This is a genomic window from Dokdonella sp., assembly GCF_017744955.1.
Lineage (GTDB): Bacteria > Pseudomonadota > Gammaproteobacteria > Xanthomonadales > Rhodanobacteraceae > Dokdonella_A.
The window spans coordinates 1-113,179 of the sequence record NZ_JAGIAG010000010.1 but is presented as its reverse complement, the minus strand read 5'-3'; the positions used below and the strand labels follow the sequence as shown (position 1 = coordinate 113,179).

89 protein-coding genes, 1 tRNA gene, 3 pseudogenes and 1 riboswitch are annotated in these 113,179 nt (G+C 68.0%); of the genes and pseudogenes, 32 read left to right on the top strand and 61 right to left on the bottom strand.

Features of this window, described 5'->3' with window-relative positions; genetic code table 11:
• The 3 genes from J7520_RS16875 to J7520_RS16865 all read right to left on the bottom strand — a co-directional run.
• On the bottom strand, positions 1 to 2,159 hold a 2,159-nt coding region (locus J7520_RS16875; protein WP_291190764.1), incomplete at its 3' end, for a hypothetical protein.
• A gap of 483 nt (positions 2,160 to 2,642) precedes the next feature.
• On the bottom strand, positions 2,643 to 3,284 hold the full coding sequence (locus tag J7520_RS16870) for a TetR/AcrR family transcriptional regulator (protein ID WP_291190760.1): 642 nt from the start codon (positions 3,282 to 3,284) through the stop codon (positions 2,643 to 2,645).
• Positions 3,285 to 3,388: 104 nt separating this feature from the next.
• On the bottom strand, positions 3,389 to 6,250 hold the full coding sequence (locus J7520_RS16865; protein ID WP_291190757.1) for a TonB-dependent receptor: 2,862 nt from the start codon (positions 6,248 to 6,250) through the stop codon (positions 3,389 to 3,391).
• Between the two features lie 919 nt (positions 6,251 to 7,169).
• On the opposite strand from J7520_RS16865, the gene J7520_RS16860 reads away from it, so the two are divergent.
• The 4 genes from J7520_RS16860 (at position 7,170) to J7520_RS16845 (ending at position 13,215) form a co-directional block, all read left to right on the top strand.
• On the top strand, positions 7,170 to 10,739 hold the full coding sequence (locus tag J7520_RS16860) for a S8 family serine peptidase (protein ID WP_291190753.1): 3,570 nt from the start codon (positions 7,170 to 7,172) through the stop codon (positions 10,737 to 10,739).
• Between the two features lie 178 nt (positions 10,740 to 10,917).
• Positions 10,918 to 11,604: a TetR/AcrR family transcriptional regulator gene (locus tag J7520_RS16855; protein ID WP_291190749.1), complete on the top strand. Its 687-nt coding sequence runs from the start codon at positions 10,918 to 10,920 to the stop codon at positions 11,602 to 11,604.
• A gap of 65 nt (positions 11,605 to 11,669) precedes the next feature.
• Complete coding sequence (locus J7520_RS16850; RefSeq protein ID WP_291190746.1) at positions 11,670 to 12,239, top strand: sigma-70 family RNA polymerase sigma factor; 570 nt, start codon at positions 11,670 to 11,672, stop codon at positions 12,237 to 12,239.
• Positions 12,229 to 13,215, top strand: coding sequence for a FecR domain-containing protein (locus tag J7520_RS16845; protein WP_291190743.1), 987 nt, complete (start codon positions 12,229 to 12,231; stop codon positions 13,213 to 13,215). The genes J7520_RS16850 and J7520_RS16845 overlap by 11 nt, the downstream gene beginning before the upstream one ends.
• 476 nt (positions 13,216 to 13,691) lie before the next feature.
• Here J7520_RS16845 and selD read toward each other — a convergent pair whose 3' ends face one another.
• On the bottom strand, positions 13,692 to 14,747 hold the full coding sequence (selD, locus tag J7520_RS16840; RefSeq protein ID WP_291190740.1) for a selenide, water dikinase SelD: 1,056 nt from the start codon (positions 14,745 to 14,747) through the stop codon (positions 13,692 to 13,694).
• A gap of 439 nt (positions 14,748 to 15,186) precedes the next feature.
• Here selD and J7520_RS16835 point away from each other — a divergent pair, with 439 nt between their 5' ends.
• A complete protein-coding gene (locus J7520_RS16835) occupies positions 15,187 to 15,417 on the top strand; it encodes a hypothetical protein (protein WP_291190737.1) in 231 nt (76 codons plus the stop codon).
• Here J7520_RS16835 and J7520_RS16830 read toward each other — a convergent pair.
• The 8 genes from J7520_RS16830 to fdnG all read right to left on the bottom strand — a co-directional run bounded on the left by J7520_RS16830 (position 15,418) and on the right by fdnG (position 25,183).
• A tRNA-Sec gene (locus J7520_RS16830) sits at positions 15,418 to 15,513 on the bottom strand.
• Between the two features lie 18 nt (positions 15,514 to 15,531).
• Positions 15,532 to 17,466, bottom strand: a complete 1,935-nt coding sequence (gene selB, locus J7520_RS16825; RefSeq protein WP_291190776.1) for a selenocysteine-specific translation elongation factor — start codon at positions 17,464 to 17,466, stop codon at positions 15,532 to 15,534.
• Positions 17,463 to 18,878, bottom strand: a complete 1,416-nt coding sequence (gene selA, locus J7520_RS16820) for an L-seryl-tRNA(Sec) selenium transferase (protein WP_291190773.1) — start codon at positions 18,876 to 18,878, stop codon at positions 17,463 to 17,465. The genes selB and selA overlap by 4 nt, the downstream gene beginning before the upstream one ends.
• Before the next feature lie 5 nt (positions 18,879 to 18,883).
• The gene (fdhE, locus tag J7520_RS16815) at positions 18,884 to 19,837 is read right to left on the bottom strand and encodes a formate dehydrogenase accessory protein FdhE (RefSeq protein ID WP_291190734.1); all 954 of its coding nucleotides are present in this window, start codon (positions 19,835 to 19,837) and stop codon (positions 18,884 to 18,886) included.
• Positions 19,838 to 19,917: 80 nt separating this feature from the next.
• Positions 19,918 to 20,502: a hypothetical protein gene (locus tag J7520_RS16810; protein WP_291190732.1), complete on the bottom strand. Its 585-nt coding sequence runs from the start codon at positions 20,500 to 20,502 to the stop codon at positions 19,918 to 19,920.
• 67 nt (positions 20,503 to 20,569) lie between these two features.
• Positions 20,570 to 21,205, bottom strand: coding sequence for a formate dehydrogenase subunit gamma (locus J7520_RS16805; RefSeq protein WP_291190729.1), 636 nt, complete (start codon positions 21,203 to 21,205; stop codon positions 20,570 to 20,572).
• Positions 21,202 to 22,104: a formate dehydrogenase subunit beta gene (gene fdxH, locus J7520_RS16800; RefSeq protein ID WP_291190726.1), complete on the bottom strand. Its 903-nt coding sequence runs from the start codon at positions 22,102 to 22,104 to the stop codon at positions 21,202 to 21,204. The genes J7520_RS16805 and fdxH overlap by 4 nt, the downstream gene beginning before the upstream one ends.
• Positions 22,105 to 22,114: 10 nt before the next feature.
• Positions 22,115 to 25,183, bottom strand: coding sequence for a formate dehydrogenase-N subunit alpha (gene fdnG, locus J7520_RS16795; RefSeq protein ID WP_291190723.1), 3,069 nt, complete (start codon positions 25,181 to 25,183; stop codon positions 22,115 to 22,117).
• A gap of 338 nt (positions 25,184 to 25,521) precedes the next feature.
• Between fdnG and J7520_RS16790 the strand changes: the two genes are divergently transcribed.
• The 3 genes from J7520_RS16790 to J7520_RS16780 all read left to right on the top strand — a co-directional run bounded on the left by J7520_RS16790 (position 25,522) and on the right by J7520_RS16780 (position 31,145).
• Complete coding sequence (locus tag J7520_RS16790; RefSeq protein WP_291190721.1) at positions 25,522 to 26,613, top strand: ionic transporter y4hA; 1,092 nt, start codon at positions 25,522 to 25,524, stop codon at positions 26,611 to 26,613.
• 335 nt (positions 26,614 to 26,948) lie between these two features.
• Positions 26,949 to 27,188: riboswitch (cobalamin riboswitch) on the top strand.
• Between the two features lie 203 nt (positions 27,189 to 27,391).
• Positions 27,392 to 29,683 (top strand): 5-methyltetrahydropteroyltriglutamate--homocysteine S-methyltransferase, encoded by a 2,292-nt coding sequence (gene metE / locus J7520_RS16785; RefSeq protein ID WP_291190719.1) that lies wholly within the window; start codon positions 27,392 to 27,394, stop codon positions 29,681 to 29,683.
• A 211-nt stretch (positions 29,684 to 29,894) separates the two neighbouring features.
• Entirely contained in the window at positions 29,895 to 31,145 is a 1,251-nt protein-coding gene (locus J7520_RS16780) for an amidohydrolase family protein (RefSeq protein ID WP_291190716.1), read from the top strand.
• Here the strand turns inward: J7520_RS16780 and J7520_RS16775 are convergent.
• Positions 31,093 to 31,974 (bottom strand): LysR substrate-binding domain-containing protein, encoded by an 882-nt coding sequence (locus J7520_RS16775; RefSeq protein WP_291190713.1) that lies wholly within the window; start codon positions 31,972 to 31,974, stop codon positions 31,093 to 31,095. The two genes, J7520_RS16780 and J7520_RS16775, sit on opposite strands and share 53 nt — an antisense overlap.
• 106 nt (positions 31,975 to 32,080) lie before the next feature.
• Here J7520_RS16775 and J7520_RS16770 point away from each other — a divergent pair, with 106 nt between their 5' ends.
• The 3 genes from J7520_RS16770 (at position 32,081) to J7520_RS16760 (ending at position 35,813) form a co-directional block, all read left to right on the top strand.
• Positions 32,081 to 32,749: an ankyrin repeat domain-containing protein gene (locus J7520_RS16770; protein WP_291190710.1), complete on the top strand. Its 669-nt coding sequence runs from the start codon at positions 32,081 to 32,083 to the stop codon at positions 32,747 to 32,749.
• The gene (locus J7520_RS16765; protein ID WP_291190708.1) at positions 32,746 to 34,197 is read left to right on the top strand and encodes an amidohydrolase family protein; all 1,452 of its coding nucleotides are present in this window, start codon (positions 32,746 to 32,748) and stop codon (positions 34,195 to 34,197) included. The genes J7520_RS16770 and J7520_RS16765 overlap by 4 nt, the downstream gene beginning before the upstream one ends.
• A gap of 347 nt (positions 34,198 to 34,544) precedes the next feature.
• Positions 34,545 to 35,813 carry an alpha/beta hydrolase gene (locus J7520_RS16760; protein WP_291190705.1) on the top strand — a complete coding sequence of 423 codons (1,269 nt, stop codon included), beginning with the start codon at positions 34,545 to 34,547 and terminating at the stop codon, positions 35,811 to 35,813.
• 9 nt (positions 35,814 to 35,822) lie between these two features.
• Here the strand turns inward: J7520_RS16760 and J7520_RS16755 are convergent, their stop codons facing one another.
• Both J7520_RS16755 and tadA read right to left on the bottom strand, forming a co-directional pair.
• A complete protein-coding gene (locus J7520_RS16755; RefSeq protein WP_291190770.1) occupies positions 35,823 to 36,728 on the bottom strand; it encodes a fatty acid desaturase in 906 nt (301 codons plus the stop codon).
• Positions 36,729 to 36,805: 77 nt separating this feature from the next.
• Positions 36,806 to 37,306, bottom strand: coding sequence for a tRNA adenosine(34) deaminase TadA (gene tadA, locus J7520_RS16750; RefSeq protein ID WP_291190702.1), 501 nt, complete (start codon positions 37,304 to 37,306; stop codon positions 36,806 to 36,808).
• A gap of 83 nt (positions 37,307 to 37,389) precedes the next feature.
• Here tadA and J7520_RS16745 point away from each other — a divergent pair, with 83 nt between their 5' ends.
• Positions 37,390 to 38,349, top strand: coding sequence for a GNAT family N-acetyltransferase (locus J7520_RS16745; protein WP_291190700.1), 960 nt, complete (start codon positions 37,390 to 37,392; stop codon positions 38,347 to 38,349).
• 565 nt (positions 38,350 to 38,914) lie between these two features.
• Positions 38,915 to 41,443: a choice-of-anchor Q domain-containing protein gene (locus J7520_RS16740; RefSeq protein ID WP_291190697.1), complete on the top strand. Its 2,529-nt coding sequence runs from the start codon at positions 38,915 to 38,917 to the stop codon at positions 41,441 to 41,443.
• Positions 41,444 to 41,793: 350 nt separating this feature from the next.
• On the opposite strand, the pseudogene J7520_RS16735 reads toward J7520_RS16740, so the two are convergent.
• Both J7520_RS16735 and J7520_RS16730 read right to left on the bottom strand, forming a co-directional pair.
• Positions 41,794 to 42,057 (bottom strand): annotated as a pseudogene (locus tag J7520_RS16735) (DUF2274 domain-containing protein).
• Positions 42,054 to 42,380: pseudogene (locus tag J7520_RS16730) on the bottom strand (TrbI/VirB10 family protein); the annotation flags it as partial. The pseudogenes J7520_RS16730 and J7520_RS16735, both read right to left, overlap by 4 nt.
• Positions 42,381 to 42,507: 127 nt before the next feature.
• Between J7520_RS16730 and J7520_RS16725 the strand changes: the two are divergent.
• From J7520_RS16725 to J7520_RS16690, 8 genes and pseudogenes are all read left to right on the top strand, one after another.
• Positions 42,508 to 43,662, top strand: a complete 1,155-nt coding sequence (locus tag J7520_RS16725; protein ID WP_291190695.1) for an ATP-binding protein — start codon at positions 42,508 to 42,510, stop codon at positions 43,660 to 43,662.
• Complete coding sequence (locus J7520_RS16720) at positions 43,659 to 45,881, top strand: S8 family peptidase (protein ID WP_291190692.1); 2,223 nt, start codon at positions 43,659 to 43,661, stop codon at positions 45,879 to 45,881. The genes J7520_RS16725 and J7520_RS16720 overlap by 4 nt, the downstream gene beginning before the upstream one ends.
• Positions 45,882 to 45,934: 53 nt before the next feature.
• Positions 45,935 to 46,714 carry a sigma-70 family RNA polymerase sigma factor gene (locus tag J7520_RS16715; RefSeq protein ID WP_291190689.1) on the top strand — a complete coding sequence of 260 codons (780 nt, stop codon included), beginning with the start codon at positions 45,935 to 45,937 and terminating at the stop codon, positions 46,712 to 46,714.
• Positions 46,711 to 47,304 carry a hypothetical protein gene (locus J7520_RS16710; RefSeq protein WP_291190687.1) on the top strand — a complete coding sequence of 198 codons (594 nt, stop codon included), beginning with the start codon at positions 46,711 to 46,713 and terminating at the stop codon, positions 47,302 to 47,304. The genes J7520_RS16715 and J7520_RS16710 overlap by 4 nt, the downstream gene beginning before the upstream one ends.
• Positions 47,305 to 47,307: 3 nt before the next feature.
• A complete protein-coding gene (locus J7520_RS16705; protein WP_291190684.1) occupies positions 47,308 to 50,736 on the top strand; it encodes a UvrD-helicase domain-containing protein in 3,429 nt (1,142 codons plus the stop codon).
• Between the two features lie 97 nt (positions 50,737 to 50,833).
• Positions 50,834 to 51,763 (top strand): multiubiquitin domain-containing protein, encoded by a 930-nt coding sequence (locus tag J7520_RS16700; RefSeq protein ID WP_291190682.1) that lies wholly within the window; start codon positions 50,834 to 50,836, stop codon positions 51,761 to 51,763.
• Positions 51,763 to 53,169, top strand: coding sequence for a ThiF family adenylyltransferase (locus tag J7520_RS16695; RefSeq protein WP_291190678.1), 1,407 nt, complete (start codon positions 51,763 to 51,765; stop codon positions 53,167 to 53,169). Before J7520_RS16700 ends, J7520_RS16695 begins: the two co-directional genes overlap by 1 nt.
• 876 nt (positions 53,170 to 54,045) lie before the next feature.
• Positions 54,046 to 54,357 (top strand): annotated as a pseudogene (locus J7520_RS16690) (ATPase); the annotation flags it as partial.
• A 211-nt stretch (positions 54,358 to 54,568) separates the two neighbouring features.
• On the opposite strand, the gene J7520_RS16685 reads toward J7520_RS16690, so the two are convergent.
• From J7520_RS16685 to J7520_RS16660, 6 genes are all read right to left on the bottom strand, one after another.
• Entirely contained in the window at positions 54,569 to 55,813 is a 1,245-nt protein-coding gene (locus tag J7520_RS16685) for a site-specific integrase (RefSeq protein WP_291190675.1), read from the bottom strand.
• 328 nt (positions 55,814 to 56,141) lie between these two features.
• Positions 56,142 to 57,707, bottom strand: coding sequence for a glutamine-hydrolyzing GMP synthase (guaA, locus tag J7520_RS16680; RefSeq protein WP_291190671.1), 1,566 nt, complete (start codon positions 57,705 to 57,707; stop codon positions 56,142 to 56,144).
• Positions 57,708 to 57,716: 9 nt separating this feature from the next.
• Positions 57,717 to 58,010 carry a hypothetical protein gene (locus tag J7520_RS16675; protein ID WP_291190669.1) on the bottom strand — a complete coding sequence of 98 codons (294 nt, stop codon included), beginning with the start codon at positions 58,008 to 58,010 and terminating at the stop codon, positions 57,717 to 57,719.
• 115 nt (positions 58,011 to 58,125) lie between these two features.
• The gene (guaB, locus tag J7520_RS16670; protein ID WP_291190666.1) at positions 58,126 to 59,586 is read right to left on the bottom strand and encodes an IMP dehydrogenase; all 1,461 of its coding nucleotides are present in this window, start codon (positions 59,584 to 59,586) and stop codon (positions 58,126 to 58,128) included.
• Positions 59,587 to 59,617: 31 nt separating this feature from the next.
• Positions 59,618 to 60,376: a pseudouridine synthase gene (locus tag J7520_RS16665; RefSeq protein WP_291190663.1), complete on the bottom strand. Its 759-nt coding sequence runs from the start codon at positions 60,374 to 60,376 to the stop codon at positions 59,618 to 59,620.
• Positions 60,377 to 60,685: 309 nt separating this feature from the next.
• Positions 60,686 to 61,258, bottom strand: a complete 573-nt coding sequence (locus J7520_RS16660; RefSeq protein ID WP_291190660.1) for an ECF-type sigma factor — start codon at positions 61,256 to 61,258, stop codon at positions 60,686 to 60,688.
• Positions 61,259 to 61,368: 110 nt separating this feature from the next.
• On the opposite strand from J7520_RS16660, the gene J7520_RS16655 reads away from it, so the two are divergent.
• Positions 61,369 to 64,116, top strand: a complete 2,748-nt coding sequence (locus tag J7520_RS16655; RefSeq protein ID WP_291190657.1) for a serine/threonine-protein kinase — start codon at positions 61,369 to 61,371, stop codon at positions 64,114 to 64,116.
• Between the two features lie 51 nt (positions 64,117 to 64,167).
• Here J7520_RS16655 and J7520_RS16650 read toward each other — a convergent pair whose 3' ends face one another.
• The 5 genes from J7520_RS16650 to folD all read right to left on the bottom strand — a co-directional run bounded on the left by J7520_RS16650 (position 64,168) and on the right by folD (position 68,892).
• Entirely contained in the window at positions 64,168 to 65,448 is a 1,281-nt protein-coding gene (locus tag J7520_RS16650; RefSeq protein WP_291190654.1) for a TRAP transporter large permease, read from the bottom strand.
• Positions 65,445 to 65,951, bottom strand: coding sequence for a TRAP transporter small permease (locus tag J7520_RS16645; RefSeq protein WP_291190650.1), 507 nt, complete (start codon positions 65,949 to 65,951; stop codon positions 65,445 to 65,447). Before J7520_RS16645 ends, J7520_RS16650 begins: the two co-directional genes overlap by 4 nt.
• Positions 65,948 to 66,952: a TRAP transporter substrate-binding protein DctP gene (gene dctP, locus J7520_RS16640; RefSeq protein ID WP_291190647.1), complete on the bottom strand. Its 1,005-nt coding sequence runs from the start codon at positions 66,950 to 66,952 to the stop codon at positions 65,948 to 65,950. Before dctP ends, J7520_RS16645 begins: the two co-directional genes overlap by 4 nt.
• A 136-nt stretch (positions 66,953 to 67,088) precedes the next feature.
• Positions 67,089 to 67,949: a TRAP transporter TatT component family protein gene (locus tag J7520_RS16635; RefSeq protein ID WP_291190645.1), complete on the bottom strand. Its 861-nt coding sequence runs from the start codon at positions 67,947 to 67,949 to the stop codon at positions 67,089 to 67,091.
• Between the two features lie 82 nt (positions 67,950 to 68,031).
• Complete coding sequence (gene folD / locus J7520_RS16630) at positions 68,032 to 68,892, bottom strand: bifunctional methylenetetrahydrofolate dehydrogenase/methenyltetrahydrofolate cyclohydrolase FolD (protein ID WP_291190642.1); 861 nt, start codon at positions 68,890 to 68,892, stop codon at positions 68,032 to 68,034.
• An 89-nt stretch (positions 68,893 to 68,981) separates the two neighbouring features.
• On the opposite strand from folD, the gene J7520_RS16625 reads away from it, so the two are divergent.
• Positions 68,982 to 69,281 carry a DUF1244 domain-containing protein gene (locus J7520_RS16625; protein ID WP_291190639.1) on the top strand — a complete coding sequence of 100 codons (300 nt, stop codon included), beginning with the start codon at positions 68,982 to 68,984 and terminating at the stop codon, positions 69,279 to 69,281.
• 29 nt (positions 69,282 to 69,310) lie between these two features.
• Here the strand turns inward: J7520_RS16625 and moeB are convergent, their stop codons facing one another.
• The 10 genes from moeB to ndk form a co-directional block, all read right to left on the bottom strand.
• Positions 69,311 to 70,462, bottom strand: a complete 1,152-nt coding sequence (gene moeB, locus J7520_RS16620; protein ID WP_291190636.1) for a molybdopterin-synthase adenylyltransferase MoeB — start codon at positions 70,460 to 70,462, stop codon at positions 69,311 to 69,313.
• 4 nt (positions 70,463 to 70,466) lie between these two features.
• Entirely contained in the window at positions 70,467 to 71,714 is a 1,248-nt protein-coding gene (gene glp / locus J7520_RS16615; RefSeq protein ID WP_291190633.1) for a gephyrin-like molybdotransferase Glp, read from the bottom strand.
• On the bottom strand, positions 71,692 to 72,279 hold the full coding sequence (gene mobA / locus J7520_RS16610; protein ID WP_291190630.1) for a molybdenum cofactor guanylyltransferase MobA: 588 nt from the start codon (positions 72,277 to 72,279) through the stop codon (positions 71,692 to 71,694). The genes glp and mobA overlap by 23 nt, the downstream gene beginning before the upstream one ends.
• A gap of 4 nt (positions 72,280 to 72,283) precedes the next feature.
• The gene (gene der / locus J7520_RS16605) at positions 72,284 to 73,687 is read right to left on the bottom strand and encodes a ribosome biogenesis GTPase Der (RefSeq protein WP_291190627.1); all 1,404 of its coding nucleotides are present in this window, start codon (positions 73,685 to 73,687) and stop codon (positions 72,284 to 72,286) included.
• A 139-nt stretch (positions 73,688 to 73,826) separates the two neighbouring features.
• Positions 73,827 to 75,059, bottom strand: coding sequence for an outer membrane protein assembly factor BamB (gene bamB, locus J7520_RS16600; RefSeq protein ID WP_291190624.1), 1,233 nt, complete (start codon positions 75,057 to 75,059; stop codon positions 73,827 to 73,829).
• Positions 75,056 to 75,739, bottom strand: coding sequence for a tetratricopeptide repeat protein (locus J7520_RS16595; RefSeq protein ID WP_291190622.1), 684 nt, complete (start codon positions 75,737 to 75,739; stop codon positions 75,056 to 75,058). The genes bamB and J7520_RS16595 overlap by 4 nt, the downstream gene beginning before the upstream one ends.
• A gap of 144 nt (positions 75,740 to 75,883) precedes the next feature.
• Positions 75,884 to 76,873, bottom strand: coding sequence for a RodZ domain-containing protein (locus J7520_RS16590; RefSeq protein ID WP_291190619.1), 990 nt, complete (start codon positions 76,871 to 76,873; stop codon positions 75,884 to 75,886).
• A gap of 176 nt (positions 76,874 to 77,049) precedes the next feature.
• Entirely contained in the window at positions 77,050 to 77,835 is a 786-nt protein-coding gene (gene pilW, locus J7520_RS16585; RefSeq protein WP_291190616.1) for a type IV pilus biogenesis/stability protein PilW, read from the bottom strand.
• A complete protein-coding gene (rlmN, locus tag J7520_RS16580; RefSeq protein ID WP_291190613.1) occupies positions 77,825 to 78,937 on the bottom strand; it encodes a 23S rRNA (adenine(2503)-C(2))-methyltransferase RlmN in 1,113 nt (370 codons plus the stop codon). Before rlmN ends, pilW begins: the two co-directional genes overlap by 11 nt.
• A gap of 28 nt (positions 78,938 to 78,965) precedes the next feature.
• The gene (gene ndk / locus J7520_RS16575; RefSeq protein ID WP_291190610.1) at positions 78,966 to 79,391 is read right to left on the bottom strand and encodes a nucleoside-diphosphate kinase; all 426 of its coding nucleotides are present in this window, start codon (positions 79,389 to 79,391) and stop codon (positions 78,966 to 78,968) included.
• A gap of 209 nt (positions 79,392 to 79,600) precedes the next feature.
• Between ndk and J7520_RS16570 the strand changes: the two genes are divergently transcribed.
• From J7520_RS16570 to J7520_RS16560, 3 genes are all read left to right on the top strand, one after another.
• Positions 79,601 to 80,224, top strand: coding sequence for a TetR/AcrR family transcriptional regulator (locus J7520_RS16570; protein WP_291190607.1), 624 nt, complete (start codon positions 79,601 to 79,603; stop codon positions 80,222 to 80,224).
• Between the two features lie 178 nt (positions 80,225 to 80,402).
• Entirely contained in the window at positions 80,403 to 82,775 is a 2,373-nt protein-coding gene (locus J7520_RS16565; RefSeq protein WP_291190604.1) for a 3-hydroxyacyl-CoA dehydrogenase/enoyl-CoA hydratase family protein, read from the top strand.
• 101 nt (positions 82,776 to 82,876) lie between these two features.
• On the top strand, positions 82,877 to 84,073 hold the full coding sequence (locus J7520_RS16560) for an acetyl-CoA C-acyltransferase (protein WP_291190601.1): 1,197 nt from the start codon (positions 82,877 to 82,879) through the stop codon (positions 84,071 to 84,073).
• A gap of 114 nt (positions 84,074 to 84,187) precedes the next feature.
• Here J7520_RS16560 and J7520_RS16555 read toward each other — a convergent pair whose 3' ends face one another.
• Together J7520_RS16555 and J7520_RS16550 are read right to left on the bottom strand one after the other, a co-directional pair.
• Complete coding sequence (locus tag J7520_RS16555) at positions 84,188 to 84,520, bottom strand: tRNA-binding protein (RefSeq protein WP_291190598.1); 333 nt, start codon at positions 84,518 to 84,520, stop codon at positions 84,188 to 84,190.
• An 88-nt stretch (positions 84,521 to 84,608) separates the two neighbouring features.
• Positions 84,609 to 85,511 (bottom strand): hypothetical protein, encoded by a 903-nt coding sequence (locus J7520_RS16550; protein ID WP_291190595.1) that lies wholly within the window; start codon positions 85,509 to 85,511, stop codon positions 84,609 to 84,611.
• A gap of 95 nt (positions 85,512 to 85,606) precedes the next feature.
• On the opposite strand from J7520_RS16550, the gene J7520_RS16545 reads away from it, so the two are divergent.
• On the top strand, positions 85,607 to 86,032 hold the full coding sequence (locus J7520_RS16545) for a hypothetical protein (RefSeq protein WP_291190592.1): 426 nt from the start codon (positions 85,607 to 85,609) through the stop codon (positions 86,030 to 86,032).
• 19 nt (positions 86,033 to 86,051) lie between these two features.
• Here J7520_RS16545 and J7520_RS16540 read toward each other — a convergent pair whose 3' ends face one another.
• The 16 genes from J7520_RS16540 to serC all read right to left on the bottom strand — a co-directional run bounded on the left by J7520_RS16540 (position 86,052) and on the right by serC (position 102,537).
• Positions 86,052 to 87,218, bottom strand: coding sequence for an aminotransferase class I/II-fold pyridoxal phosphate-dependent enzyme (locus tag J7520_RS16540; protein WP_291190589.1), 1,167 nt, complete (start codon positions 87,216 to 87,218; stop codon positions 86,052 to 86,054).
• A gap of 8 nt (positions 87,219 to 87,226) precedes the next feature.
• Positions 87,227 to 87,715, bottom strand: a complete 489-nt coding sequence (locus J7520_RS16535) for a hypothetical protein (protein ID WP_291190586.1) — start codon at positions 87,713 to 87,715, stop codon at positions 87,227 to 87,229.
• On the bottom strand, positions 87,712 to 88,593 hold the full coding sequence (gene galU / locus J7520_RS16530; RefSeq protein WP_291190584.1) for a UTP--glucose-1-phosphate uridylyltransferase GalU: 882 nt from the start codon (positions 88,591 to 88,593) through the stop codon (positions 87,712 to 87,714). Before galU ends, J7520_RS16535 begins: the two co-directional genes overlap by 4 nt.
• Before the next feature lie 3 nt (positions 88,594 to 88,596).
• The gene (locus J7520_RS16525; RefSeq protein ID WP_291190581.1) at positions 88,597 to 90,483 is read right to left on the bottom strand and encodes a nucleoside-diphosphate sugar epimerase/dehydratase; all 1,887 of its coding nucleotides are present in this window, start codon (positions 90,481 to 90,483) and stop codon (positions 88,597 to 88,599) included.
• Positions 90,473 to 91,537 carry a glycosyltransferase family 4 protein gene (locus J7520_RS16520; protein ID WP_291190578.1) on the bottom strand — a complete coding sequence of 355 codons (1,065 nt, stop codon included), beginning with the start codon at positions 91,535 to 91,537 and terminating at the stop codon, positions 90,473 to 90,475. Before J7520_RS16520 ends, J7520_RS16525 begins: the two co-directional genes overlap by 11 nt.
• Before the next feature lie 6 nt (positions 91,538 to 91,543).
• Positions 91,544 to 92,716 carry a lipopolysaccharide assembly protein LapB gene (gene lapB, locus J7520_RS16515; RefSeq protein WP_291190575.1) on the bottom strand — a complete coding sequence of 391 codons (1,173 nt, stop codon included), beginning with the start codon at positions 92,714 to 92,716 and terminating at the stop codon, positions 91,544 to 91,546.
• On the bottom strand, positions 92,713 to 92,988 hold the full coding sequence (locus J7520_RS16510; protein WP_291190572.1) for a lipopolysaccharide assembly protein LapA domain-containing protein: 276 nt from the start codon (positions 92,986 to 92,988) through the stop codon (positions 92,713 to 92,715). The genes lapB and J7520_RS16510 overlap by 4 nt, the downstream gene beginning before the upstream one ends.
• A gap of 107 nt (positions 92,989 to 93,095) precedes the next feature.
• A complete protein-coding gene (locus J7520_RS16505) occupies positions 93,096 to 93,467 on the bottom strand; it encodes an integration host factor subunit beta (RefSeq protein ID WP_291190767.1) in 372 nt (123 codons plus the stop codon).
• 37 nt (positions 93,468 to 93,504) lie between these two features.
• A complete protein-coding gene (gene rpsA / locus J7520_RS16500) occupies positions 93,505 to 95,169 on the bottom strand; it encodes a 30S ribosomal protein S1 (RefSeq protein WP_291190569.1) in 1,665 nt (554 codons plus the stop codon).
• Between the two features lie 155 nt (positions 95,170 to 95,324).
• Positions 95,325 to 96,011, bottom strand: coding sequence for a (d)CMP kinase (cmk, locus tag J7520_RS16495; protein ID WP_291190566.1), 687 nt, complete (start codon positions 96,009 to 96,011; stop codon positions 95,325 to 95,327).
• 74 nt (positions 96,012 to 96,085) lie between these two features.
• Positions 96,086 to 97,393, bottom strand: coding sequence for a 3-phosphoshikimate 1-carboxyvinyltransferase (aroA, locus tag J7520_RS16490; RefSeq protein ID WP_291190563.1), 1,308 nt, complete (start codon positions 97,391 to 97,393; stop codon positions 96,086 to 96,088).
• An 8-nt stretch (positions 97,394 to 97,401) separates the two neighbouring features.
• Complete coding sequence (locus J7520_RS16485; protein WP_291190560.1) at positions 97,402 to 97,944, bottom strand: hypothetical protein; 543 nt, start codon at positions 97,942 to 97,944, stop codon at positions 97,402 to 97,404.
• Positions 97,941 to 99,074 carry a histidinol-phosphate transaminase gene (gene hisC / locus J7520_RS16480; RefSeq protein WP_291190557.1) on the bottom strand — a complete coding sequence of 378 codons (1,134 nt, stop codon included), beginning with the start codon at positions 99,072 to 99,074 and terminating at the stop codon, positions 97,941 to 97,943. Before hisC ends, J7520_RS16485 begins: the two co-directional genes overlap by 4 nt.
• Entirely contained in the window at positions 99,071 to 100,183 is a 1,113-nt protein-coding gene (gene pheA, locus J7520_RS16475; protein WP_291190553.1) for a prephenate dehydratase, read from the bottom strand. Before pheA ends, hisC begins: the two co-directional genes overlap by 4 nt.
• Before the next feature lie 7 nt (positions 100,184 to 100,190).
• Complete coding sequence (locus tag J7520_RS16470; protein WP_291190551.1) at positions 100,191 to 101,357, bottom strand: phosphoglycerate dehydrogenase; 1,167 nt, start codon at positions 101,355 to 101,357, stop codon at positions 100,191 to 100,193.
• 97 nt (positions 101,358 to 101,454) lie between these two features.
• Complete coding sequence (gene serC, locus J7520_RS16465) at positions 101,455 to 102,537, bottom strand: 3-phosphoserine/phosphohydroxythreonine transaminase (RefSeq protein ID WP_291190548.1); 1,083 nt, start codon at positions 102,535 to 102,537, stop codon at positions 101,455 to 101,457.
• 211 nt (positions 102,538 to 102,748) lie between these two features.
• On the opposite strand from serC, the gene msrP reads away from it, so the two are divergent.
• Complete coding sequence (msrP, locus tag J7520_RS16460; protein WP_291190544.1) at positions 102,749 to 103,729, top strand: protein-methionine-sulfoxide reductase catalytic subunit MsrP; 981 nt, start codon at positions 102,749 to 102,751, stop codon at positions 103,727 to 103,729.
• A complete protein-coding gene (locus J7520_RS16455) occupies positions 103,729 to 104,406 on the top strand; it encodes a protein-methionine-sulfoxide reductase heme-binding subunit MsrQ (protein WP_291190541.1) in 678 nt (225 codons plus the stop codon). Before msrP ends, J7520_RS16455 begins: the two co-directional genes overlap by 1 nt.
• A 24-nt stretch (positions 104,407 to 104,430) precedes the next feature.
• Here J7520_RS16455 and orn read toward each other — a convergent pair whose 3' ends face one another.
• Entirely contained in the window at positions 104,431 to 105,000 is a 570-nt protein-coding gene (gene orn / locus J7520_RS16450; protein WP_291190538.1) for an oligoribonuclease, read from the bottom strand.
• A gap of 75 nt (positions 105,001 to 105,075) precedes the next feature.
• Between orn and sbcB the strand changes: the two genes are divergently transcribed.
• Both sbcB and J7520_RS16440 read left to right on the top strand, forming a co-directional pair.
• Entirely contained in the window at positions 105,076 to 106,512 is a 1,437-nt protein-coding gene (gene sbcB / locus J7520_RS16445) for an exodeoxyribonuclease I (protein WP_291190535.1), read from the top strand.
• 2 nt (positions 106,513 to 106,514) lie between these two features.
• Positions 106,515 to 107,201, top strand: coding sequence for a DUF2461 domain-containing protein (locus J7520_RS16440; RefSeq protein ID WP_291190532.1), 687 nt, complete (start codon positions 106,515 to 106,517; stop codon positions 107,199 to 107,201).
• Between the two features lie 167 nt (positions 107,202 to 107,368).
• Here J7520_RS16440 and J7520_RS16435 read toward each other — a convergent pair whose 3' ends face one another.
• The 4 genes from J7520_RS16435 to J7520_RS16420 are packed head-to-tail and all read right to left on the bottom strand — an operon-like array spanning position 107,369 to position 111,259.
• A complete protein-coding gene (locus J7520_RS16435) occupies positions 107,369 to 108,373 on the bottom strand; it encodes an HlyD family secretion protein (protein WP_291190529.1) in 1,005 nt (334 codons plus the stop codon).
• 36 nt (positions 108,374 to 108,409) lie between these two features.
• Entirely contained in the window at positions 108,410 to 108,610 is a 201-nt protein-coding gene (locus tag J7520_RS16430; RefSeq protein ID WP_291190525.1) for a DUF1656 domain-containing protein, read from the bottom strand.
• Positions 108,600 to 110,723: an FUSC family protein gene (locus J7520_RS16425; protein ID WP_291190522.1), complete on the bottom strand. Its 2,124-nt coding sequence runs from the start codon at positions 110,721 to 110,723 to the stop codon at positions 108,600 to 108,602. The genes J7520_RS16430 and J7520_RS16425 overlap by 11 nt, the downstream gene beginning before the upstream one ends.
• Positions 110,720 to 111,259, bottom strand: a complete 540-nt coding sequence (locus J7520_RS16420) for a MarR family transcriptional regulator (RefSeq protein WP_291190519.1) — start codon at positions 111,257 to 111,259, stop codon at positions 110,720 to 110,722. Before J7520_RS16420 ends, J7520_RS16425 begins: the two co-directional genes overlap by 4 nt.
• A gap of 105 nt (positions 111,260 to 111,364) precedes the next feature.
• Here J7520_RS16420 and J7520_RS16415 point away from each other — a divergent pair.
• Positions 111,365 to 113,179: winged helix-turn-helix domain-containing protein (locus J7520_RS16415; RefSeq protein ID WP_291190514.1), on the top strand; the 1,815-nt coding region annotated here is incomplete at its 3' end.

Sequence of the window (113,179 nt, the reverse complement as noted above, 5' to 3'; positions counted from 1 at the left end):
GTGTGGGCGCCGTCGGCGAGGGTGGTGTCGTTGAAGTCGTAGAACGGCGTGCCGCCGGAGCTGGAGTTGTCGTCGACGCCGGTCCAATCCGGGTTCGGCTCGGTGCTGCCGGGCGTGGCCTCGAAGCTCGGATCCTTGACCGGCTGCTCGAACGGACCGCCGCCGGCGCCGTCGAAGCCGTCGCAGAAGATCGTGTCCTTCGCCGAGCACGGATCGACCGCGACCGGAGCCACCGTGACGTTCACCGGTACCGTCACCAGCGGCGTCGCCGGATCGTTGCTGGTGACGCACAGATTCGCCGAGTAGCTGCCGGCGGCGAGCGAGGACGCATCGACGGTGACCGTCGAATCGGCCGATGCACCGCCTGCCAGCGAACCGCTGGCCGGCGCCACGCTCAGCCACGGCACGTCGCTCGGGTTGTCGCAGGTGGCGCCGCCGCCTTCACCCAACGTCACGACCATGACCAGGTGGAAATCCTCGAAGCCCATCTCGTCCGTCGAGGTCGGATCGGCCAGGCCGCAACGGTCCGAGGACAGGAACGACGGATGCGTCTGCGGCGAGGCGTTGGCGCCGGGCAGCAGGAAGCCTTCACCCGATTCGTTGCCGTCGGTGTGGAATTCCACCACCAGGTCGTTGCCGGCGGTGTCGGCAATGGCCCCGGTGACCGGGATCGTCACCGTCACGTTGCCGCCGCTGATCGTGCCCGTGGCGGTCCCGATCGGCGTCAGCGCGGCGCGGTCGATCGTGTCGACCGGGGTCGAATGCGGAATCGTGAACAGGTTGATCGTCACCGGCAGGCCGTCGAGCACGACGCCGCCGCTGCCGCCGTTCTGTCCGGCACCGATCGTCACGCTCGCCACGTTCGCGCTCGCGCCCACTTCGGGATGCTCGTTGAAGTAGAAGCGACGCCACCAGCTGTTGTCGAAGGTCTGCTCCGGCGCTTCCTCGCCGTTCTCGCCGCAGGCGATGCCGCTGTCACCCATCGTGTTGTCCGGCATCTGCGAGATCGTCAGGCCGCCGAGCACCACCGGCTGCACGGGACGCTTGCCGACGACGATCGAGGACGGAAGCGCGCGGGCGAACTTGCCCTGGCCGAGCTGTACGCCGGAGCGCACCGCATGCTTGGTTCGCGTCGCTTTCCGATTGGCCGTCGCCTTGGCCGCCGCTTCGGAAATCGAATACGTCAGCGTGCCGCCGCCGGTGTTCGCGACGGTGAGCGTGCCGGTCTCGGTAGCGCCCGCGTCGACCGCGATCGCCAGCGGCGACGGCGTCACCGCGATGACCGGAACCGGATCGCCGGCCGCGAAGTTCGCGATCACCGTGCAGTCCGCGCTCACCGCCGTCGTCGTGTACACGTTGCCGGCGAGCGTGCCGCCGCAGGTGCCGCCGACGTTGTCGAGGTGGAAGCCCGAGGCCGGTGTCAGCGTGAAGCTGGTGGTCGTCCCGGAGCTCACCGTCTGCGCGGTGTCCGGCGAGATCGTGCCGGACGGCGTGCCGACGCTCGGCGTCACCGTGTAGGTCGTGCCGCCGGGGATCGTGATCGGATTGCCGTCACCGTCGTAGGCATACTCGACGATCGTCGCCGGGAAGCCGCTCGGGCCGGTGGTGGTCACGCGCGCGTAGCCGTAGCACACGCCGCCGGCGACCGGGTTGGTCAGGCGGCCGTCGCAGTTGAACTTGAAGCCGATGTAGCCGTCGGCACCGGCCAGCCAATCCGCCGATGCGGCCTGGTCGCCGTCCAGGAACGTCGACGAGGGGCCGATCACGGCTCCCGCTTGCAGCACGACGAACTTGCCGGAGGCGTCGACGACGATCTCATCGCCCTGGTCGTCCACGGCGGTCATGTCGAAGGTCGCGTTGCCGGCGCCGGATGCCCAGAAATTGAGATCCCAGTTGCCGGTGATCGGGCCGCTGTCGTCGAATGCGCCGGTGACCCAGTTGATCGTGGTGCCGTCGAAAGTCTGCGGGACGACCTTGTTCAGCGCGGGCGAAGTGTAGATGCCGTTGCCGGCTCCCGCCGTCGCCGGAGGTCGGGACGCCGTACTCGCCTGCGCCGAAGGGACTTGTACGACGCCGGACGCGAACACCGCGCCGGCGATCGCCGCTGCGAGTCCGAGCGACTTCGACCAAGCGTGCGTGCGCTTGCTTCTTTGATACATCCTCATGCATTGATCCCCAATCGAGGTGCTCGCGACGGCTCTGGCCGTTTGCGGCACGGTGAGACGTTCATGCGGGAGATCGAATCGGCGCGGTTCGTCTTCGAGCAGCCGAAGGAGCTGACTGCTGTCGTTGCGGCTGCACGCGCGGTCCGGCGCGAAGCGACGAAGAACGGGTTCCGTGTCCGCGACTGTCAGGATCTCCAGTGCCTTGATGCTCGCGGACCGCCCGCCCTACGGTCCGTCCGCCTCGTCGAACGATTCCGCTCGGGACTTCGGCCATCGAGGAACGCGTCGACGAAATCGCCTCGTATGCGGATCGGAGAGCGGGCTTCGACGATGGTTCGATCGGTTTCGATGGAAATATCCGTCTGCGAGAAACGCTGCGGCGGGAACGGTGGCATCCGTTTGATAATCGCACCGCGTTTCCGATCGCGGCACTGTACAAATCGCGCGATTCATTCAGGCCAAGCGGCGCCGCGCGCGTCACGTCCGCTGCCTCGGAAGACGCGGTCCGCGCTTGCGGATGGAGGCGGAATCTTCGCCACCGCCGATGTCGGAAATTCCCGCCCGGCGAGTCGACGGGACATTCGTCGCCGGCGGTTGGAACACGTCGGGCACGCATCGCTGCAAGGCGGGCCCCACCAGGGTCGGCCCCAAGGTCAGCAGCAGGAAGCGCAAGGAGCGCTCCGCCCACGGCGGATCGTCGGGCGCCGCAGGGGAATCGCCGGAGAGATCGCGCGTGAGCGTCAGCAGCGATTGCAGCAGGCGCGTGCCGTTGGGCGACTGGTCGACGACGACCATGCGCCGCAGATAGTCGCGTACGTCCGCTTGCGACGCCAGCAGGTTTCCGATCGACGCGGCGAAGGTGTCCAGCTTCTTCGTGCCGGAATACGCCGCTGACGCGGCCGCCGCCTGCTCGAACAGCGAGCGCAGCCAGTCGTCGACCGCGTCGAGCAGATGCTGCTTGCTGCCGAAGTGATAGGTGATCAGCGTGACCGACGCCTGCGCGTCGAGCGCGATCGCGCGCAGCGACGCGCGTTCGTAGCCGTCCGCGGCGAACCGATGCAGCGCAGCTCGCAGGATGCGTCCGCGTCCGGCCGAATCGCCGGATCGGGGTTCACTCATGTCGTCGCGCCTCGCCGCAGGCCGTGCTTCCGAATCCCCTACGGGACAGACGCGCGGATGCGCGCATCCCCTACCCCGCGACGGCGATCGCGATCAGGCGGCGGTCAGAAGCGATGAGTGACGCGCAACGCGTAGTAGCGGCCGATCGCGTCGTCGAAGGCGGCGTTGAATCCGGCGGCGGCTTCGTCGTAGTAGCGCGGCGTGTGATCGAGCGCGTTGTTGACGCTCAACGTGAACGCCCAGCGCGGAACGCCGCCGTAGGTGAGATTGAGGTTGAGCAGCGAGAACGGCGGAATCGAGCACTTGCCCTGCACGTTCTTGTACTCCGGACAGCCCGTTCCGGCCTCCGCATAGGGCTCGAGCGAATACGAGCCGACGTAGCGCAGATGCGCCGCGCCGCTCCAGTCGCCGCGCGTCCAGCGAAGCGACGACACGCCGGTCAGGCGCGGCGTGTCGGCGTATCCGGCGCTGCGCGCGGTGGCGACGCCGGGCGCGACGCGGCGATCGAGGCGGTCGAGGTAGTTCAGCCCCAGCGTCAGCTGGAAGCGTCCGACGTTCTCGCTGCCGAAGTCCCAGCGTGCGTCGAGGTCGGAGCCGCTGGTCGTGGTCTGTGCCAGGTTGGCGAGCTTGTTGCGCAGGGCCGTCAGCTGGCCGGTGCCGTTGCGCTGCAGGATGTCGCCGAACTGTTCCGGGTGATCGAGCACGTAGGCCGGCGACGCGATCGCGATCTCGTCGTTGCGGACGCTGCGATACACGTCGAGGCTGAGGCTGAAGGTGGACGAAGGCGCCCACACCGCGCCGAAGGCGGTCGTGCGCGTCTTCTCCGGACGCAGCGAGAGATTGCCGCTCGTGCTGACGTCGAGCTCGCACAGGCTGCGTCCCTCGCTCGCCACCAGCTCCCGCTCGCACGGCCCCGCCGATTGCGGCACCCAGACCGAGCTGGCGGCGGCCACGCTGCGTGGCTGGTGCAGTTCGAACAGCGTCGGCGCACGGAAGCCCGACGACCTCGACGCGCGCAGGATCAGGCTGTCGAGCGGATTCCAGCGCAGGCCGAAGGTGGGCGAGCCGTGCGAGGAAAATCCGGCGGTCTTTTCCTGGCGCCAGGCGAGCGAGGCGTCGAAGCGCTCGGCGATCGGCAGCTCGAACATCACGTACGCGGCGGAAGCGTTGCGATCGAACGATTGCACGTATTCCGCCGGCTGGTTCAGCAGCTTGCCGGCCGTCAGCGTCTCGTCTGGCTGCTGCTCGATGCCCTCGCGGCGAATTTCGACGCCGGCGGTCGTCGACACCGCTCCCGCCGGCAGATCGAAGGCGGCGCCGGAGGCTTCCAGCGACAGCGCGTTCAACGTGGTGACGCCCTTTCGCCGGACCTGCGGTGCCATCGCATCGCGCAGTGCGCGGCTCGGCGGAACCTCGCCGAAGCTGTAGGACTCCTCGCCGAAGCTCAGCACGTTCGAGCGCACCAGCCCGTCGATGCGGTCGTCGACGCGATTGCGCTGGGCGCTGGCGTCGAGATTCCACGACCAGTTGCCGACGGAGCCGCGCGCGCCCGTGTCGACACTGAGCAGATTGGAATCGGTCGTTTCGCGCACGGGGCCGATGTCGTTGAAGGAATACAGCAGCGCGACGGGGTCCTGGTCGGATTCGAACGGCAGCAGGACGGTCGCGGCGGACGGTGCCGCCTGCTGACTCTGGTGCAGGTCGTTGGCGCGCAGATTCGCGTAGACGCGCGTCGATTCGCCGAGCGGCATTTCCACGCGTCCGAGCAGCGACTTGCCCACCTTGCCGTTCTGCAAGGTCGTGTAGCGTGCGCCGTCGAGCAGGCAGAGGCCGTCGTCGGACAGCGTGCCCTGGCAACCGGGCGCGGCGGCACGGCGGAGGGTGTTGTCCTTGTTCAGGTACAGATAGTTGCCGCGGAACGAATACTGGCTGCGTGCGTCGAGCAGGCCCTGGCGGCGCTGGTCGAGCGTGTACCAGGAGCGCCGGTCGCCGAGCAGCGGATCGCCGTGCAGATAGGCGACGTTGAGCAGCAGGCCGATGCCGCTCTCGGTGCGCTTGCCCCACAGAAACGAGGACTGCTGCGTAGCGGCGTCGCCGCGGCTGGACTGGCCGATCGACTGGCTGAATTCGGCGCTGGAGAAATCGTGGCGCAGGATCAGGTTGACGACGCCGGCGACGGCGTCCGAGCCGTAGATTGCCGAGGCGCCGTCACGCAGGATTTCGATGCGCTCGACCATCGCCAGCGGGATCGAATTCAAGTCGGACACGGTGCCGGTGGCGTCCTGCGGCAGGCCGTAGCCCGCGATGCGCCGTCCGTCGACGAGGAACAAGGTGCTCTTGCTGCCGAGCCAGCGCAGCGCGACGGCGGCCGCGCCGGAGGCGCCGGTCTTGAAGCTCGAATCGCTCGCCGACGCCATCGCCTCGGGCTGGTTGGCGACCTGCATGCCGGGCTGCGCCTTCAGCAGGTCGAACAAGGTCAGATAGCCGCTGCTGTCGATCTGCTCGCGCGTGATCTCGGTGACCGGCATCACGCCCTGCACGGCCAGCCGTTGCAGGCTCGCGTCCTTCACGGTCACGGTCGACAGCTCGGTCGGCCGCACCGGTTCGGGCGAGGTCACGTGCAGTTCGCGCGTCTCGGCCTTCGTCGCCGGCTTGGGCGTGCGCTTGACGACGAAGGTGTTCGGCGTCACCGCCACCGCTTCCAGCCCGCTGCCGCGCAGCAGTTCGGCCAAGGCGGACTCGATCGAGTAGTCGCCGTCCAGGCCCGCGCTGCGGCGGCCGGCGAGCAGCTTCGCCTCGAACAGGATCTGGATTCCGCTGCGCTCGGCGAGCTCGCCGAGGACGCCGGCCAGTTCGCCGCCGGGCAGACGATAGGCGTGCCGGGACGCCGGCACGTTCGAAGCGAAGGCGCCGCAGACGTGCGAGAGGAAAACCATTCCTGCGAGCACGAAAACGTTCGCGCGCAATGCGTCAACTCCGGCGTTCTGCTCCGTTCGCGCACAAGCTCCCATGCGTGCGCCGACCGACTCTCTCGCGTTGCCCCATTCACGTATGCCGCGGTGGCGGCCCTCGACCCCAGGGCGGGCATCCTGCTCGCGTATCCCGGCGAGTCCGATCCTCGGGTTCGCCGCTCGTCTCGCTCGGACTTCGGCCGGCGAGCCAGGCGATCTTAGGCGCAAGTACACATTGTGAGGAATAGCCCAATGGGAACGGCGGCGGCGGCGACGCGCCGTGCGCGTCGCGCGGATGCGCAGCGGTGGCGGCGCTCCGCCGTGCGCTCCGCCGCCCTCGCGAAGAATGACGCCGGTGTGCGCGCGGCACCCGCGCACGCGCGCGCGAAACGATTATTGACAATGCCGGATGGCCGATCGTGCATACGGACAACGATTCGCCCGTCGTCTTGCGCACGTCGGCGAATCGCAGGCGCAGCCGATGCCGTCGCCGGATTCGCGCGTCGCACGCGTCACTCGATTCTCTCGCGCAGCAGCGCCGCCGATGCGTCGACGTCTTGTACGAATCGGAAGTTTTTGTGCAGTTCCGCCGACGATCGCGCTCGCCCTACAGTCGCCGCGCGCCGGAAATCGTGACCGATTTCAGACCCAGGAGCCGGTCCCCAGCGCCGCATGCGTGAGCATCCGCTTCAAGACGAATCTTCATAGCCATGGACGGCCATCGTCTCGCCTCGCGTCGACGCCACGCGCGCTGCGCGCCACGCCTGTAGGAATCGCCGGCGATCGTCCAGTCCGCTGCGCGAGAGACCCGTTTTCATTCAATGGTGGAGCGTGCCGCCGGCCGATATCGTCGATCGCCGACGCCTCGCAGGCGCGCTGCCGCGCGCACGCCGCCGCTCTCCGACTTTCCGCAAGCCCAGATCGAGGACCTTCCATGTTCGTACGCCCGACCCGTACCGCTCTCGCTTCCGCGCTCGTTCTCGCGCTGAGCGCACCCGCTCCCGGCGCGAGCGCCGCGACGCCGACCGTCACCGCGGCGCCGCTGCAGATCGACGCGCTGGACTCCGCCCGCGCGGATTCGCGCCGGCTGATCCTGCAGGTCGGTGCGTTCGATCCGGTGACGCAGCAGCTGGACGCTTCCGCCGTCGGCGCGGCCGACGCATCGCAGCCGACTTCCTATGCGATCGTGCAGCTCGATCCCGCACGCATCAAGGACGCGCGCCGCGAATTGCGCGCGCGCGGCGTGAAGCTCCTGGGCTACGTGCCGAACAACGCCTACTACGCGCATCTCGACGCCGTCACGCTGGAGCAGGTGCGCGCGATTCCCGGCGTGCGCTGGACCGGCCCCGTGCAGCCGGCGATGAAGCTCGATCCGCAGTTGTGGCGCGCGCGACGCGCGGCGACGACCGCGCTGCAGGAAGACGGCAGCCGCGAGATCGTGCTGTACGCGTTCGACGGCGTCTCGTCCGCGCAGATGGCCGCGACGCTGCGCAAGCGCGTGCCGGGCGCGACGATCACCGCGCGCAGCGAACCTGACCGCGCCACGCCCTATGTGCGGGTGCGCGCCGACGCGGCGCAGCTCGATGCGCTGGTGCGCGAAGCCAGCGCGATCGAAGGCGTGCGCTACGTCACGCCATGGGTACAGACGATCCTGCACAACTCCGGCTCGGTCGGTGCGATCCAGGCCAATTCGACCGCGACCTGCGCCGGCAGCGGCGCGGTCTGCGGCCCGAGCCCGCTGTGGGATCACGGCCTGGTCGGCAACGGCCAGATCGTCGCGGTCGCCGATTCGGGCACGACGCCGGACGCGGCCTGGTTCGCCACGCTCGACAAGGGCAGCGGTCCGCACACCGAAGTCACCTTCGCCGACGACCCGCCGCCGGTGCCCCCGGCGATCGGCCGCCTGTATCCGGAGAACAAGATCATCGCCTACTGGACGCAGCCGGATAACGTCGCCTACGACTACTACTCCGGCCACGGCACGCACACCACCGGCACCGTGCTCGGCGACGCCGCGGGCACGTTCGGCGCGTCGAGCTACATGCCGTCGACGCCGCTGCTGCCCAACCACGACCTCGCCGACGGCATGGCGCCGAACGCGCAGCTGCTGATGCAGGACATCGGCGGCACCGATCGGCGCAACGTCAACGCGGGCGACGTCGAAGCCATGCTCGAGCAGGCCCATGCCGGCGGCGCGCGCCTGCACAACAACAGCTGGGGTGCGCCGACTGCCGGTGCCTACGTCGCCGACGACGCGGCCGTCGATCGCGCGACGCGTCGATTCGAGGACCTGCTGGTCATCGTCTCGGCCGGCAACGACGACGCGGGCCGCACGCAGACCGGCTCGCCGAGCAACGCCAAGAACGCGATCAGCGTCGCCGCGCTCGAGCACGCCGGCAGCACGCAGCACGCCGGCTACTCCAACCTCGGCCCCGCCGCCGACGGCCGCATCAAGCCCGACATCACCGCGCCGGGCTCGAACATCATTTCCGCGCGCAACACCACCGCGTCGTCGCCGGTATCGGCCACCGTGCGCGCGCCGGTGTCGCGCCCCGACTCCGGCACCTCGATGTCGGCGCCGACGATCACCGGCAACGCGACGCTGGTGCGGCAGTTCTTCACCGACGGGTTCTATCCGCGCGGCGAGCGCAGCGCCGCCGACCGGCTCAATCCGACCGGCGCGATGATGAAGGCGGTGCTGCTCAACGGCACCAATCCGCTCGCCTCGCCGGGCTGGCCGACCGACGAGAACGGCTGGGGCCGCGCCTGGCTCGACAGCAATCTGTGGTTCAAGAACACCATGGCCGGCGGCGACGACAGCCGCCGCCTGCGCCTGTTCGAGCGCGTCAACGCCGCGGGCCTGGAGACCGGCGACGTCAACGAGTACGTCGTCGACAACGTCGCCGCCGGCCTCGAGCTGCGCGCGACGCTGGCCTGGTTCGACATCGCGGCGGCACCGGGCGCGGCCTCGGCGCTGATCAACGATCTGGACCTGGAAGTCGTCGCGCCGGACGGCACCACCTACCTCGGCAACCATTTCGAGGCCGGCGTGTCGACCGCCGGCGGCAGCGCCAACGCGAAGGACACCGTCGAACAGGTGCGCCTGCCGACGCCGGTCGCCGGCCGCTACACGATCCGCGTCAAGGCCAGCAACGTGCCCGGCGACGGCAGCAACGGCTCCGAACGCCAGGGCTACGCGTTGGCGCTGTCGGCCGCGTTCGGCATGCCCGATCCGACGCCGTTCCCGGCACCGACCGCGTTGACCGAGGCGAGCAACGGCCTCGGCGGCATCGGCATCGGCTTCACCGCCGCGGCGGGCGCGCAGAGCTTCCAGCTCTATCGCGCCGACGGCGATTGCACCGGCGCGAGCGCGGCGGATTTCCACATGGTCGCGAGCGGGGCCACCGCGCCGCTGACCGACGATCGCACGCAAGGCGGCTACTCCTACGCCTACCGCGTGCGCGGCGTGCGCGGCGACGTCGAAGGCGAGCTGTCCTCGAGCTGCGTGACGGTGGTTTCGCGCGACGCCTGCACGCTCGTGCCGAGTTTCGACACGCAGTCGCTGGTGGCCGACGGTGCGAACGCAAGCTGCAGCATCGCCCTGTCCTGGGGAGCGGCCTCCTCGCTCTGCCCGGCGGCGCCGGCGATCACCTACACGATCGTGCGCGATACCGATCCCTACTTCGGCGCGCCGACGACGCTGGCCGACAACCTGACCTCGCCGGCCTACACCGACAGCACCGTCGGCAACGGCACGCCGTACTTCTACCGCGTCTTCGGCAAGGACGCGGCCGGCAACACGAGCGAGGTGTCGACCGTCGTCGGCACGACACCGACCGGCGCGGACGGCCCCGATCCGGCCGCCTACCTGGACGACGTCGACACGCACACCTACGCGACGCTGGAGTCGCCGTGGCGGGTCACCAACACGGCGGCGAGCGCGGGCAGTCTGAGCTATCACAACGCGCCCGATGGCAGCACCTACCCCGCCAGCACCTGTGCCAGCCTGGAAACGCCGGCGCTGCGGCTGGCGGCCGGAGCCAGCCTGAACTACAAGGCGCAGTACAACCTCGAGCACGAGTGGGACGGCGTCGTCACCGAGATCTCGACCGACGACGGCGCGACCTGGACCGATCTGCCGCCGACCGGCGGCTATCCGAGCACCTTCGCCCAGACACAGGGCGAGAACCAGACCGACACGCCGGCCAACGCCTGCGGCTACGTCTACACCCACGGTGCGTTCAACGGCGTCAGCACGGCCGCCAATCCGGCCGATCCGGACAATGCGAACGCGACGCCGGCGTTCCTTTCGTTCGGTTCGGACCTGGCCGCGTACGCCGGCCAGACCGTGCGCATCCGCTGGCGTTTCTCGTCCGACCCCGCCTCGGATTTCTCAGGCTTCTGGCTCGACGAGGTGCGCATCGGCGACGGCAGCACGGCGGGCGACGTGATCTTCGCCAACGGCTTCGAACAGGGCGGCGGCAGCGACTACATGTGCCATTGAGGACGCACGGCGACCCGGCGGCGTTTCGCCGCCGAGTCGCCGCGAAGCGCTTTTCGCGCGGCCGGTTCCCGACCGCGTTCCGGGGGGAGGTAGGGTGGAATGCCCACTGCGACGTCTATGCGTTCAGCGACCAGGCCGCCAATCGTTGGCGGTCGTTCGGCGCAACGCAGGAGATCCAGTGGACGCCATCGACACCCAGCTTGCAGACCTCACGGGCAGGGCCCGCATCCGTCACGTCGCCCTGTACTTGTTCGGCGCGGACGGCTACGCGCAGACCTCGTTGCGATCGATCGCGCAGAAGGCGCGGGTTTCCCTGGCGCTGATCGCCCATCATTTCGGCAGCAAGCATCAGTTGCGCCACGCGATCGACGTCTGGGTGGTGGACACCTTCGAGAAGATCGCGCGCGACATCACCCGGACGCACGCCGGCCGCTCCAGCGAGGAACGCTGCCGCTCGTTCGCCGACGCGGTCGGCGGCATCCTCGACGCGAAGCCCGAAGTGCGCGCCTACCTCCGGCGCATGATCGTCATCGACGGCGGCCCGAACGGCGCGGCCCTGCTGGCCTCGCTGCTGGGGATCGCGCGCAGCGTCGTCGCCGAGCCGCCGCACCACCAGGACGGCGAGCCGGATCTGTCGCGCCGCTCGCTGCAATGGATGCTGCTGATGCTCGGCCCTTCCCTGCTCGAACCGGTCCTGGCGCGCTGCATCCCCGGCCTGTTCGCCGAGCCGCGCACGCCGACACGGGTCGACGCCGCGCCGGCGCGCCCGTTCCGCGTCGTCGGCGGACGCATCGACGCCCCCAACCGCACGGATGCGCGCCACACCCACGCCGCCATGTCCACATCGGAGTACTTCCGCCATTGACAAGCACGCTCGCTTCCTTCGAAGTGGGGCTTCCGATCCCCTCTTCACGTTCCACGAGTGACGCCATGCCCGATTCGCCGCGGCCCTCGGAATGGGGCCAGGACGATGGCCGCCTCGAGCGCTTCGTGCGGGAACGGCAGCAACCGTTGCTGCGCTTCCTGCTGCGCATGAACGTACCGGAGCACGACGCGCAGGACATCGCCCAGGAGAGCATGGTGCGCCTGCTCCGCTATAGCCGCAGCGAGCCGGCGGAGGCGTGGCAGGCGCTGTTGTACCGGATCGCGATCAACCTGCTGCGCGACCGGAAAAGGCGCTCCGCGACGGAGCAGGAACGGCGCAGCGGCGTGGATTTCGGCGTGGTGGCGAACGAGGCGGTTTCGCACGAGCCGTCGCCGGAGCAGCACGCCAGCCACCGGCAGGCGCTGGTGCGCATGCAGGCGGCCGTGCAGCAACTGCCGCAGCGGTGCCGCGAGGTATACCTGCTGCATCGTATCGAAGGAATGACCTACCCCGAAATCGCCCGCCGCAGCGGCGTGTCCGCCAAGGCCGTGGAAAAGAACATTTCGCGTGCGTTGCGTCTGCTGCGCGAGCAGTTCGAGGCGACGTCCGCAAGGAATCCAGACGATGTCATCTGACCGAATCGACCAATCCGCCGCTGCCTGGTTCGCGCGACTCCTCGCGCCGGATTGCAGCGAGCGAGACCGCGAGGACTTCGAGGCCTGGTGCGCCGCGAGCGACGACCACGCGGCCGCGTTCGCCGCGGTCGCGGACTGCCACTTCGCCGCTGCCGAGCTGAAGGACGACCTGCGCGTGCGCGCCGCGACGCGTGCGGCGCGCCATTCGGCGGGCTCGTCGGGCCGCCGCTTCCTGCCGGCGCGCGCGCCGTGGCTGGCCGCGGCGGCGGTGCTGATGCTCGCCGTCGCCGCCGGCTCGTGGTGGATGATCGGCGGCAGGAAGATCGAACCGGTGCGCTACGCCACCGCCGTCGGCGAGCGGCGCGCCGTCGAACTGGCCGACGGCACGCGCCTGCAGCTCGACACCGACACCGAGGTCCGCGCGGCATTCGGTCCGGCCTCGCGCGAACTGACGCTCGAACGCGGCCGCGTCCGCATCGACGTGGCGCAGGACGCGCAGCGGCCGCTGTCGGTGCGCAGCGGGCCCGGCGTCGTGCACGACATCGGCACGCAGTTCCAGGTCGAACGCCGCGACGGCGGCGTCACCGTCACCTTGTTCTCCGGCCTGGTCAGCGTGGCGCTGGCGGAGCCGGCGGCGGCCGCCGAGAACGTCGTGCTCGCGCCCGGCGAGACCTTGCGCCTGGACGATCGCGGCCGCTTCGGACGGCCGGAGCCGGTCGATCTCGACGCCGCCTCGGATTGGACGCGCGGCGTGCTGGCGTTCAAGGAGCGCCGCCTCGCCGACCTGCTGGAGGAAATGAACCGCTATTCGGAAACGAAGATCCGCGTCGACGATCCGGAACTGTCCACGCTGCTCGTCAGCGGCGTCTTCCGCGTCGACGACCAGGCATCCCTGCTGCAGGCGCTGCAGACCGGCTGGTCGCTGCGTGCGCAGCGCGTGTCCGAGCACGAGATCGTCCTGTCGCGGACGAGGTGACGCGCGCCACGCGCCGCAGCCGCTCACGCAGACACGAAAGGCCCCGCGAGGGGCCTTTCGTTTGCGCGGGGCTGCGATGGTGAGCAGCCCGATCGCCCTGCACGAGGCTCGTCGAACACGCAGCCGACGAGAGGACGCGCGAACACGTGCCGCCACCGATCGCGCAAAAAGAAAGGCCCCGCGAAGGGGCCTTTCGATTGAACGCCGCGGCGATGCGTGGAAAAGCGATCGACTCGCATGGGGTACTCGTCGAACGCATCGATTTCGGCCTGTCGACTCCAAGCCTCGTCGGGACGTCTGTCGCATACCTTAAGTGCATGCGCCGAAGTGCACCATTGGACAAATTCGCCTCGCCGTACCAATGCACTGATCGATGCGGCGGAAGCGTGGAAAGGAATGGCCGCTGCGACGCGTCGCGATCGTCGTCGCCCTCGTCGCGACGTCGTCGACGAGGCCTCGACGGATGCGGGGACCGTTCACTCGACGACGACGCGCGCGGTCCCGGCCTGCATCGTGCCGATCGCCGCCGCCTGCGCGAAGCCGCCGCGGCGGAACGTGTCGATCACTTCCGCTGCCGCCTCGGGCGCGCAGGCGACCAGCAGCCCGCCGCTGGTTTGCGGATCGGTCAGCAGCGTGCGCTCGAACGGCGCGAGCGGCGGCGACAGTTCGACCAGCTCGCCGTACGCGCGCCAATTGCGCGCCGAGGCACCGGTCGCGACGCCGGCTTGCGCGAAGGCGGCGGCGGCGGGAAGCACGGGAATCTCACGCGATTGGATACGTGCGCCCAGATTGCTGGCACGACACACCTCGAGCAGATGACCGAGCAGGCCGAAGCCGGTCACGTCGGTCATCGCGTGCACGCCGTCGAGCGCGGCGAGCGCGACGCCGACGTCGTTGAGCCGCGTCGTGGTGTCGATCAGCGCGCGGTACGCTTCGTCGTCGAGCTTGCCTTGCTTGTACGCGGCGGAATAGACGCCGACGCCGACCGGCTTGCCGAGCACGAGCACGTCGCCCGCGCGGGCCGAGGCGTTGGTCCTGATGCGCTGCGGATGCGCGATGCCGACAACGGCCAGGCCGTAGATCGGTTCGACCGAGTCGATGCTGTGGCCACCCGCGATCGGAATGCCGGCGCGCGCGCAGATCGCCTCGCCGCCGCGCAGGACGTCGCGGATCGTCTCGCGCGGCAGCCGGTCGATCGGCATGCCCACGATGGCGAGCGCGAACAGTGGCCGCGCACCCATCGCGTAGACGTCGGAGATCGCGTTGGTCGCGGCGATGCGGCCGAAGTCGAACGGATCGTCGACGATCGGCATGAAGAAATCGGTGGTCGCGACGATCGCCTGTTCGTCGCTGACGCGATACACCGCCGCGTCGTCGGAGGTTTCGCGGCCGACCAGAAGATCGGCGAACGCGGCCGGCGCGGAAACGCCTTTCAGCAGCTCGGCGAGTACGCCCGGCGAAATCTTGCAGCCGCAACCGCCGCCGTGGGAGAGCGAGGTCAGGCGTGGCGTGGCGGTGTCGGTGGTGTCCATGGCTGGTGCTCGCGACCCGAGAAGTTCCTGCGCATTCCCTCACCCGGCGTTGTGCGCGCCGCCTCTCTCGCCGGCGGGAGCAGTGAAAGCACGGCTAGCTTCGCGGGATTTCCAGCCGACTGCAACGACACAGGACGCTGCAAGAAGCGCAGCAACGAAAGGCTATTGCTTGCCACGGAGGAATTGGAAGCTTCCGTCTTGCGAATCACCGACGAAGCCGGATGTTCGTGAGAAGCGCGGCCATGGACGGCTGCTCTGGACTCGCCGAAGCTGGTGGCCACCATAACCTTCGAACATCGCCACGAAGCAGCGATCATGGACGATCGCAAGAGCCAATGAGTGGAGGCTTCCGCTTTGCGAACTACCGACGAGCCCCGACGAAGCCGGATGTTCGTGAGAAGCGCGGCCATGGACGGCTGCTCTGGACTCGCCGAAGCTGGTGGCCACCACAAACTTCGAACATCGCCACGAAGCAGCGATCATGGACGATCGCAAGAGCCAATGGGTTGGAGGCTTCCGCTTTGCGAATCACCGACGAGCCCCGACGAAGCCGGATGTTCGTGAGAAGCGCGGCCATGGATGGCCGCTTCTGGACCCGCCGAAGCTGCCGGCCACTACAACCTTCGAAAACCGCCACGAAGCAGCGATCATGGACGATCGCAAGAGCTAGTGGCGGAAGGTAGCAGGAGTCGAACCTACCAGGGAGCGGTCGACGCCCCCTACCGGGTTTGAAGCCCGGCCGCATCACCGGATGCGCCTGCCTTCCGAATCGCGTGTGCCGGCCTCAATGCGGAGTCGCTCCGTTCCGTTCGAGCCAGCTGCTGTCGGCGCGCAGCACATGCGCGTCGCGCACGCGGCGAGTGTAGCCAACGCGATCGAAGAACTCCAAGATCTGGACGGTGCGTTTGCGGCCCAGGCCGATCGCATCGCGATAGCGCGCGGCTTCGAGTGGACCGTGCCGCAACACGAGGTCGCGCAGGATCGCGGCGAGTTCGTCGACGCGCTCGCCGGTGTAGAACAGGTCGCGGACGACCTGGTGCACTTCGCCGCCAGTGACGGCCTTGCGCAGCGTCGTGCGCACCCGGTCTTCCGCGGCGCCGGTCTGCCGTGCGAGATCGCGTACCCAGGGCGGGTCGAAGCGGCCCGCTTCGATCAGCGGATGCAGCTGCCGCATCAGCCGTCGCTCGTCCTCGTCCAGATCGACCCGATGTTCCGGCAGGTGCAGCCACGGACCGGTGCGTCGCACGGCGCGCTCGGCGACGAGGTCGTCGAGCAGCCGGCGCCAGGCCGCGTCGGCCAGCGCCGGCTCGACCAGGCGACGCAGGCGTCCGCCGTCGATGCCCGGCTCGTCCGGCTGGCGTTCGTGGAACGCGTGCAGTGCGGCGAGCGTCCCTTCGCGCAGCGCTTGCCAGCGCGCGATGTGGAAAACATGCGCGCCGTCGGCGGTGTCGATGCGATGCGCAGTTTCCGGCAGCGCGATGCGCTCCGGCTCGGCGGCGCACAGGCGCACCAGATCGCGCAGCGCGACGCCGTGCGGCGCCTGTTCGAGCAAGGGCGCAATGCCCTCGCCGTCCAGCAGGCGTTCGACCGCCGCGAGCCAGGCCAGCCGCGGCGCGCTGCGCCGTCGCCGCTCCGGCGCGCAGGCGTCCAGTACGACACCGCCGCCGATCGTGCGCATCGCCTGCGCGTCGCGCACCACGAGGCGATCGCCCGCGACGGCGCACATCGGCCGCTCGAAGACCAGTTGCACGAGCCCCGATTCGCCGGCGGACAAGCGTTCGCCGTCGAGCAGGACGGTGTGCGCGACCTGATGCGCGGTGCCGACATGCACGTGCAGCGGCGTCCAGTTGCGCAATGTCGCGGCGCCGTCGCGAAGGAGCCGCAGGCGCACGTCGATGCGCCGGCTCGGTTGCAGCAGGCGCGCGTCGGCGAGCCAGTCTCCGCGCTCGAGCGCGCTCTTTTCGATGCCAGCGAGATTGAGCGCGCAGCGCTGCCCCGCCCTCCCCGACGGCGCTTCGCGGTTCTGCGCATGGAGGCCGCGCACGCGCACGTCGAGGCCTTTCGGCATCGAACGCACGGTGTCGCCGACCTGCACCCGTCCGGAACGCACGGTGCCGGTGACCACGGTGCCGTGGCCGGTCAAGGTGAACACGCGATCGACGGCGAGGCGGAACAATCCCGCCTCGCTGCGCCGCGCCGCCGTCGCCGCGGCGGCGTGCAGATGCGAGCGCAGCGCCGCGAGGCCGGGATCGGCGGCGGCGGTCGCGTCGAGCGGGAAGATCGGCGCGCCGCGCAGGCCGGTCGGCGCGAGCAGCGCGGCGATCTGCGCCTCGACGCCGCGCAGGCGTGCGGCGTCGACGCGATCGGCCTTGCTCAGCGCGACCGCGCCGCGCGCGACGCCGAGCAGGTCGAGAATCGCCACGTGTTCGCGCGTCTGCGGCATCACGCCGTCGTCGGCCGCGACCACCAGCAAGGCGAAGTCGATGCCGCCGGCGCCGGCGACCATCGTGTGCACGAGGCGTTCGTGCCCCGGCACGTCGACGAAGCCGAGCACCGGATCGCCGTCCGTCGGCCCGTCGACGCCGATGTAGGCGTAGCCGAGCTCGATCGAGATGCCGCGCGCCTTCTCCTCCTCGAGCCGGTCGGTGTCGACGCCGGTCAGTGCGCGCACCAGGGTCGTCTTGCCGTGGTCGATGTGCCCGGCGGTGCCGACGATCATGCGTGCAGCAGACGCCATTGCGCGACGAACTCGGCCTCGTCGCGTTCTTCCAGGCAGCGCAGGTCCAGCCACAGCGCCTTGTCGGCGACGCGGCCGAGCAGCGGACGCGGCAGCGCGCGCAGTGCTGCTTCGAGCCGGCTCACGCCGCCGCGCCGACCCTCGGCCGGACGCACGCGGTAGCCACTGCTCGGCAGGCGGTCGACCGGCAAGGCGCCGCTGCCGATCTGACTGTGCATCGGCGTCACGCTGGCGTCGAACTTGCCCTGCAAGGCCTCGCGCACGGCCGGCAGCAGACGCAACGCCTGCTGCTCGATCGCCGACGCCGGGCGCGTCAGCAGGCGCAGCGTCGGCAGCGTCTCGGCCAGGCGGTCGGGCTCGCGGTACAGCATCAGCACCGATTCGAGCGCCGCCAGGGTCGCCTTGTCGAGGCGCAGCGCGCGCTTGAGCGGATTGCGTTTCAGCCGTGCGATCAGCTCCGCGCGACCGGCGACGATGCCGGCCTGCGGACCGCCGAGCAGCTTGTCGCCGCTGAAGCTGACCAGGTCGGCGCCCGCCGCCAGCGTTTCGCCGACGGTGGGCTCCTTCGGCAGGCCCCAGCGCGTCAGGTCGACCAGGCTGCCGCTGCCGAGATCGATCGCCAGCGGCAGGCCGCGCGCCTGCGCGAGCGCGGCGAGTTCGGCGGCGGCGACGCTGGCGGTGAATCCGGTGATCGCGTAGTTGCTGGCGTGCACCTTGAGCAGCAGCGCCGTGCGCGCCGAGATCGCGTCGGCGTAGTCGGACGGGTGCGTGCGGTTGGTGGTGCCGACTTCGGTCAGCCTGGCGCCCGCGCTGCGCATCACGTCGGGAATACGGAACGCGCCGCCGATTTCGACCAGTTCGCCGCGCGAGACGATCGCCTCGCGCCGGTTCGCCAGCGTGTTGAGCAGCAGCAGCACCGCGGCGGCATTGTTGTTGACGACGGTCGCGGCCTGCGCGCCGGTCAGTTCGCAGACCAGTCGCTCGACCGCCGCTTCGCGGTCGCCGCGCACGCCGCCGTCGAGATCGAATTCGAGATTGAGCGGCGCGGCCAGCGCGCGCGCGACCGCCTGCACGGCCGTCTCGGGCAGCAGCGCGCGGCCGAGATTGGTGTGCAGCACCGTGCCGGTGAGGTTGAACACCGCGCGCAGATGCGGCTGCGCGGCTTCGCTCAGCGCGTCGCCGACGCGGCGTGCGATCGCGCCGGCGTGCACCGCGTCGCGCTGGAGTTCGCCGGCGAGCGCGCAGGCGCGCAGGCGATCGAGTTCGGCCCGCAGCGCCGCCAGCGTGCGCGTGCGGCCGTGGGTCTGGATCGAGGGTGCGAAGTCCGCCGTGTCGAGCAGCCGGCCGATCGACGGCAGTTCGCGCGCGTCGACCGGGCCGCCCTTCGCATCCACGCGGTTCACGCCTCGTCCGCCGCCCACAGCAGCGGATTGCCGCTCGCGCGCGCGTAGCCGGCGTCGGCGAGCAGCAGGTCCAGCGCAAGGCTGGCGAGATCATCGGCGACCGGCTCGATCGCCGTGTCCTTCTCCTGGTAGAGGATCTTGCGATAACGGTGGCACGCATCGCAGGTTTCCGCGCGGAGGGCCGCGTCGGCCGGCGCGTCGTCGGCGTCGTCCTCCCCGCTCAGCGAGCGGTAGGCGATGTCCTTGCCGGACGCGCCGCACTGGCTGCACTGCACGCGCACCAGGTGCCACTCGCAGGCGCACAGCGCGCAGTGCAGATAGCGATAGCCCTGGTACTGCGCCTGCGCGCGCACCACGCTGGCGACCGGCAGGCTGCCGCAGAGCGGACAGACGCCGGGCACGTCGAGCGGCGCGACCTCGCCGGCCGCCAAGCGGCTCGATGCGGCGACGCCGTGCACCTGCAGGGCCGCGACCAGGAGCGGCGCTGCGGCGGCGTCGACCGCGCCCTCGCGCGTGCCGAGCAGCACGTCGGCCTGCGCCTCGAGTTGCGCGGCGGCAGCGGCCGCGACGCGCTCGGCGAGCCGCGCGACTTCCGGCGGGAATCCGGGCTGCGCGGCGACTGCGGTACAGATCGTCTCGAGGGCATTGCGCCACGGCGGCTTGCGCGGCCAATCGGTCGCCGGGATCGGCGGCATGCGGTGTTCGCGCGCCGCGGCGAGTTCCGCCGCGCTCGGCATCGTCGGCGCACAGCCGGCGAGTGCCGCGTGCTGCGCGTCGGCGATCGCGGCGCACAGGTGCAGGTAGTCGGCGATCCGGCTCGTCGGTGCCAGCGCGCGCAGGCGCGCGGCGCGCTGCACGAACAGGCTCTCGCGCGCCGGCAGGCGGATGCGCGGAATCGACCGCTGCGCGAGGGTTTCGATCTGGCCCGGTTCGAGGATGCGCTGGCTCATGGGCTGGCTGTCGATGCACCAGCGCCTATCCTCGCCGCTGCCGCGCGCTCCGTCCAGCCTGCGAGCGCAGCGCCGGCCGCTCAGCCGTCGAAGCCGTCCTCGAAGATGTCCGTGCCGAGCAATACGACGTCGTCGACGAAGAATCGATCCGCGCCGCCCGCGCCCATCGTGTAGGTGCGGATCACGACGTCGTCGAACAGGCTCGGGTCCGCGGGAGCATTCGGGTCCGGCACCAGGTCGGAGAGCGAAATGCGCAGCGGAATCCATGTGGACGCGGGAAGCGGAGCGCCGTACACGGTCACCAGGTCGATCTTGGCGACGATGTCTTCTCCGCGATAGAGCAGGAACCGCAAGTCCTGCGGAGCGGATGGGCCGGCATTGACCCAGAGCGAAATCGAGCGGTAGTCATTCAGCCTCGACAGCACCGCGGGCGCCTGCCAGCAAACCGAGTTGAAGTCGGCCAGGGTGACGCCGATGGCGGTCGTCCCGCTGTGCACCGTGTCCTGCTCGGCCCGCGCGCCGTTGCCGAAGGCGCAGGTAAAGCGGTTGAAGCCGTTCTCGTCGGCGTCGTCGAACACGGTCAGCGATCCGGTCGCCGCCCGCGCGGCGACTGCCGCCAGCGACATCCAGCAAAAAAACACCAGGCGCTGGAATCGCACGCACATGCTCTCCCCCTCCATTTCCGACCCATCAGCCGCGGTTCGCCCGCCGGTGCGGTGCCGCGCGGAAGTTCTACTTGCGCTCGATTCCCTCGACCTCGCGGAACCAAGCGCGATGGTGCTTCCACGCCCAGCCGGGGCTGACCGTGCCGCGCGTCATCGCGCGCATCGAGCCCTTGACCCAGATCGCGGCGTAGATGTGCACGACGATCGCGCAGATCAGTACCAGCGCGCAGACCGCGTGCAGCAGCGAGGCGAAGCGGATCACCTCGACCGGGAAGGCGAAATACGCGCGCCACATCACGATGCCCGAGGCGAACAGTCCGAGCAGGCACAGCACGATCGCGTAGAACAGGAGCTTCTGGCCGGCGTTGTAGCGTCCGACGTCGGGCAGGTTTTCCTCGCGGTTGTCGAGCACGTCGTCGATCTGGCGCAGCCATTGCCGGTCGCGCGGTTCGAGCACGTTGTAGCGCCACAGCTTCACGGCGAGGAAGGCGAACGCGAGCACCATGACCAGGCCGAGGAACGGATGCAGGATGCGCGTCCACGGTCCGCCGCCGAACAGCGTCGTCAGCCAGAACAGCGCCGGATGGAACAGCGCCAGACCGGACAGCGCGAGCAGGATGAAGCTGATCGCGACGATCCAATGATTGAGGCGTGTGGAGAACTCGTAGCGGACGATCTCGCCGCTCTTGCGTTCGACGTTCATGGCGTCTTCTCCAGTTCGCGGCGCGCGGCCTCCTCATCGCGCTCGTCCGTCTCGTTGCGGCCGACGCGCAGGTAGTGCAGGAATCCGACCGCCGCCGTGGCGAGGATCGCGAACAGGCCGAGCGGCTTGCCGACGCCCTTCCACAGGCCGACCATCGCGCTGATCTTCGGCTTCTCGGGCAGGCCGCTGTAGAGCTGCGGCTGGTCGGCGTGGTGCAGCACGTACATCACGTGCGTGCCGCCGACGCCTTCCGGATCGTACAGGCCGGCCTGCTCGAAGCCGCGCGACTTCAGGTCCTCGATGCGTTCGGCGGCGTGCTGCTGCATGTCCTCCTTGGTGCCGAACACGATCGCGCCGGTCGGACAGGTCTTGACGCAGGCCGGCTCCAGGCCGACCGCGACGCGGTCCGAGCACAAGGTGCACTTGTAGGCCTTGTGGTCCTTCTTGGAGATGCGCGGGATGTTGAACGGGCAGCCGGTGATGCAGTAGCCGCAGCCGATGCAGTTCTCTTCGTGGAAATCGACGATGCCGTTGGCGTACTGCACGATCGCGCCGGGCGACGGGCAGGCCTTCAGGCAGCCCGGATCGGCGCAGTGCATGCAGCCATCCTTGCGGATCAGCCATTCCAGATCGCCTTTCGGGTTCTCGTATTCGGCGAAGCGCATCAGCGTCCACGACTGGTCGCTGAGATCGTGCGGGTTGTCGTAGTGGCCGGTGCAGGTGCCGATCTCGTCGCGCAGGTCGTTCCATTCCATGCAGGCGACCTGGCAGGCCTTGCAGCCGATGCACTTGGTCACGTCGATGAGCTTGGCGACCTGCCCGGTGTGCGCGCCGCGCGCCTGCGGTTCGGGCAGGGTCGTGGCCGAGCGGCGGATGATGTCGAGCGATTGCAGTGCCATGCGCCGTCTCCTAGGCCTTCTCGACCTTGACCAGGATGCATTTGGATTCCGGCGTCTGCGAATTGCCGTCGCCGATCGCGTTGGTCAGCGTGTTGGCCAGGTAGCCCGGCTTCGCCGCGCCGAGGAATCCCCAGTGGATCGGCACGCCGACCTGGTGCACGGTCTTGCCTTCGATCGTCAGCGGCCGGAGCCGCTTGGTCACCATCGCCACCGCCTCGATGTGGCCGCGCTTGGAACTGACGCGCACGCGGCTGCCGTTGGCGATGCCGATCTCGTCGGCCAGCGATGCGCCGATCTCGACGAACTGCTCGGGCTGGGTGATCGAGTTCAGCTCGCCGTGCTTGGTCCAGAAGTGGAAGTGCTCGGTGAGGCGATAAGTGGTCGCCACGTGCGGGAACTCGTCCGGCTTGCCGATCTGGGCGAGATCGCTCTTGAACACGCGCGCGGCCGGATTGTTCAGCGTCAGCGGCTGGCCGGGACTCAGTGGGTTCTCGGCCAGCGGCGTGTCGAACGGTTCGTAATGCTCCGGGAACGGTCCCTCGGCCATGCCGCCGCGCGCGAAGAACCTCCCGACGCCTTCGGGGTTCATGATGAACGGCCCCATGCCGTCTTCCGGGTTGGACGCCGCATTGAAGTCGGGAACGTCCGCCCCGCTCCAGGCCTTGCCATTCCAGGCGATCAATTTGCGCTTCGGATCGAACGGCTTGCCGGCGGGATCGCACGAGGCGCGGTTGTACATCACGCGCCGATTCGCCGGCCACGCCCAGGCCCAGCCGATCGTGTTGCCGATTCCGGTCGGGTCGGAGTTGTCGCGCCGCGCCATCTGATTGCCGGTCGGACCCCAGGCGCCGGCGTAGATCCAGCAGCCGCAGGCCGTGCTGCCGTCGTCGCGCAGCTCGGCGAATCCCGCCACCTGCTCGCCGGCCTTGCGCACCAGCTTGGTCGGATCCTTCGGATCGGCGAGGTCGGCGAGCGCCTTGCCGTTGTATTCCATCGCCAGTTCTTCGGGCGTGGGCAGATGCGGGTTCGCGTATTTCCAGGCCAGGTCGCGGATCGGATCCCACCAGGCGCCGCCGTCCTTTTCGTACAGCGCCTTCATGCGGTGGAACAGCTCGGCCATGATCTCGATGTCGCTGCGCGCCTCGCCGGGCGCGTCGGCGCCCTTCCAGTGCCACTGCAGCCAGCGCGAAGAATTCACCACCGCGCCGTTTTCTTCCGCGAAGCTGGTCGTCGGCAGGCGGAATACTTCGGTCTGGATCTTGCTCGGGTCGACGTCGTTGAGCGCGCCGTGGTTCTGCCAGAACGCGATCGTCTCGGTCTCCAGCGGATCCATGCTGACCATGAACTTCAGCTTGGAGAACGCGCTGATCAGCTTGCCCTTGTTCGGCGCCGACGCCAGCGGGTTGAAGCCCTGGCAGAGGTAGCCGTTGATCTTGCCCTCGTTCATCAGCTCGTAGGCTTGGAGCATGTCGTAGGGCTTGTCGAGCTTGGGCAGGTAGTCGAAGCACCAGTTGTTGTCGGCCGTCGCCGCCTCGCCCCACCACGACTTCATCAGGCTGACGTGGAACTTCGGGTAGTTCTGCCAGTACGCCATCTGGTTCGGGCGCAGCGGCTTCTGCGTGCGCTTGGCGAGGTAGGCGTGGTAGTCCTGCTCGTCCTGTCTCGGCAGCGTGAGATAGCCGGGCAGCAGATCGGACATCAGGCCGATGTCGGTCAGTCCCTGGATGTTGGAATGCCCGCGCAGCGCGTTCATGCCGCCGCCGGCGACGCCGATGTTGCCGAGCAGGAGCTGCACCATCGCACCGATGCGCACGTTCTGCGCGCCGATCGAATGCTGCGTCCAGCCGAGCGCGTACATGATCGTCATCACGCGGTCCTTGGTGGACGTGGACGCGATCATCTCGAAGATCTGCTGCACCTTGTCCTTCGGCGTGCCGCAGACGCGCTCGACCATGTCGATGGTGTAGCGTGAATAGTGCGACTTCAGCAGGTTGTAGACGCAGCGCGGGTCCTGCAGCGTCGGATCGGTCTTGACGTAGCCGTCGTCGCCGAAGACGTAGTCCCAGCTCGACTTGTCGTAGCTGCGCTTCTGCGCGTCGTAGCCCGAATACAGGCCGCCGTCGAAGGCGAACTCGTCCTTCACGAGGAAGGACATGTCGGTGTAGTTCAGCACGTACTCGTGCTGGATCTTGTCGTGGGTCAGCAGGTAGCTGATCAGGCCGCCGAGGAAGACGATGTCGGTGCCGGCGCGGATCGGCGCGTAGACGTCGGCCACCGAGGCCGAGCGGTTGAAGCGCGGATCGACGACGATCAGCTTCGCCTTGTTGTGCGCCTTCGCCTCGGTCACCCACTTGAAGCCGCACGGGTGCGCCTCGGCGGCGTTGCCGCCCATGATCAGGATGACGTCGGCATTCTTGATGTCGACCCAGTGATTCGTCATCGCTCCACGGCCGAACGTCGGGGCAAGACCTGCCACCGTCGGGCCGTGTCAGACGCGCGCCTGGTTGTCGAATGCGAGCATGCCCATCGAACGGACGACCTTGTGCGTCAGCACGGCCGTCTCGTTGCTGGTCGCCGAGGCGGCCAGCATGCCGGTGGTGAGCCAGCGGTTCACCGTCTGCCCGGCTTCGTTCTTCGCCACGAAGTTCGCGTCGCGATCGGCCTTCATCAGGCGTGCGATGCGGTCGAGCGCGTCGTCCCAGGAAAGCCGCTGCCATTGGTCCGAACCCGGCGCGCGGTATTCGGGGTACTTCAGGCGCGTCTTGCTGTGGATGACGTCGATCAGGCCGGCGCCCTTCGGGCACAGCGTGCCGCGGTTGACCGGATGATCGGGGTCGCCTTCGATGTGGAAGATGCTCGCTTGCGCGTTCTTGGCGCCGTCGCCGAGCGAGTACATCAAGATGCCGCAGGCGACCGAGCAATAGGTGCAGGTGTTGCGGGTCTCGGTGGCGCGCGCGAGCTTGAATTGCCGCACCTCGGCCAGCGCCTCGCCGGGAGAGAAACCCATCAGCGCCAGGCTGGAGCCGCCCAGGGTTGCCCCGGTGACCCTCAAGAACTGACGTCGAGTCATTGCAGACATGACGTTCTCCTCGATCGAACTTGCGCGGACTCCCTGTCCGCTCGGTTCATTCGCGTGTCGAACGTACTCGCGTCCGACGGTATTCGGATACTCACCATAGACGGCACGAAACGGCTCCGAGTATAGGACAAATCCGCGAGGCCGGACCTTGCCGTCGGCCGTGACGGCCGCGTCAGCGGAAATTGTCGTGCGAAGCGCAAGGCATGCACCTGGGCATGCACCGCGTGCGGCGAACGTGCCGGCGATAGCCGCGCTCCTCTTCGGTGCACCGGATTCGAGCGGACCCATGCAGCGCCACTGGGTTACGATCGGTGCCTGAATTGCCGAAAGCCGATCGCATGAGCCAGCAAATCCAACACAATCCCCTCTGGTCGATCGCGGTCCCGCCGATCGGGCTCGCCATCCTCGGGCTGTCCTGGGCGGTGCCGGCGCTTCCCGGCCTCACCTTCCTGCTCGTGCTGGGCCTGGTCGGCAGCGTGATCGCCTCGGTGCATCACGCGGAGGTGATCGCGCATCGCGTCGGCGAGCCGTTCGGCACGCTGGTGCTGGCGCTCGCGGTCACCGTGATTGAGGTCGCGCTGATCGTCTCGATGATGCTGTCCGGCGACGAAGCCAGCTCTGAGCTGGCGCGCGACACCGTCTTCGCCGCGGTCATGATCATCCTCAACGGCATCATCGGCGCCAGCCTGCTGGTCGGCGGCCGCAAGCATCGCGTGCAGGGCTTCAAGCTCGACGGCGTCAACGCGGCGCTGGGCACGTTGACGGTCATCGTCGTGTTCACGCTGATCGTGCCGAACTATTCCACCAGCGCGCCGGGTCCGGTCTACACCGACAGCCAGCTGATCTTCGTCGCGGTCGCGACGCTGGTGCTGTTCGCCGCGTTCACCGTGTTCCAGACCATCCGCCACCGCGACTACTTCCTGCCGACGGACGAGGACGAGGCCGATCCGAACGAGCACGCCGCGCAGCCGACCAGCGGCGAGGCCCTGGCCAGCCTGGGCTTGCTGCTGGTCGCGCTGGTCGCCGTGGTGCTGAGCGCGAAAGGCATTTCGCCGTCCATCGAGGCGCTGCTGCACACCCTCGGCGCGCCCGCCTCGACCATCGGCATCCTGATCGCCGCGATCGTGCTGATGCCCGAAAGCGTCGCCGCGGTGCGCGCCGCGCACGCCAATCGCCTGCAGACCAGCCTCAACCTGGCCATCGGCTCGGCCATCGCCAGCATCGGCCTGACCGTGCCGACCGTGGCGGTGCTCGCGGTCGCGATGGGCTGGCCGCTGTCGCTCGGCCTGGACACGAAGTCCACCGTCCTGCTGCTGCTGTCGCTGTTCGTCGTGTCGATCTCCTTGCGCACGGGGCGCACGACGGTGCTGCCCGGCGTGGTGCATCTGGTGATGTTCGCAGCGTATCTGTTCCTCAGCTTCGTGCCCTGAGTCGCTGGGCGGTTGAGGCGCCGTCGCGGGCTTCCCCCCCCCCCCGCGCCCGCGGAGCGGCCTCTCCCGCAGATGGGAGAGGCGAAAGCGCAGTAGCACCTTCAATTCTTTTCCGTTGCGCGGCTCCGCAATGCTCCCTCTCCCTCTCCCGCTTGCGGGAGAGGGCTGGGGTGAGGGCGAGCGGAGTGAAGCCCGCCCATTCGCGCCTTCTTCGGCGCGCTTCCCATCGGCACCGGCCGCTCGACGCAATCGCGACCATGCTCGCGAGCGCGGAGATCGGAAGTCGCGGACTCTCGCCGAGCAGCCGCAATCTTGACGCCGCCGCACGATCCACGTAGCTTCCGCCCGCCGACGGTTTTCATCCTTCTATCCGTATAGAAGGATGAAATTGAAAGGGAAGCCGGTGCGGTCCTTCGGGACCTATTCCGGCGCTGCCCCGCAGCGGTGTGTGGAAACGACCTTCGCCAACAGCACTGGCTCCCGAATCGGAGCCGGGAAGCGGCGGACAGTAGGCGGAACGCGAACGCGTTCCTCGTCCATGAGCCCGAAGACCTGCCCCGGCCTGGGAGAAATCCCTGTCTGACCTGGAGCCTCCGCGGGGAGGCGCCGGAACGCACGCGCGATCCTTCGCGCGCGTCTTCCCGTGCCCGCCTCGCTTCGTTCCGGATCGCCCGAGGGGGCGAAGGTCGCTGGCGTGGCGGTTCGCCTCCCGACGGACGGGAATCGGCGCGCGGTTCCTTCGTTCCTCACTGCCCATCACGCATGAGGAAACGTATCCATGACACTCGTTACCAATCTCGGCTTCCCCCGCATCGGTGCGAAGCGCGAGCTGAAATCCGCCCTGGAAAGCCATTGGCGCGGCGAAGCCTCCGCGCAGGAGCTGCAGGACGTCGCCCGCGACCTGCGGCAGCGCCATTGGCGCGTGCAGCGCGAAGCCGGCGCCGACGTCGTGCCCTGCAACGACTTCTCGCTGTACGACCACGTGCTCGACACGGCCTTCCTGTTCGACGCCGTTCCCGAGCGCTACCGCGCCCTGGCCGACCGCGATCCGCTGGCCGGCTATTTCGCGCTCGCGCGCGGCGTGCAGACCGGCGGCTTCGACCTGCCGGCGCTCGAAATGACCAAATGGTTCGACACCAACTACCACTATCTGGTGCCCGAGCTGCACGGCGGGCAATCCTTCCGCCTGCGCGGCGACAAGCCGGTCGCCGAATACCTCGAAGCCAGGCAGCTCGGGCTCGACGCGCGCCCGGTGCTGCTCGGTCCGGTGAGCTTCCTGCTGCTGTCGAAGACGACCGACGGTAGCGACCGCCTGCAACTGCTCGATCGCCTGCTGCCGGTCTACGCGGAACTGCTCGAGCGGCTGAAGAACGCCGGCGCGAGCTGGGTGCAGATCGACGAGCCGTGCCTGGTGCTCGACCAGGACGCCGACGACCACGCGGCCTATCGCCGCGCGTACGCCGCGCTCGCCGCGGCCGACCGGCCGAAGCTGATGCTCGCGACCTATTTCGGCGCGCTCGGCGACAACCTCGACCTGGCGATGGAGCTGGCGGTGGACGGCCTGCACGTCGACCTGGTCCGCGCGCCCGAACAGCTGGACGCGGTACTGGACGCGTTGCCCGCCGATCGCGTGCTGTCGATCGGCGTCGTCGATGGCCGCAACGTCTGGCGCTGCGATCTGGATCGCGCGCTCGAACGGCTGCGGCAGGTGCAGCAGCGCGTCGGCGCGGATCGATTGCAGGTCGCGCCGTCGTGCTCGCTGCTGCACGTTCCGGTCGACGCCAAGCTGGAGACCGAGCTGCCGGCGAACATGCTGGCCTGGCTCGCCTTCGCGACGCAGAAGCTCGACGAACTGCGCGTGCTGGTCGATGCCGCGAAGGACGCGTTCTACACCGCCTCGACGCTGGAACTCGCGCGCGAACGCCGCGAGTCGCGCCGCACGTCGAGGAAGGTGCACAAGCCGCAGGTCGCGCAGCGCGTCGACGCCCTGAAGGCCGACGACACGCGTCGCCGCTCGTCCTACCCCGAACGTCGCTCCGCGCAGCAGGCCTGGATGCGCCTGCCGCCGTTCCCGACCACCACGATCGGCTCGTTCCCGCAGACCAAGGACGTGCGCCAGGCACGCGCCAGGCATCGCGCCGGCAAGCTGTCCGACGCCGGCTACGACGCCTTCCTCGCCGCCGAGACCGAACGCTGCGTGCGCTTCCAGGAGGACATCGGCATCGACGTGCTGGTGCACGGCGAGTTCGAGCGCAACGACATGGTCGAGTACTTCGGCGAGCAGCTCGACGGCTTCGCCTTCACCCAGAACGGCTGGGTGCAGAGCTACGGCTCGCGCTGCGTCAAGCCGCCGATCATCTACGGCGACGTGCAGCGTCCGGCGGCGATGACCGTGCGCTGGTCGCAGTACGCGCAGTCGCTGACCGCCAAGCCGATGAAAGGCATGCTGACCGGCCCGGTGACGATGCTGCAATGGTCGTTCGTGCGCGACGACCAGACGCGCGCGGCGACCTGCCGGCAGATCGCGCTCGCCTTGCGCGACGAGGTGCTCGACCTGGAACGGGCCGGCATCCGCGTGATCCAGATCGACGAGCCGGCCCTGCGCGAAGGCCTGCCGCTGCGCCGGGCCGACTGGCCGGCGTACCTGGCCTGGGCGGTGGAATGCTTCCGCATCAGCGCCGCCGGCGTCGCCGACGACACGCAGATCCACACCCACATGTGCTACTCGGAGTTCAACGACATCATCGACGCGGTCGCGGCGATGGATGCCGACGTGATCTCGATCGAGACCTCGCGCTCGCGCATGGAGCTGCTCGACGCCTTCGTGCGCTTCCGCTATCCGAACGAGATCGGCCCCGGTGTCTACGATATCCATTCGCCGCGCCTGCCGTCGGTGGAGGAAATGACCGCGCTGCTGCGCAAGGCCGCCGCGGTGCTCGACGCCGGCCAGCTCTGGGTCAATCCGGACTGCGGGCTGAAGACGCGCGGCTGGCCGGAGACGCGCGCCGCGCTGGTCGCGATGGTCGAAGCGGCGCGAGGACTGCGCGCAGCGTCGGCGCAGGCGGCCTGAGGCCCGGCGCATCGCCGCGCGCGAACGCGGCGATGCGCTTTCGGCCCCGCACGGGCGGATCGAAGGTATTCGATACATGAATGACTTCGATCCGTCCATTTCATTGGGAAATGCAGCGGATGGGCGCTAGGCTGGAGACTCGATTCCCATGCGATCGCCTCCGGCGCCCCGCGCGCCTCGTCGAAGCAATCGCCTTTGCGCAGAGCATCCAATGGCCGATCGTGTCTTCACGAACGCCGTGGACGTCCACGGCAATCCCCTGCGTCTGGTCGTCCGCGACGGGCGTTTCGTCGACGCCGGTATGCTGCCCGCCACCGCCGAGGTCGTCGACCTCGGCGGCAGTCTGGTGCTGCCGGGCTTCGTCGACGGGCACATCCACCTCGACAAGAGCTTCGTCGGCGACGTCTGGCGCGCGCACCTGCCGGCCGCGACCTTGCGCGAGCGGCTGGCCGCGGAGAAGAAGCTCCTCGCCGCCTCGAAGCCGATGGCCGGGCGCGCCGACGCGCTGATCGCCCAGGCCGCCTCGTTCGGCACCGTCGCGATGCGCTGCCACGTCGACGTCGACGCGACCACGGGACTGTCGCATCTCCATGCGGTGATGGACGCCGCCGAGAAGTGGCGCGACAGGATCGCGATCGAGATCGTCGCCTTCCCGCAGGCCGGCGTCGTGTCCTGCCCGGGCACCGCCGACGTGCTCGACGCCGCGATGCGCGAAGGCGCCGGCGTCGTCGGCGGCATCGATCCGACCACGCTGGACGGCGATGCGGACGCGCAGCTCGACATCGTCTTCGGCATCGCCGAACGGCACGGCGCGAAAATCGACATCCACCTGCACGAGCCCGGCCTGCAGGGCATCGAGCAACTGCTGCGCATCGCGTCGCGCACCGCCGCCGCCGGCATGGCCGGCCGCGTCGCGGTCAGCCATGCCTACGCCCTCGGCGAGGTGCCGCCGGAAACCGCGGAGCGCACCGCGGCCGCCCTCGCCTCCGCCGGCGTCTCGATCATGACCAACGCGCCCGGCGACCGCCCGTTCCCGCCGGTGCTGCGGCTGCGCGAGGCCGGCGTGCGCGTGTTCTCCGGCAACGACAACATCCGCGACGCCTGGTGGCCGTACGGCAACGGCGACATGCTCCAGCGCGCGATGCTGATCGGCTATCGCTCGGGGTTCTACACGGACGACGAACTGCTGACCGCGCTCGACATGATCACGCACGCACCCGCGTCGGTGATCGGCCGCGAAGGCTACGGCCTCGGCGTCGGCGACGAGGCTTCCTTCGTCGTGCTGGAGGCCTGCAACGGCGCCGCCGCGGTCGCCGGCGTGCCGAGATCCAGACGCGTGGTCGTGCGCGGCGAGTGGCTGCCGGCTCGCCCCGCCCCCGAGCCGGAACGAGGAACTGAAGGCTCGGAAGCTACTTTCGCTCGCGTTCCAGCATCCGGCGCAGTTCCTCGGCGAGTTCCTTGACCATCCTGTCCGCAGCCGGACGATGCAGCAAGGCGACGTCCATCGTGTCGATCGTCGGCAGTCCTTTCTTCCGCGTCAGGACGAGGTGATCCGACGTGACGGCACGCGCCGGCAGCAGGCTGATGCCGAGCCCGCCGGCAACGGCCGACTGGATGCCGGAGAGGCTGGAGCTGGTGAAGCTGATGCGCCAGCCGCGCCCGAGGCCCTCGGCGACGCGGATCATCTCGTCGCGATACAGGCCGCGCAGCGGGAAGGCGACCAGCGGCAGAGGGTCCGCGTCGAAGGCCGGATGCTTCGCGCTGTCGATCCAGCGCAGCGTTTCGGGCCAGCGCGCGACGGCTTCGCGGCTGTGGCGCTTCTGCTTGAGCAGGACCAGGTCGAGCTCGCCGCGGTCATAACTGGCACCGAGGTCGCGGCTGAGGCCCGTCGTGACTTCGAGCTTGACGTGAGGATGCTTGCGGCTGAACGCCGCCAGCAGATCCACGGTGCGGCCCGCCGCGAAGTCGTCGGGAACGCCCAGGCGCACGGTCATCGCCAACGCCGCGCCGGACAGCGCGTCGAGCGTTTCGTCGTTGAAGGCGAGCATGCGGCGCGCGAAACCGAGCAGCGTCTCGCCGGAATCGGTCGGCCGGACGTCGCGATTGCCGCGCTCGAGCAGGCGGTGGCCGGCCATCTCCTCCAGCCGCCGGATCTTCTGGCTCACGGTCGACTGGGTCGAATGCAGCCGCGCCGAGGCGCTGGTGAAGCTGCCGCAATCGGCCACCGCCACCAGGGCCCTGAGCAGGTCGAGATCGAAGAGCGGTCTATTCGGTTTCGCACTGGGGTTCATTCGAATATTTCGCTGTCAAATGCCCGACCGCGCTTTTAGCATGATCGGTCGACACCGAACAGCGGCCGTGCGCCGTCGCGGCGCCCACGCGAAGGAAGGTGAATCCATGAAGTCATTGTCCGTCACGCACGCGGTCGCGCTCGCGATGATCGCGTCGACCCCTTCGATCTCCGCCGCAACGCAGGAACCGCGCCTGCACGCCGCCGCGGCGAGAGGCGACGTGCCCGCGATCCGGGCACTGCTGCAGGCCGGAGCGCGCGTCGACGCGCGCGACGCGACGCAGCAGACGCCGCTGCTGGTCGCCACCCGCCTGAATCACGTCGACGCGGCGCGCGTCCTCGTCGACGCCGGCGCCGACGTCAACGCCAAGGACGCGATCCAGGACAGCGCCTATCTCTACGCCGGCGCGCGCGGGCACCTGGAGATCCTGCGCCTGACGCTGGACCACGGCGCGAACCTCGAGAGCACGAACCGCTACGGCGGCACCGCGCTGATTCCCGCCGCCGAGCGCGGCCACGTCGAGGCGGTCCGCATGCTGATCGAGGCCGGCGTCGACGTCGACCACGTCAATCGCCTGAACTGGACCGCACTGCTGGAGGCGATCATCCTGGGCAACGGCGGCAAGCAGCACAGCGACATCGTGCAGCTGCTCGTGGAAGCCGGAGCCGACGTCGATCTCGCCGACGGCGACGGCGTCACGCCGCTGCAACACGCGCGCCGACGCGGCTACGCGCAGATCGAGCGGATCCTCGTCGCGGCAGGAGCGAAATCGTGATGAAGGCTCGATCCATCCTCCTCGCGATCGCCGTCGCGTCGGCCTCGCCGGCCTTCGCCGCCGTCTCCGAAGGCGACGTGATCGTTCGCCACGCGACGATCGTCGACGTCGAGCACGCACGCACGATCGCCGACCAGGCCGTCGTGCTGCGCGGCGGCGACATCGCCGCGGTCGGTTCCGACGCGGACATCGCGCGCACGTGGCGCGCGAAGCGCACGGTCGACGGCAGCAAGCGCTTTCTGGCGCCCGGCCTGTGGGACATGCACGTGCACTTCGGCGGCGGCCCCGAGCTGATCGAGGAGAACCAGGCGCTGCTGCCGCTGTACGTCGCGCACGGCATCACCAGCATCCGCGACTGCTCCGGCGACCTGCCCGAACAGGTGCTCGCCTGGCGCGACCAGATCGCCGCCGGCACGCTGTCCGGTCCGCAGCTGTTCACCTCCGGCGCGAAGCTCGAAGGCATCAAGCCGGTCTGGAAAGGCACCATCGAGGTCGGCAGCGAAGCGGACGTCGACGCCGCGATCCAGCGCCTGCGCAAGGACCGCGTCGACTTCATGAAGATCACCGACAGCACGCTCGATCCGCAGCTGTTCCTGTACGCCCTGACGAAAGCCAAGGCGGCCGGCCTGCGCTCGTCGGGCCACATCCCAATGGCGTTGACCGTCGAGCAGGCGGTGGATGCCGGCATCAGCTCCATCGAGCACATCGACTACGCCTTCAAGGCCGGCGTGCGCGACGAAGCCGCCATCGCCGCCGACTTCGCCGCCGGGCGCATCGACCGCGCCGAGGCGAACCGGCGCATCGACCAAGGCTTCGACGAAGCCACGGCGATGACGGCCTACCGCGGATTCGCGGAGCGCGGCGTGTACGTCACGCCGACGCTCAACGGCAGCCGCATCCTCGCCTACCTCGATCGCGACATGCACGCCGACGACGCCTATCTCGCCTACATCGGCCCGAAGCTGCGCAAGACCTACGACTGGCGCATCGAGCGTGCGAGCAAGGCGAGTCCGGAGGCGATCGCCGCGCGCCACGCGCACTTCGAGCGCATGGCGGCGGTGCTGCCGATGCTGCAACGCGCCGGCGTGACGATCATCGCGGGCACCGACGCGGGCTTCCTGAATTCGTTCAACTACCCCGGCATCGGTCTGCACGACGAACTGAAGCTGTTCGTCGAGAAAGGCATGACGCCGACGCAGGCGTTCTCGGCGGCGACCCGCGCCGGCCCGGCCTGGTTCGGCAAGCTCGATCGCTACGGCAGCGTCGCCGTCGGCAAGGCTGCCGACCTGGTGCTGCTGGAGCGCGATCCGCTGCAGGACATCGACGCCACGCGCGCGATCGATGCGGTGATCCTGCGCGGGCGCGTCTACGACCGCAAAGCCCTCGACGGAATGCTCGACACCACGCGGAAGAAAGTCGCCGCGTGGAACGCCGCGGCCGCTCGCTGAGCCGGAATCGCCAGGCGGCCGGTGCGCCGCAGGCGGTCGCCTCGTCGCCCGCGGATCCGGCGAGGCCGTCGCGACGAAGCACGAAAACGCATCGCGCGTTTCAACCTTTTCCGCCCTTCGCGAGATCGAATCCTCACCCGACGATTCCGATCCCAGGAGGGCTCATGCCGGCACATTCCGCGAATCCGCGCCGTCGCGTCGCGATCGAGACGTACGACGTCGCGAACGCTGCGCACCGTTCATCGGCGAGTCGCGCCGACGTCTATGCATCCGTCGACTCGATCCCTCCTTGCAAATTCGCCGGCCGCTCCAAAGTCCGGCCTTCCCTTTCCTTTCGAGTCCTCCCGATGAAACGGCTCGCTTTCCTGTCGATCGCCTCGGTTCTGGCAACCGGCTCCGCTGCGGCGGAATGCGTGCGCGGCGCATACACGTCCGGCAAAGGAGATTTCCTCGCCGTCTCCACGCCTGCGGAAGGAACGACCGGGCAGGCGCGCTACCTGTTCGTCGACGGCCGTCGCGGCGCGATCGGGAGCGCGGACGCGCTGGTCGACTGCGCCGGCGAATCGGTGAACGTGCGCGAGGCGGACGGTCGAACCGCCAGCTGGAAGCGATTGCCGTTGCGCGAGACGCCGACGACGTTCTCCAGCGCCGCGACGAAGCTGACGGGCCTCCTGATCGAGCCGGCCGCGTCGAACGACGCGCGTCCGCCGCTGGTGGTCATGGTGCACGGCTCCGAGCGCCGCGCGGCGATCGGCGGCGTCTATTCCTACGTCATGGCCGCGCAGGGCATCGCCACCTTCGTCTACGACAAGCGCGGCACCGGCGAGTCGGACGGCGAATACACGCAGAACTTCGAACTGCTCGCCGACGACGCCGCGGCGGCGCTGGTCGAGGGGCGCCGCCTGGCCGCCGGTCGCTTCGGACGCAGCGGCTACTTCGGCGGCAGCCAGGGCGGCTGGGTCGCGCCGCTGGCGGCGACGCGTTCGCCGGCGGACTTCGTCACCGTGGGCTTCGGCCTGGTCGCCTCGCCGATCGACGAGGATCGCGAGCAGATGCTCGGCGAAGCGGCCGAGGCGAAACTGGACGAAGCCGCTGTCGCCTCGATCAAGCGGCTGTCGAAGGCCACCGCGCGGATCGTCTCCTCGCATTTCACCGGCGGCTTCGAGGAGCTCGAGCGCCTGCGCCGCGACGTCGCGGGCCAGCCCTGGGTCGAGAAGATCCAGGGCGAATACAGCGGCGACATGCTGCGCATGAGCGACGCCGACCTGCGCCGCGTCGGCCGCGCGCGCTTCGACAATCTGGAACTGATCTGGGACTACGACGCGGTCGCCGTGCTGAAGCGGCTGAAGTCGCCGCTGCTGTGGGTGCTGGCGGAGAAGGACCGCGAGGCGCCGATCGAGGAAACGCGCGCGATCCTGCGCAAGCAGATCGCAGCGGGACGGCCGATCGACGCCTACGTCTTCCCGGACACCGATCACGGCATGATGGAATTCACCACCAACGCGGACGGCTCGCGCACGATCACGCGCGTGACCGAAGGCTACCTGCGACTGCTCGCCGACTGGATCAAGCGCGATCTCCACCCGCCCTACGGGCGCGGCCATGCGCTGAACTGAGACGGAGCCTCATGCCGCGGACGACGGACTCGCCCGCGGCGCGTCGCCGATCGCGACCGGCCCGCGCCACTGGCGCAGCACGCCGCGCACGAACGGGATGTCCTCGCCGTCGAAGCGGCTCGCCTGCGGCAGCGACGTCCACGGCAGGTGCGGGTTCTGGTGGTGCGTGCGATGGAGCGGGAAGTTCAGCAGCAGGCGATGCAGCCAGCGCGGCGCGGTCAGGTTCAAGGCGTGATCGCGCTGCTCCACCGGCGTGCCGTGGTGCGGCGCGTGGTCGAGCTGCGACGCGAGGAACGCGCGCAGCGCGAGGAAGGCGGCGACCAGCCAGGCGGCGCTTCCGTACAGCACGAACGACGTGCCGTACAGCGCCAGCACGCCGAGCGAATCGATGCGCATCTCGCGCAGGCCCTCCTCGCTGAGCAGGTCGCGCTCCAGCATCTTCGCCATGCCAGCGCTGCCGTCGGGCAGGTCCGGGCAGGCCTCGCGCAGCGGCGGCAACAGCACCGAGCGCGGCAGCCAGCAGGCGAACAGCACCGTGATCTCGGCAGCGTACAGGCCGAAGGTGATGCGTACGTAGTGCGTGAGATACGCGAGCCAGCGCGGCTGCGTGACGGGATCGTAGATCTCGTCGCTGCCCCAGCGCGTGCGGTTGTAGCGATGGTGGCGCAGATGCGCGAAACGCATCGCGCGCAACGGCGAGCCGAAGGCGACCGCGAGCACGCGGCCACCGAGGTGGTTCCAGCGCCGCTGCGGATGCAGCAGGCCGTGGATCGCCTCGTGCACCAACGCCCACAGCGTCGGGCTCAGCAGCGCGACGACGGCCAGCGCCGCGGCTGTCCACGCCAGCGGCGCATGCAGCAGCGGCAGCGCGATCAGCACGAACAGGTTCAGGCCGAGCAGCGCGCTGCCCAGCACCAGGTTCAATCGCAAGGGAATCCGGGTCGCCGCCGCCTTCATGCCAGTCCTGTTCGATCGCGCTTGCCGCAGCGCCTTCAGTCGCGTCCGTTCGTGCGCTTCGCGCGGAAGAAGCCCGTCAACATCCGTGAGGCTTCTTCCTGCAGTACGCCGCTCGTCAGCTCGACCCGGTGATTGTGCCGTTCGTCGCGCAGGATGTCGAAGACGCTGCCGGCGGCGCCGGTCTTCGGGTCGGCGGCGGCGTAGACCACGCGCGCGATGCGCGCGTGGATGATCGCGCCGGCGCACATCGGGCACGGTTCCAGGGTCGCGTACAGCTCGGCGCCGAGCAGGCGGTGATTGGCGAGTCGCCGGCCGGCTTCGCGCAGGGCGACGATTTCGGCATGTGCGCTCGGATCGCAGGCGCCGATGTTGCGGTTCCAGCCGGCGCCGACGACTTCGCCGCCCAGCACCACGATCGCGCCGACCGGCACCTCGCCCTCGCCTTCCGCGCGGCGCGCCAGCTCGAGCGCGCGCGTCATCCAGAACGCGTCGCGTTCGGCGGGATCGACGGGGGGAGTCTCGGTCGCGACGTGCATACGCAAGGATACCAGTGCCGGGCTTGTCGTCTCGACGGTGCGCCCGCATACGAAGTCGTCTCGCCCTTGGATCGTTTCGAGCGATGCGAACGCCGTCGGACACGCTGCGCCTGCGCCAGGCGCACTCCACAGATCGAGCGGCGCTGGTCCAGCTGCTTCATCGCACCTGGGAACGGACCTTCGCGCCGCAGCTTCCGCACGGTGCTTCACAACGCTATTTCGCCGACGCGGTCGCGGAACGCTATGTGGACGAGGAATGGCCACGATTCGTGGTCGCCGAACGGCAGGGAGACCTCGTCGGTTTCGCCGACGCCGACGAGGCGCTGATCGCCTCACTGCACGTCGATCCCGCGGTATGGGGGCTGGGGATCGGTCGCCGCTTGCTGGACGAATGTGAGCGGCGGATCGCCGCCGGAGGCCATCGTGTCGCGCGGCTGCAGGTCGAGGCGTTCAACACGCGCGCGTTCAAGTTCTACTGCAAGGCCGGCTACGTCGAGATCGACAGACGGCCGGACGAGGAATTCGATTCCGGAGGCTTGTCGGTGTTCATGGCCAAGCCGCTCCGCTCCGGCGACGAACAGGTACGGCAGTACCGGCCACAGGACCGTGCGGCTTGCCTCGCGCTGTTCGAGAGCAACGTACCGGAGTATTTCGCCGAGGCGGAACGTGCGGACTTCATCGACCAGCTCGACAATCTCGAAGGACCGTACCTCGTCGTCGGGAACGGCGGCGCCGTAGTCGCCTGCGGCGGCTTCCAGGCCGACCGCAAGGACCCGTCGATCGCCGCGCTGTGCTGGGGTATGGTGCGTCGCGACCTGCACGGCAGCCGCCTCGGCGAGGCCCTGCTCGTCGCGCGCCTCGACCTGATCGCGACGAATCCGGCCTTCGAATCGGTGGTGATCGAGACGACGCCGATGAGCCGCGGGTTCTTCGAGCGCTACGGCTTCGTCGCCGGGCGTGTCGTCGCGGACGGCTTCGTGCCCGGCTACGACCTGGTGGAGATGACGCTGCGGCTTGATCGCCTTCGTGCCGGGCGGCGATGACGGCAGGTCACCGGCAGCACCGAGAGGTAGCGGGCGCCCACGGCGCTCGTTCCCACTCGAGCACCAGGTGACCCGCCGCGCCGTGCGTGCGGCGTGGCCGATGCCGCTCTCGCGCGGAACACCGCGCTGATCCGCGCCGGCTATCACGCCATGTCTTCGGAATGCCGTGCCAGTGAGTGAGCTGCGACGCATGGCTCATGCGCAACAGGCTGCCGGACGTGGCCTTTGCCTCGTCGTACAGATCGATGTCGTGATGCTGGAGGTATCTCTGGGAAAGCTCCTCGTCACCCTCGCCCAGCACGCTCATCGCAACCTGGATCTCGTGCAACGAACGCCATCTAAGCATATGCCCCGTCGGCAAACCGATTTGCCAGGATAACGAATGTCTCGCCCGCGACTTGTCACGCCCCGCCGAACAGGCGGGCACCCACACAATGGTCGCGAAGCATCCGCGTCCCTGCGACGATCAGGGCGCGAGGGTTTCGATGGGCGTACGATGCGGCGCTGAGCCGTCTCGCCGAGACCACCCATGCGTGCGACTGGAAGCGTTCACCGCTCGGTTCCGATGCGGCCATTGGCAGCGGCGCTCGCCGCCCTGTTCGCCGCCGTCCCGCTTGCGCGTGACGCGCATGCGCACGCACCGGTCGCGGCCCGCATCGGTTCGACCCTCTCGGTCACCACGTGCAGCGAAAGCGCATTGCGCGACGCCGTCGACGGCGCTTCCAATGGCGACACCATCGACCTGACCACGCTGTCCAGTTGCACGATCACGCTGGCTGCCGGCGAAATCGCCATTGCTGTCGACAACCTCACCGTGCAAGGCCCGGCCGACATCTCGCTGACACTGAGCGGCAACCATGCGAGTCGCGTCTTCCACCACACCGGCCATGGCCTGCTGACGCTCGACCATCTCGCCATCACGGCGGGCAATGACACGATGCCCCGCGACGAGGGTAAATACACCGTCTACTACGGTACCGGCGGTGCGGTGCATTCCGACGGCGACGTGACCCTTTCGAGCAGTTCGCTGACCAACTCCTCGGTCTGTTACCCCGTCGGGAACAACCAGTACAACGAGGGATATGGTGGCGGCATGTTCGCGGAAGGCAATGTCTCCGTGATCCGGTCGACCGTGTCCGGCAATACCGCATGTGGCTCCATCGTGCCCTCCGTCCTCGGTATCGTGAGCTACCACGGCGGCGCGGGCGGCGGCATTTTCGCGGGCGGCCATCTGTACGTCTCGTACAGCACGATCAGCGGCAATCAGGCGTACGCGAGGGGCGGCGGCGGCGTATACGGTGAAGGCAACATCACCCTTGTCCACAGCGCGATCACCGGCAATGGGGCGGTGCAGAAAGGCGGCGGCGTGGCCATCCGCCAAGGCGACGAGCCCATCGGCGATACGCTGGTCAGATTGACCGTCAGGGCCAGCACCATCAGCGGCAACACCGCGATGGACGGCGGCGGCCTGGCGTCCCTGTACGGAAGCCCCGTGGATGTGTCCGACAGCACGATCGCCTTCAACACCGCGTCCAGAGAGACGTTCGACGGGTGGCGTGCGGGCGGCGGCGGAGTGTGCGTGAACGGCTACTCGCTGCGACTCACCAACAGCATCGTCGCCAACAACACCGCCCACAACAATGGTCAGGACATCACTCTGTTCAACATCGCCGGCCCGACGCCACCGATCGCCGGCGACCACAACGTCGTCATGAGCTCGTCGCCAGCGGCGCCGCCGGACACGATCGCCGCCGATCCGGGTCTGCTGCCGCTGGCCGATCATGGAGGTCAGACGCAGACGCATGCCCTCGCGCCCGGCAGCGTGGCCGTCGACGCGGGCCGGCCGTATCCCGGCCTGTTCTTCGACCAGCGCGGCTCCGGCTTCCCACGTACGATCGGCGCCGCTGCCGACATCGGCGCGTTCGAGTCCGGGACGCCGCCGTCACCGGTGACGGACTGTTCGGAAGCAGTCGTGCGCGCCGCCATCGCCAATGCCTCGGACGGCGGCGTCGTGGACCTGTCGCCGTTGTCCCACTGCACGATCACGCTAGCCGACGGCGCGTTCACATCCAACGTGGACAACATCGCGATCATCGGTCCGGCAGATCGCACGCTGATATTCGATGGCGACCACCGTGACCGCGTCATCCTGCACAGCGGCGGCGGCATCCTGACACTCGACCATCTGGACATCACCCGCGGCTACGTCGACGACGGAAAATATGCCGGCGGCGCGGTGTTCTCCAGCGGCAGCATCGTGCTCGCCAGCAGCAAGGTGACCCGGAGCATGATCGGCGGTCCGGCCGACAACGCGCTGGCCATCGGCGGCGGCGGGCTTTACGCACTCCGCAACGTCACGCTGGACGAATCCGTCGTGTCGGGCAATTCCAGCCACGGCCGCGCCGCCGGCATCTGCGCCTTGGTCGGCGACGTCACGATCAGGAACAGTACGCTGTCGGACAACCACAGCGACCTCGAAGGCGGTGGTGTGTTCGCGCCGGGTTGCTTCGGCGTCTGCACGGTCGGCGAATTCACGACCACGATCGAAAACTCGACGATCAGCGGCAACAGCGCAGGCACCAACGGCGGCGGCGTGCACGTGACCTACGGCAACCTGGTCGTGCGCAACAGCACCATCGCGGCCAATGCGGCGCTGGATACGGTTGCCGGCGGCGGCATCTTCGTCCGCAACGTCGTGAACGGCGTCCAGCTCGCGCCGGCGATCACGATCGCGAGTTCGATCGTCGCGACCAATACGAGCGCCGGCCCCGCCGCGGACATCGGCAGTCTCACGAGCCTCGTCATCCAAGGCGACCACGACATCATCACGGCGATGAACGGTACGCCGCCCTCCGACACGCTGACCGGAGACCCCGGCCTGCTGCCGCTGGGCGACTACGGCGGCCCGACGCCGACGCATGCGCTCGCCACGGGCAGCCTCGCGATCGATCGCGGCAGCAATCCCGGCCATTTCGCCAGCGACCAGCGCGGCGCCGACTACCCGCGCGTGTTCGGCGCCGATGCCGACATCGGTGCGTTCGAACTCTCGCAACCGGTCGTCGTCGATCGCATCTTCACGGACGGCTTCGATTGATTGCGGTTTCCGGCACGCTCGTGTGGGACTCCGGATGTGGACATCCCGGGCCGGACGTCGACTCCCGGCGAGAACGGAGCAAGGAAAAAGCCGGTTTGGTCTGGATGGTGAAAGGGAGGGTCCGAATCTGGCCTCCGGTTCTTACGTCGATCCCCGCTGGCCGGCGATAGTCTCCGAGCGATCCTCACTCCCACTCGATCATCAACACGTCTCGCAAGTCCTCGTGGTTAAAGGGTTTTGCGATGATTGGCATGTGCCATTACCGTCGCTTTTACCGTCATTCAACAAAAGCTTCCTATGGTGCGAAAGATGTAGAGATCCAAGGGCGGAAACTCCATCGTTAGTCCCCCTTAAGCATAGCGCAGACAAGTACACCGGTCCTCGTCGAGCCTCGCTTCGCCCGTGGCTTTAGCGTTGCCTGCCCTTCTCTTGAAATCACGATCCTTCGCTATGTGCGGGATCAACTTCTCCGCATCGACCGCCTCGCCATTTGCCTACGCGTGCAGCGCGGTGTAGTGGTCGAGGTCGGCTTTCAGGCCGACCGGGCGGGCGAAGGTCAGCCTGACGTTCTCGGTCCTGGGCAGCGGCCCGAGCCGCAATCTCTTCGTGCTCATTGCGTGGCTCCTCGGTTGAGGGACAGCGGCTGGTACGGCCGCAGCACCAGATCCCGGCTGACGATGATCCGCACGGGCAGGCCCGGCCGCGCGGTCAAGGTCGGCTGGACGTTCATGTTGCGCCGGGAGATCTCCTGACCGACCTGGTTGATGCCGTCCTGCGCGCCGTCGCGTCCGGCGATGACGATGCGGTTGCCGTCCTGGCGGTTCTCCGGCGCGGCCAGCTCGGCGCCGACGCCCAGCAGCGTCGTCAGCACGGCGCCCGTGGCGATGCGTTTCCGATGCCAGTCCACGTCATCTTCGAGACCGGCCTAGCCGGCCGGACAGATTGCGCCCTCTGATTCGGCGCCCTGTGCAACTCTAGGCCGACTTGTGAGACAATAAGCGTAGTCCAATGTTAAATGCAAATTTTTTAATTTAAATCAATCACTTATTTTCTGCTTGGACGAAATGAAAGAAGAGCAACTAGATCTAGCCCAGGTGGTACGCCTAGCGCTGGCCGAGCAGACGGAAGACGTGCGCCTGTTCGCGGCGCGGCTGGTCCGCAAGTACCGAGGAACGGCGCCTGACTTGGCGGAGCAGCTCGAGCTGTTCTTGAGGATGAAGCCAGCACGCAGTGTTTCCCCCATGCGCAAGCTGCCCTCTCAGCCGTTGGCGGCCCAACCTCTGCCGGTAGATGACGAATCCCGCCTCTCGCTCCTGAAGGTGTTCAAGGACGAGCCGACAAAAGATGCGCCACTGCTATCCAGCGATGTCGAGGATGTTCTGGGGCAGCTCATCGCCGAACGCTGGCAGAGCGCTCGACTGCAGACCATGGGACTGATGCCGACCCGCTCAGCCATCTTTGTGGGACCGCCCGGGGTCGGCAAGACACTCACTGCTCGCTGGCTTGCCGCGCAGCTTAAGGTGCCGTTGTACGTGCTCGACCTGACCGCCGTGATGAGCAGCCTGCTGGGAAAGAGCGGTGCCAACCTGCGGGCGGCGATCGACTTCGCCAAGCGCGAGCCGTGCGTGCTGCTACTGGACGAAATCGACGCCATTGCCAAACGACGTAGCGATGACACCGACGTGGGCGAACTCAAGCGCCTGGTCACGGTGATTCTTCAGGAAGTCGATGAATGGCCTGCCAGCAGCGTCTTGCTAGCAGCCACCAATCACCCGGAATTGATCGATCCAGCGCTTTGGCGCCGCTTCGACCTCGTGGTCCAGTTCAAGACGCCTGACACAAGAGCAATCAAGGATGCCATCAAGCGCTTTCTGGGGCCGGACTATGCCCTCTTTGCCCGTTGGATCGACATCCTGGTGTTTGCATTCGCCGGACACTCGTTCAGTGACATCGAGCGCGATGTGCAGCGTTTCCGGCGCGCCGTGGCTCTCGGCACGACCACTGATGCCGATTTGGTCGAGGACTTCATGAAGGCCCGCGCTCTGGCTTTGGACAGGCAGGGCCGCATCGACCTGGCAGTGATGCTGGCCAAGCAGACCCGTCTGTCCCAACACACCGTGTCCGACATCACCGGGGTAAGCCGGGACACGATCCGCAAGTACACCAACGACACGCCTGCGGCACGAAAGGCCGCGCCCCGGAGAAAGGCTGACGCATGAGCCAAACCAATTTTCTGATCGGTCGTGGCGAGCTCCTGACCCATGACATCGTCGGCCCGAGGCGCATGCCCGGCAAGGCCGAGGTCTACACCCTCGCGCAAGCGCGGGAAAGAATGGCTCCTCAGTTCCGTAGTGCTGCCAAGGCGCTGGACGCACTGCCTGCTGACGCCTGTCCGGGTGACTTCGCTGTTGCCCGGCTGATGATGAACCCCAGCTTCATCGCGCGCTCGTACTTTCCGACCGGGCTATTGCGCAGCACGGGGCTGGAGTCCATCGGCAGCCGCACCGTCAAGGTCAAGCCGGACGCCTGGACTCGCAAGGGGCAGCCGCAGGAGACCACGACAACCGAACTTTTTGTGGCCGGCAAGCGGCAGGCCTTCCGCAACCTTTCGCAGTGGATGGAAACCGTCGAGACAGAATCGGACGAGGGCGATGACCTGACTCATATCGAGCAGTTCGCAGCATTCGCGCCGGTGGAACGGATCGTGAGCCTTGGCAGCCCGAAGGACCGTTTTTTCGAGGTCGGCTTACACCTGCTGCCGGATGAAGAGCCGGGACTGATCCAGAAGGCTTTCGTGAAGTTCGCCCATCGGGAAGGCGTGAAGGTCCACAGTGAAGTCGATTTCGTCGCCGGCAACCTGTGGTTCGTGCCAGTGGAGGGCAAGCCACGCGAAGTCGAGAAGCTGGCCAGCTTTGCCTTCGTCCGGGTGATCCGGCCGGTGCCCAAGCTGCGGGGCATCCGCCCCATGCAACGCAGCGGTGGACCCTCGGTGGGGTGCAACCTACCAACAGAGCAGGCCCTTTCGTCCGAACCTCGTGTCGCCATCTTGGACGGTGGCCTGCCCGAGCACCACCCCATCGGCCCCTGGCTGCGTTCGTATCGCAAGCTCGACGAAGATGCCGACGATGACCCGCACGGCCCGGAACACGGTTTGGGTGTGACGTCTGCGGTGCTGTTCGGCCCCATCCAGCCCAATGGAACGGCTGGTCGCCCCTTCGCTCCGGTGGATCATTTGCGCGTGCTCGACCAGGAATCGAACGACGAAGACCCGCTGGAGCTGTATCGCACGCTCGGCCTCATCGAACAGGTCCTGCTATCGCGATCCTATGAGTTCATCAACCTGAGTCTGGGGCCCGACCTCGAAGTGGAGGATCAGGAAGTCCACGCCTGGACCTCTGTTATCGACGAACTACTCAGCGACGGCGATACGCTCATGACCGTAGCCATCGGCAACAACGGGGAACGCGACCGCGAACTCGGCTACAACCGCGTGCAGGTTCCGTCGGACTGCGTCAACGCTCTCTCGGTCGGCGCCGCAGATGACACCGGTGCGGGCTGGGCCCGCGCACCCTACAGCGCCATCGGGCCAGGCCGTAGCCCCGGCGTCGTCAAACCGGACCTAATGGCCTTCGGCGGGAATCCAGCATCCAGATACTTCCACGTTCTGACGCCGAATGCGAAACCAGTGCTGACGCCACAACTTGGTACCAGCTTTGCGGCGCCGTACCTACTGCGCAGTGCAATCGGTATCCGCGCGATCCTAGGCGCAAACCTGACGCCTCTCGCCATTAAGGCCTTACTGGTCCATGCGGCCGACCCCGGCGAACACGACCCGATCGAAGTCGGTTGGGGCAAGATCCCGGAAGACACCCTCGACATCATTACCTGCCCAGACGGCGTGGCCCGGGTGGTCTACCAGGGGGAGCTCAAGCCCAGCAAGTACCTGCGCGCCAGCCTTCCAATACCGAGGGAGGGCCTGACGGGCAACGTCCGCCTGAAGGCCACCTTCTGTTACGCATCCCCCACCGATCCGCAGGATGCAGCGGCCTACACCAAGGCCGGTCTTGAAGTCGTCTTCCGCCCCAATGACGAGAAGATCAAGGATGGCAAGAGCAACGCCGATACCAAGGGTTTCTTTGACCTGAAGAAGTTCGCAACCGAGCAGGAGCGCCGCTCGGATCAGGGCAAGTGGGAAACCGTGCTGCACGGCGCCAAGACCTTCCGCGGCTCCAGCCTCAAAAACCCAGTGTTCGACATCCATTACAACGCCCGCGATGGTGGCGGCCGAGCCGCAAGTGCCGAGAAGATCCGCTACGCACTGATCCTCTCAGTGGAGGCCCCGAAGCACGCGGATCTCTACAACGACATCCTACGTGCCTATGCCAGGACCCTCGTGCCGATCCAGCCCCAGGTGTCCTTGCCGATCCGCGCTCGATGACGGTGGACGGGGTAAAGAAGGACATCGTGGACTGACGGGCAAGGAGGAGATCAATGCCGGAGCCGTTGAAGAGCAAAGACAAACACGGGTTGCCGTTCACTCGACCGCCGGAGATCGAGGTCTGCCTCGCAAGGCTGGAGGCGGTCGATGCCACGGCACGCCTGCAGGCCTTCGCCATCACGTCGAGGAAAAGCAGCGGATACGTGTCGTCCGAAGCGCTGATGCATTTTCTGCGGCGCGCCCACGCGACGGGTGCAAAGGACGAGTTCAAACAGATATTCGGACTGCTCATGAAACGTATCGGCCAGTCCTTGTTTGCAACGGTCTCGGATTCCCGCATGGCCGGGGCGCAAGGCATTCGAGAAGAGATCATGGGCCGGTTCGCCGAGAGAATCGCCAAGGACTGCAACGGCCGATTCGCCATGCTGGATTTCTTCGAAGTGCGGTTCGACATGGCGTTCGACCGATTCCGGAAATCCGTGCTAAGGCAGATCGGTCCCTCGTCGGTACTCACCGAGCCGCTGTCAACGGACGGAGAAGCGGGTCAGGAGATTTCTCGGGAGGTCGAGGAAGCGGCGGCCGAATTTATGGGAGGGGATCCGCAAAAAATTGACGACCCGGCTTTCCGGTTGGAGTTGGACGCAGCGATTGACGAATTACCAGACGATCAGAGACGGGTCGTGGGCTTGCTAAGGCAAGGCTTCCAGATCGACTCGAAGGACCCGAACATCATGACTATCGCAAAGATGCTCCAGTGCGATGAGAGAACCGTGCGCAATCGCCGCGATCGTGCATTCAGGACCCTCAATTCTGTTCTACAGGAGGATGCATGAATACGCCGAAGCCTTTCGCTGCGGACGAGGAATTCGTGCTGATGGCGTTCTCCATGGAACCCAACCATGGCCGGGAGACGCTTGAACGCTATATCAGGGAGTATCCGCAGCATACGACTGCGCTTATCGACTGTTCGATCGATCTTGTTCATGAGCCGTCGGTAGACGATGTTCAGGCGCCTGAGGTGCCGGACAGTGCGGTGGACAAGGCTTGGCAGCGATTCGAGCGGACTATCCAGCAGCCCGACGCGGAGGTCGCCAATACGTTCGCCAAGCTCAGTACGAGCAGCTTCAAGTCGCTCGCACGTAGCCTGGACGTCAGCAACCTCTTCCTGATGCGTGTGCGCGATCGGGCCATCCGTGCTTCCACCATTCCTGTTCGATTCACCGAGAAGCTTGCATCGAAGCTGGGTACCACCGTTCAAGCTATGGGCGCGTACCTGCAGGCTCCGCCGCGGATGGTTTCCGGACAGGCTTTTCGGTCAAGTGTGAAGCCGAGTGTGGGCGAGCAAATCACGTTCGACCAAGCGGTCCAAACGTCACAGCTCACGCCGGAACAGCAGGCCACGTTGAAGTCCTTGTCGGACTGAGCAATGGACGCCACCGAGGCCGCCCGCCGAGAAGCAGAACGCCTGCACTGTGCGAACGCCGCGGCCGGTGGCGATCCGACCAGCCCCCTGATGTTTGCGCTTCATGAGGCCACACGTCGCGGCTTGGATGTGTATCCACTGCAGGCCGGAGACCCGCAACTCAAGGGTGGCAAAGCCACTTTCGACAGTCAGGCCGGAGGCATCCTCTATGAGAACCTCGGATCGGAATTCGAGCGCGCCTTCTTGATTGCGCATGAACTCGGTCATGTCGTGCTGGAAGGTGGCACGCTGGACGTGGTGACTGTGGATGTTGAGCCCGAACGGTCGATGGAGGACGCACCGGTCGGCATCGACCGCGTTCTTGACTATGGAGCGCGCGAAAGACGTGAGATCAAGATGGATCTCTTTGCGCGAGAGTTCCTGCTGCCGCGCGCTGTGCTGCGCGAACTACATATCAACGAAGGGCTGGCATCCGACTCGATTGCAAAACGCTTCGGCGCACCGCTCGCCGTGGTGCAGCAACAGTTGCTGGATGCCTTGCTAGTCCCACCAGCCGAAGAGTTGCAACCTGTAGGCACAGGTGCCACTGCTACACCGCTTGCCCCAGAACCCAGTCAGATTCAGGCGGCCGCACATCGTGGCTTGGCGTTCCAGCTACAGGCAGGGCCAGGCACTGGCAAAACGCGAACGCTTGTTCGCCGCATTGAGGGGTTACTTGCGGAAGGTGTCGACCCAACGACAATCCTGGTTCTCACATTCTCGAATAAGGCGGCAAATGAATTATGCGAGAGGATTGCCGCAAGCAACCCTGTCGCAGCAGCAGCCATGTGGATCGGAACGTTCCATGCGTTCGGCCTCGACATCGTCCGCCGCTTCCATGACCAACTTGGGCTTCCCCCAGACCCGCAGCTGATCGACAGGACGGAGGCTATTGAGCTACTGGAGGAAGAGTTTCCGCGGCTCGATTTAAAGCACTATCGCAACCTTTGGGATCCCACCCTGGATTTGAGCGACATGCTCAGCGCGATTTCACGCGCCAAGGACGAGGTCATCGATTCTGCAGGATATCGCGCCCTCGCGCAGTCCATGGCGACCAGCGCGGGAACCGACCAGGACGCCCTAGTCCGTGCCCAGAAATGCCTGGAGGTCGCCACGCTCTTTGAAGCATACGAACGACTTCTGGCTAGGCAGCAGTTGTTGGACTTCGGCGATCTGGTTGCACTCCCGGTCCGACTGGTCGAAAGTAGAGCCGAGGTAAGGGACGCCCTGCGTGCTCGACATGAGCATGTGCTGGTAGACGAGTACCAAGATGTCAACCGCGCGTCCGTTCGGCTCCTGAAAGCCATCGTCGGCGAAGGTCGCAACTTATGGGTTGTCGGCGATGCGCGCCAGTCTATCTATCGATTCCGCGGCGCCTCTGCAACGAACATCGCGCGCTTTGCGGTCGACTTCCCTGGCGCTCAGACCGCTCAATTGGGCGTCAATTATCGCTCCGACGAGCACATCATCGATGTATTCACCGAGTTTGCGCGCGGTATGCAAGCCTCCGCCGGTGCATTACCGCTCAAGCTGAAAGCTGCCCGCGCCGCCAATGGAGAACGGGTAGAGCTCCGCATTGCCGAGTCGGCTGGGGATGAAATATCCACCCTCGCCGCTTCGATAAAGGGTTTGCACGCGCAAGGCATTGCCTACGGTGACCAGGTGATTCTGTGCGCATCTAATGCGCGTCTAAACACCATTGCCAAAGGCCTCGAGGCCATTGGCGTACCGGCACTGCACCTGGGCAGCCTCTTCGAGAGGCCAGAAATCAAGGATCTTCTGGTCTTGTTGTCACTGGCGACCGACCCACGGGCGACCGCACTGGTGCGAGTGGCAACCATGGCTCGATACCAGATGCCATTGCAGGACGTCATGCGGGTCATCGAGCACCTGCGAGCAGCGAATCCGCCTCCCCTGGCTTGGCTGACGATGCACGCCGAAGTGAATCATCTCGCAGAAGGCACTCGCGAGACGCTTTTTCGCCTGTCCGCGCTTTTTGCGGGTGTGAGCTCATCGACCAACCCTTGGCCTTTGCTTGCTGACTGGGTGATCGATCACCTCGGACTCGCGAAGACAATTTACTTGGCTGGTGATCCACAGAGCCGCATGCAAGGGCTAGCCATCTGGCAGTTCCTGAACTTCTGTCGCCGGCAACCAAGAGGGCAAGGCGTCCCGGTCCTTCGCCTGCTCGATCGCGTCCGGCGGTTGGTACTACTCGCTGAGGATCGTGGATTGAACCAACTGCCCCACAGCGCCGAGAACATCGACGCAGTGCGTTTGATGACTATCCACGGAAGCAAGGGTCTGGAGTTCGACGTCGTTCATCTGCCAGGCATGGTGGCGTCCGGCCTGCCCCGCAATAACGTACCGCCCCGCTGTCTTCCACCGGATGGACTGATCCATGGCTCGGAAAACCTGACCGGCATTGAGGCAGTGAAGGCTGGTCACGACGAAGAAGAGGAGTGCTTGTTCTTCGTCGCACTTTCGCGTGCCCGCGACAGGCTGCAGCTGTATGCGTACACGAGGCAGGCCGATGGGCGTGCGCGTAGCCCGTCCAAGTTTGTCGCTCCGCTCGACCGACTCCTTGTTCGTCCGGTTTCAGTGCCGTTGCTTCCCAGCCCGACATCGACGAACCCGGCTCTGTCCATCACATGGCAAGGACGCCCTCAATGGACCGATATACAGGTCAATCTCTTCGAGCGCTGCCCTCGCCGCTTCTTGTACACGCACGTGTTGAAGCTCGGTGGTCGGCGATCTGAGACAGCGTTCATGAAGATGCACAATGTCGTGAGCGAGGTTTTCGAGTGGCTGAAACGCGAACACGAGACGACCACTCCCTCCGCCGACGAACTATCAGGGTATTTCGATGCGGCGTGGCGCTCTAAAGGGCCGACGGAGCACGGTTATGCGGAGGATTACCGCCGCATCGGGAAACGTCTCGTCGACTTTCTCATCGAGAGCCGAAGCCGTGGAATGCTGGCATCAGCACCTCCGATCTCACTAGGTTGGGCAGAGGGCGAGATCCTGGTCAGCCCTGATGGTGTGGCGCGCGAAGACGGTGGGCGCGTCATGGTGCGCCGCGTTAAGACGGGCAGGCAGCGCTCGAACGCCTTCGATGACATGGAATACACGATTCTTCATCTTGCTGCGGTTCAAGCGTATGGCTCGCACGCCCAGGTTGAGGTGGCCTATTTGACCAGCGAAACCATCCAACCAATGGAGATCTCGGCGCGCAAGCTTGAGTCCAGGCGCGAGAAACTGCAGGCATTTCTTCGCGCGATGCAGGTGGGGCAATTCCCCGCCAGGCCTGAAGCACGCACCTGTCCACGCTGCCCGAGCTTCTTTCTATGCGGCGACTTGCCCGAAGGGGCTTGGTTGCAAGAAAAAATCTAACCCATCCTTTCCGGTTTGGCGCCGGGCTGCGATTGACTTAGTGAGGGGCCAGAAAGTCTGCAATCCCGCAGATGACACCCCCACAAAGGGCAATCAAATGCAGAACCAAACCAACAGCGGCGATGACCGCTCTGATGTCGAAGATGTCGCCGCGGCGATCCGCGAAGGCCGCAACCTGCGCCCGGCTGCGCTCTACCGGATCGTCGTCCTGGACGAACAGCTCCGGGAACGTCACATCGATCTCGCCGATCCGGTGCCGACTGCGCGCCAGATCCTCCAAGCCGCGGGCTTGCGCCCGGTCGATGGCTATAGCGTCTACGCGATCCTGACCCCCGGCGAGTTCGAGGACCTGCGTCTGGACGAAACCTACGATCTGCGCGGCCGCGGCGCAGAGCGCTTCGTGATCTTCCAGACCGATCGCGCGTTCAAGTTCACGATCGACGACCGCCAGTTGGAGTGGGGCAAACCCAGCATCAGTGGCCGTGTGCTCAAAGCGCTGGCTGGCGTCCCGCCGGAGACCTACGATGTCTACCTTGAAGTTCGCGGCGGCGGTCAGGACATCCTGATCCGCGACGGCGACCTAATCGATCTGGGAAAGCCGGGCATCGAGCGCTTCATCACGCTGATCCGCGACACCACGGAAGGGTTGTTCGCGCTCCCCGAAGCGGACGAACGCTATCTGAACAGCCATGGCGTGGTCTTCGAGACGGTGAGCGACGGTCCGCACACGGGTGTCATCTTCAAGCAACTGCCTCTGTCCACCGGAAAGTTCAATCATGCTGCGGCCGACGTGCTCATTCTTCTGCCGCCTGGCTATCCTGATGTGGCGCCGGACATGTTCTATTGCGACCCCTGGTTGACGCTGCAGAGCGTGGGGCGTTACCCGAGCTGCGCCGACCAGCCCCACGCATTCCAGGGGCGCAACTGGCAGCGCTGGTCGCGCCACAACACGGCGTGGCGCCCGGGCATCGACGGCCTGCACACCATGCTCAAGCGCGTCGAGCACGCCTTGGCGGAGGCGAAGTGATGTCGCCGGCCGCTCTGGACATCGTCCTGCTGGAGCCGCACGAAGCGGCCCTGCGATCGCTGCTGCACAGCGAGAACGGGGCCGAGTCGTCCGCCTATGTGCTGTTCGGCAAGGCCGAGATTTCGGCGGACCCCTGGTCGGGCTTAGCTCGCACCAGGCTGATCTCGCATGAGGTCATCCCTGTCGCCGCCGATGAGATGGTCTCGGCATCGCCCGTCCACGTCACATGGTCCACTCGCGGCTTCATGCGCGTTCTTGGCGTCGCGAAGGAACGCGGCTTGGTTGCGGGCCTCGTGCATACGCATCCGAACGCGGCAGCGTTCTTCTCCGAGCAGGATGACCGAAATGAAGCAGAACTTGCCCGGACGACGTTCAACAAGGGCGTTTCCAGCCTGGCCAGCATGGTTTTCGGCCGCGATGACGGTATGGTGGGGAGGCTCTGGATCGCACCAGGCGAGACGGTCACGGCATCCTCGATCTCGCTGATAGGCGGCCAGATCAAGATCGCGCGTGCGGAAGCTTCGGTCGACGAAGATCACTTTCTGGCGCGGCAGGCCGCGCTCTTCGGCAGAGAGTTCAATCCGGTCGTTCGCGGGCTGCGGGTCGGCGTCATAGGGAGCGGGGGAACGGGAAGTGCTGTCGCGATGCTGTTGGCGCGACTGGGCGTCGGCTTTCTGGGGCTGGTGGACAAAGACATCATCGATGTCACCAACCTCAACCGCGTACACGGCTCGCGCGCCGCAGATGTGGTCGCCGGCCTCGCCAAGGTAGACATCCTCGCGCGCGAGATTCGCGCAGCGGGTCTCGGCACCCAGGTCGTCACCAAGAAGGAGTGGGTCGGCCACCCTGATCTGCGCGATCTGTTGCGCTCCTGCGATGTGCTGTTTGGTTGTACCGACGACCACCAGGGGCGGCTGACGCTCAATCGCCTGGCGCACTACTACGGCATCCCGCTGATCGATGTCGGCCTGCGCATGCGCGCGGCACGCAGCGGCGCGGACTACGACATGACGGGCCGCGTGTCGACGATTCGCCCTGGCAGCCCTTGCCTCATGTGTCTGGGGGTGGCCGATCCGCGCCGCGCTGCGGCTGAGGGTCTCCAGCGCAGCGACCCGACCGAGTTCGAGTGGCGTAAGGCAGAAGCCTATGTGGACGGCGGCGCCGACCCGGCGCCCGCCGTGGTCACATTCACCACGACCATCGCCTGCGCCGCTGTCGATGAGCTCATTCAAGGCCTGACCAGTTTCCGCGGCTCTCAGGGCATGACGCACAATAGGATTCGCCGTTTCGACCGCGTGGAGGATCGCGCCATGACCTGTCGGCCTGTTGCCTCTTGTCCGGTATGTGCCAGCCAAGCAAGTTGGGGGCGCGGCGATGTCAATCCATTCCTCGGCGTGATCGGATGACCATGAAACGACTTACTGCGCGCGCGCTGCACGGGCTCGGGTGGCTGCGCTATGACCTGCTCGTTTCTGCGACCGCTCAGCATCCAGGCAAGAATGCTGTGCCTCCGGGCGAGTTGCGCCTCGTCATCGATAGCGGTGTCAAGAAGTGGGCCTGCATGAGCTGCCCGGGCGGCTGCGGCGTACAGATATCGCTATCACTCAATCCGGATCGAAGACCCCGTTGGTCTGTTGAGGCAGACTTCTGGGGAAGACCGACCGTATCGCCGTCAATCCACCAGCATCGGGCATGTTCCTGTCACTTTTGGGTGAAGAAGGGTCTGATCGAATGGTGCGGATAGACCGTTCTGACGGTCGCTGTAGTAGTAGCTCATTACGTTGGCTCCGTTCGTGGTCACGATGCCGAGTGGCGATGTGCCAATCTAAGTTCATTCCTGCGCGCGTTCATAGCTTGCCATTCATCCGGCGTGGAAGAGCCCAGGCTTTGCCCCGCTGGTCAGAACAGTACTGGTGTGCCCTCCTCTCCATCGTAAACACCTTATAGGCGAGTCTGACGAACAGACGTCCCGGCGTGCCGCCGTCGGGTTCGCAGGCTGCGCCCCGCGCCTCGTCCCGAGTCACGGCCATTCGGCTTTGACCCCTGACGCCTCCGGCCCTCCCCGGGCCTGCGCGCTCCGCTTGCCTCAAAAGCAGCCCGTATGCAGTGGGCGGGTGTGGGCGGTCTTGCTGCTCCCTTCACCGTATCACGGCGTTCTCGCCGTCAAGGGCGGCGCGTGCAGGCTCGCTTGCGGCCGATGGCCGTCGCTGACCCCTGACGGCTGCGCTGCGCCGTGCGGGCTTCGGTTCCGGGCAGTCCCGCCCGCGCAACCGGAGATCGTCATGAACGAACAATCGTATGTGTCCATCGAACAGCATGTCTGCATCGTTTACTGCACGGCATTCGATACCGGCGCCATCTTGTTGGATCGGCGCCTGCGGGCGAGCATGGGGCGCCATACGGCGACCGGCTGGGGCCTGTGCCCCGAGCATCAGAAGCTGTTCGACGATGGCTTTGTCGCGCTGATCGAATGCGATCCGCAGCGCAGCGGCTCGTAGGCCAGTGGCTGCACCAAGCCCGAGTAGGCATATCGCACGGGCCGGCTGGCCCATGTGCGGCGCACGGCCTTCGCGCTGGTGTTCAACATGCCGATCCCGGACAAGCAGGCTTCGCGCCGCGCCGCCCTCGGTACGCCGTTCCTTCGGGAGCGACGCACCTTTCTTTCTGCTGCGCCGGGCTACGCTTCAAGGATGCGCTTTGCCGGCGGCGGATGCGTCACCGCCGTTGCGCTCGCGCTGGCGAAACCGTTTCACGTAGGTCGCGTCGGCCAAATCGTGCGGCCCTAGGTCCAGAGCGCAGTAACCATCAGGGCCTCCCCTCTTCATACAATTTCATTGGCTTTGTATGGGCGGGTACCCGCTCATCGACCCAGGCATCCACCATGTCGGCCCACTCCTGCAGCATGTGACGCCTCTGTTCGGCGTACTCAGCTTTGTTGTATATCGAGCGCGAGGATCGTCCCTCCTCGTGTGCCAGACATTTCTCAATCCAGTCCCGGTTGAAGCCCACTTCGTTCAGTAATGTCGATCCAGTGCGGCGCAGGTCGTGAACGGTGAATGGCTCCAGCGGCACGCCCGCAGTCTTGGCTCGCTCTGCTACGAGTTGCGTGACCCGGTTCAAGGCTGCGTTCGATATGCAGCGATCAGCGTCGTAACGCGACGGCAGTACGAACTTGGAGCCGGCTGCATAGACACGGAGGGCCATGAAGATGTCGAGAGCTTGCCGCGACAGATAGACCACATGGGGTTTGCGCCCCTTCATACGATGCTTCGGAATCGTCCAAATCGCATTTCCGAAATCGATCTCATCCCAAGTGGCTTGGATCAGCTCGCTCTTACGCACCAGGGTCAGCAGGATCATGCGCAATGCCAATCGGAGGGTCGGATAGGCAGCAACAGACTCCAACTGCTTTGACATCAGGTGGATTTCTAACGGCGACAACGCGCGATCCTTCGGAACGAAGGTTGCAATGGATGCTGCATCTACGCTATCAGCTGGATTTTTTACTTTCTCCCCATGCAGATTTGCGTAACCATAGATCTGCTTCGCGATGTCGCGGATTTGTACAGCAGTCGCAGGTGCGCCTCGCGCCTTCACACGCATACATAGTGCACGCAGATCCTCTCCGTGGATCTCGCCCAGAAGACGCTTCTTGAAAGCAGGCAGGATGTCTCGATCCAGTACGCTCTTGCGCATCGAACGAGTTGACTCGGCCATCGTGGCTCCATAAAGCCAGCGATTCGCATGGTCACTGAAAGTCTGCGTCTCAGGTCCACGCGCCTTCTCTCGCTGCTTCTGTAGCGCTGGCGAAATACCCTCAGCTACCAGCCGCCTGGCATTTCGCAGTTTGTCCCGGGCCGTGGCAAGTGAGATACCACCGAAACCATAGCGACCGATGGTCAACGTCTCGCGTCGGCCATTGATTCGATAGTCGTACCGGAAGGAAATGACTCCTGACGGCGAAATGGCCGCGTACATGCCATCGCGATCTGCAACCTTGTAAAGAGCGGCGCGCGACTTGAGGTTCCGCAAGGCAAGGTCTGTGAGCATGAAGTTGGGTCTCCTGATAGAGACGGCCGGTTGCCGTCACCTATCGAGAGCCCTGCATATCTCCGCAAACCCGCAGGAAACCTATGCTTCTGAGATCAATCACTACCGTCGCCAACGGTATTGCTCTATCGGCAAGATTCAAGCATAGCCGAAGGAACTCACACGTCCCGTCAGTTTTACCGTCAAATTTTCCGCCTAGCGGCGCCGAACGAGTGAAAGCTCCCCTATGACAGTCTTTAAAATCAATACCTTAGAAGGGTTTTATTCTAATTGACTACTCTCAGAATATTTTTCAAGTCGTTGTTTTTTATAGGAGAACCTATTCCCCTTACTCCCACTCGATCGTCGCCGGCGGCTTGCCGCTGATGTCATAAACCACACGAGAAATATTCGATATCTCATTGATTATCCTGCGAGATACAATATCGAGGAAGTCGTACGGCAGATGCGCCCAGTGCGCGGTCATGAAGTCGATCGTCTCGACCGCGCGCAGCGCGACCACCCATTCGTAGGCGCGCGCGTCGCCGACCACGCCGACCGATTTCACCGGCAGGAACACGGCAAAGGCCTGGCTGGTGCGGTCGTACAGGTCGGCCTTGCGCAATTCTTCGATGAAGATCGCGTCGGCGCGGGCGAGGATCTCGGCGTATTCGCGCCGCACCTCGCCGAGGATGCGCACGCCCAGGCCGGGCCCCGGGAACGGGTGGCGATAGACCATCGCGCGCGGCAGGCCGAGTTCGACGCCGATGCGGCGCACCTCGTCCTTGAACAGTTCGCGCAGCGGCTCGACCAGCTTGAGCTTCATCTGCTCCGGCAGGCCGCCGACGTTGTGGTGCGACTTGATCACGTGCGCCTTGCCGGTCTTGCTGCCGGCCGACTCGATCACGTCCGGGTAGATCGTGCCCTGCGCCAGCCACTTCACGCCTTCGAGCTTGTGCGCTTCCTCGTCGAACACCTCGACGAACAGACGGCCGATGACCTTGCGCTTGGCTTCCGGGTCGGTCACGCCGGCGAGCGCGGCGTAGTAACGGTCCGCCGCATTGACGCGGATGACGTTGACGCCCATGTGCGCCGCGAACATCTCCATGACCTGATCGCCTTCCTTCCAGCGCAAGAGGCCGGTGTCGACGAACACGCAGGTCAGGCGATCGCCGATCGCGCGATGCAGCAGCGCGGCGACGACGGAGGAATCGACGCCGCCGGACAGCGCCAGCAGCACGCGATCCTCGCCGACCTGCTCGCGCACGCGCGCGATCTGGTCCTCGATGATGTGCGCCGCGGTCCACAAGGTGGCGCAGCCGCAGATCTCGGTGACGAAGCGCCGCAGCAGCGCCGTTCCCTGCTTGGTGTGCGTGACTTCCGGATGGAACTGCACGCCGTACCAGCGCTTGTCCTCGTTCGCCATCGCGGCGACCGGAATGCGCTCGGTCTTCGCGGTGACGACGAAGCCCGGCGGCGCGGCGGCGACGTGGTCGCCGTGGCTCATCCAGACGTCGAGCGCCTGCGCCGGCGCGTGGTCGGTCAGGCCGTGCAGCAGGCGGTCCTGGGCGACGACCTCGACCCTGGCATGGCCGAACTCGCGCGCATCGGCCGCCTCGGTCGCGCCGCCGAGCTGCGCGGCCAGGGTCTGCATGCCGTAGCAGATGCCGAGGATCGGCAGGCCGCTGTCGAACACGGGCTGCGGCGCCTTCGGCGCATCGGTCAGCGTGGTCGATTCCGGCCCGCCGGACAGGATGATGCCCTTGGCGCCGAATGCCGCGATCTCGGCGGGGTCGTGGTCCCAGGCCCAGATCTCGCAGTACACCCCGATCTCACGGATACGCCGCGCGATCAGCTGCGTGTATTGCGCGCCGAAGTCGAGAATGAGGATCTTGTCGGTGTGGATGTTCGGCATGGCCATGATTCAGGAGGCAGGTGGGCTGGCGGACAGGGAGTCGGAGCGGCGTACCCAGCCGATGCTGAGCACGTAGCGCGTGCCGCGGACGACGCGGGTGACGCTGTGTTCGCAGGCGTCCGGGCGGAACAGCTTGATGCGCTTCGTCGCGAAGATCGGATTCGCGCAGACGAATTCACCGCCCTCCTTCGCGCATCGGAGGACGATGTTGCAGCGGAAGTGGCGTCCGATCGAGACCGGGTCGGTATGCGGCGCAATCTCGCTTCCGGTCCGGAAGCGCAGGACGTAGACGTCGAACAGCAACGGCCACATCGACTGCAACAGCAACATCTTGTCGTACCCCGACCGCTGCCTGCCCGCGCGCCAGCGGAAGGCGGCGCGCAGGTATTGGCGGAGCGGAGACGTCGGTTTCAGATGACTAGTCCGGCCGGTAGTTGGGCGGTTCTTTCGTGATCGTGACGTCGTGCACGTGCGACTCGCGCACGCCGGCCGAGGTGATGCGCACGAACTGCGGCTTAGTGCGCATCTCCTCGACGGTCGCGCAGCCGACGTAGCCCATCGCCGCGCGCAGACCGCCGCTCAGCTGATGGACGATGTTGCGCAGCGGACCGCGGTACGGCACGCGCCCCTCGATGCCTTCCGGCACGAGCTTGTCGGCGTCGCCTTCGTCGTCCTGGAAATAGCGATCCTTGGAGCCCTTCTGCATCGCGCCCAGGGATCCCATTCCACGGTAACTCTTGTAGCTACGCCCTTGATAAAGCTCGACTTCTCCGGGCGCTTCCTCGGTGCCGGCGAACAGGCCGCCGATCATCACGCAGTCCGCGCCGGCGGCCAGCGCCTTGGCGACGTCGCCCGAGTAGCGGATGCCGCCGTCGGCGATCAGCGCGGTGTCGCTGCCCTGCAGGGCGGTGGCGACCATGTCGACCGCCGACACCTGCGGCACGCCGACGCCGGCGATCACGCGCGTGGTGCAGATCGAGCCCGGGCCGATGCCGACCTTGACCGCGTCCGCGCCCGCGTCGGCCAGCGCCTTCGCCGCTTCGCCGGTGACGATGTTGCCGGCGATCAGATCGACCTTCGGGAAATTCTTGCGCACCCAGCGCACGCGTTCGATCACGCCGGCGGAATGGCCGTGCGCGGTGTCGACGACCAGCGCGTCGACGCCCGCCTCGACCAGCGCCGCGATGCGCTGCTCGGTATCGCCGCCGACGCCGACCGCGGCGCCGACGCGCAGCCGTTCGCGGTCGTCCTTGCACGCGTTGGGGTTGTCGCGCGCCTTCTGGATGTCCTTGACGGTGATCAGGCCGCGCAGGCGAAACGCGTCGTCGACCACCAGCACCTTCTCGATGCGGAACTTGTGCAGAAGGGCCAGGACTTCGTCGTCCTCGGCGCCCTCCTTGACCGTCACCAGACGCTCCTTGCGCGTCATGATGTTCCTGACCGGGTCGTCGGGTTTCTTCTCGAAGCGCAGGTCGCGGTTGGTGACGATGCCGACCAGCTGCTCGCCGTCGACCACCGGTACGCCGGAGATGTTGTGCGCGCGGGTGATCTGCATCACCTCGCGGATCGAGGTCTGCGGATCGACGGTGATCGGATCGCGGATCACGCCGGCCTCGAACTTCTTGACCAGACGCACTTCGGCGGCCTGGCGTTCGATCGACATGTTCTTGTGGATGATGCCGATGCCGCCGCATTGCGCCATCGTGATGGCCAGACGCGCTTCGGTCACCGTGTCCATCGCGGCGGACACGATCGGCAGATTCAGGCGGATGTTGCGGGTCAGACGAGCGCCGAGGTTCACGTCGCGCGGCAGCACGGCGGAGAAGGCAGGAACCAGGGAAACGTCGTCGAAGGTGAGAGCTTCGGAGAGTATGCGCATGCCCTATTCTACAGACTGCGCAGCCGCCTCGCTACTCGCTCGCGGCGGCTGCGTCCGGATGCCGCAAGGCGTCGTCGCCCGGCAGCGCCCCGCTCCACTGGAAGGCGCGCAGCAGGCGCTGCCAGCTCTCGTCCAGCGGCGCCTCGAGGCGCAGGCTCTCCCGCGTCGCCGGATGCACGACGCGCAGCCGCCAGGCATGCAGCAGCAGCCGGTGCACGCCGTAGTGCTGGCGAATCAGCCGATTGTGGTCGCCGCGGCCGTGGCTGGTATCGCCGAGCAGGTGATGCGAGACGTGGTGGAAATGGCGCCGGATCTGCCGATAGCGTCCGGTCTCCGGCTGCACGTCGAGCAAGGCGTAGCGCTGCTGCGCGTAGCGGCCGGATTCGATCGGGACTTCGACCGTCGCCAACCGGCGCCAGCGCGTCAGCGCCGGCTTCGCCTCGCCGCGCAGACTCGCGCCGGACAGCGGATAGTCGATCTCGCCCTGCTCCGCGGGCCAGCCGCGTACGACCGCGAGATAGGACTTGTCGACCGTGCGTGCCATCAACTGCCGCCCGAGCTCGGCCGCGATGTCCTGCGATCGCGCCACCAGCAACACGCCGCTGGTCGCCCGGTCGAGTCGATGCACCGCGTGCAGCCGACCTTCGACCTGCAGGCGCAGACGGTCGATCAGGTAGTCCTCGTCGTCGCCGACCAGGCGGCTGCGATGCACGGCCAGCGAGTGCGGCTTGTTCACCGCTACCAGGTGTTCGTCGAGATGCAGGAGTTGCAGCGGTTCGGTGGCGGTCATCGCCGAAGTCTAGCGTGACGGCAGGCCGGCCCGTCGCGCGCGTGATCCCTGCGCACGCGATTGTGCGTAAGGCAGTACGAGTCTCTCTTGGAATCGTTCCATGCCGCGCGCCAACTCGGTTCCGCCGTTTTTTCTTCCGGCGATCCCGCTGCTATCGCAAGTCTCGGCGGACCTCGCCGTCCCCGCGAGAGCGAGGAACCGTTTTGATACTTGCCCGAGCGGGATGGATTCCTGCGCTCGCGGGAACGACGGCATTCGAGATTTTTCGAGGTCGACCGTCGCGATACGCAGCGTGCGCAAGCCTTCGCTTCAAGCCGCGTCGAGCTCCTTCTGCAGGAACGCCTTCGCCGCGCGCGTGTCGCGCTTGATCGTCGGCTCGGACACGCCGAGCAGTTCGGCGATGTCCTTGACTTCGAGGCCCGCGAAGAAGCGCAACTCGACCACCTGCACCAGGCGCGGATCGAGTCCCGCGAGCTTTTCCAGCGCGCGGTCGATGCCGACCAACTGCTCGGCTTGCGCGTCGACCGGCAGCGGCGCGCCTTCGAGTGCCTCGAGCGAAACGTGCTCGGCGCCGCCGCCGCGGCGTCCGGCCAGATGGGCGCGGGCGTAGTCGATGACGACCTGGCGCATCGCGCGCGCCGCCGTGGCGAAGAAATGCACGCGGTTCTCGAACGCGCCGCCGTTGCCGTGAAACAGCTTCAGGTAGGCCTCGTTGACCAGCGCGCGCGTGTTCAGCGTGTCGCCGCGGCGATGCCGCGCCAGTTCGGCGCGCGCGATGCGTACCAGGTCGTCGTAGACCAGGCCGAGCGCGTGCTCGCGCGCGGCCGGATCGCCGACGCCGTCGGCGATCACGCGGGTCAGGTCCTGCGGAGTCTCGGGCATGCCTTTCCCTCGTTCGGTCGGCTCGACGCGGCGGGGTCTGGACGCTCGCACCGGAACACCGCAGCGCAATGTATAGAATGCCTCAAACTGGGGAAATCTCGGAGCCGATGATGGACGCGGAACGCTGGCGCCGTGCGCGTGCGTTGTTCGACCTGCTCGTCGACGCGCCTTCGGCCGGGTGGGAGAAACGCCTCGCCGAGGCCTGCCCCGAGGACGCGGAAACCCGGGCGGAAGCGCTCGCCTTGCTGCGCGCCGACCTCAGCATCACCGCCGGCACCGGCTTCGCCGACGTCGCGCCCGAGATGATCGCGGATCTGGCCGAACGCATCCACGTCGAAGACGCGGCGTGCACGGCCGTGCGCACCGGCTTGCGTCTCGGCCCGTTCCGCCTCGTGCGCCAGATCGGCCGCGGCGGCATGGGGGCGGTCTGGCTCGGCGAGCGCGTCGACGGCGGTTTTGCGCAGAGCGTCGCGATCAAGCTGATCCGCAGCGGCTGGGACCTGGACGACACGCAGCGACGCTTCCTGGCCGAGCGGCAGATCCTGGCCGGATTGCAGCATCCGAACATCGCGCACCTGATCGACGGCGGCGTCACCGCCGACGGCAAGCCGTGGCTGGCGCTGGAATACATCGACGGCGAAAGCGTGCTCGAGTGGTGCGACCGGCGCCGCCTCGGCATCGCCGAGCGCCTGAAGCTGTTCCTGGTCGTCTGCGACGCCGTCGCGCACGCCCATCAGCGCCTGGTCGTGCATCGCGATCTGAAGCCGTCGAACATCCTGGTCGGCCGCGACGGCACCTTGAAGCTGCTCGACTTCGGCATCGCCAAGCTGCTCGACCAGGCCGGCGACGCGACGGCGACGCGCGTGTTCACCCCCGACTACGCCGCACCCGAACAGATCCGCGGCGAGCCGATCACCACCGCCGTCGACGTCTACGCGCTCGGCTTGCTGCTGTACGAACTCCTGACGGGCCGGCGGCCGCGCGAAGCGCGCGACGACGCGAAGGGCGCAGCGGAACTGCCCCGCCCGAGCACGACGACGCTGCGCGACGGCAAGGCCTCCGACGCCGAACCGCTGGCGGCGAGGCGCGGACTGGCGCCCGGTGCGCTGCGGCGGCGCCTGCGCGGAGACCTCGACGCGATCGTGATGAAGGCGCTGCGCGTCGAACCGGCGCAGCGCTACGCCGGCGTCGGCGACTTCGCCGCGGACGTCGAGCGGCACCTGCGCGACCGTCCCGTGCGGGCGCGACGCGACGGCTGGAGTTATCGCAGCGGGCGCTTCGTGCGCCGGCATCGCTGGGCGCTGGCGGCATCGGCCGGCGGCGTGCTCGCGCTGGCCGCCGGGCTCGGCGCGGCGCTGTGGCAGATGCGCGAAGCCGCCGCGCAGCGCGACGTCGCCCTGCGGGAGTCGGAAACCGCGCGCCGGACCGTCGACGTGCTGGTCGGCGTGTTCGACGCCGCCAATCCGCGCACGCACCCTGGCGTTGCGGTCACGCCGGCCGACCTGCTCGCGGAAGGCGAACGCGAAGTGCGGCGCAAGCTCGGTGCGCAACCCGAGCAGCGTGCCGCTCTGCTCGAGGCGCTCGGTCGCGCCCGCGCCAGCCTCGGCACCTACGAGGAAGCCCTGCCGCTGCTGCGGGAAGCGCTCGCTCTGCGCATCGCCGGCGGCGATCCTCTCGCCGAGGCCGGCGCGCGGTTGGCGCTGGTGCCGGTCCTCAGCCGTCAATCGCACGACGAGGAAGCGCTGGCCGAAGCCGAGCACGCCTACGAACTCGGCCGGGGCCAGTCGCGCATCGCCGTCGAACTGCGGGCGACCGCCGATCTTTCCGCCGGCATCCAGCTCGCCAACCTCGATCGCTGGGAGGAAGCCGAAGCGCGCCTGCGCAGGAGCGCGCAGGTGCGTTCGCAGCTGTTCGGCATCGACAGCGAGGCGTACCACGAAGTCGTCCAGCCGTGGAGTTTCCACCTCGCGGCGATGGGGCGCGCGAAGGAAGCCCTCACCCTGCTCGAGCCGGCCTGGCAGGCGCTGTCGGCTCGCACCGAGCCCGGCGCGCCGGAGCGCCGCCTCCTGCTCGACGCCCGCGGCAATGCGCTGGCCCGGGCTGGCCGCCACGTGGAAGCCGTGGCCGCGCAACGCGAAGCCCTGCTCATCGTCGAGCGCGTCTACGGCGCCGACCATCCGTCCTACTACACGCAGCTCAACAACCTCGGCGTCGCCCTGTATCACGCCGGCCAGGCCGGGGAAGCGGTGCAGGCGTTCGAGCGCTGCATGCAATGGCGCGCGGCCAATCCCGCACGCGAGAACCTGCGCCGGCCCGACCTCTTCCTGCGCGGCTATGCGCTGGCCCTGGATGCCGCGGGGCGCAGCGCGGACGCGATCGGCGTCTTCGATCGCATCCGGGAGCAGCAACGGACCCTGGCCGGCGCGACGTCGGAGGACCGCGCACGGACGCTGCTCATGACCGCCCGGTCGCAGCGCCGCGCCAGTCGCTACGACGCCGCCGACACCTCGTTGGCGGACTATTTCGCGCGCTACGCGTCCGATGCGTCCGCGAGCGGCACGCGCATGGATGGCCTGATCGAGCGCAGCTGGCTCGCCGTCGCACGCGGCCACGCGTCGCGCGATTGCGAGGATGCGATCGAGGCCGCCAAGCTCGGCGAGACCTCGCCCAAGCCCGTCGACGCGCTCCGCGCGCAGGCGACGCTGGCCGCTTGCCGCATCGCCAACGGGCAGCGCGACCTCGCCAAGCCGCTGATCGAGCGACTGCCGGCGAAGGAGAGCCTGCCCACGATCCCGCATCATCGCGAGCCGCTGGACGCGGCGCTGGCGCTGTGGCGAGGCAGCCGGAACGGAAGCTGAGACCGCGACTGATCGGCGCCGCCCGTCTGCGGCGCCGCCGGCCGGAGGCCGTCAGCGCACCAGCGCGAGCGACAACTCGGGCCAGTAGGTGATCACCAGCACCGCGGCGAGCAGGATCAGGAAGAACGGCGCGCTCGCGCGGACCAGGGTCAGCACCGGCTTGTTGAAGCGCATGCTGGCGATGAACAGGTTCATGCCGACCGGCGGCAGGAAGATGCCGAGCTGCAGGTTGGCCAGGAACAGGATGCCGAGATGGATCGGATCGACGCCGTACTTCAGCGCGACCGGCAGCACCAGCGGCACCAGGATGATGATCGCCGGAAAGCCTTCCAGCAGCATGCCGAAGACGAGCAGGAACGCGTTCAGCACGAGCAGGAACATGCCCTTGCTGGTGATGCTGTCCTGGATCGCGGTGAACAGCTTCTCCGGTACCTCGGCATCGATCAGCCAGTTCGTCAGCGCCAGCGAGAAACCGAGGATGATCAGCAGCGCGCCGACCAGCAGCATCGCCTCGCGCGCGACCTTGGGCAGCTTGCGCAGCGGGATCTCGCGGCGGATCAGCACGGTCACGACGGCGACGTACAGCGCGGTCGCGGCAGCCGCCTCCGAGGCGGCGAGCTTGCCGGAATAGATGCCGGCGAGGATCACGAACGGCAGCGGCAGCTCCCACGCGGCGCCTTTCAGCGCCTCGATGAGCTCGCGTCCGCTGACCGTCTCGCGCGTCACGCCGACGCGGCGCGCATGCCAGATGCTGTAGATCGACAGCAGCACGACCATCAGCGCGCACGGCAGCACGCCGGCCTTGAACAGCGCGTCGATGGTGACCGGCGGCGTGGTGTGGAACTGCTGCGCGACGACGCCGTACAGGATCAGCGGCATCGACGGCACCAGGATCAGACCGAGGCTGCCGGAAGCGGTCAGCAGCCCCAGCGAGAAGCGCTCGCCGTACTTTTGTTGCAGCAGCGCCGGATAGAGCACGGCGCCGAGCGCGACGATGGTCACGCCGGTCGCGCCGGTGAACGCGGTGAACATCGCGCAGGCGAGCACCGCGACGATGGCGAGGCCGCCCGGCAGCCAGCCGAGCAGCGCGTTCGTCACGCGCACCAGCCGCTGCGGCGCCTGGCTCTCGGCCATCAGATAGCCGGCCAGCGTGAACAGCGGGATCGCGATCAGTGCCGGCATGTCGGCCAGGCGGTAGAACTCGACCGCGACCGCGATGCCCTCCTGCCCGGCGGCGTGGAAGCCGAGCAGCGCGACCGCCGCTATCAACGCGAACAGCGGCGCGCCGAGCGCGGCGAGGATCAGCAACGCGACGACGGCGAGCAGGATCATGGCAGCTCCGGCGCCAGCACCGGCATGTCCTCGTTGCGCGGCGGCAGGAACGCGCGCAGCGCGAAGCGCAGCGCGAGCAGCCCGAAGCCGAACGGAATGATCGCCTCGATCAGCCAGTTCGGAATGCCGGCGATGGTGTTGCCGCCGCCGAAATCGAGCTGGACCAGACCGTAGCCGTACCAGGCCATCGTCGCCGAGATGCCGGCCGCGAACAGCAAGGTGATCACGCGCATCGCGCGTCGCGTCTTGCCGTGCACGAAATGCGCGAGCACGTCCAGGCCGATGTGCTTGTCGTCGCGCGCGGCGGCGAGCGCGCCGAGCATCGCCGTCCACAGCACCATCGCGCGCAGCAGCGGATCGGCCCAGCCGAGCCCGGTCTCGAAGAAGTTGCGCAGCACGATCTGCGCGCCGGCGAGCAGCACCATCGCCAGCACGAGCACGGCGATCAGGCCGGTCTCGACGCGATCGAGCCAGACCAGGGCGCGGCCGGCCGGCCGGCTCACTTGCTCGATCCGCCGCGCGCTTCGGCCAGGGATGCGTCGAGCGCCTTCTGCACCTCCGGCGAGAACGCGCCGCCGGCGGCGAGCTGCTTGTTCGCCTCGGCGCCGACCGCTTCCCAGTTCTTGCGCTCGGCCTCGCTCGGCGCGGTGAAGGTGATGCCCTGCTGCTGCAGCGCCGTGCGCGCAGACGCGTTGTCGCTGCGCGCCAGCTTGTCGATGCGATCGAAGGCGCCGCCGATCTCGTCGCCGAGCACCTTCTGGTCGGCCGGGGTCAGGGCGTCGAAGGCCTTCTTGTCGACCGCCAGTTCACCGACCACGTAGATCACCGGCAGGTCGGCGACGTGCTTGATCTTGGTGTGCCACTGGAACGCGATCGCGCCGGCGGTGGTGTTGGCGGCGGTGTCGATCAGACCGGTCTGCAGGCTGGTGTAGACGTCCGACAGCGGCAGCGGAATCGGCGTGACGCCGGCGGCCTTGAACGTCGCCGCGGCGATCTCGTCGCCCTGCGGCACCCACACCTTCGCGCTCTTCAGGTCGTCGCGCGTCTTCAGTTCGCGCGTGCTCATCAGGTAGGCGAAGCCGCCGCCGCTGATGCCGAGCAGCTCGAAGCCGTTCTTGCGGAACGATTCCTTGATCAGCGGATCGACCTTGGCGCGCACCTTGTCGACCTCTTCCTGGTTGCGGAACAGGAACGGCACCGTGTAGACCTCGGCGTCCTTGGTGATCACGCTGGCCTCGCCGCCGGTGAAGGCACCGCCCTGCAGTTGGCCGATCTTGATCTTGCGCAGCACGGTGGCGTCGTCGCCCATCACGCCGCCGGGGTAGAACTTGAGCTCGACCCGACCTTCGGTCTTGGTCTTGATCGTCTCGGCGCTGGCGCGCATTTCCTTCATCCAACTGGTGCCGTCGGGCGCCAGCGTGGCGATCTTGATCGTCGCGGCATTCACTCCGAAAGCGGCCAGGGCGAGCGCGAGGCTCAGGGAAAGTTTGCTGAAGTGGTTCATCGTCGTCCTCGTTGAATCGTTCGTCGTTCGGCGCAGGCGGAAATCCGGCTCTGCTTGGCTGCCCGGGAAAGCGGAACCGGCTTTTTCGCCGGCATGACGCTCTCGGACCGCCCGAACCGTTCGTCGGAAAAAATCGTCAGAAGAAATCCTTGCCCGAAGCCAGCAGCTTCTTCGCGCGTTCCTTCGCCAGGCTGTTGATCAGCGTCAGCCCCGGCGCGTGCGGATCGGCGGCGATCGCCTCGTTCAACAGCCGGTCGTGCAGTTCCTGGTCGAACGTCAGCCGCGCGTAGTGCTGCGCGTACAGCACGCGAACCATCTGGTTCTTGCCGCCGGACATTGCAAGGGCCTTCTCGAAATCGGCCTTGCCCTCTTCCGGCTTGCCGCCGAGCGAGGCCGGGCGCAGCGTCGCCAGCACGCCGAGATACATGTACGGCTCGCCCTGCTGGTAGTTCGGGTCCAGCGCGACGACGCGCTCGAACAAAAGCTGCACCTTCGGGATGTCGGCGATCGAGGTCCAGTCCGCGCTGTTGTTCTGGATGCGTCCCGCCCAGGCCGACGCCAGCGAATAGAGCACGCCGACGTCGCTCTTGCCGCTCCTGGCGACCTCGGCCTGGAAGCCCTCGAAGGGTTGGTCGATCTGCTTGCACAACGCCGGCAGCTGGATGCAGGTCGCCCGGCGCGCGTAGTCGAAGCCGCGCGCGGACAGGCGTGTCGCGCGTTCCGGGTTGTCGACGAAACCGCCCGCGTAGGCGCCGTACAAGCGTGCGCCGGCGGTCAGCATGCCGACGTTCTGCGGGTCGCCCTGGATCAGTCCGTCGACCAGCAGCAGCCAGGCCGGGATGCCGTCGCGTGCGGTGTCGACGTCTTCCTGGTCGAGCATGCCGGCGGTGAGGTTGTCGGCGAGCTTCTGGCTGGCATTGTTGACGATCGTCGCGCAGCCGCCGAGTGCGAGCAGCGCGAGCGCGAGAGCGAAACGAGAGGCGGAGAGTCGTGGCATGGCTCGAGGAGTTTCCGTCGGCGCGCGGCGCGGATGCGGCCGGCCCGCAGCGTTGCACGGCGTGCGTGAACGGAGGTTGAGGTCAGGCATGGTCGAAGAAGGTTTCGGCGGCTTCCAGCGTGTTTTCCATCAGCGTCGCCACCGTCATCGGCCCCACTCCGCCCGGCACGGGCGTAATCCACGAGGCACGCTCGGCGGCCGGCTGGAATTCGACGTCGCCGACCAGGCGCCCGTCGTCGAGCCGGTTGATGCCGACGTCGATCACCACCGCGCCCGGCTTGATCCACGCGCCCTTGACCAGCCCGGGGCGCCCGGCGGCGACGACGACGATGTCGGCCTGGCGCACCTCGGCTTCGAGGTCGGCGGTGAAGCGGTGGCAACCCGTCGTCGTACAACCGGCCAACAGCAGCTCCAGAATCAACGGTCGGCCGACATGATTGGACACGCCGATGACAACTGCCTTGCATCCGCGCACGGGCCGGTCGGTGTGCGCGAGCAAGGTCATCACGCCCTTCGGCGTGCACGGCCTGAGTCCTCGCTGGCGCAGCGCCAGGCGGCCGACGTTCACGGCCTGGAAGCCGTCGACGTCCTTGTGCGGGTCGATGTGGTCGATCAGCGCCGTCGCGTTGATGCCGGGCGGCAGCGGCAGCTGCAGCAGGATGCCGTGGATTTGCGGATCGGCGTTGAGGCGGTCGATCAGCTCGACCAGCTCGGATTCGGGCGTGCTTGCCGGCAGGTCGAAGTCGAACGAGCGGAACCCGACCTGAGCGCAGGCGCGGCGCTTGTTGCGCACGTAGACCATCGAGGCCGGATCGGCGCCGACCAGCACGACGGCGAGTCCCGGTGCGGGCAGGCCCGCGGCGAGGCGCGCCTTGACGCGAGAGGCGACGCCGTCGAGCACGTCGTCGGCGATGCGGCGTCCATCCAGCAGTCGCGCGGCCATTGGGAATCCGGTGTAAAACGCGCATTATCCCATGCCCGCCGCGGCGCGCTCAAACCTGGCCCGCAGTTCCCGCATCGAGGTATGCCGCAATGACCGACACCGCTACCGAGCTGGAAGCCGCCGCGTTCCGGCGCCTGCTCGACCACCTGCGCACGCGCACCGACGTGCAGAACATCGACCTGATGATCACCGGCGGCTTCTGCCGCAACTGTCTCGCCGACTGGTACCGCGAAGCGGCCGCCGAGCGCGGCCTCGATCTCGACAAGGATGCCGCGCGCGAGCGCATCTACGGCGAACCGTTCGCGCAGTGGAAAGCGAAGCACCAGCCCGAGGCGACGCCGGAGCAGCTCGCCGCGTTTGATGCCGCGCAGAAGCGGCATGGGAGTTGAGCAAGAAGGATTTGCGAGAAACCGGCTTTCTAGAGTCCCGCGCAAATCTGCGCGACGTCCTCGTAACCGCCGAAGCGCGCGTTCGCGCCGCAGCCCGGACAATCCGGATCGCGCGGCAGGCGCAGCTCGCGGAAGCTGCCGGCGAGCGCGTCGTGGCAGAGCAGCCGTCCGACCAGCGGCTGGCCGATGCCGAGCAGCAGCTTCAGCGTTTCGCTGGCCTGCAGCAGGCCGATGATGCCCGGCAGCACGCCCAGCACGCCGGCCTCGCTGCAGTTCGGCGCTTCCGCGGCCGACGGCGGCTGCGGGAACAGGCAGCGGTAGCACGGCGAATCGGCCCGGCGTGGATCGAACACGCTGACCTGACCGCTAAAGCGGTGCACGGCGCCGTAGACCAGCGGAATCCGCAGGCGCTGGCTGGCCGCGCTGAGCAGATAGCGCGTCGGGAAATTGTCGGCGCCGTCGAGGACGACGTCGTGATCGCGCAGCAGGCGCTCGACGTTCGCCGCCTGCACGCGCTCCTCGATCGTGTCGACGCGCACGCCCGGATTCAACGCATTCAGCGTGATCCTGGCCGACTCGGTCTTGGCGACGCCGACGCGCGCGTCGGCATGTACCACCTGGCGTTGCAGGTTCGAACGCTCGACACGGTCGTCGTCGATCAAGGTGATGCGGCCGACGCCGGCCGCGGCCAGATACAACGAGGCCGGCGCGCCGAGTCCACCGGCACCGATCAATGCGACGCGCGCCCGCGCCAGCCTCCGCTGGCCGGCGACGCCGACTTCCGGCAGCACCAGATGCCGGGCGTACCGCTCGGCGGAATCCGCGTCGAGTGAGCCTTGCTCGATCGGCAACCCCTCGCCTTTCCAGCGCAGGAAGCCGCCGCGCACCGAGCGGCTGCGCGCGTAGCCGAGCGCGCGCAGCGTCTCGACCGCGAGCAGCGAACGCCGGCCGCTGGCGCAGATGGCGAGAATCTCGCGCTCGCGGTCGGGCGCGAATTCGCCGATGCGCGCCTCGATCGAACCGCGCGCGAGGCCGACCGCATCGGCGGGAAGGCCGGCCGCGCGCTCGTCGTCTTCGCGCACGTCGATCAGCAAGGCGCCGCCGCGCTGGCGCTCGAGCGCGTCGACGGGATCGATCTCGAGCGTGTCCTGCGGAGCAACGGAATTGGGCAACGCGTTCATGACCTCAGCATAGTCCCGGCAGCGGCCACGCTTCCACCACCGCGCCGGCGGCGAGTTCGCGCGTCTCCTCGGGCACGAAGATCAACGCATTCGCCTCGGCCACGCCGCGCAGCATGCCCGAGCCCTGCTTCGCGAGCGGCATCGCCCACAGCGCTCCGTCTTCGCGCGATTGCAGCGTCGCGCGCAGGAATTCGGCGCGGTCGTGCCTCTTCGTCAACGGCGCGGCGAGGCGCGCGCGCCAGACCGGCGCGGCATCGTCGGTCGCGCCCTGCAACGCCGCCAAGGCCGGCCGGACCAGGGCGAGAAAGGTCGCGATCGTGGAGACCGGATTGCCGGGCAGCGCGAACACCAGCGCGCCGCCGATCTCGCCGCAGAGCGCCGGCATGCCGGGCTTCATGCGCACCTTCCAGAAGTGGACCTTGCCGAGATCGGCGACCAGTCCCGGCAGGAAGTCGGCTTCGCCGGCGGACACGCCGCCGCTGCTGATCACCAGGTCGCAGCGCTCGCCGGCGTCGCGCAGGGCATCGCGCAGCGCGACCGGATCGTCGCGCAGATGCGCGATGGGCTGCGGCTCGATGCCGAGCTGGCGCAGCAGTGCGCCGAGGCTGTAGCGATTGCTGTCGTGGATCTGGCCGAAACCGAGCGGCTGCGACGGCGGCACCAACTCGTCGCCGGTCACGAACAATGCGACGCGTGGCTGGCGCGCGACCGTCGCGTGCACGCGGCCCAGCGAGGCGAGCACGCCGAGTCGCGCCGGCGTCAGTCGTCCGCCGGCGCGCAGCGCAACGTCGCCGGCGCGATAGTCCTCGCCGGCCGGCCGCACGTTGGCGAACGCGGCCTCGCCGGCCGCGACGACGACCGTGTCGCCGTCGACGTGCACGTTCTCCTTGACGACCACGCTGTCGGCTCCCGGCGGCAACGGCGCGCCGGTCGTGATGCGCACGCATTCGCCGGGCCCGCAGGCGGGCGCCGAGGCGGCGCCGGCCAGCACCTGACCGACGAGCCGGAAGCGATGTTCGCCGGCTCCGGGCAGGTCCTCGCCGCGCAGGGCGAAGCCGTCCATCGCGGAGTTCGCGAACGGCGGCTGGTCGTGCGGAGCAATCACGTCCTCTGCGAGGACGCGACCCAAGGCGGACTCCAGCGCGACCGATTCGCTCGGCAAGCGTCGCGCCGCGCACAGCTCGATCACGTATCGCCGGGCAGCGGCGACCGACAGTCGAGTCTCGAATTCAGCGGGCGTGCTCGGCGGCATAGGCGGCGAAATCTTCCGGCGTGTTCAAGTTGCGAAACTGCGCGCGGCGGTCGGCGAAATCAAGCTCGCGCGCGCCGATCGCGTTCTGCCATTGCCAGACGCCCTGCCCTTGCGCCGCCGCCGTCGCGGCGTCGGGCGCCAGCTCGCGTCGATAGATCGCGAACAACGGCTGCCGGCGCTCGCCGTCGTGCGCGACTGCCGCCTTCGTGGACTCGGCCCGTGTCGCATCGAGCAGGCGCACGGCGAGATCGCGCGGCGGCTGCGGACAATCGACCGGCAAGGTCATCAGCCAAGGCGTGTCGCACACGGCGAGCGCGGCAGCGACACCGGCCAGTGGTCCGCGAAAACCCGCCAGATCGTCGCGAATCGTCCTGGCGAATGCCGCGTAGGCGTCCGGATTGCGGTTCGCGACGATCAGGATCGGCACCGCCGCCATCGCCGCGGCGGCCTCGATCGTCCAGGCGACCAGTGGGCGACCGCACAGCGGTTCGAGTCCCTTGTCGCGCCCTTGCAGTCGCGTCGCCGCGCCGCCGGCCAGGATCGCGATCGTCAGCGCCGCGCGCATCGCGTCAGTGCTTGCCGCGTCTCGCGTTGCGGATCATGCGCGTGCGTCGGCGCTGCTGGCCTTCGGTGAGCTCGTTGCGCTTGCCCGCGTAGGGATTGTCGCTGTCGCGGAACTCGATGCGGATCGGCGTGCCTTCGAGCCGGTAGCGCTTGCGGAAGAAGTTTTCCAGGTAGCGCCGATAGCCGTCGGCGATGTGCTTGGTGCGCCCACCGTGGATCACGATCGTCGGCGGATTGGTGCCGGCCGGATGGGCGAACTTCAGCTTCGGCGTGTGGCCGCGCACCAGCGGCGGCTGGTAGGCCTGGTAGGCGGTCTCGACCGCGCGCGTCAGCTCCGACGAGGTGAACTTGTGGTTCGACGAGGCGTAGGCGCGGTTGATCGCCTTCATCAGCTCGCCGATGCCGCTGCCGTGCAAGGCGGAGATGAAGACCTGGCGCGCCCAGGCGGCGAAGTCGAGCTTGCGCGTGAGCGAAGCGACGCACTGCTCGCGCTGGTACTTGTCCATGCCGTCCCACTTGTTGACGGCGACGACCAGCGCGCGGCCCGATTCGAGCACGTGGCCGAGCAGCGAGGTGTCCTGGTCCGAGACGCCCTCGCGCGCGTCGAGCATCAGCACCGTCACGTGCGCGGCTTCCACCGATTGCAGCGACTTGATCACGCTGAATTTCTCCAGCGCGTCCTCGATGCGCGCGCGGCGGCGCACGCCGGCGGTGTCGATCAGCGTGTAGCGCTTGCCGTCGCGTTCGAGCGCGATGCGGATCGAGTCGCGCGTCGTGCCCGGCACGTCGGAGGCGATCACGCGCTCCTCGCCGAGCAGGCGGTTGACCAGGGTCGACTTGCCCGCGTTGGGGCGGCCGATGATCGCGACGCGGATGCCGTCGTCGGGCTCGGCCGCGAGCGGATCGGCGCTCGGCTCGGGCAGCGCCGCGACGACCGCGTCGAGCAGCGGGTCGACGCCGCGTCCGTGCGCGGCCGAGACGCCGAACACGGAAGCGAGACCGAGCGCGGCGAATTCGGCCAGCGCGCCGTGCTCGTCGAGGCCGTCGACCTTGTTGACGATCAGCAGCGTCGGCTTGCCGGAGCGGCGCAGGCGATCGAGGATCGAACGGTCGGTCGGCAGCAGACCGTCGCGCGCGTCGACCGTGAGCAGCACGACGTCGGCTTCCTCGATGGCGAGTTCGGCCTGGCGCGCGGTCTGCGCGTCGAGCCCGGCGGCATCGTCGATCAGGCCGCCGGTGTCGACGACCAGGAAGTGCCTCTCCTCCACCAGCCGGCACACGCCGTAGTGGCGGTCGCGCGTGACGCCGGGCAGATCGTGCACGAGCGCGTCGCGCGTGCGCGTGAGCACGTTGAACAACGTCGACTTGCCGACATTGGGACGCCCGACCAGGGCGACTACCGGAAGCATCGAGGGCTCCAGAGCGTGTCGGCGGGCATGGGAAAAGCGGTCCTCTCGCAGAGACGCAGAAATCGCAGAGGAAAAAGGATCGTCCTTCGTTTTTCTCCGCGATCTCTGCGTCTCTGCGAGGAAAAATTCTTGCCAGGGCCTACCGGGCGCGATACGCGCCGATGCGCCCCTTCACGTCTTCGAGGTAGACGGTGCCGTCGACCACCAGCGGTGCGCCTTCGATCGGCTTCTTGCCGAGGCGCTCGCGCGCGGCGAACTTGCCGTCTTCGAGATTCAGCCAGTGCACGTAGCCTTCGACGTCGCCGACCACCACGTACTTGCCTTCGATCGCGGGCGCGCTGAGCCAGCGGTACTTCAGTTGGTCCTGCTTCCAGAGATTGACGCCGGTCTCGCGGTCGAACGCCCAGACATTGCCGTCGGCACCGACCACTACCACGGTGGCGCCGCCGACCGCGGCACCGACGTAGCTGGACAGATCGCGCTGCCACAACGGCCGACCGCTGTCGGGCGCGAGTGCGGCGACCTGGCCGCGATAGCCGATCGCGTACACGTTGCCGCCGTCGCTGACGAGGTCGCCGTCGACGTCGGCGAGGCGCTCGACTTCGGTGCGGCCTTCCGCGTTCGACAGCGTCTGCGTCCACATCGGCGCGCCGTCCTGCAGGCGCACCGCGACGACCTTGCCGTTGTCGAAACCGTCGTAGACGATGCCGTTCACGATCAGCGGGGCCGAGCTGCCGCGCAGGCTCAACGCCGGCACCTGCTGCTCGAAGACCCACTTCGGACTGCCGTCGCTGGCGCTCACTGCGCTCAGGCGTCCGTCGTTCGTACGCACCACGACGGTGTCGTCGGCGATCGCCGGGGGCGCGATGATCTCGGAGGTCATCTGCACGTTCCAGCGCTCGCTGCCGTCCTGCGAGGACAGCGCGTAGAGCTGGCCGTCGAGGCCGCCGACGACGAGCAGGTCGCCGGAAACCGTCGGGCCGCCGCTCCAGCGCAGCGAGTTGTCGCCGCGGCTCCAGAAACGCCAGCCGCTGCCGGAGCGCTTGCCGAGCTGCTGCTGCCATACCGTGCGGCCGGTGGCGGCGTCGAACGCCTCGATGGTGCCGTTGATGCTGGCCGCGTACAGGCGGCCATTCGCCGAGCTGGGCGCCATGCGCGCACCGGAGTCGCCGGTGCCCTTGCCGACGCTCTCGTTCCAGACGCGGTCGACCTGCACGGTCGGCGCGAATTCGGTCAGCGGCGTCGGCGGCTCGACGTTGTCCTTCTTGCCGAGCCCTTTGATCCAGTTGCAGCCGCTGAGCGTCGCGCCGAGCGCGACGACGAGAACGGCGGCGACGGGAACGTTCTTGATGAGAGACGGAGCGCGCGTCATGAGCCGAGCTTCTCCTTCGCCGGCGCGCTGGCCGGTGCGGCCGCCGAAGCGCCGAGGTCGTCGAGCTTCATCTGCACGTAGTTGCGGTTCGGCGCCTGCGCGTCGAGATTCGTCAGCGCGTCCTGATACGCCTTGCGCGCGTCGTCGGTGCGGCCGAGCTTGACCAGGACGTCGCCGCGGATCTCGTTGCCGAGTCCTTCGTACTCGCCCTTGGCGGTGATGCCGTCGAGCAGCGCGAGGGCGCCATTGGCGTCGTCCTGCGCCAGCTTGACCTGGGCCAGGCGCAGCGACGCCAGGGCCTTCAGGCTGTCGGCGCCCGCGTTGGCGCGGGCCCATTCCAGCGCAGCGGCGGCGCCGGCGAGATCGTTCTTCTTGCTCGCGCCGTCGGCCTGGTGCATCGCGGCGAACACGGCGTAGGCGCTGTTCGGGAAATCCTTGCGCAAGGTCTCGGCGATCTTGCCGACGTCGTCGTCGCGCTTCGCCTCGACGGCGTCGCTCAGCGCCTGGAACTGCGCGGCGGCCTCGAGCGTGTGGCGCGCCTGACGCGCCTTCCATTGCTGCCAACCGAAAAGCAGCACAATGCCGAGCAGTACGCCGACCACGATCGAGACTGCGTTCTCGCGCAGCCATTTGCGGGCCAGTTCGCCTTGCTCGTGTTCGTCGAGATCGTCAAAAGCCATGCTCATCACCTGGGAATGCGGAAACGCGCGCGCCGGACGCCGCGATGCGCGGCCGCCGGACGGGACAGCGAAGGGTATCAGGAAACCGCGCCAGCGCGGCCGCCGGTGGCGGCCGCAGGTGCGGAAGAGTTCAGATTGGCGAGGTCACTGCTCGACGCGGCTACCGCCGCCATCGAACACTTTCAGATGCGCGACGTTGCCGCGCTGGAACGGTGCCAGGTCGACCGGCTTGCCGTCGGAGCGCACTTCGGCGCCCTGCGCGTTGCCGAGGCGGACCGAGATCGGACCGTCGCTGCGATAGCTGCGCTCGCTGCCGGCGGTCAGCGTGGCGTATTCCAGGCGCTGTCCGTTCGCACCGAGAATTTCCACCCAGCTCGTCTGGCTCAGTTTCAGCTGCAGCGTGTGCTCGCCGCTGCCGACCGCGGCCGCCGCCTCGGCCGGTTTCGGCGCCTCGGCGGCCGGCGTGCTCGACGCGGTGGTGAACGGGGTCATCGACGCGATCACCGGCGCCTGCTCGACTGGCGCCGGCGGCGGCGTCTGCGCGGCCACGGCTTCGGTCGTCGTCGCGGCGGCTCCCGCGGTTCCGGCGTCCGTCGGATCCACGTTCGCCGTTTCCGACTGCGTCGCCGGATCCGGCAACGCGGTGGACACGGTCGCCGGCGGGTCCAGCGGCGTGGTGCGGGCAAGGTTCTGCTCGAGGCCGCCGTGCGTGGCGAGCCAGACCGCCGGTACGACGATGATCGCGGTCAGGATCAAGTACGTGGCGCTGACCGAGTAGCGATCGAACAGGTAGCGCGAGCGCGAGACCGTGCCGGTCGCGACCAGCGGCGCCGGGCGCGCATGCGCGGCGGCGACGTCGGTGGCGTGCTCGATCGGCACGCCGACCAGCTTGGCGTAGCTGCCGAGATAGCCGCGCAGGAACACGCCTTCGGTCAGGCCCTGGTAGTCGTCTCCTTCGAGCTTGCCGATCAGGCTCAACGGCAGCTTCAGGCGCGCGGCGACGTCCGCGCGGCTCAAGCCGCGCGCCTCGCGCGCGTCGCGAAGCCGCTGGCCGAGCGAAACATTCATCTGATCCACGCCTTCGTGTGCGGCGACGGCACCCTCGTCGCGCATTTCGGAACTCAGTTCATTCATTTCGTTGGCCTCTGCGGCTCTCATGACGTGGATTTCTCCGGACAATGGCAGCGTCATCTGGCCGCCCCCTCCCGCGTTCTCTACACCGGCCGCCGGCACGTCGCGTGCGTGCTCGTCGGTTGCCGGCTTCACCCCTGGTGGAACACCCGTCATCGGTCGACGGTCTTCTGCGAACATCACGAGGACCCTTGCACGTTCAGCGAGCGTGCCTGCTCCGAATCCGGGAAGGCCTGCAGCAGACGGCGCGTGTAGTCGCCCGCCGCGCTGCCGTTGCCGAGCCGGAGTTCGATGTTGCGACCGAGCATCAGCGCATCCGGCCGCGGCTGCGGCGAAAGCGCCTCGAAGCGCTGGATGAAGCCGCGCGCCTTGAGGAAATCACCCTTGTCGTACGCGAGCGAGGCGAGCTGGATCAGCGTTTCGCCGTCGTGCGGGTTCTGCTCCAGCGCCAGGCGCAGGCGCTGGTCGGCCTCGTCGCGCTTGCCGGCTCTGGCGTAGCAGGTGCCCGAATTGGTCAGCGCGAGCGTCGGCGTCTGGTAGAACGGATCGGCCAGCGCGCGATCGAAATACGTCTGCGACTCGTCGTAGCGGCCTTGCCGGCAGAGGAACCAGCCGTAGTTGTTCGCCTCGCCGCCGCCCTTGGGCTTCAGCTCGGTCGCGCGCTTGTAGTGCTCGCCCGCCTTGGCCGGCTCGTTGATCGTCTCGTACAGCACGGCGATGACGGTGTGTGCGTCGACGTAGTTCGGATCATATTCGAGCGCCTTGTTGAGGTTCTCGAGCGCGATCTCGAGCTTGCCCTGCTGCATGTATTTCTGACCGAGGTCGGTACGCGTGCGCGCGGCTTCCTGCTTCTGCGTCGCCGCGCTCTCCTTCTTCACGTTGCCGATCGAGCCGCTGCCGCAGGCGGCGAGCAGCAGCGCAGCCGCCGCCAGCGCGAGCGAGGCCAGCACGCGCTCAAGCCGCATCGGCGACTCCCTGCTCCAGCTTGCGCCGGAATTCCGCCTGCCGACGCGTGCGGTCCGCGACCTGGCCCTTGAGCTGCCCGCACGCCGCGTCGATGTCGTCGCCGCGCGTGCGGCGCACCATCGTGAGCACGTCGGCGTCGAGCAGAATCTTCTGGAACGCGCGGATCACGTTCTCGTCGGAGCGCTCGAAGCGCGTGCCGTGGAACGGGTTGAACGGAATCAGGTTGACCTTCGACGGCACCTTGCGCATCAGCTTGATCAGCTGGCGCGCGTGCTCGGGCTGGTCGTTGACGCCTTTCAGCATCGTGTATTCGAACGTGATCGTCGTGCGCGGGCGGCGTGCCGCGTAGCGTGCGCAGGCGTCGAGCAGTTCTTTGATCGGGTACTTCTTGTTCAGCGGCACCAACTCGGTGCGCAGCTCGTCGTTCGGCGCGTGCAGCGACACGGCCAGCGAGACGTCGCTGGCCTCCGACAGCTTGTCGATCATCGGCACCAGGCCGGCGGTGGACAGCGTGACGCGCTTGTTGGCGAGGCCGAAACCGAGGTCGTCGCGCATCACGCTCATCGCGGTGACGACGTTGTCGAAGTTCAGCAGCGGCTCGCCCATGCCCATCATGACGACGTTGGTGAGCTTGCGCTGGTGATGCGGCACGTTGCCGAGGTGTTTGGCCGCGACCCAGACCTGGCCGATGATCTCGGCGGCGGACAGGTTGCGGTTGAAGCCTTGCGTCGCGGTCGAGCAGAACTGGCAGTTCAGCCCGCAGCCGACCTGTGAGGACACGCACAGTGTGCCGCGCGAGGTTTCCGGGATGAACACCGACTCGATCGCGTTGGAACCGTCCATGCCGAGCAGCCACTTGTACGTGCCGTCGCTGGCCTGCTTCTCGAACAGCGTCTTCGGAGGCGTGATCTCGACGGCGTCGGCAAGCTTGTCGCGCAAGGCCTTGCCGACGTCGGTCATCTGCGCGAAATCCGTGACGTGACGGTGGTAGATCCACTTCATCACCTGATCGGCGCGATACGGTTTCTCGCCGAGCTGCGCGAACAAGTCGCGCAGACCCTGGCGGTCGTAGTCGAACAGGTTGGCTTTGGTCGTCGTCACGGAATGCGATTCACGAAAGGCCCGATGCTCAGCGCGGGCAGAGTTCGGTTTCTGCGAAGAAGTACGCAATTTCCACTTTTGCCGTCTCGATCGCGTCGGAGCCGTGCACGGCATTGGCGTCGATGGAATCGGCGAAATCGGCACGGATCGTGCCCGATGCGGCCTTCTTCGGGTCGGTCGCGCCCATCAGATCGCGGTGCTTCAGCACGGCGTTGTCGCCTTCGAGCGCCTGGATCATGACCGGACCGGAAATCATGAAATCGACCAGCGCCGCGAAAAACGGACGCTCGCGATGCACGGCATAGAAACCCTCGGCTTCCCGCCGGGACAGATGCTTCATCTTCGCCGCGACGACTTTCAGCCCCGCCTTCTCGAAACGGGAGTAGATTTCGCCGATGACGTTCTTCGCGACCGCGTCGGGCTTGATGATGGAAAGGGTGCGCTCCAGCGCCATTGCAAGGTGTCTCCGTGGGATTGAATCGAAGGGGCGGCGAGTTGCCGTTATAACGCCAAATCCGCGGCGATCCGCAGGCTTAGCTCACATTATCGTGCAAGATTCTAGCTAGTTTTCACGCAATTTGACACCGCGCATCGTGCCGATTTGACCTCCGCTCGCCCACTGACCTAGTATTCAAACGGTCGTTTGACCGCATCGGATCGACCATGCCTCCGAGCCAGCCGAATTTTTCCACCAAGGAACGCATCCTCGGCGTCGCCGAAACCCTGTTCGCGCGCCATGGTTTTGCCGGTGCTTCGTTGCGCCAGGTGACCGCCGCGGCGAAGGTCAATCTCGCCGCGGTGAACTATCACTTCGGCTCGAAGGAAAGCCTGATCGAGGAAGTGTTCCGCCGCCGCCTCGACGAACTCAACCGCTATCGCCTCGCTGCGCTCGCCGCGGTGAACGCCAATCCCGAGCACGTGCTCGAGGACGTCCTCGACGCGTTCGTGCGTCCCGCGCTGGAACAGTCCATGGACAGCGCCGGCGGAGCCGCGTTCGTGCGCGTGCTGGCGCGCGCTTATGCCGAGCACGACGAGCGCCTGCGCAAGTTCCTGTCCGACAACTACGGCCACGTGCTGCGCGAATTCGCCACCGCCTTCGCGCATCTGCTGCCGCACCTGGACAAGGAGGAACTGTACTGGCGGCTCGACATCGTCGCCGGTGCCCTCACCTATGCGATGGCCGACTTCGGCATGATCAAGCGCCGCGGCGAAACGTCCGAAGCGACCCATCGCGAACGCACCGCCGAACATCTGATCCGTTTCGCCGCCGCCGGCCTCAGGGCATAGCGTCGAGGCGATCCGGCCGGAGTCGCCGGTTCGCCCTCTGCGATCGTCCTCAGCGCTGTTTCGATTCGACGAGAACAGATCCGACGCACACGGTTTTCCCAATGTCACCCGCGGCCATTCATGGCCGGCTTTTCATCAACCCCTTTTTCATTCCATTCCATTCAATCCGGAGTTTTCCATGAGTCATCCGCCCCTTCGCGTCCGCAAGGCCGCTGTACTCGGCGCCGGCGTCATGGGCGCGCAGATCGCCGCGCACCTGGCCAATGCCGACGTCGAAACCCTGCTGTTCGACCTGCCGGCCAAGGAGGGCGACAAGAGCGGCATCGCGCAGAAGGCGATCGCGAATCTGGCCAAGCTGTCGCCGGCGCCGCTGGCGGAAAAATCCAAGGTGGCCGGAATCACGCCGGCGAACTACGACGAACACCTGGAGGCCCTGCGCGGCTGCGATCTGGTCATCGAGGCGATCGCCGAACGGCTCGACTGGAAGCTCGATCTCTACAAGAAGATTGCCCCGTATCTTTCTGATTCTGCGGTGATCGCGAGCAATACCTCCGGCCTGTCGATCAATGCACTGGCCGACGCGCTGCCAGTCAAGTTGCGCGCGCGCTTCAGCGGCATCCATTTCTTCAATCCGCCGCGCTACATGCACCTGGTCGAGCTGATCCCGGACCGCGAAACCGACCGCGACGTGCTCGCCGGCCTGGAAGCGTTCCTGACCACCACGCTCGGCAAGGGCGTCGTCTACGCCAAGGACACGCCGAACTTCATCGGCAACCGCATCGGCGTGTTCTCGATCCTCGCCACGATGCACCACACCGCGCAGTTCGGCCTCGGCTTCGACCTCGTCGACGCGCTGACGGGACCTGCGATCGGCCGCCCGAAGAGCGCGACCTACCGCACCGCCGACGTGGTCGGCCTCGACACCATGGCGCACGTGATCAAGACCATGGCCGACACGCTGCCGAACGATCCCTGGCACGCCCACTTCCAGTCGCCGGCGTGGCTGTCCGCGCTGATCGCCAAGGGCGCGCTCGGCCAGAAGAGCGGCGCCGGCATCTACACCAAGCGCGGCAAGGACATCGTCGTGCTGGACCTCGCCAAGCAGGACTACGCGGCGTCCGGCGCCAAGCCGAGCGAGGAAGTCGCGGCGATCCTCGCGATCAAGAATCCGGTCGAGAAGTTCGCCAAGCTGCGTGCGTCGGCCGATCCGCAAGCGCAGTTCCTGTGGGCCGTGTTCCGCGACCTGTTCCACTACAGCGCCTATCACCTCGCCGACATCGCCGAGACCGCGCGCGACGTCGACTTCGCCATCCGCTGGGGTTACGGCTGGAAGCTCGGCCCGTTCGAGACCTGGCAGTCCGCCGGCTGGCGCGAGATCGCCGGCTGGATCGCCGAGGACATCGCCGCCGGCAAGGCGATGAGTTCGGCGCCGCTGCCCGAGTGGGTCGGCAGGGTCGACGGCGTGCATCACGCCGCCGGTTCGTATTCGCCGAAGAGCGGCAAGGACGAGCCGCGCTCGCAGCATCCGGTCTACGCGCGCCAGCTGTTCCCCGACGCCCTGCTCGGCGAGAAGTTCGACACCGGCACGACGTTGTGGGAGAACGACGGCGTGCGCCTGTGGCAGCTCGGCGACGACGGCATCGGCATCGTCTCGTTCAAGACCAAGATGAACACGGTCAACGACGCCGTGCTCGACGGCATCCAGCACGCGATCGGCTACGCCGAGAAGAACCTCAAGGGGCTGGTGATCTGGCAGACCGGCGAGGCGTTCTCCGCCGGCGCCGACTTGAAGGGCATGCTCGGCTTCGTGCAGGCCGGCAAGATCGACCTGCTCGAATCGATGATCGCGAACTTCCAGCGCACCAGCCAGCGCATCAAGTACGCGCTGGTGCCGGTGGTCGCCGCCGTGCGCGGCCTCGCCCTCGGCGGCGGCTGCGAGTTCCAGATGCATTGCGCGCGCACCGTCGCCGCGCTGGAAAGCTACATCGGCCTGGTCGAGGCCGGCGTCGGCCTGCTGCCGGCCGGCGGCGGCCTGAAGGAGATCGCCGTGCGCGCCGCGCAGCGTGCCGCCGACGGCGATCCGTTCCCGGAGGTCAAGCGCCTGTTCGAGACGGTCGCGCAGGCCAAGCTGTCCGGCAGCGCGCTCGAAGCCAAGCAGCTCGGCCTGCTGCGCCCCGACGACGTCGTCGTGTTCAACGCGTTCGAACTGCTCTACGTCGCCAAGCGCATCGCCCTGGCGATGGCCGAAGCCGGCTACCGCCCCGCCCTGCCCGCCGACGCCGTCACGGTCGCCGGCGACGTCGGCCTGGCGACCTTGAAGATGGCGCTGGTCAACATGCTCGAAGGCCGTTTCATCTCCGCGCACGACAACGAGATCGCCACGCGCATCGGCGACGTGCTCTGCGGCGGCAGGATCGAGCGAGGCTCGCAGGTCGACGAGCAGTGGCTGCTCGACCTCGAACGCAAGCACTTCTTCGAACTGGCGCAGATGCCGAAGACGCAGGAGCGCATCCAGCACACGCTGACGACCGGCAAGCCCCTCAGGAACTAGCCAGGGAGCGGTGAGCGGCCAAGCGGTGAGCGGAAGAAGCTTTCTCCGCTCGCCGCTCACCGCTTGGCCGCTCACTCACAACCTTTACGAGAGAGAACGACATGACCCGCCAAATCCAGGACGCCTACATCGTCTCCGCCGTGCGCACGCCGGTCGGCAAGGCGCCGCGCGGCGTGTTCCGCAACACGCGACCGGACGACCTGCTCGCCCACGTGATCCGCGCCGCGATCGCGCAGGCGCCCGGCATCGACCCGGCGCGCATCGCCGACGCGATCATCGGCTGCGCCATGCCGGAAGCCGAGCAAGGCATGAACGTCGCGCGCATCGGCGTGCTGCTGGCCGGCCTGCCGGACACGGTGCCCGGCGCCACCATCAACCGCTTCTGCTCGTCCGGCGTGCAGGCGATCGCGATGGCGGCCGACCGCATCCGCCTCGGCGAGGCCGACCTGATGCTCGCCGGCGGCACCGAATCGATGAGCATGGTGCCGATGATGGGCCACAAGATCGCGATGAACCCGGCCGCGTTCACCGACGACAACGTCGCCATCGCCTACGGCATGGGCATCACCGCCGAGAAGGTCGCCGAGCAGTGGAAGGTCAGCCGCGAGGACCAGGACGCCTTCGCGCTCGGCTCGCACCAGAAGGCCTTGGCCGCCCAGGCCGCCGGCGAGTTCGCCGAGGAGATCGCGCCGTTCACGCTGGCCGATCACTACCCCGATCTCGCCACGCGCACGATCCGCGACGACGCGCGCGTGATCGCCGCCGACGAAGGCCCGCGCAAGGACACCAGCCTGGAAGGCCTGGCCAAGCTGCGGCCGGTGTTCCGCAACGGCGGCAGCGTGACCGCCGGCAACTCCTCGCAGATGTCCGACGGCGCCGGCGCCCTGCTGCTGGCCAGCGAGCACGCGATCAAGGCCTACGGCCTGACGCCGCTGGCGCGCTTTGTCGGTTTCGCCGTCGCCGGCGTGAAGCCGGAGGTCATGGGCATCGGCCCGATCGCGGCGATCCCGAAGGCGCTCGACCAGGCCGGCATCAAGAAGGACCAGCTCGACTGGATCGAACTCAACGAAGCCTTCGCCGCGCAGGCGCTGGCGGTGATCCGCGACGTCGGCCTCGATCCGGCCAAGGTCAACCCGCTCGGCGGCGCCATCGCGCTCGGCCACCCGCTCGGCGCCACCGGCGCGGTGCGCGCGGCGACGCTGATCCACGGCCTGCGCCGGCGCAAGCAGAAGTACGGCATGGTCACGATGTGCATCGGCACCGGCATGGGCGCCGCCGGCATCTTCGAGGCGGTCTGATCACACGAAAAGCATTGGACGCGGATTCGGCGGATCAACGCGGATAGAGCATTTTCCGAATGGTCTTTTCTTATCCGTGTCTATCTGCCGAATCCGCGTCCAACCGCTCTTCCGCTACGCCATCCGCGTCCCGTTCGGCACCGACCGCTCGATCGCGGTGACGACGACGCCATCGTCGGTCGGAAAACCGGTCAGCAGGAATTCCGACACGAACGGGCCGATCTGCTTCGGCGGAAAATTGATCACGCCGACGATCTGCCGGCCGACCAGTTGCTCCGGCGCGTACAGGCTCGTGACCTGCGCGCTGGTCTTCTTCTCGCCGTACGGACCGAAATCGACCCAGAACTTGTAGGCCGGCTTGCGCGCCTCCGGAAACGGTTCGACGCGCAGCACGGTGCCGGCGACGATCAGCACCTTCTCGAAATCGCTCCAGGTGATCGGTTCCATGGAATGGCCTTGCGGACGGGACGAGAGGCCGAGAATACGAAGGAGCGGCCGTTAAGGCTTGACACTCCGTATCACGCGCGGCCGCCTTTCACGGCGAAGAAGACGCACGATCCAGGCCGACCTGGACCCAGCCCAGATTGATGCCGATCCGCGTCGCCTGCGGATTCGCCCAGGCGTACGCCAATGTGCGGCCGTCGGCGTCGTCGAGGATCGACAGCTTCAGCACCGGCACGTTGCCGTCGCGATAGGTCAACCGTTCCAGCGACAGCGAGTAGCCGGAACGCTTGCCGTCGCGCCACAACAGCGGTGCGCGCCCGCCCTCGCTGCCCAGTCGGATGTTGCGATCCATGTGCCAGTCGCGGCTGTCGGCCGCCGCACCGGGGCCGCCGCCGTTGATCGCGGCCCAGCCGCCGAAGTACGCGACGCGACGCGCGTCGGTGCGCGCCTCCGCGCCGCGCGCCTGGTCGGCGTACAGACGCAGGCGCAGCCATTCGCCTTCGGCGTCGAGCGCGATAGGCAGCAGCGCCGCCTGCGCGCCGATCCCGGGAGCGAGCGCGCTGCAGGCCGCCACGTCCGCCTTGGCGCGTATTCCGCCCGGCGATGATTCGCCGCGCAGGACGCAGGCATCGAGCGGCGCCCATTGCTGCGCATCGAAAGCGTCGCCGCCCGGCGCTGCGGCGACCAGGGCGCGGTGAGGCAGCCATGTCGTCGCATCGATGCGCTGCATCGCCCACGCCGCCGACAGCGGTGGTACGGCGTCCAGGCGCACGTGCCAGATCGTCCAGTCCGAACGCCGCGTCGGCTCGATCGCGACGACGACGTGCGCCGGCGGGCTCGCCCCGCCTTCGCGCATGGCCCAGACCTGCTCGTGATTGTCGTACTGCCCGTCGATCGAGGTCGGCGCGGACGTCGATGCGGATTCGTCGGATCGGTGCGGCTGGGACTGGCACGCCGCCAGAAACAGCGGCGCGAGCAATAGGAGTCGTTTCATCGCGCAAGGATAACAGCGGCGCGGAATCGGCGACGGACGGCACACCACCCGCGCGCGCGGATGACTATAGTCGCAGCGTTCCGGGGGAGTCGCCGATGAGCATCGACATCCAGCGCGCGGATGCGGGTCTGCGCCGCACGACCTTCATCGTGCTGACGGCGGCGGCGATCGCCGCCGTGTGGGGCGTGTTCGCGTTTCACCAATGGATGCTGCATCAATCGGCTGCGCTGTCCACCGAACAGTTGATCGTACGGCTGCGTCTGTGGATCGGCCTGGCGACGACGGCGAGCGGCCTCTGCCTGCTGCTGCTCGCCGGCCATTCGGCCCGCACCGCGCGGCGCGTGGCCGAACAGCGGCGCTGGCCGCTGGCCGGGGCGCGCGTGCTGCGCGACACGCCGATCCGCCGCGGCGACGCCGCGTTGCGGCTCGGTCGCCTGCTCAACGGGATCGCCGTGGTGCTCCTGCTGCTCGCGCTCGGCGTCGGCCTATTGAGCTGGCGCCTGTTCGCGCTGGCCGCCTGAGCGCCCGCGCGCACATCGCCTACAGCCGCGCGAATCCCTGCTCCAGGTCGGCGATCAGCACTTCGGCGTCCTCGAGCCCGATCGACAGGCGCACCAGGCTCAGCGGCAAGGCGCCCGCCGGATGCAACGGCGAATCGCGCGGATACACCGCGCAAACCGGGAACGCGAGCGACTCGTAGCCGCCCCAGGACACCGTCATCAGGAAACGGGTGAGCCCGTCGCAGAAGCGTTCGACCGCGGCGACGTCGGGCGCGTCCAGCTCGATCGTCAGCAGGCCGCTGGCGCCGCGCAGCTGGCGCTCGGTGAGGGCGAGCTGCGGATTGGCGCCGGCGCGCGGCGAGTACACGCGGCGCACGCGCGGATGCGCCTGGAGGTAGGCCAGCACGTCCGTCGTCGTCGCGGCGATGCGCTGCATGCGGATCGGCAGCGTGCGCAGGCCGCGGATCATCAGCCAGGCGTCGTGCGGCGCGAGGATCGCGCCGAGCGTCATGTACGGACCGCGGAACACTTCGGCGATCAATTCGGAGCGGCCGCACAGCGCGCCGGCGACGACGTCGCTGTGGCCGTTGAGGTACTTCGTCGCCGAGTGCGCGACCAGGTCGATGCCGAGCGCCAGCGGCGACTGGTTCAGCGGCGTCGCGTAGCTGTTGTCGCACAGCGTGCGGATGCCGCGGGCGTGCGCGATCGTCGCCACCGCAGCCAGGTCCTGCTGCTCGAACGTCATCGAGTTCGGGCTTTCCAGCACGATCAGGCGCGTGCGTTCGCCGAGCGCGGCCTCGAAGCGGGCGACGTCGGTGCCGTCGACGAAGCTGGTCGTCACGCCGAAACGGCCGAGCAGGTCGCGCAGCACCGCGCGCGTCCAGCTGTAGGGCCGCGCGACGCAGACGACGTGGTCGCCGCCGTCGACGCAGGCGACCGCGGCGGCCGACATCGCCGCCGCGCCGCTGCCGAACATCAGGCAGTCCTCGGCGCCCTCCAGCGCGGCGACCTTCTTGCGCAGGATCTCGACGGTCGGATTGTTGCCGCGCGTGTAGACGTGCTCGCCCAGCTCGTCGCGGAAGCCCTCGCGCATCTTCGCCACGCTCGGGAAGGCGAAGATCGACGACTGCACGATCGGCGGCGCGACCGCGCCGAAGTAGCGCTCGCGATCCTCGCCGAGGTGATTGAGGATGTAGCTCAGATCCATGCGCCGCCTCAGGGAACCGCCGCGGTCCGCCGCAGGCGCAGCCGGCTGGTTTCCTCGCCGGACGCGCCGCGATAGGTCTCCTCGCGCTGCAAACCGCCGTCGGCGGCCGGCGCGAACACGAGCCGGTGCAGATGCGAAGCGCTGTCCTGCAGGTTGGTCGCGTCGAGGTACTCGAACGCGAAATCGGTTTCCCCCTGCCGCAAGGCCAGCCGCGGCTGGTTGCCCTGCGCGCAGTAATGCGTCGCGAGCACGCGATCGCCGTCGCGATGGAACACCGTCATCGTCTCGGCGCGCGTGCCGGGCTGCCAGATCTCGACCAGCGCGGAACCGCGCGAGATCGTCTTGTAGTTCACGTGCAGCGTCGCGCCGTTCGCCGCTTCGCCCTGCCATTCGCCCACGGCGAGCGCCTTCAGGCGCTCGAAGCGATCCGCCGCGGCCGGCTCGGCCGCCTGCGCCGAGAGCGCACACAGGCCGGCCAACAGCAGCCAGTGCTTCACGCCTGCGAATTCCGCAGCAGTTCGCGCGTCGCGGCGCCGATCTGCGCGTCGGCGAGCGCCATGTGCAAGGTCGCCTGCACCAGCCCGAGCTTGTTGCCGCAGTCGAAGCGCGTGCCCTCGAAGCGATAGGCCAGCACCGAACGCTCGGCGAGCAGCGCCTCGATCGCATCGGTGAGCTGGATCTCGCCGCCGGCACCGGGCTTGGTCGTCTCGAGCAGCTCGAAGATGCGGCCGGGCAGCACGTAGCGGCCGACGATGGCGAGGTTGGACGGCGCCACGTCGGGCTTGGGTTTCTCGACCACGAGGTTGATCTTCGCCGCGCGCTCGGACAACGGGCTCGCATCGACGATGCCGTACTTGTCGGTCTGCTCGCGCGCGACTTCCTCGACCGCGATGACGCCGGCGCCGTTCTCGCGCAGCGACAGCTCGGACATCTGGCGCAGCGCGCCGGCGCCCTTGCCGTTGGTGATCAGGTCGTCCGGCAGGATCACGCCGAACGGCTCGTCGCCGACCACCGGCTTGGCGCACAGCACCGCGTGGCCGAGGCCGAGCGCCTCGGGCTGCGTCACGAACACGCAGCGCACGTTCTTCGGCAAGGTGCCCTGCACCATCGCCAGCAGCTCGTTCTTGCCCGACTGCGCGAGCTTGCTCTCCAGCTCGTAGGCTTTGTCGAAGTAGTCCGCGATGGCGTGCTTGTAGCGGTTGGTCACGAAGATCAGCGTGTCGGCGCCGGCGTCGACGGCTTCGTCCACCGCGTACTGGATCAGCGGGCGGTCCAGCACCGGCAGCATTTCCTTGGCGACGACCTTGGTCGCCGGCAGGAAGCGCGTGCCGAGACCGGCGACCGGAAAGACGACTTTACGCAAGCGCTTGCTCATTCCCTATCCTCGTCGTGTGTCGAGCGCGACCACGGTCGCCTCGTTGCTGTGGCCGCCTGTGGCGAACTCCGGCAGCAGCTGCTCGACGACGCGGCGCAGGCCGTCCTCGTCGAAGTCGCGCATCGCCTGCTCGCCGTGGCGCAGCTGCGCCAGCAGCAGGCTCCAGGCCATGCTGCGCGGCTGCGCCAGGAAGATCTTCGCATGCGCGGTGTCGCTGTAGTGCTCCTGCGCATGGAACAGTTCTTCGAACAATTTCTCGCCGGGTCGCAGCCCGGTGTAGACGATCGCGATCTCGTGCCCTTCCTGGCGTCCGGCGAGACGGATCATCTGCTCGGCCAGGTCGCGGATCTTGATCGGCTCGCCCATGTCCAGCGCGAAGATCTCGCCGCCGTTGCCGAGCACCGACGCCTGCAGGATCAGCTGGCAGGCTTCCGGAATCGTCATGAAGTAGCGCGTGATCTCCGGGTGCGTGACCGTCACCGGGCCGCCCGCGCGGATCTGCTCGCGGAAACGCGGCACCACCGATCCGGCCGAGTCGAGCACGTTGCCGAAACGCACGGTGATGAAGCGCGTCTGCGAGGCCTGCGCGAAGTTCTGGCAGAAGATCTCGGCCACGCGCTTGCAGGCGCCCATCACGCTGGTCGGGTTGACCGCCTTGTCGGTCGAGATCAGCACGAAGCTCTCGACGCCGCTGCGGTCGGCCGCCTCGGCGATGACCTTGGTGCCGAGCACGTTGTTGCGGAACGCCTCGCGGATCTGCCCCTGCAGCAGCGGCACGTGCTTGTAGGCGGCGGCGTGGAAGACGATCTGCGGCTTGGCGATCGCGAACACGCGCTCGCACGCCGCGGCGTCGCCGCAGTCGCCGAGCCAGGCGTTGAACAGCAGATCGGGAAAATCGCGCCGCAGTTCCTGCTCGATCGTGTACAGGTTGAATTCCGACAGTTCCAGCACCGTCAGCGATTCGGCGCCGAGCCGCGCGATCTGGCGGCACAGTTCCGCGCCGATCGAGCCGCCGCCGCCGCTGACCAGCACGCGCTTGCCGGCCAGGCGCGTGCGGATCGCGGTCCAGTCGAGCTGCACCTGCTCGCGGCCGAGCAGGTCCTCGATCGCGACCTTCTTCAACTCGTTGAAGCTCGAGCGCCCGGCGACGACGTCTTCCAGCCGCGGCACGGTGCGGAACGGCAGGCCGCTGTTCTCGCACAGTTCCACCGCGCGCCGCATCTGCACCTTGTTCGCCGCCGGCATCGCGATCACCAGCATTTCCGCCGCGGTCTCGCGCGCGAGTTGCGGCAACTGGTCGAGCGTGCCGAGCACCGGAATGCCGTGCAGGCGCGCGCCGCGCAGCTGCGCGTTGTCGTCGAGAAAACCGACCGGCGCGTAGCGGTTCTCGCGCTTCAAGTCGCGCACCAGCGCCTCGCCCGCCTTGCCGGCGCCGAGCACCAGCACGCGCTGGCTCGGCGTGCGCGTGACGAAGTCGAGCCGGCTGTCCTTCCAGTAGCGGTACAGCAGGCGCGGTCCACCGAGCAACACCGCGAGTACCAGCGGATAGATCGCCAGTACCGTACGCGGCACGGTGACGAGACGGTTGTACAGGAACAGCGTGATCGCCGCGGCGAACGCGCCGAGGATGCAGGCGCGGAAGATGTTCCAGATGTCCGGCACGCTGGCGAAGCGCCAGAGGCCGCGGTAGAGACCGGTCCACCAGAAGATCAGGCCCTGCGCGGCGAGCACCAGCCAGACCTCGGTGTCGAACAGCGACACCGGCGAGGGATTGGGCGCCAGCGACCAGCGCAGCATGCTGACCGCGGTCCAGGCCAGCCAGACCATCAGCATGTCGTGCGCGACCACGGCGAGCCGCGGATGGATGGCTGCGATCAGCTTACGCAGCATGGTCGCCTCGTACGCCTGCCGCCGCCAGACACCAGCGCTTGCCGCGCCACCAGACGGCGGCCGCCGACGCATAGACCGCCGTCGCGATGCCGACGCAGACCGCAGGAGATGGGGACGAGCGATTCATCCAGTAGACGACAGGCAGCACGAGCAGGAGGTTCCACGTCATGTACAGCGCGACGACCTGCGCATGCGAGAAGCCGCTGCGCACCAGCCACTGGTAGAGGTGTTCGCGGTGCGCACTATACCAACGCCGACCGCGCAGCATGCGCGAAAGCAAGGTGCAGGTCGCATCGGTGACGAAGGCCGAGACGACCACGGCCGCTCCCGCCGCGGCTGCCCAGCCGTGCCCGGCGAATGCGATCGCGGCCAGGCCGATCGCCAGACCGAGCGCGCCGCTGCCGACGTCGCCCATGAAAATCCGCGCGCGCGGGAAATTGAACGGCAGGAAGCCGAGTACCGCGGCGGCGGCGGCCCCCACGGCCAAGGCCGGACCGACGTCGCCGGCCTGCGCCAGCAGCACCGCGAAGACGCCGAGGCAGAACAACGCCTGCATGGCCAATAGGCCGTCGATGCCGTCCATGAAGTTGTGCAGGTTGATGCTCCAGACGACGACCAGCCCGATCACCAGGAATGCGCCGCCGTAGCCCCACCCCATGCCGCGGATCGTGCCGGGCGAAAGCGCCGGATCGAACAGCACCGGCACGAACAGCAGCAGCACCGACGCCCAGTGCACCAGGAGGCGCAGGCGCGCGCTGAGCGGACGATGGTCGTCGATCCAGCCGACCGCGGCGACCAGCAGCAGCGCCGCGATCACGAACAGCTGCGGCGGACTCCATAACGCAAGCGGAACGCCGACGCACAGCGCGATCGTCGCGACGATCGCGATGCCGCCGCCGCGCGGCGTCGGCACCGAGTGCGAGCGGCGCCGGCCCGGCTCGTCGATCAGGCGCACGCGCATCGCATAGCGGATGCTGAGCCAGGTCAGCGTCGCCGACAGCAGCGCCGCGGCGACCATCAGCGCGATCGCGACGCTGGGCGATATCGACGCCATGAAGGCCTATTCGCCGACCACGCCGTGGATCGGTCGCACCGAGCCCCAGCTCTTGCAGCTCGGGCACTGCCAATGGTGCGCCTTGGCGCCGAAGCCGCAGCGGTTGCAGCGGTACATCGCCTTGCCTTCGACGAGCTTGTGCGTGAGATCGCGCAGGATCAGGAAGTTGTCGCGCGCGTCGCCGCTGGCGGTGTGCAGGTTCACGTCGATCAGCGCCATCAGCGCGCGCACCGACGGTCGCTGGCGCAGGATGCGGTTGAGGAACTCGACCGCCGCCGCCTCGCCGCGCGTCGTCGCGTACAGCTTGGCCAGGGCGAGCACTGGCGACACGCCCTGGTAGCGTTCGGTGATGTCGAGCAGAAAGCGCTCGGCGCGCTGCATCTGCTGCGCGCGCGCGTAGCAGTCGAGCAGCGGCGAGAGGATCTCCGGGACGTAGTCGACGTCCTGCTCGGCGACGCGCTCGAACGCGCGGATCGCCGCGTCGAAATGGCCCGCGGAGGATTCGATGTGTCCTTCGATCATGCTCGCGCGCACGCAATCGGCCTGCGCCGCGAACGCGTCGGCGACGCGTTCGCGCGCCTCCTCGTGCGCACCGTGTGCGCGCGCCTGCTCGGCCAGCTCGCAGTAGAACTGCGCGATCGTCGCGCCCTGCGACTCGCCGGTGAGCTGCTCCAGCCGGCGCGCGTGCTCGATCGCCTTGTTCCAGTCGCGCTCGTGCTGGTAGATCGCGATCAGGTGCTTGAGCGCCGAAGGCGCCAGCGCGTCCATCGCGACCAGGTCGGTGAACAGGGTCTCGGCGCGGTCGAGCAGGCCGGCGCGCATGTAGTCCTCGCCGAGTTCGAGCAGCGCAATAGTCTTCTCCTCCTGGCTCAGGTTCGGCCGCGCGATCAGGTGCTGGTGCACGCGGATCGCGCGATCGACTTCACCGCGGCGGCGGAACAGGTTGCCGAGGGCCAGATGGGTCTCGACGGTGTCGCGATTGATCTCGGCGAGCTTGAGGAACACCTCGATCGCCTTGTCCTGCTGCTCGTTCAGCAGGTAGTTGAGGCCGCGGAAGTAGCTCGTCGACAGCTCGCTGACGCGCGCGCCGGAGGTGCGTTCGCCGCCGCGGCGGCCGAGCATCCAGCCGGAGAACGCGGCGACCGGCAGCAGGAGGAACAACAACGCCAGTTCGTTCATGCCGGGTCCGTCTTCGCCGGCTGCGCGCGCGCTTCGCGCAGTTCCTGCCGCAGCCGGCGCAGTTCGCGGCGCAGGCGCGCCGTCGGGCCGAGCCAGGCGACCAAGCCGCCGAGCAGCCAGCCGAGCAGAAGGCTGGCGAGCAGCGCGAAGCCGATCGGCGCCTCCAGGCGGAAGAAATGGAAATCGAGCGGCGTCGACGTGGCGTTCAGCGCGCCGAACCAGGCGCCGGCGACCACGACGAGAAGTATCAGCAGGATCAGGATCAGACGCATGCTCTGCAGTGCCGATTTCGGACCGGTGCCGCCGGGATGCGGCAGTGCGTCAACGTTAGCATGACGCGCCCGCGCTCGAACGCGGCCCTGCTCGGACCACGCGGGGATCAGGCCGCGTCGGTCAGCTTGGCGGCCGACTCGTTGACGCGCTCGCGCAGTTCCTTGCCGGGCTTGAAGTGCGGCACGTGCTTGCCGGGCAGCGCGACCGAGTCGCCGGTCTTCGGGTTGCGGCCCATGCGCGGCGGACGGTAGTGCAGCGAGAAGCTTCCGAAACCGCGAATCTCGATGCGTTCGCCGTTGGACAGCGACTGGCTCATCTGCTCGAGCACGCTCTTCACGGCCAGCTCGACGTCGTTGGCGGCCAGATGTTTCTGCCGTTCGGCCAGTGCCTCGATCAACTCCGACTTGGTCATCGCGGTATCAGCTTTGTTTCTCGTGAAAAAAAGCGCGCACCGGTGAAGATGCGCGCATCGTGCGATGCGGCGCGCGGACCGATCCGCGCGCCGCCGGGTTGCATCAGCGGTTCAGCTGTTCCTTGAGCAGCGCGCCGAGCTTGGTCGTGCCGCCGGAAGCACTCTGGTATTCCTCCAGCGTGCTCTGCAGCTCGTCCTCGTCCTTCGCGCGGATCGACAGCTGCAGGCTGCGGCCCTTGCGGTCCATGCCGACGAACTTCGCCTCGACCGAGTCGCCGACCTTGAGGTGCAGGGTCGCGTCCTCGATGCGCTCCTTGGCGATGTCGTTCGCGCGCAGGTAGCCCTCGACGCCGTCGCCGAGGTCGATCGTCGCGCCCTTGGCGTCGACTTCGCGCACGGTGCCGGTGAGGATGCTGCCGCGCGGATGCGCCGCCATGAACTGGCCGAACGGATCCTGCTCGAGCTGCTTGATGCCGAGCGAGATGCGCTCGCGTTCCGGATCGACCGCCAGAACCACGGCCTCGATCTCGTCGCCCTTCTTGAAGTTGCGCACGAGGTCTTCGCCGGTGGTCTGCCAGGAGATGTCGGACAGATGCACCAAGCCGTCGATGCCGCCGTCCAGGCCGACGAAGATGCCGAAGTCGGTGATCGACTTGATGGTGCCGGCGACCTTGTCGTTCTTCTTGTGGATCGCGGCGAACGCTTCCCACGGATTGGCGCTGGTCTGCTTCATGCCGAGCGAGATGCGGCGACGCTCTTCGTCGACGTCGAGCACCATGACCTCGACCTCGTCGCCGACCTGCACGACCTTGGCCGGGTTGACGTTCTTGTTGGTCCAGTCCATCTCGGACACGTGCACCAGGCCCTCGACGCCCGGCTCCAGCTCGACGAAGCAGCCGTAGTCGGTGACGTTGGAGACCTTGCCGAACAGACGCGTGCCGGTCGGATAGCGGCGCGCGATCTGCACCCACGGATCCTCGCCGAGCTGCTTCAGGCCGAGCGAGACGCGGTTGCGCTCGCGGTCGAACTTCAGCACGCGCACTTCCAGCTCGTCGCCGACGTTGACGACTTCGCTCGGGTGACGCACGCGCTTCCACGCCATGTCGGTGATGTGCAGCAGGCCGTCGATGCCGCCGAGGTCGACGAACGCGCCGTAGTCGGTGAGGTTCTTGACCACGCCCTTGACGACCGCGCCTTCCTGCAGGCGGTCGAGCAGCTGTTCGCGCTCGGCGCTGAACTCGCTCTCGACGACCGCGCGGCGCGAGACGACCACGTTGTTGCGCTTGCGGTCGAGCTTGATGATCTTGAACTCGAGTTCCTTGCCCTCGAGGTAGGACGGGTCGCGCACCGGGCGCACGTCGACCAGCGAGCCCGGCAGGAACGCGCGGACGTCCTTGATGTCGACGGTGAAGCCGCCCTTGACCTTGCCGGAGATGCGGCCGGTGATGGCGGCATTGGCGGTCTGCGCTTCTTCCAGTTCGTCCCACACCAGCGAGCGCTTGGCCTTCTCGCGCGAGAGCATGGTCTCGCCGAAGCCGTTCTCGATCGCGTCGAGCGCGACCTTGACGTCGTCGCCGACGTTGATCTCGAGCTCACCGCGCTCGTTCTTGAACTGCTCGATCGGGATGATGCCTTCGGACTTCAGGCCGGCGTTGACGACGACCACGTCGGGACGGATCTCGACGACGGTGCCGGTGACGATCGCGCCGGAGCGCAGCTTGGCCAGCGATTGGCTCTGTTCGAACAGTTCAGCGAAACTTTCTGTCATGTTGATTTCCAGTGAAATGATCAGGCCGGAGTCCGTACGGAGCGCCAGCCCACCTTCTGTGGATGCGGAAACGCCCGCATCGAACGCGTTCCGGCACGACGCCGGATGTTTGCCCTCACGGGCGATTCCTTCGGTAGAACCGGCGAAATCTCGAATCAGGCGGACTGGACGACGGCCAGCACGCGTGCGACGACCTCGCCCACCGGAATTCCGGTCGTGTCGATGATCAACGCCCCTGTCGCCGGCCTGAGCGGAGCGACCTTGCGGGTCGCATCGCGCTCGTCGCGCGCCTCGATTTCGCGCAAAAGGGTTGAAAGTGTAACAGCCAAACCCTTTTCCTTCAACTGTTTATAGCGCCTGCGGGCGCGTTCGTCGGCGCTCGCGGTCAGGAACACCTTGTACGGCGCGTCGGCAAAAACGACCGTGCCCATGTCGCGCCCGTCGGCCACCAGGCCGGGCGGCTTGCGGAACGAGCGCTGCTTGTCGAGCAGGGCCGCGCGCACGGCCGGGATCGCGGCGATCGCCGAGGCCGCCGCGCCGCAGGTTTCGGTGCGGATTTCGTCGGTGGCGTCGTGGCCGTTGACGATCACGCGCGTCTCGCCGCCGTCCTTCGGATCGCGGAACACGATCTTCGCCGTCTCGGTGCAGCGCGTGACCGCCGCCGTGTCGGACAGGTCGATGCCGGCCATGCTGGCGGCGTAGCCGACCGCGCGGTAGATCGCGCCGGAATCGAGCAGGTGCCAGCCCAGCGCCTCGGCGACCGCACGGCTGATCGTGCCCTTGCCGGAGCCGGAGGGGCCGTCGACGGCCAGCACGGGGACGGTGGAGTCGGGTCTGCTCATGGCCGGGTCGGCGGAAAGCGCGAGATGGTACTTACTCGCCGTACCGCACGCCAGAAGCCCCGCCCTCGCCGTGCCTAGCGTCCGGTGGCGATCTCCACCCGCAGCCCGCTGCCGCGCGCGAGTTCGACGAATCCCGGGAACGAGGTCGCCACGTTGGCGCAGTCGCCGATGCGTACCGGCGCGCGGGCGAGCGCGGCGGCGACCGCGAGACTCATCGCGCAGCGATGGTCGCCGGCGCTGTCGACCTCCCCTCCGCCGATCGGCCCGCCCTCGATGACGGCGCCGTCCGGCGTCTCGGCGATGCGCACGCCGAGCGCGGCGAGGCCCTTGGCCATCACCGCGATGCGATCGGATTCCTTCACGCGCAGCTCGGCCGCGCCGCGAATCGCGGTCGTGCCCGCCGCCGCCGCCGCGGCGACGAACAGGATCGGGAACTCGTCGATCATGTCCGGCACCAGCGCGACCGGCACGTCGATGCCGCGCAACTGCGCATGGCGGACTTCCAGATCGGCGACGCGCTCGCCGCCCTGTTCGCGCACGTCGTGCTCGCGGATGTCGGCGCCCATCAGGCGCAGCGCGTCGAGCAGGCCGGTGCGGCGCGGGTTCAACCCGACCGCGCGCAACAGCAGGCGCGAATCGGGCACCAAGCTCGCCGCGACGAGGAAGAATGCCGCCGAGGAGAAGTCCGCCGGCACCACGACGTCGGTCGCGCGCAGCCGATGCCCGCCGGGCAGGCGTGCCCAGCCGGGTTCGAACGAGATCGGCCAGCCGAACGCGGCCAGCATGCGCTCGGTGTAGTCGCGCGTCGGGTGCGGCTCGCGCACCGCGGTCTCGCCCTGCGCGTACAGCCCGGCCAGCAACACCGCCGACTTCACCTGCGCGCTCGCCACCGGCAGCTCGTAGTCGATACCGCGCAAGGCCGAGCCGCCGCGGATGCGCAGCGGCGGCAGGCCGCCCGGCTCCGACTCGACGTGGGCCCCCATCGCCGCCAGCGGCTCGATCACGCGCCGCATCGGCCGCCTGGACAGCGACACGTCGCCGCTCAGCGTCGAATCGAAGCGCTGCCCGGCGAGCAGGCCGGCCAGGAGGCGCATGCCGGTGCCGGCATTGCCGCAGTCGAGCACGCCGTCCGGCGCGGCCAGGCCGTGCAGGCCGACGCCGTGCACGACGCGCCGCGAGGCCGACGGCGTTTCGATGCGCACGCCCATGCGCGCGAAGATCGCCGCCGTCGCGCGCGTGTCCTCGCCTTCGAGGAAACCGTCGACGTGCGAGGTGCCTTCGGCCAGCGCCGCGAACATGATCGCGCGATGCGAGATCGACTTGTCGCCGGGAACGCACAGCTCGCCGTGCAGGCCGGAGGTCGGGGAACTGATCCAATCCATGTGTCCGCTCAGCTCGCGAAATCGATGTAGTACAGGCGCCGCGTCGTCCACTCGTAGAGGAAGATCACGGCGGCGTTCGGCAGGCGGCGATCGAATTCGACGGCGGCGAAATTGCGCGCGAAGTCGGTCGAGTTGGCGCGGGTCGCGTCGGGCAGGCAGCGCGCGCCGTGCGCGCCCGCCTGATCCAGCGCCGCGGCCAGCGCCTGCTGCAGCAGCGGGTTGGTCTCCGGCTCGCGCGCCCAGTCCTGCGCGACGTCGGCGGACGGTTCGAAGCGTTGCAGCTGGATGCAGGCGTAGTCGAAGCGGCTGCGGCCGACCAGGCCGGTCTCCGAGTGCAGCGAGGCGATCACCGACCAGTCCTGGGCGGCATCGACGCCGGCTCTGGCCAGCGCCGTGCGCAGGTCGCCGCCGTCGAGCGGCTCGACGATCGGCGACGGGCGTTCCGCCACCGATGCCGGCCCGTAGATCCAGTACGCGCCGGCGGCGACGGCCAGCAGCGCGGCGACGCCGATCGCTTGCAGGGCGGCGCCGACGATGCGCCCGAACGTCACGGCAGCGCGCCCAGCAGGCGCAGGTTCTCGTCTCGGCTGCCGACGCTGATGCGCAAGGTCTGCGGCAAGCCGTAGCCGCCCATCGGGCGCACGATCACGCCGCGTTCGAACAGATGGTTTTCCAGCTCGGCCGCGTCGCGCGCGAGATCGACCAGCACGAAGTTCGTCTGCGACGGCAGGCAGGCGTAGCCGCGTCGCGCGAGTTCGGCGACCAGCCATTCGCGCTCGCTCGCGTTGAGCGTGCGCGAGCGTTGCAGATGTTCGCGGTCGGCCAGCGCGGCCTCGGCGCCGGCCAGCGCAACGTTGTTGAGATTGAACGACTCGCGCAGCCGCTCGATCACGGCGACGACGCTGGGATCGGCGACCAGGTAGCCTACGCGCAAGCCGGCCAGTGCGTAGGCCTTGGAGAACGTGCGCGTGACGATCAGGTTCGGATACCGTTCGGCCAGGTGCAGCGCGCTGCCGAGGCCCGGCGCGTCGACGAACTCGTGGTAGGCCTCGTCGACGACGACCAGCACCTCGCGCGGCACGCGCGCGAGGAAGTCGGCCAGCGCCGCGTCGCCGAACCAGGTGCCGGTCGGGTTGTTCGGATTGGCGAGATAGACCAGGCGCGTGTCCTCGCGCACCGCTTTCGCCAGTGCGTCGAGATCGTGGCCGAACGGCGCCGTCGCATGCTCTCGCGGGAGCGCCGGCACACGGATCGGCTGCGCGCCGGCGGCCGCGGTGGCGATCGGGAACACCGCGAAGCCGTACTGCGAGAACACCACCGAATGCGCCGGATCGGCGAAACACTGCGCCAGCAGCATCAACAGCTCGTGCGACCCGTTGCCGAGCGCGATGCGTCCGGCATCGACGCCGAGGTGGGCCGACAGCGCCGCCTTCAGCGCCGCGCCGCGCGGATCGGGATAGCGGTAGCTCTCCTCCAGCGCCGCGCGCATCGCCTCGATCGCGCGCGGACTGGGACCGAGCGCGTTCTCGTTCGAACCGAGTTCGGCGATCGCCGCACCGAAGCGCTGGCGCAGCGCCGGCAGGTCGTGGCCCGGATCGTAGGCGCGCAGCGCCGCCGTGGCCGGATTGGCCAGGCGCGCGGCGTCGAACGGCGGCTCGCTTCGCTGCGGTCGCGCGTTCACGGCACCGCGACCGGGTAGGAACCGAGCAGCTTGATCTGCGCCGCGTGCGTCTCGAGTTCGGCCAGTGCCTTCTTCATCGCCTCGTCCTCGACGTGGCCGTCGAGATCGATGAAGAAGCCGTACTCCCACTTCGCCTGGTGCGACGGGCGCGACTCGATGCGATTCATGCTGATGCCGTGGCGCGCGAACGGACTGAGCACGTTGAACAGCGCACCCGGCTGGTCCTTGATGAACACCAGTACCGAGGTGCGGTCGTGGCCGGACGGCGGGAAGATCTGGCGGCCGAGCACGAGGAAGCGCGTGGTGTTGTCGGCGTGGTCCTCGATCGACTTCATGATGACCTTCTTCAGGCCGTAGACGTGTCCGGCCGACTCGCCGCCGATCGCCGCGGCGTCGTCGGCGTTGCGCGCGCGGCGCGCGCCTTCGGCGTTGCTCGACACCGGAATCTTCTCGACCTTCGGCAGGTTGCCGCGCAGCCACGCCTGCGTCTGCGCGAACGACTGCGGATGCGCGTAGATGCGCTCGATGTCCTCGATGCGGCCGGAGCGCGACAGCAGGTATTGATGCACGCGCAGCTCGACTTCGCCGCAGATCTTGAGGTTCGAGGTCAGGAACATGTCCAGCGTGACCTGGATCGTGCCCTGCCCCGAGTTCTCGACCGGCACCACGCCGAAATCCGCGTTGCCGGCTTCGACTTCCTGGAACACTTCCTCGATGCTCGCCATCGGCAAACCGTGCGCGGAGCGGCCGAAGTGCTTCAGCACCGCCTGCTGGCTGAACGTGCCCTCGGGGCCGAGGTAGCCGACCTTCAGCGGTTCCTGCTGCGCCAGGCAGGCCGACATGATCTCGCGGAACACGTGCACTAGCACTTCGTCGCTGAGCGGCCCCTCGTTACGGTCGACCACCATGCGCAGCACCTGCGCCTCGCGCTCGGGCCGGTAGTAGTCGACCGCCGCGGCGAGCTTGCCCTTGGCCTTGCCCACCTGCAGCGCGAAGCCGGCGCGCTCGGCGATCAGCGCCTGGATCTGGCGGTCGATGCCGTCGATGCGCGCGCGCACCTCGGACAGCGCGGGAGCGGAGGTCTCGGTTTTCTTCTGCTTGGCGGCCATCGGTTGCTCAGTTCTGGATCACGCGAACGGAAAGGATGCCGTCGATCGAAGCGATCGCCGCGACCAGGCTGTCGGGCACCGGCGAATCGGCGTCGATCAGGCTGTAGGCGAGTTCGCCGCGCGAGGCGTTGTGCATCTGCGCGATGTTGACGCCGGCCTCGCCCAGCACGTGCGAAAGCTGGCCGATCATGTTCGGCCGGTTGCTGTTGGCGATGCAGATGCGCGCCTGGCCGGCGCGCGCCATGCGCGTCTCGGGGAAGTTGACCGAATTGCGCACGTTGCCGTGCTCGAGGAAGTCGCGCAGCTGGTCGACCACCATCACCGCGCAGTTCTCCTCCGCCTCGCCGGTCGAGGCGCCGAGGTGCGGCAGCGCGATCACTCGCGGATTGGCGAGCAGGTCGCCGTCGGGGAAGTCCGACACGTAGCGGCCGATACGCCCGTCGGACAGCCCCTGGCGCAGCGCCGCGGCGTCGACGATCGCCTCGCGCGCGAAGTTCAGCAGCACCACGCCCGGCCGCACCACCTCCAGTGCCTGCGCGCCGAACACGCCGCGCGTCTTGTCGTTCAGCGGAACGTGGAAGCTCAGGTAGTCCGCGCCGGCGAACAGCTCGGCGAGCGAGCCGGCCTTGGCGACTTCCGACGACAACGCCCAGGCGCCGTCGACGGTCATGTGCGGATCGAAGCCGATCACGCGCATGCCGAGCGCGTGCGCCGCGTTGGCGACCTTGACGCCGATCGCGCCGAGGCCGACCACGCCGAGCGTCTTGCCGGCGAGTTCGGAACCGACGAAGCGCTTCTTCTCCGCCTCGACCTTGTGATGCAGGTCCTCGCCCGGCTGAAGGTTGCGCACGAAGCCGAGCGCGTCTGCGAGATTGCGCGCGGCCAGCAGCATGCCGGCGACGACCAGTTCCTTCACCGCGTTCGCGTTCGCGCCCGGCGCGTTGAACACCGGCACGCCGCGCGCGGACAGCTCCGCGACCGGGATGTTGTTGGTGCCGGCGCCGGCGCGCGCGACGGCCTTCACGCTGGCCGGAATCGGCGTCTTGTGCATGTCGGCCGAGCGCACCAGTACCGCGTCCGGCTCGGCGACCTCGTTGGCCGCGCTGTACAGCGTCGACGGCAGGCGATCGAGGCCGTTGCGCGAGATGTTGTTGAGGATCTGGATGGTGAACATGGGAAGGCCGGGATTGGGGATTGGAGAATCGGGATTCGGAAAGCTGTGTCTCGCCGCTCCGGCGCGGGCCGGCGCGGCGGAGCGGATCGTCGGCTGCTTATCCGTTGCGCCGCGCGAAGTCCTTCATGAAATCGACCAGCGCCTGCACGCCTTCGAGCGGCATCGCGTTGTAGATCGAGGCGCGCATGCCGCCGACCGTGCGGTGTCCCTTGAGGGCGAGCAGGCCGGCTTTTTCCGCTTCCTTCAGGAACGGCGCGTCGAGCTCCTCGCGCGGCAGCGTGAAGGGCACGTTCATCCACGAACGCGCGGAGCGCTCGACCGGGTTCTTGTAGTAGCCGGAGCCGTCGATGTAGTCGTACAGCCATTCCGCCTTGGCGCGGTTGCGCTCGGCCATCGCGGCGACGCCGCCTTGCGCCTTGACCCACTTGAACACCAGACCTGCGAGATACCAGCCCCAGGTGTTCGGCGTGTTCAGCATCGAGCCCTGCGCGGCGTGCTCGGCGTAGTTGAGGATCTTCGGGATGTCCTTCGGGCAGCGCTCGAGCAGGTCGTCGCGCACGATCACGACGACCAGGCCCGAGGGACCGATGTTCTTCTGCGCGCCGGCATACAGCAGCCCGTACTTCGACACGTCGAGCGGGCGTGACAGGATCGTCGAGGAGACGTCGCCGATCAGCGGCACGCCGCCGACGTCGGGGATGTCGTGGAATTCGACGCCGCGGATCGTCTCGTTCGGCGTCACGTGCACGTAGGCGGCGGACGGATCGAGATCCCATTCGGCGCGCGGCGGGATGCGGTCGTAGTGGGTCGCCGCCGAACTCGCGGCGATGCGCACGTCGACGTAGGGCTTGGCTTCCTTCGCCGCCTTCTCGCTCCAGTCGCCGGTCAGCACGTAGTCGGCGCGTTGTCCGCGCTGCGCGAAGTTGAGCGGAATCTGCGCGAAATGCTGCGTCGCACCGCCCTGCAGGAACAGCACCTTGTAGTTCGAAGGCACCGCCAGCAGCTCGCGCAGGTCGCGCTCGGCCTCCTCGGCCAGCGCGATGAACTCCTTGCCGCGATGGCTGATCTCCATTACCGATGCGCGCGCGCCGTTCCATTCGAGCAGTTCGGCCTGTGCCTGTTGCAACACCGCTTCCGGCAGCGCCGCGGGACCGGAGCTGAAGTTGTACTGACGACTCACTGGACACTCCCTGGGAGGCAGATTGGGAACTGCGGTTTTCGACCCCATTATGCCGCGCCGCAACAAACTGGCAACTGGCGCGACTTCCGTCCGTCACGGCCCCGCCATGCCCTTCCCGGCAAGGTCCGAACCTAGATCATCGCCGCGCGCCGGCGAAATCATTTCGCCGCATATGCGGTCTGTACGTGCAGAACCTGCGAGGAATCGTCCCATGCTGCTGCGCCGGCCCGCCGACATCCGCCCATCCGAGATCACGTCCGAAAGCGTCTACCTGCGCCGCCGCGAGCTGTTGAAGGGGCTCGCCGTGGCGGTGCCCGCGCTGCTCGCCGGCTGCGGCCGCAACGGCGGCGCGACGTCCACTGCCGCGGCGCCGCCGCCCGAACTGGCGATCGCCAAGCGCGGCGAATACACCTTGCCCGACGCGCAGACCAGCTGGCAGGACGCGACGCACTACAACAACTACTACGAATTCGGCACCGACAAGGACGATCCGGCGAAGAACTCCGGCCGCTTCGAGCCGCAGCCGTGGACGGTGGAGATCACCGGCAAGGCCGAAGTCACCGGCACCTTCACGCTCGAGGACCTGCTCAAGCCGCATCCGCTCGAGGAGCGCGTCTACCGCATGCGCTGCGTCGAGGCGTGGTCGATGGTGATTCCCTGGGTCGGCATCCCGCTCGCCGACGTGCTGAAGCGCTTCAAGCCGACCTCGGAAGCGAAGTACGTCGCCTTCACCACCGTGCGGCGGCCGGTGCAGATGCCGGGCCTGGCCTATCCGGTGCTCGACTGGCCGTACCGCGAAGGCCTGCGCATCGACGAGGCGATGCATCCTCTGACCCTGCTCGCGGTCGGCCTGTACGGCCGCGCGCTGCCGAACCAGAACGGCGCGCCGCTGCGCCTGGTGGTGCCGTGGAAATACGGCTTCAAGGGCATCAAGTCGATCGTGCGCATCGAGTTCGCCACGCACGAGCCGAAGACCTCGTGGAATCTGTCCGCACCGCGCGAATACGGCTTCTATTCCAACGTGAATCCGGACGTGAGCCATCCGCGCTGGAGCCAGGCGACCGAGCGCCGCATCGCCGGCAGCGGCGGCTTCAACTTGATCGGCAACCGCGTCGCGACGCTGCCCTTCAACGGCTACGCCGACCAGGTCGCCTCGCTGTACGCGGGCATGGACCTGCACAGGAATTTCTGATGGAAGCAACCGCCACCGCGCGCGCCGCCTCGCCGCGAAAGCGCGTCGACCGCATCGCCCTCAGCAAGCCGTTCGTCTTCGCGCTGTGCCTGCTGCCCTTGGCTTGGCTCGCCTGGGACACGCTGCACGGCCAGCTCGGCACCGATCCGGTCGCGCGGCTCGAACATCGCAGCGGCATCTGGGCGCTGCGCCTGTTGCTGGCGACACTGGCGATCACGCCGCTGCGCCTGCTGACGAAGTGGCACTGGCTGACGCGCTACCGGCGCATGCTCGGCCTGTTCGCGTTCTTCTACGCCAGCGTGCACCTGGCGATCTACCTGGTCGTCGACCTCGGCGGCTTCTGGTCGCAGCTGTTCGAGGAGATCGCCAAGAAGCCCTACATCACGGTCGGCTTCGCCGCGTGGCTGCTGATGATCCCGCTCGCCGTCACCTCGACCAAGGCGATGATGCGCCGGCTCGGACCGCGTTGGCTGCAACTGCACCGGCTGGTCTACGTGGTCGGCCTGTGCGGCGCGCTGCACTTCATGTGGCTGGTCAAGTCCGGCAACACGATCGCCGTGCGCGAGCCGGTGATCTATCTCGCGATCCTGCTGGTGCTGCTCGCCGCGCGCGTGCCGGGGTGGTTGCGGAGACGGCGGCTCCCGCGCGGGAACGCACGGGCAGGCGGAGTCGCGTAGGCGCGTCTCCCGTGGCCGCTCGATTCAGGCCGGGCCCTTCGCGCCGCCGAGCGAACCCATGAACACGCGGTAGTAGCGCAGCTCCGCGATCGAATCGCGCACGTCGCTGAGCGCGGTGTGCGCCGATTCCTTGGCGAAGCCGCGGCTCACCTCGGGCGCCCAGCGGCGCGCGAGTTCCTTCAAGGTCGAGACGTCGAGGTTGCGGTAGTGGAAGTAGCGTTCCAGCCGCGGCATCAGCCGGTACAGGAAGCGCCGGTCCTGGCAGATCGAGTTGCCGCACATCGGCGACTTGCCGGGCGGCACCCAGTGCGACAGGAAATCGACCGTCAGCGCCTCCGCGGTGGCGAGGTCGATGTCCGATTCGAGGACGCGCTGCCACAGCCCGGACTTGCGGTGCTGGTTGCGGTTCCAGTCGTCCATCGCCTCCAGGCGTTCGAGCGGATGGCGGATCGCGAACTCCGGCCCGTCGGCGAGCGGATTCAGGTCCTTGTCGGTGACGACCGTGGCGATTTCGAGGATCGAGTCGTGGTCGGGGTCGAGCCCGGTCATCTCCAGGTCGATCCAGATCAGATTCTCGTCGCTCGTCGATGCCATGCGCTGCTCCCCGAAACCCGCTGCGAGTGTAGGCGGCCCGGCGCGGATTGAGAACCCTGCGTTATGCTCGCCCGGATGAGCGCGAGCTTCCTCTGGCACGACTACGAGACCACCGGCGCCGATCCGCGCCGCGACCGCCCGGCGCAGTTCGCGGCGTGGCGCACGACGCTGGACCTCGAACCGATCGGCGAGCCGTTGTCGATCTTCTGCCGGCCCGCGCCGGACGTCCTGCCGCATCCGGAAGCCTGCCTGATCACCGGCATCACGCCGCAGCGCATGCTGCGCGAGGGCGTGGTCGAGGCCGAGTTCGCCGCGCTGGTGAACGAGCAGATGGCCGAACCCCGCACCTGCAGCGTCGGCTACAACTCGCTGCGCTTCGACGACGAGTTCACGCGCAATCTGCTCTACCGCAACTTCCACGATCCCTACGAGCGCGAGTGGAAGGACGGCAACTCGCGCTGGGATCTGATCGACCTCGCGCGCATGTGCCACGCGCTGCGCCCCGACGGCATCGAATGGCCGCGCCGCGACGACGGCACGCCGAGCTTCCGCCTGGAAGATCTCGCCGCCGCCAACCGCATCGCGCAGGCGCGTGCGCACGACGCGGTGTCCGACGTCGAAGCCCTGCTCGGCCTCGCGCGCCTGCTGCGCGTGCGCCAGCCGCGGTTGTGGGAGTTCTACTTCGCCCTGCGCCGCAAGCAGCGAGTGTTCGAACTGCTCGACGTCGCGCAGATGACGCCGCTGCTGCACGTCTCCTCGCGCTACCCGGCCAGCCGCGGCTGCCTGGCGATGATCGCGCCGCTGGCGATGCATCCGAGCCTGCCGAACGGCGTGATCGCCTACGACCTCGACGCCGACCCGACGCCCCTGCTCGACCTCGACGCCGACGACGTCGCCGACCGCGTGTTCACCGCGCGCGCCGACCTGCCCGAAGGCATCGAGCGCATCCCGTTGAAGACGATCCACGCCAACCGCTCGCCGGCGCTGGCGCCGGTCAGCACACTGAAAGGCGTCGACCTCGCGCGCATCGCGCTCGACCCGCAGCGCGCGATGGCGCACCTCGAGCGCCTGCGTGCGGCCGACGGCCTGATCGCCAAGCTGCACCGCGTGTTCTCGCGCGGCGAAGCGCGCGCCGCCGCGCTCGATCCGGAACTCGCGCTCTACGACGGCTTCCTGCCGGACACCGACAAGAAGCTGCTGCGCCTGGTGCGCGAAACGCCGCCGGGCGAGCTCGGCCAGCGCGTGTTTCCGTTCCGCGACTCGCGCTACGCGGAGCTCTTGTTCCGCTATCGCGCACGCAACTGGCCGGAAACGCTCGACGCCGACGAGCGCGTACGCTGGCAGGCGTTCTGCCGCCGTCGCCTCGACACCGCGACGCCGCTGACCGCACTGACGCGCGAGGAGTATTCGGCGACAATCGAACGCATGCGCGCCGATCCGGCACTGCCCCCCGCCAAGGTCCCGCTGCTCGACGCCTTGCAGCGCTGGGCCGACGAACTCCCGCAGGATTGACGATGGCCGAAACCTATTTTTCGAAGAAGACGTTCGCGTTCCTGCGCGACCTCGCCGCCAACAACAACCGCGCCTGGTTCGCCGCCAACAAGCAACGCTACGAGAACGAACTGCGCAATCCGTACCTGCGCCTGATCGCCGACCTGCAGGCGCCGCTGGCGAAGATCAGCGCGCACTACCGCGCCGATCCGCGCGCGCAGGGCGGTTCGCTGTTCCGCATCCATCGCGACACGCGCTTCGCCAACGACAAGACGCCGTACAAGACCTGGGCTGGCGCGCGCTTCGGCCACGAACGCCGGCGCGAGATCGAGGCGCCGTCGTTCTACATGCACCTGCAGCCGCGCGACTGCTTCGCCGGCGGCGGCATCTGGCATCCGGAGCCGGCGACCTTGAAGAAGATCCGCGACTTCCTCGCCGACAATCCGGCGGCCTGGAAGAAGGCCGTGCGCACGAAGGCGTTCGAGCAGCGCTTCGAATTCTGGGGCGAGAAGCTGACGCGCCCGCCGCGCGGTTTCGATCCGGCGCACGAGCTGATCGAGGACATCAAGCTGAAGAACTACGCGGCCGGCCAGGGTTTCCCGGACGCGCTGGCGTGTTCGGACGAGCTGCATCCGTATCTCGTCGACACGTTCAAGCGCATCGCGCCGATGATCGACTATCTGTGCGCAGCGGTGGAACTGGATTTCTGAGGGGTTGCGCCATTGCGTCGATCATCCGAACCCGGCGAGATCTAAGAAGATTTCTCGCAGAGGCGCAGAGACGCAGAGAAAGAAATAAGGAAATACTGCCGTTGCCTTTCTCCGCGCCTCTGCGCCTCTGCGAGAAACGCCTTTGCTTTCGCCCGGCGATGCAAACCCTAGCGCTGCTGCACCGGCGTCAGGACGACCGTCGCCGTCATGCCCGCCGCCAGCGTCAGGTCCTTCGGCAGGTGCTCGAGGTCGATCGCGATGCGCACCGGCACGCGCTGCGCCAGGCGCACCCAGCTGAACGTCGGCGCCACGTTCGCCAGCAGGTTCGCGCCGGTCGGGTTGTCGACGTCACCGATGCCGCGCGCGATGCTCTCGACGCGACCGTGCAGCCGCGCGCCGCCGGCCATCAGGCGGATCTCGACGTCGTCGCCGACGTGCACGTACGGCAGCTTGGTTTCCTCGAAGTAACCGTAGATCCAGTAGGAGTTGCGGTCGATCAGCGCCAGCCGCGCGGCGCCGGCGGCGGCGTAGTCGCCGGAATGGACGTCGAGGTTGGTGACGTAGCCGTCGACCGGGGCGCGCACCTCGGTGCGTTCCAGCTCCAGCTTCGCGCGCGCCAGCGCGGCCGCGGCCTGCTGCACGGCGGCGACGGCCTGCTCGCGCGAGGCGGTCGCCTGGTGATGCGTCGCCTCGGCCTGGTGCAGGCTGGCGCGCGCCGAACTCGCGGTCGCGGCCGCGTCGGCGCGCATCTCGGCCGAGATCACGTTGTTCGACATCTTCTGGCGCCGCTCCGACTGCCCGGCGGCCTTCTGGTAATCCGCGCGCCGCGCCGCGATCGCCGCGTCCGTCGCGTCGCTGCTCGCGCCGGCCGCGCGGGCGGCCGCCTCGGCCGCGGCGAGCGTCGCCTCGGCCTGTTCGAGCGCGTAGCGGAAGCGCTCCTGGTCGATGGCGAACAGCACGTCGCCCTTGCGCACTTCCTGGTTGTCGCGCACCGCCACCGTGGTCACGATGCCGGACACGTCCGGTGCGATGCGCACCACGTCGGCACGCACGCGCGCATCGCGCGTCCACGGCGAGTACATGTAGCGCTTCCACAGCGCATGCGCGACCGCGGCGGCGGCCAGCACGACCAGCGCCGTCAGCACGAAACGCGAGATCGATTGGATTTTCATGGGTCGTATCCGTTGACGAAAGGCTTGCGTGGCGCGTCAGCGCATCGCGATCAGGCCGAGGCCGCCGAACACGCAGGCGAACAGCGCGAGCCGGAACAGCGGCGGATGCCAGACGTGGCGATACAGGCCGAAGCGGCCGAACAGCCAGTCGAGCGCCCATTGCAGCGCCAGGCTGGCGAGGAAGACCAGGAACAGCCCCGGCACTAGGGCGTCGAGAAGCGCGATCTCACGCGGCATGCGGGTTCTCCTGCGGCGGTGGTTCGACGAAGTCCGCCAGCGCCGAACGCTGGTCGAGCAATGCCAGTCTGATCAGATGCAGCGGTGCCATCACAGGCGCGTGCCCGCGCGCCTCGTCGAGCGCGGCGGACAACCGTTCGCGCGCGCGCCGATAGCGCTCGTGGCCGGGATCGGCGTAGAACATGGCCAGTGCCGCCAGCGCGGATTCGATCGGCGCGCGCAGCGCCGCCGGCGCGTCGGTCGCGGCCAGCGCCTTGCGCAGTTCGATGACCGCGTGGCCGGTTTCCTGCACCGCCAGCGACCAGGCCAGCAGGGATCGAGACTCGGCGCTGCCGGCACGCGTGTGCGCGACGATCTGCGCCGCCGCGTCGCGGCTGGCGCTCTCGAAGCGTTGCCGCAGACCGGCCAGCGGCAACCGGCAGACGCTGGCGACCTGCAATCGCAACTTGCGCAGCAGCCGCGCTTGCAGCCACGGGCTGTCCGAAGCGCTGGCGAACAGCATGAACGCCAATCCCGCGCAGACCACGCCGATCGCCTGCGCGAGGCTGCTGTTGATCGCGGCGAGCGCGTCGAAGGTCATCGGATTCTTCAGCGGCAATGTGCTGAAGAACGCGATCAGGTAGCCGGAACCGATGCCGGCCAATGCCGGGCGCGCCATCAGATAGAAACCGATCGCCAGGAACGGCAGCAGCGAGGCCGCCAGCAGCGCGAAGCCGTCCATGCGCACGAGCACGCCGTAGCTGCAGAGCAGTCCGGCCAGCGTGCCGGCGGCGTAGCCGACCAGCATCGCGCGCACCGCGCGCAGCGGGTCGGGCAAGGTCGCCATCACGCCGCTGAAGGCGGTCGCGATCAGCATCGCGCTGGCGCCTTCCGGCCACGCGCTGGCGAGCCAGAACGCACCCATCGCGAGCATCGTCGCGGTGGTGCGCGCGGCGGCGATCAGGAACCCGGCCCAATCGTTCGAGCGGCTGAACGGCGCCGGCACCTCGGCCGGACTGCGCGCGGCCTGCGGTGACGCCAGCGCCGCGTACGCCTGCGCGTAGTCGTGCAGCTCGCCGACGATGCGGCCGATCAGCTCGGCGCCGGTGTCGAAGTCGAGCCGCTCGGCGCGACCGGCCAGGCCCTGCCGCTGCGCGGCGATGCTGGCTGGAAAGCGTTCGCGCAGCGCTGCCAGCCGCCGCGTCAGGGCTTCGGCCTGCGGTCCCATCAACGGCGCGCTCTCGACCGGGGCGAGTTCGGCGCCGAGTTCGCCGGCGAGCGCCATCAGCCGCTCGCGCACCGGCCGCTGCGCCTCGTCCTGCAGGCGGTTCAGCTGATGATGCAGCGACTGGTAGCTGGTCGAGGCCGCCATGAAGGCGTGGTTCAACAGGCGCATGCGCGGGCTGCGCACGCGCACGCCGGCGTCCTCGAACACCACCGAGCTGCGCTGGTTCTCGATCTGCACGACCTCGCGCACGAAGCGCAGGTGCGCCTGCTCGAGATCGCCGCGCGGCAGCGCGCCGCGCAGGCTCTCTCGCGCGAACACGATGAAGCCGGCGAACTGCGCGCGGATGCTCTCGCGCAGCACGTTGCCGAGCCGCTGCGGAAAGATCGCGTCGCTGACCAGGCCGGCGACGAACACGCCGAGCAGGACCTCGCTGACGCGCATCACCGCCGAGTCGAACACGTTCTGCGGATGATTGACCACCGGCAGCGCGACGATCGCCGCGGTGTAGCCGGCCAGCACGAAACCGTAGGACTTGAAATTGCGATGCAGCGAAGCGCCGCCCGCGCACAGGCCGATCCACAGCGCCATCGCGAGCAGGAACGGCACGCTCTGCTGCGCGAACGCGCCGACGATGGCCAGCGCCGCGAGACAGCCGACCAGGGTGCCGAGCGCGCGATAGAAGCTCTTCGCGAGCACCATGCCGCTGTGCGGATGGATCACGATCGACACCGTCAGCATCGCCGTGCTCGGCTGCTCCAGGCCCAGCCGCATCGCCAGCCAGGCGGTAAGCAGCACGGCGAGCGCCGCCTTGGCGACGAACAGCCAGTCCAGCGCGGCGCCGCGTGCGAATGCGGCCGCCTCCGCGAAAGCTCCGTCCGGCACCCGCGCTCGCAGGTAGGCATTCATGCCGGATGGACCAGCGCCTCGACGTTGCCGAGCAGGCGCTTGAGCAGCCGTTCGAGCTGGTCGCGTTCGGCCGGCGCGAAGCCGAGCATGCAGCGGTCCAGCAGGTCCGTCATGCCCGGCAGCAGCGCTTCGAGCAGTTCGACGCCGCGCCGCGTCAGCGACAACAGCACCTTGCGGCGGTCGCCGTGCGGATCGGCGACGCGGTCGACCAGGCCGCGATCGACCAGGCCGTTGCAGATGCGCGTGAGGTTGGCGGACTTCTCCCCTGCCGCGCCGCCGAGCTGCGACGGGTTCATGGCGTGGTCCGCGCTGCCGTACAGCATGATCAGGATGTTGTAGTCGGTATGGTTCAGGCCGTGCTCGCGCAGGATCGCGTTGGCGGCGTCGTGGACCTGCGCCTGAATGTGCCGCACCAGCCGCACCAGCACGGCGGCGTCGCGGCGAAACGCGGGGAAGCGCTGGTGCGTCCTGCGGATGCGCGCCTCGGTGGCGGCGAAGCTGCCGGAGTCCGCGGCGGGCGTTTTTCGACTGTGCATGCCGCATTATAGTTCATAACTGAATTAATCAGTTGTGAACGATTGATAGGATTCCCCGCGCTTTCCCGATCATCGACGAGGCGCCGCCCACGCCACGACCGACGAATGATCGCTCCCATCGAGTACCGCTTCGGCGACTTCCGCCTCGACACCGCCACCCGCACCCTGCGGCGCGGGAGCGAGCCGGTCGCGCTGCCGCCGAAGGTATTCGACTGCGTCGTCTACCTGGTCGGCCATCGCGAGCGCGCGGTCGGCCGCGACGAGCTGATCGCGGCGGTATGGGGCAAGGTCGACGTCGGCGACGGCGTGCTCGGCCAGACCATCCTGCAGGCGCGCAAGGCGCTCGACGACACCGGCCGCGAGCAGCAGATCATCCGCACCGTGCCGCGCTTCGGCTATCACTGGCTGGCGCACGTCGAAGAGCATGCGACCGAGCTCGCCCCGCCACCGGCGACGCCCGAGCGCCCCGTCGATCTCGAGAGCCTTTTCTCGCCGCCCCCGGCTTCGCCTCGGCCGTCACGCGGGAGCGTCGTCGCCATCCTGGCGATCTGCGCGCTCGCCGCGATCGTCGGGCTCGTGTCGATGCGACCGCCGGCGCCGCCACACAGTGCCGCCGCCGTTGCCGCGCCGGCCCCTTCGAAGGCCGTCCTGGTGCTGCCGGTCACGGTCGTCGGCGACGCCGACGCGAGCTGGATCCGTTTCGGCGTGATGGACCTGATCGCCAGCCGCCTGCGCGCCGCCGGTCAGGAGGTCGTGCCGAGCGACAACGTCGTCGCGCTGGCGCGCGCCTACGATCGCGTGGCGACCGATCCCACGCAGCGGACCGCCTTCGCCGCCGCGGCCGGCGCGGCGCTGATGATCGAGACCCGCGCCGAAGCGCTCGAAGGACGCTGGCGCGTGACGCTGCGCGCCGTGCACGGCGCCTCCGCCGCCGCGCCCGCCGTCGGCGAAGGCGCCGACGTACTCGCTGCCGCGCGCAGCGCCGGCGACCGCTTCGCCATCTCCCTCGGGCTCGCTCCCGCGCCGAACGGACCCGATGGAGATCCGCTGCTGCAGCAGATCGAAGCGGCCCTGCTCGAGGACCGCACCGACCGCGTGCGCGAGCTCATCGAGCAGGCGCCGCCGGCGCGGCGCGACCAGCCGCTGCTGCGCTTCCAGCGCGCGCGTGCGGAGTTCCAGCGCGGCGACTTCGACGCCGCGCGCACCACCTTGAGCCGCCTCGCCGGCGACGTACCGCCTTCCGCGGACCCTGTGCTGCATGCGCGCACGCTGAACGCGCTGGCCGGGATCGAGCTGCAGCGCAACCGGCCGGCCGCCGCCCTGCCCGACCTGGAGCGCGCGATCGAACTGCTCGCCCGCGAGCGCGCCTACGGCCCGCTCGGCAAGGCCTACAACAACCGCGCCGCGGCACGGGACGAGCTGCGCGACCGCCACGGCGCGCGGGCCGACCTGGCGCAGGCGCGCATCGCGCTGGCGACGGCCGGCGACGCGCTCGGGCTGGCGATCATCGATTCCAACGTCGGCGCCGCGGCGGTGTCGCGCGAGCGCTTCGCCGAAGCCGTGCCGATCCTTACCGGCGCGCTCGAGCGCTTCGCAATGTTCCGCGCGCACGCTCCCGAATTGAACGCACGCATCAACCTCGCCGATGCGCAACTGGCGCTGCTCGATCCGCTCGCCGCTCTCGCCAACGAGGCGCGGATGCGCGATCTGGTCGAGCGGGTCAACGATCCGCTGCGTCGCCACGCGGCCGACCTGGTCCGCGTCGAGGTGCTGTGCGCCAACGGCCGCCTGCGCGAGGCGGCCGCGCTGCTGCAGCAGGTCCGCGGCGAAGCCGAGGCGCAGGCCGACGCGACAGCGCTGGCGCGCGCCCAGGCGATCGCCGCGCGCGCCGCGCTCGACGCCGGCGACGCCGCGCTGGCC

Coding starts and splice junctions, on each gene's coding strand:
- J7520_RS16870 (WP_291190760.1), bottom strand. CDS start 3,284: ATGAGTGAACCCCGATCCGGCGATTCGGCCGGACGCGGACGCATCCTG.
- J7520_RS16590 (WP_291190619.1), bottom strand. CDS start 76,873: ATGAATGAACTGAGTTCCGAAATGCGCGACGAGGGTGCCGTCGCCGCA.
- J7520_RS16560 (WP_291190601.1), top strand. CDS start 82,877: ATGACCCGCCAAATCCAGGACGCCTACATCGTCTCCGCCGTGCGCACG.
- J7520_RS16440 (WP_291190532.1), top strand. CDS start 106,515: ATGGCCGAAACCTATTTTTCGAAGAAGACGTTCGCGTTCCTGCGCGAC.
- mobA (WP_291190630.1), bottom strand. CDS start 72,279: ATGCGCGCGGCGCTGACGATCGCGATCCTGGCCGGCGGCGCGGCGACG.
- J7520_RS16635 (WP_291190645.1), bottom strand. CDS start 67,949: ATGCCACGACTCTCCGCCTCTCGTTTCGCTCTCGCGCTCGCGCTGCTC.
- J7520_RS16520 (WP_291190578.1), bottom strand. CDS start 91,537: ATGGCGTCGATATCGCCCAGCGTCGCGATCGCGCTGATGGTCGCCGCG.
- galU (WP_291190584.1), bottom strand. CDS start 88,593: ATGAGCAAGCGCTTGCGTAAAGTCGTCTTTCCGGTCGCCGGTCTCGGC.
- der (WP_291190627.1), bottom strand. CDS start 73,687: ATGCTTCCGGTAGTCGCCCTGGTCGGGCGTCCCAATGTCGGCAAGTCG.
- J7520_RS16745 (WP_291190700.1), top strand. CDS start 37,390: ATGCGAACGCCGTCGGACACGCTGCGCCTGCGCCAGGCGCACTCCACA.
- fdxH (WP_291190726.1), bottom strand. CDS start 22,104: ATGGCACTGCAATCGCTCGACATCATCCGCCGCTCGGCCACGACCCTG.
- J7520_RS16775 (WP_291190713.1), bottom strand. CDS start 31,974: ATGAACCCCAGTGCGAAACCGAATAGACCGCTCTTCGATCTCGACCTG.
- moeB (WP_291190636.1), bottom strand. CDS start 70,462: ATGAACGCGTTGCCCAATTCCGTTGCTCCGCAGGACACGCTCGAGATC.
- J7520_RS16555 (WP_291190598.1), bottom strand. CDS start 84,520: ATGGAACCGATCACCTGGAGCGATTTCGAGAAGGTGCTGATCGTCGCC.
- selD (WP_291190740.1), bottom strand. CDS start 14,747: ATGGACACCACCGACACCGCCACGCCACGCCTGACCTCGCTCTCCCAC.
- J7520_RS16545 (WP_291190592.1), top strand. CDS start 85,607: ATGAGCATCGACATCCAGCGCGCGGATGCGGGTCTGCGCCGCACGACC.
- cmk (WP_291190566.1), bottom strand. CDS start 96,011: ATGAGCAGACCCGACTCCACCGTCCCCGTGCTGGCCGTCGACGGCCCC.
- J7520_RS16470 (WP_291190551.1), bottom strand. CDS start 101,357: ATGTTCACCATCCAGATCCTCAACAACATCTCGCGCAACGGCCTCGAT.
- J7520_RS16625 (WP_291190639.1), top strand. CDS start 68,982: ATGACCGACACCGCTACCGAGCTGGAAGCCGCCGCGTTCCGGCGCCTG.
- J7520_RS16695 (WP_291190678.1), top strand. CDS start 51,763: ATGTCGCCGGCCGCTCTGGACATCGTCCTGCTGGAGCCGCACGAAGCG.
- J7520_RS16510 (WP_291190572.1), bottom strand. CDS start 92,988: ATGCGTCTGATCCTGATCCTGCTGATACTTCTCGTCGTGGTCGCCGGC.
- sbcB (WP_291190535.1), top strand. CDS start 105,076: ATGAGCGCGAGCTTCCTCTGGCACGACTACGAGACCACCGGCGCCGAT.
- msrP (WP_291190544.1), top strand. CDS start 102,749: ATGCTGCTGCGCCGGCCCGCCGACATCCGCCCATCCGAGATCACGTCC.
- J7520_RS16770 (WP_291190710.1), top strand. CDS start 32,081: ATGAAGTCATTGTCCGTCACGCACGCGGTCGCGCTCGCGATGATCGCG.
- J7520_RS16845 (WP_291190743.1), top strand. CDS start 12,229: ATGTCATCTGACCGAATCGACCAATCCGCCGCTGCCTGGTTCGCGCGA.
- J7520_RS16780 (WP_291190716.1), top strand. CDS start 29,895: ATGGCCGATCGTGTCTTCACGAACGCCGTGGACGTCCACGGCAATCCC.
- rpsA (WP_291190569.1), bottom strand. CDS start 95,169: ATGACAGAAAGTTTCGCTGAACTGTTCGAACAGAGCCAATCGCTGGCC.
- J7520_RS16570 (WP_291190607.1), top strand. CDS start 79,601: ATGCCTCCGAGCCAGCCGAATTTTTCCACCAAGGAACGCATCCTCGGC.
- ndk (WP_291190610.1), bottom strand. CDS start 79,391: ATGGCGCTGGAGCGCACCCTTTCCATCATCAAGCCCGACGCGGTCGCG.
- glp (WP_291190633.1), bottom strand. CDS start 71,714: ATGCCGCCGAGCACGCCCGCTGAATTCGAGACTCGACTGTCGGTCGCC.
- J7520_RS16650 (WP_291190654.1), bottom strand. CDS start 65,448: ATGATCCTGCTCGCCGTCGTCGCGTTGCTGATCCTCGCCGCGCTCGGC.
- J7520_RS16760 (WP_291190705.1), top strand. CDS start 34,545: ATGAAACGGCTCGCTTTCCTGTCGATCGCCTCGGTTCTGGCAACCGGC.
- J7520_RS16720 (WP_291190692.1), top strand. CDS start 43,659: ATGAGCCAAACCAATTTTCTGATCGGTCGTGGCGAGCTCCTGACCCAT.
- tadA (WP_291190702.1), bottom strand. CDS start 37,306: ATGCACGTCGCGACCGAGACTCCCCCCGTCGATCCCGCCGAACGCGAC.
- J7520_RS16540 (WP_291190589.1), bottom strand. CDS start 87,218: ATGGATCTGAGCTACATCCTCAATCACCTCGGCGAGGATCGCGAGCGC.
- J7520_RS16860 (WP_291190753.1), top strand. CDS start 7,170: ATGTTCGTACGCCCGACCCGTACCGCTCTCGCTTCCGCGCTCGTTCTC.
- J7520_RS16435 (WP_291190529.1), bottom strand. CDS start 108,373: ATGAAAATCCAATCGATCTCGCGTTTCGTGCTGACGGCGCTGGTCGTG.
- fdhE (WP_291190734.1), bottom strand. CDS start 19,837: ATGAGCCAGCGCATCCTCGAACCGGGCCAGATCGAAACCCTCGCGCAG.
- J7520_RS16740 (WP_291190697.1), top strand. CDS start 38,915: ATGCGGCCATTGGCAGCGGCGCTCGCCGCCCTGTTCGCCGCCGTCCCG.
- J7520_RS16660 (WP_291190660.1), bottom strand. CDS start 61,258: ATGCCCGAGACTCCGCAGGACCTGACCCGCGTGATCGCCGACGGCGTC.
- orn (WP_291190538.1), bottom strand. CDS start 105,000: ATGGCATCGACGAGCGACGAGAATCTGATCTGGATCGACCTGGAGATG.
- bamB (WP_291190624.1), bottom strand. CDS start 75,059: ATGACGCGCGCTCCGTCTCTCATCAAGAACGTTCCCGTCGCCGCCGTT.
- folD (WP_291190642.1), bottom strand. CDS start 68,892: ATGGCCGCGCGACTGCTGGATGGACGCCGCATCGCCGACGACGTGCTC.
- pilW (WP_291190616.1), bottom strand. CDS start 77,835: ATGCGGCTTGAGCGCGTGCTGGCCTCGCTCGCGCTGGCGGCGGCTGCG.
- metE (WP_291190719.1), top strand. CDS start 27,392: ATGACACTCGTTACCAATCTCGGCTTCCCCCGCATCGGTGCGAAGCGC.
- J7520_RS16805 (WP_291190729.1), bottom strand. CDS start 21,205: ATGAACGTCGAACGCAAGAGCGGCGAGATCGTCCGCTACGAGTTCTCC.
- J7520_RS16430 (WP_291190525.1), bottom strand. CDS start 108,610: ATGCCGCGTGAGATCGCGCTTCTCGACGCCCTAGTGCCGGGGCTGTTC.
- J7520_RS16810 (WP_291190732.1), bottom strand. CDS start 20,502: ATGTGCGTGCGATTCCAGCGCCTGGTGTTTTTTTGCTGGATGTCGCTG.
- J7520_RS16790 (WP_291190721.1), top strand. CDS start 25,522: ATGAGCCAGCAAATCCAACACAATCCCCTCTGGTCGATCGCGGTCCCG.
- pheA (WP_291190553.1), bottom strand. CDS start 100,183: ATGGCCGCCAAGCAGAAGAAAACCGAGACCTCCGCTCCCGCGCTGTCC.
- J7520_RS16685 (WP_291190675.1), bottom strand. CDS start 55,813: ATGCTCACAGACCTTGCCTTGCGGAACCTCAAGTCGCGCGCCGCTCTT.
- J7520_RS16595 (WP_291190622.1), bottom strand. CDS start 75,739: ATGGCTTTTGACGATCTCGACGAACACGAGCAAGGCGAACTGGCCCGC.
- J7520_RS16710 (WP_291190687.1), top strand. CDS start 46,711: ATGAATACGCCGAAGCCTTTCGCTGCGGACGAGGAATTCGTGCTGATG.
- guaB (WP_291190666.1), bottom strand. CDS start 59,586: ATGCGCATACTCTCCGAAGCTCTCACCTTCGACGACGTTTCCCTGGTT.
- J7520_RS16455 (WP_291190541.1), top strand. CDS start 103,729: ATGGAAGCAACCGCCACCGCGCGCGCCGCCTCGCCGCGAAAGCGCGTC.
- J7520_RS16850 (WP_291190746.1), top strand. CDS start 11,670: ATGCCCGATTCGCCGCGGCCCTCGGAATGGGGCCAGGACGATGGCCGC.
- lapB (WP_291190575.1), bottom strand. CDS start 92,716: ATGAACGAACTGGCGTTGTTGTTCCTCCTGCTGCCGGTCGCCGCGTTC.
- J7520_RS16525 (WP_291190581.1), bottom strand. CDS start 90,483: ATGCTGCGTAAGCTGATCGCAGCCATCCATCCGCGGCTCGCCGTGGTC.
- J7520_RS16715 (WP_291190689.1), top strand. CDS start 45,935: ATGCCGGAGCCGTTGAAGAGCAAAGACAAACACGGGTTGCCGTTCACT.
- J7520_RS16705 (WP_291190684.1), top strand. CDS start 47,308: ATGGACGCCACCGAGGCCGCCCGCCGAGAAGCAGAACGCCTGCACTGT.
- guaA (WP_291190671.1), bottom strand. CDS start 57,707: ATGCCGAACATCCACACCGACAAGATCCTCATTCTCGACTTCGGCGCG.
- J7520_RS16700 (WP_291190682.1), top strand. CDS start 50,834: ATGCAGAACCAAACCAACAGCGGCGATGACCGCTCTGATGTCGAAGAT.
- dctP (WP_291190647.1), bottom strand. CDS start 66,952: ATGAACCACTTCAGCAAACTTTCCCTGAGCCTCGCGCTCGCCCTGGCC.
- J7520_RS16565 (WP_291190604.1), top strand. CDS start 80,403: ATGAGTCATCCGCCCCTTCGCGTCCGCAAGGCCGCTGTACTCGGCGCC.
- J7520_RS16665 (WP_291190663.1), bottom strand. CDS start 60,376: ATGACCGCCACCGAACCGCTGCAACTCCTGCATCTCGACGAACACCTG.
- J7520_RS16425 (WP_291190522.1), bottom strand. CDS start 110,723: ATGAATGCCTACCTGCGAGCGCGGGTGCCGGACGGAGCTTTCGCGGAG.
- J7520_RS16655 (WP_291190657.1), top strand. CDS start 61,369: ATGGACGCGGAACGCTGGCGCCGTGCGCGTGCGTTGTTCGACCTGCTC.
- aroA (WP_291190563.1), bottom strand. CDS start 97,393: ATGGATTGGATCAGTTCCCCGACCTCCGGCCTGCACGGCGAGCTGTGC.
- J7520_RS16550 (WP_291190595.1), bottom strand. CDS start 85,511: ATGAAACGACTCCTATTGCTCGCGCCGCTGTTTCTGGCGGCGTGCCAG.
- selB (WP_291190776.1), bottom strand. CDS start 17,466: ATGATCGTCGGCACCGCCGGGCACATCGACCACGGCAAGACGACCCTG.
- J7520_RS16420 (WP_291190519.1), bottom strand. CDS start 111,259: ATGCACAGTCGAAAAACGCCCGCCGCGGACTCCGGCAGCTTCGCCGCC.
- J7520_RS16725 (WP_291190695.1), top strand. CDS start 42,508: ATGAAAGAAGAGCAACTAGATCTAGCCCAGGTGGTACGCCTAGCGCTG.